99 protein-coding genes and 1 pseudogene (1 of these 100 only partly in view) are annotated in these 114,810 nt (G+C 74.0%); 63 read left to right on the top strand and 37 right to left on the bottom strand.

All coding sequences use genetic code 11. The annotated features are described in order from the left end of the window. Positions 1 to 190: 190 nt before the first annotated feature. Positions 191 to 1,057, bottom strand: a complete 867-nt coding sequence (locus O7633_RS09225) for a serine hydrolase (protein WP_282327346.1) — start codon at positions 1,055 to 1,057, stop codon at positions 191 to 193. Between the two features lie 55 nt (positions 1,058 to 1,112). Beyond that, positions 1,113 to 2,981 carry a translational GTPase TypA gene (gene typA / locus O7633_RS09220; protein ID WP_178065783.1) on the bottom strand — a complete coding sequence of 623 codons (1,869 nt, stop codon included), beginning with the start codon at positions 2,979 to 2,981 and terminating at the stop codon, positions 1,113 to 1,115. Between the two features lie 137 nt (positions 2,982 to 3,118). Between typA and O7633_RS09215 the strand changes: the two genes are divergently transcribed. Continuing rightward, on the top strand, positions 3,119 to 4,537 hold the full coding sequence (locus O7633_RS09215; protein ID WP_348776323.1) for a DedA family protein: 1,419 nt from the start codon (positions 3,119 to 3,121) through the stop codon (positions 4,535 to 4,537). 81 nt (positions 4,538 to 4,618) lie between these two features. On the opposite strand, the gene O7633_RS09210 is transcribed toward O7633_RS09215, so the two are convergent. After that, complete coding sequence (locus O7633_RS09210; RefSeq protein ID WP_282327345.1) at positions 4,619 to 6,751, bottom strand: efflux RND transporter permease subunit; 2,133 nt, start codon at positions 6,749 to 6,751, stop codon at positions 4,619 to 4,621. A 182-nt stretch (positions 6,752 to 6,933) separates the two neighbouring features. Between O7633_RS09210 and O7633_RS09205 the strand changes: the two genes are divergently transcribed. After that, positions 6,934 to 7,449 (top strand): MarR family transcriptional regulator, encoded by a 516-nt coding sequence (locus tag O7633_RS09205; protein ID WP_282328505.1) that lies wholly within the window; start codon positions 6,934 to 6,936, stop codon positions 7,447 to 7,449. A 132-nt stretch (positions 7,450 to 7,581) separates the two neighbouring features. Here O7633_RS09205 and O7633_RS09200 read toward each other — a convergent pair whose 3' ends face one another. Then, complete coding sequence (locus tag O7633_RS09200) at positions 7,582 to 7,785, bottom strand: cold-shock protein (RefSeq protein WP_007072071.1); 204 nt, start codon at positions 7,783 to 7,785, stop codon at positions 7,582 to 7,584. 182 nt (positions 7,786 to 7,967) lie between these two features. Here O7633_RS09200 and O7633_RS09195 point away from each other — a divergent pair, with 182 nt between their 5' ends. Then, positions 7,968 to 8,741 (top strand): 50S ribosomal protein L11 methyltransferase, encoded by a 774-nt coding sequence (locus O7633_RS09195; protein ID WP_282327343.1) that lies wholly within the window; start codon positions 7,968 to 7,970, stop codon positions 8,739 to 8,741. Positions 8,742 to 8,751: 10 nt separating this feature from the next. Further along, the gene (locus O7633_RS09190; RefSeq protein WP_282327342.1) at positions 8,752 to 9,375 is read left to right on the top strand and encodes a VTT domain-containing protein; all 624 of its coding nucleotides are present in this window, start codon (positions 8,752 to 8,754) and stop codon (positions 9,373 to 9,375) included. A gap of 27 nt (positions 9,376 to 9,402) precedes the next feature. Here the strand turns inward: O7633_RS09190 and O7633_RS09185 are convergent, their stop codons facing one another. Next, complete coding sequence (locus O7633_RS09185) at positions 9,403 to 10,056, bottom strand: MBL fold metallo-hydrolase (RefSeq protein WP_278127997.1); 654 nt, start codon at positions 10,054 to 10,056, stop codon at positions 9,403 to 9,405. Positions 10,057 to 10,063: 7 nt separating this feature from the next. Beyond that, positions 10,064 to 10,780, bottom strand: a complete 717-nt coding sequence (locus tag O7633_RS09180) for a maleylpyruvate isomerase family mycothiol-dependent enzyme (RefSeq protein WP_282327340.1) — start codon at positions 10,778 to 10,780, stop codon at positions 10,064 to 10,066. Between the two features lie 179 nt (positions 10,781 to 10,959). Between O7633_RS09180 and rsgA the strand changes: the two genes are divergently transcribed. The 3 genes from rsgA to O7633_RS09165 all read left to right on the top strand — a co-directional run bounded on the left by rsgA (position 10,960) and on the right by O7633_RS09165 (position 15,930). Continuing rightward, entirely contained in the window at positions 10,960 to 12,018 is a 1,059-nt protein-coding gene (gene rsgA / locus O7633_RS09175; RefSeq protein WP_282327339.1) for a ribosome small subunit-dependent GTPase A, read from the top strand. A 282-nt stretch (positions 12,019 to 12,300) separates the two neighbouring features. Further along, a complete protein-coding gene (gene uvrA, locus O7633_RS09170; protein WP_074474354.1) occupies positions 12,301 to 15,246 on the top strand; it encodes an excinuclease ABC subunit UvrA in 2,946 nt (981 codons plus the stop codon). A gap of 213 nt (positions 15,247 to 15,459) precedes the next feature. Further along, positions 15,460 to 15,930 carry a Rieske (2Fe-2S) protein gene (locus tag O7633_RS09165; RefSeq protein ID WP_278127991.1) on the top strand — a complete coding sequence of 157 codons (471 nt, stop codon included), beginning with the start codon at positions 15,460 to 15,462 and terminating at the stop codon, positions 15,928 to 15,930. Positions 15,931 to 15,982: 52 nt separating this feature from the next. Here O7633_RS09165 and O7633_RS09160 read toward each other — a convergent pair whose 3' ends face one another. Then, complete coding sequence (locus tag O7633_RS09160; RefSeq protein ID WP_282327337.1) at positions 15,983 to 19,228, bottom strand: penicillin acylase family protein; 3,246 nt, start codon at positions 19,226 to 19,228, stop codon at positions 15,983 to 15,985. Between the two features lie 226 nt (positions 19,229 to 19,454). On the opposite strand from O7633_RS09160, the gene O7633_RS09155 reads away from it, so the two are divergent. The 3 genes from O7633_RS09155 (at position 19,455) to O7633_RS09145 (ending at position 25,131) form a co-directional block, all read left to right on the top strand. Next, positions 19,455 to 20,798: a jacalin-like lectin gene (locus O7633_RS09155; RefSeq protein ID WP_282327336.1), complete on the top strand. Its 1,344-nt coding sequence runs from the start codon at positions 19,455 to 19,457 to the stop codon at positions 20,796 to 20,798. 10 nt (positions 20,799 to 20,808) lie between these two features. Further along, complete coding sequence (gene uvrC, locus O7633_RS09150; RefSeq protein ID WP_282327335.1) at positions 20,809 to 22,761, top strand: excinuclease ABC subunit UvrC; 1,953 nt, start codon at positions 20,809 to 20,811, stop codon at positions 22,759 to 22,761. Between the two features lie 138 nt (positions 22,762 to 22,899). Beyond that, positions 22,900 to 25,131, top strand: coding sequence for a S8 family peptidase (locus tag O7633_RS09145; protein WP_282327334.1), 2,232 nt, complete (start codon positions 22,900 to 22,902; stop codon positions 25,129 to 25,131). A 20-nt stretch (positions 25,132 to 25,151) separates the two neighbouring features. Here O7633_RS09145 and O7633_RS09140 read toward each other — a convergent pair whose 3' ends face one another. Further along, a complete protein-coding gene (locus O7633_RS09140) occupies positions 25,152 to 25,655 on the bottom strand; it encodes a hypothetical protein (protein WP_282327333.1) in 504 nt (167 codons plus the stop codon). 148 nt (positions 25,656 to 25,803) lie between these two features. On the opposite strand from O7633_RS09140, the gene O7633_RS09135 reads away from it, so the two are divergent. From O7633_RS09135 to O7633_RS09125, 3 genes are all read left to right on the top strand, one after another. Then, positions 25,804 to 26,658 (top strand): helix-turn-helix transcriptional regulator, encoded by an 855-nt coding sequence (locus O7633_RS09135; protein ID WP_282328504.1) that lies wholly within the window; start codon positions 25,804 to 25,806, stop codon positions 26,656 to 26,658. 23 nt (positions 26,659 to 26,681) lie between these two features. Next, on the top strand, positions 26,682 to 26,885 hold the full coding sequence (locus O7633_RS09130; RefSeq protein WP_282327332.1) for a DUF397 domain-containing protein: 204 nt from the start codon (positions 26,682 to 26,684) through the stop codon (positions 26,883 to 26,885). A gap of 65 nt (positions 26,886 to 26,950) precedes the next feature. Further along, positions 26,951 to 27,850: an SWIM zinc finger family protein gene (locus tag O7633_RS09125; protein ID WP_282327331.1), complete on the top strand. Its 900-nt coding sequence runs from the start codon at positions 26,951 to 26,953 to the stop codon at positions 27,848 to 27,850. A gap of 104 nt (positions 27,851 to 27,954) precedes the next feature. Here O7633_RS09125 and O7633_RS09120 read toward each other — a convergent pair whose 3' ends face one another. Continuing rightward, positions 27,955 to 28,947 (bottom strand): hypothetical protein, encoded by a 993-nt coding sequence (locus O7633_RS09120; protein WP_282327330.1) that lies wholly within the window; start codon positions 28,945 to 28,947, stop codon positions 27,955 to 27,957. Between the two features lie 610 nt (positions 28,948 to 29,557). On the opposite strand from O7633_RS09120, the gene rapZ reads away from it, so the two are divergent. The 8 genes from rapZ to O7633_RS09080 all read left to right on the top strand — a co-directional run bounded on the left by rapZ (position 29,558) and on the right by O7633_RS09080 (position 36,672). Next, positions 29,558 to 30,466, top strand: coding sequence for an RNase adapter RapZ (gene rapZ / locus O7633_RS09115; RefSeq protein WP_282328503.1), 909 nt, complete (start codon positions 29,558 to 29,560; stop codon positions 30,464 to 30,466). Next, entirely contained in the window at positions 30,463 to 31,491 is a 1,029-nt protein-coding gene (gene yvcK / locus O7633_RS09110; protein ID WP_282327328.1) for a uridine diphosphate-N-acetylglucosamine-binding protein YvcK, read from the top strand. Before rapZ ends, yvcK begins: the two co-directional genes overlap by 4 nt. Positions 31,492 to 31,545: 54 nt before the next feature. Then, positions 31,546 to 32,526 (top strand): DNA-binding protein WhiA, encoded by a 981-nt coding sequence (gene whiA, locus O7633_RS09105; protein ID WP_074474344.1) that lies wholly within the window; start codon positions 31,546 to 31,548, stop codon positions 32,524 to 32,526. A 315-nt stretch (positions 32,527 to 32,841) separates the two neighbouring features. Beyond that, positions 32,842 to 33,846: a type I glyceraldehyde-3-phosphate dehydrogenase gene (gap, locus tag O7633_RS09100; RefSeq protein WP_043967506.1), complete on the top strand. Its 1,005-nt coding sequence runs from the start codon at positions 32,842 to 32,844 to the stop codon at positions 33,844 to 33,846. Beyond that, positions 33,843 to 35,042 (top strand): phosphoglycerate kinase, encoded by a 1,200-nt coding sequence (locus O7633_RS09095; RefSeq protein ID WP_282327327.1) that lies wholly within the window; start codon positions 33,843 to 33,845, stop codon positions 35,040 to 35,042. Before gap ends, O7633_RS09095 begins: the two co-directional genes overlap by 4 nt. Continuing rightward, positions 35,042 to 35,833 (top strand): triose-phosphate isomerase, encoded by a 792-nt coding sequence (tpiA, locus tag O7633_RS09090; protein WP_077939159.1) that lies wholly within the window; start codon positions 35,042 to 35,044, stop codon positions 35,831 to 35,833. The genes O7633_RS09095 and tpiA overlap by 1 nt, the downstream gene beginning before the upstream one ends. A 95-nt stretch (positions 35,834 to 35,928) precedes the next feature. Then, positions 35,929 to 36,195: a preprotein translocase subunit SecG gene (gene secG, locus O7633_RS09085; RefSeq protein ID WP_043967510.1), complete on the top strand. Its 267-nt coding sequence runs from the start codon at positions 35,929 to 35,931 to the stop codon at positions 36,193 to 36,195. Positions 36,196 to 36,327: 132 nt separating this feature from the next. Beyond that, positions 36,328 to 36,672 (top strand): RNA polymerase-binding protein RbpA, encoded by a 345-nt coding sequence (locus tag O7633_RS09080; protein WP_074474341.1) that lies wholly within the window; start codon positions 36,328 to 36,330, stop codon positions 36,670 to 36,672. Positions 36,673 to 36,772: 100 nt separating this feature from the next. On the opposite strand, the gene pgl is transcribed toward O7633_RS09080, so the two are convergent. From pgl to tkt, 6 genes and pseudogenes are all read right to left on the bottom strand, one after another. Further along, positions 36,773 to 37,543 (bottom strand): 6-phosphogluconolactonase, encoded by a 771-nt coding sequence (pgl, locus tag O7633_RS09075; protein WP_282327324.1) that lies wholly within the window; start codon positions 37,541 to 37,543, stop codon positions 36,773 to 36,775. Positions 37,544 to 37,660: 117 nt separating this feature from the next. Beyond that, positions 37,661 to 38,677: a glucose-6-phosphate dehydrogenase assembly protein OpcA gene (locus O7633_RS09070; RefSeq protein WP_282327323.1), complete on the bottom strand. Its 1,017-nt coding sequence runs from the start codon at positions 38,675 to 38,677 to the stop codon at positions 37,661 to 37,663. Positions 38,678 to 38,708: 31 nt separating this feature from the next. After that, positions 38,709 to 40,223 (bottom strand): glucose-6-phosphate dehydrogenase, encoded by a 1,515-nt coding sequence (zwf, locus tag O7633_RS09065; RefSeq protein ID WP_282327322.1) that lies wholly within the window; start codon positions 40,221 to 40,223, stop codon positions 38,709 to 38,711. 124 nt (positions 40,224 to 40,347) lie between these two features. Next, positions 40,348 to 40,641: pseudogene (locus O7633_RS09060) on the bottom strand (glucose-6-phosphate isomerase); the annotation flags it as partial. Positions 40,642 to 40,699: 58 nt separating this feature from the next. Next, the gene (gene tal, locus O7633_RS09055; RefSeq protein WP_178065761.1) at positions 40,700 to 41,878 is read right to left on the bottom strand and encodes a transaldolase; all 1,179 of its coding nucleotides are present in this window, start codon (positions 41,876 to 41,878) and stop codon (positions 40,700 to 40,702) included. A gap of 17 nt (positions 41,879 to 41,895) precedes the next feature. Then, a complete protein-coding gene (gene tkt / locus O7633_RS09050) occupies positions 41,896 to 44,034 on the bottom strand; it encodes a transketolase (protein ID WP_282327321.1) in 2,139 nt (712 codons plus the stop codon). Between the two features lie 264 nt (positions 44,035 to 44,298). Here tkt and O7633_RS09045 point away from each other — a divergent pair, with 264 nt between their 5' ends. The 3 genes from O7633_RS09045 (at position 44,299) to O7633_RS09035 (ending at position 46,778) form a co-directional block, all read left to right on the top strand. Beyond that, entirely contained in the window at positions 44,299 to 45,258 is a 960-nt protein-coding gene (locus tag O7633_RS09045; RefSeq protein WP_074474334.1) for a heme o synthase, read from the top strand. 252 nt (positions 45,259 to 45,510) lie between these two features. Continuing rightward, positions 45,511 to 45,846 carry a hypothetical protein gene (locus tag O7633_RS09040; protein WP_278127956.1) on the top strand — a complete coding sequence of 112 codons (336 nt, stop codon included), beginning with the start codon at positions 45,511 to 45,513 and terminating at the stop codon, positions 45,844 to 45,846. Positions 45,847 to 45,854: 8 nt separating this feature from the next. Continuing rightward, positions 45,855 to 46,778, top strand: coding sequence for a hypothetical protein (locus tag O7633_RS09035; protein ID WP_282328502.1), 924 nt, complete (start codon positions 45,855 to 45,857; stop codon positions 46,776 to 46,778). A gap of 145 nt (positions 46,779 to 46,923) precedes the next feature. Here the strand turns inward: O7633_RS09035 and O7633_RS09030 are convergent, their stop codons facing one another. Beyond that, positions 46,924 to 47,889, bottom strand: coding sequence for a COX15/CtaA family protein (locus tag O7633_RS09030; RefSeq protein ID WP_282327320.1), 966 nt, complete (start codon positions 47,887 to 47,889; stop codon positions 46,924 to 46,926). Positions 47,890 to 48,110: 221 nt separating this feature from the next. Here O7633_RS09030 and O7633_RS09025 point away from each other — a divergent pair, with 221 nt between their 5' ends. The 10 genes from O7633_RS09025 to O7633_RS08980 all read left to right on the top strand — a co-directional run bounded on the left by O7633_RS09025 (position 48,111) and on the right by O7633_RS08980 (position 56,642). Beyond that, the gene (locus O7633_RS09025; protein ID WP_282328501.1) at positions 48,111 to 48,776 is read left to right on the top strand and encodes an ArsR family transcriptional regulator; all 666 of its coding nucleotides are present in this window, start codon (positions 48,111 to 48,113) and stop codon (positions 48,774 to 48,776) included. Then, positions 48,773 to 50,203, top strand: coding sequence for a Fe-S cluster assembly protein SufB (gene sufB / locus O7633_RS09020; protein ID WP_278127953.1), 1,431 nt, complete (start codon positions 48,773 to 48,775; stop codon positions 50,201 to 50,203). Before O7633_RS09025 ends, sufB begins: the two co-directional genes overlap by 4 nt. Before the next feature lie 49 nt (positions 50,204 to 50,252). After that, complete coding sequence (gene sufD, locus O7633_RS09015) at positions 50,253 to 51,398, top strand: Fe-S cluster assembly protein SufD (RefSeq protein ID WP_282327318.1); 1,146 nt, start codon at positions 50,253 to 50,255, stop codon at positions 51,396 to 51,398. Continuing rightward, positions 51,398 to 51,742, top strand: a complete 345-nt coding sequence (locus tag O7633_RS09010; protein ID WP_074474329.1) for a non-heme iron oxygenase ferredoxin subunit — start codon at positions 51,398 to 51,400, stop codon at positions 51,740 to 51,742. Before sufD ends, O7633_RS09010 begins: the two co-directional genes overlap by 1 nt. Continuing rightward, the gene (gene sufC, locus O7633_RS09005; protein ID WP_074474328.1) at positions 51,742 to 52,515 is read left to right on the top strand and encodes a Fe-S cluster assembly ATPase SufC; all 774 of its coding nucleotides are present in this window, start codon (positions 51,742 to 51,744) and stop codon (positions 52,513 to 52,515) included. Before O7633_RS09010 ends, sufC begins: the two co-directional genes overlap by 1 nt. Positions 52,516 to 52,521: 6 nt before the next feature. After that, the gene (locus O7633_RS09000) at positions 52,522 to 53,826 is read left to right on the top strand and encodes a cysteine desulfurase (protein WP_282327316.1); all 1,305 of its coding nucleotides are present in this window, start codon (positions 52,522 to 52,524) and stop codon (positions 53,824 to 53,826) included. After that, complete coding sequence (gene sufU / locus O7633_RS08995; RefSeq protein ID WP_074474326.1) at positions 53,826 to 54,299, top strand: Fe-S cluster assembly sulfur transfer protein SufU; 474 nt, start codon at positions 53,826 to 53,828, stop codon at positions 54,297 to 54,299. The genes O7633_RS09000 and sufU overlap by 1 nt, the downstream gene beginning before the upstream one ends. Further along, on the top strand, positions 54,296 to 54,739 hold the full coding sequence (locus O7633_RS08990) for a metal-sulfur cluster assembly factor (protein ID WP_074474325.1): 444 nt from the start codon (positions 54,296 to 54,298) through the stop codon (positions 54,737 to 54,739). The genes sufU and O7633_RS08990 overlap by 4 nt, the downstream gene beginning before the upstream one ends. Before the next feature lie 412 nt (positions 54,740 to 55,151). Then, complete coding sequence (locus tag O7633_RS08985; RefSeq protein ID WP_282327315.1) at positions 55,152 to 55,775, top strand: LysE family transporter; 624 nt, start codon at positions 55,152 to 55,154, stop codon at positions 55,773 to 55,775. 225 nt (positions 55,776 to 56,000) lie between these two features. Beyond that, on the top strand, positions 56,001 to 56,642 hold the full coding sequence (locus tag O7633_RS08980; protein ID WP_278127943.1) for an acVLRF1 family peptidyl-tRNA hydrolase: 642 nt from the start codon (positions 56,001 to 56,003) through the stop codon (positions 56,640 to 56,642). 132 nt (positions 56,643 to 56,774) lie between these two features. Here the strand turns inward: O7633_RS08980 and O7633_RS08975 are convergent, their stop codons facing one another. Both O7633_RS08975 and O7633_RS08970 read right to left on the bottom strand, forming a co-directional pair. Then, positions 56,775 to 57,830: a polysaccharide deacetylase family protein gene (locus O7633_RS08975; RefSeq protein WP_074474322.1), complete on the bottom strand. Its 1,056-nt coding sequence runs from the start codon at positions 57,828 to 57,830 to the stop codon at positions 56,775 to 56,777. A 144-nt stretch (positions 57,831 to 57,974) separates the two neighbouring features. Further along, positions 57,975 to 58,892 carry a neutral zinc metallopeptidase gene (locus tag O7633_RS08970; RefSeq protein ID WP_282327314.1) on the bottom strand — a complete coding sequence of 306 codons (918 nt, stop codon included), beginning with the start codon at positions 58,890 to 58,892 and terminating at the stop codon, positions 57,975 to 57,977. Positions 58,893 to 59,135: 243 nt separating this feature from the next. On the opposite strand from O7633_RS08970, the gene O7633_RS08965 reads away from it, so the two are divergent. Next, positions 59,136 to 60,740 carry an ABC-F family ATP-binding cassette domain-containing protein gene (locus O7633_RS08965; RefSeq protein WP_074474321.1) on the top strand — a complete coding sequence of 535 codons (1,605 nt, stop codon included), beginning with the start codon at positions 59,136 to 59,138 and terminating at the stop codon, positions 60,738 to 60,740. Positions 60,741 to 60,938: 198 nt separating this feature from the next. Here O7633_RS08965 and O7633_RS08960 read toward each other — a convergent pair whose 3' ends face one another. Continuing rightward, the gene (locus O7633_RS08960) at positions 60,939 to 61,541 is read right to left on the bottom strand and encodes a cadmium resistance transporter (RefSeq protein ID WP_282327313.1); all 603 of its coding nucleotides are present in this window, start codon (positions 61,539 to 61,541) and stop codon (positions 60,939 to 60,941) included. Between the two features lie 204 nt (positions 61,542 to 61,745). Here O7633_RS08960 and O7633_RS08955 point away from each other — a divergent pair, with 204 nt between their 5' ends. The 3 genes from O7633_RS08955 to O7633_RS08945 all read left to right on the top strand — a co-directional run bounded on the left by O7633_RS08955 (position 61,746) and on the right by O7633_RS08945 (position 64,919). Next, complete coding sequence (locus O7633_RS08955) at positions 61,746 to 61,973, top strand: helix-turn-helix domain-containing protein (RefSeq protein ID WP_007072022.1); 228 nt, start codon at positions 61,746 to 61,748, stop codon at positions 61,971 to 61,973. A 46-nt stretch (positions 61,974 to 62,019) separates the two neighbouring features. After that, a complete protein-coding gene (locus tag O7633_RS08950; RefSeq protein ID WP_074474320.1) occupies positions 62,020 to 62,787 on the top strand; it encodes an enoyl-CoA hydratase/isomerase family protein in 768 nt (255 codons plus the stop codon). A gap of 152 nt (positions 62,788 to 62,939) precedes the next feature. Continuing rightward, on the top strand, positions 62,940 to 64,919 hold the full coding sequence (locus tag O7633_RS08945) for an ABC transporter ATP-binding protein (RefSeq protein WP_282327311.1): 1,980 nt from the start codon (positions 62,940 to 62,942) through the stop codon (positions 64,917 to 64,919). Between the two features lie 24 nt (positions 64,920 to 64,943). Here O7633_RS08945 and mug read toward each other — a convergent pair whose 3' ends face one another. The 6 genes from mug to O7633_RS08915 form a co-directional block, all read right to left on the bottom strand. Then, entirely contained in the window at positions 64,944 to 65,633 is a 690-nt protein-coding gene (mug, locus tag O7633_RS08940) for a G/U mismatch-specific DNA glycosylase (RefSeq protein ID WP_348776322.1), read from the bottom strand. Continuing rightward, complete coding sequence (locus O7633_RS08935; RefSeq protein WP_282327310.1) at positions 65,633 to 66,394, bottom strand: SDR family oxidoreductase; 762 nt, start codon at positions 66,392 to 66,394, stop codon at positions 65,633 to 65,635. The genes mug and O7633_RS08935 overlap by 1 nt, the downstream gene beginning before the upstream one ends. Before the next feature lie 70 nt (positions 66,395 to 66,464). Beyond that, entirely contained in the window at positions 66,465 to 66,926 is a 462-nt protein-coding gene (locus O7633_RS08930) for a hypothetical protein (protein WP_282327309.1), read from the bottom strand. Between the two features lie 50 nt (positions 66,927 to 66,976). After that, a complete protein-coding gene (locus tag O7633_RS08925) occupies positions 66,977 to 67,801 on the bottom strand; it encodes a DUF692 domain-containing protein (RefSeq protein ID WP_282328499.1) in 825 nt (274 codons plus the stop codon). After that, on the bottom strand, positions 67,798 to 68,733 hold the full coding sequence (locus O7633_RS08920; protein ID WP_282327308.1) for a TIGR04222 domain-containing membrane protein: 936 nt from the start codon (positions 68,731 to 68,733) through the stop codon (positions 67,798 to 67,800). Before O7633_RS08920 ends, O7633_RS08925 begins: the two co-directional genes overlap by 4 nt. A 64-nt stretch (positions 68,734 to 68,797) precedes the next feature. After that, on the bottom strand, positions 68,798 to 69,370 hold the full coding sequence (locus tag O7633_RS08915; protein WP_043967560.1) for a TetR/AcrR family transcriptional regulator: 573 nt from the start codon (positions 69,368 to 69,370) through the stop codon (positions 68,798 to 68,800). A 231-nt stretch (positions 69,371 to 69,601) separates the two neighbouring features. On the opposite strand from O7633_RS08915, the gene O7633_RS08910 reads away from it, so the two are divergent. Both O7633_RS08910 and O7633_RS08905 read left to right on the top strand, forming a co-directional pair. Continuing rightward, on the top strand, positions 69,602 to 70,246 hold the full coding sequence (locus tag O7633_RS08910) for an HAD family hydrolase (protein WP_278127926.1): 645 nt from the start codon (positions 69,602 to 69,604) through the stop codon (positions 70,244 to 70,246). A 216-nt stretch (positions 70,247 to 70,462) separates the two neighbouring features. Then, positions 70,463 to 71,410, top strand: a complete 948-nt coding sequence (locus O7633_RS08905; RefSeq protein WP_282327307.1) for an RIO1 family regulatory kinase/ATPase — start codon at positions 70,463 to 70,465, stop codon at positions 71,408 to 71,410. An 88-nt stretch (positions 71,411 to 71,498) separates the two neighbouring features. Here the strand turns inward: O7633_RS08905 and O7633_RS08900 are convergent, their stop codons facing one another. Beyond that, positions 71,499 to 71,744, bottom strand: coding sequence for a DUF2630 family protein (locus O7633_RS08900; RefSeq protein ID WP_282327306.1), 246 nt, complete (start codon positions 71,742 to 71,744; stop codon positions 71,499 to 71,501). Between the two features lie 105 nt (positions 71,745 to 71,849). Here O7633_RS08900 and O7633_RS08895 point away from each other — a divergent pair, with 105 nt between their 5' ends. The 8 genes from O7633_RS08895 to O7633_RS08860 all read left to right on the top strand — a co-directional run bounded on the left by O7633_RS08895 (position 71,850) and on the right by O7633_RS08860 (position 81,161). Further along, entirely contained in the window at positions 71,850 to 72,764 is a 915-nt protein-coding gene (locus tag O7633_RS08895) for a GNAT family N-acetyltransferase (protein ID WP_282327305.1), read from the top strand. A 216-nt stretch (positions 72,765 to 72,980) separates the two neighbouring features. Further along, positions 72,981 to 74,306, top strand: a complete 1,326-nt coding sequence (locus tag O7633_RS08890) for a cytochrome P450 (RefSeq protein ID WP_282328498.1) — start codon at positions 72,981 to 72,983, stop codon at positions 74,304 to 74,306. Further along, on the top strand, positions 74,303 to 75,217 hold the full coding sequence (locus O7633_RS08885) for a terpene synthase family protein (RefSeq protein ID WP_282327304.1): 915 nt from the start codon (positions 74,303 to 74,305) through the stop codon (positions 75,215 to 75,217). Before O7633_RS08890 ends, O7633_RS08885 begins: the two co-directional genes overlap by 4 nt. 19 nt (positions 75,218 to 75,236) lie before the next feature. Next, positions 75,237 to 76,922 carry a prenyltransferase/squalene oxidase repeat-containing protein gene (locus O7633_RS08880; protein WP_282327303.1) on the top strand — a complete coding sequence of 562 codons (1,686 nt, stop codon included), beginning with the start codon at positions 75,237 to 75,239 and terminating at the stop codon, positions 76,920 to 76,922. A gap of 97 nt (positions 76,923 to 77,019) precedes the next feature. After that, positions 77,020 to 79,650: a nitrate- and nitrite sensing domain-containing protein gene (locus tag O7633_RS08875; protein ID WP_282327302.1), complete on the top strand. Its 2,631-nt coding sequence runs from the start codon at positions 77,020 to 77,022 to the stop codon at positions 79,648 to 79,650. Between the two features lie 107 nt (positions 79,651 to 79,757). Then, positions 79,758 to 80,180: a roadblock/LC7 domain-containing protein gene (locus O7633_RS08870; RefSeq protein WP_007072006.1), complete on the top strand. Its 423-nt coding sequence runs from the start codon at positions 79,758 to 79,760 to the stop codon at positions 80,178 to 80,180. Positions 80,181 to 80,185: 5 nt separating this feature from the next. Further along, entirely contained in the window at positions 80,186 to 80,572 is a 387-nt protein-coding gene (locus O7633_RS08865) for a DUF742 domain-containing protein (RefSeq protein ID WP_043967572.1), read from the top strand. Further along, positions 80,553 to 81,161 (top strand): ATP/GTP-binding protein, encoded by a 609-nt coding sequence (locus tag O7633_RS08860; protein ID WP_074474310.1) that lies wholly within the window; start codon positions 80,553 to 80,555, stop codon positions 81,159 to 81,161. Before O7633_RS08865 ends, O7633_RS08860 begins: the two co-directional genes overlap by 20 nt. Positions 81,162 to 81,223: 62 nt before the next feature. Here O7633_RS08860 and O7633_RS08855 read toward each other — a convergent pair whose 3' ends face one another. Then, on the bottom strand, positions 81,224 to 84,079 hold the full coding sequence (locus tag O7633_RS08855) for an aconitate hydratase (RefSeq protein ID WP_282327299.1): 2,856 nt from the start codon (positions 84,077 to 84,079) through the stop codon (positions 81,224 to 81,226). A 237-nt stretch (positions 84,080 to 84,316) separates the two neighbouring features. Here O7633_RS08855 and O7633_RS08850 point away from each other — a divergent pair, with 237 nt between their 5' ends. Beyond that, positions 84,317 to 84,976 carry a DedA family protein gene (locus O7633_RS08850; protein ID WP_074474308.1) on the top strand — a complete coding sequence of 220 codons (660 nt, stop codon included), beginning with the start codon at positions 84,317 to 84,319 and terminating at the stop codon, positions 84,974 to 84,976. A 47-nt stretch (positions 84,977 to 85,023) separates the two neighbouring features. Here O7633_RS08850 and O7633_RS08845 read toward each other — a convergent pair whose 3' ends face one another. Beyond that, entirely contained in the window at positions 85,024 to 86,067 is a 1,044-nt protein-coding gene (locus O7633_RS08845; protein ID WP_282327297.1) for a glycerophosphodiester phosphodiesterase family protein, read from the bottom strand. 545 nt (positions 86,068 to 86,612) lie between these two features. Beyond that, complete coding sequence (locus tag O7633_RS08840; RefSeq protein WP_282327296.1) at positions 86,613 to 86,816, bottom strand: hypothetical protein; 204 nt, start codon at positions 86,814 to 86,816, stop codon at positions 86,613 to 86,615. A 48-nt stretch (positions 86,817 to 86,864) separates the two neighbouring features. Between O7633_RS08840 and O7633_RS08835 the strand changes: the two genes are divergently transcribed. The 4 genes from O7633_RS08835 (at position 86,865) to pulA (ending at position 94,492) form a co-directional block, all read left to right on the top strand. Next, positions 86,865 to 87,623 (top strand): hypothetical protein, encoded by a 759-nt coding sequence (locus tag O7633_RS08835; RefSeq protein ID WP_282327295.1) that lies wholly within the window; start codon positions 86,865 to 86,867, stop codon positions 87,621 to 87,623. 34 nt (positions 87,624 to 87,657) lie between these two features. Further along, positions 87,658 to 87,834 (top strand): hypothetical protein, encoded by a 177-nt coding sequence (locus tag O7633_RS08830; RefSeq protein WP_282327294.1) that lies wholly within the window; start codon positions 87,658 to 87,660, stop codon positions 87,832 to 87,834. Between the two features lie 143 nt (positions 87,835 to 87,977). Further along, entirely contained in the window at positions 87,978 to 88,736 is a 759-nt protein-coding gene (locus O7633_RS08825; protein WP_282327292.1) for a cellulose binding domain-containing protein, read from the top strand. 257 nt (positions 88,737 to 88,993) lie between these two features. After that, positions 88,994 to 94,492, top strand: a complete 5,499-nt coding sequence (pulA, locus tag O7633_RS08820) for a pullulanase-type alpha-1,6-glucosidase (protein WP_282327291.1) — start codon at positions 88,994 to 88,996, stop codon at positions 94,490 to 94,492. Between the two features lie 102 nt (positions 94,493 to 94,594). On the opposite strand, the gene O7633_RS08815 is transcribed toward pulA, so the two are convergent. Together O7633_RS08815 and O7633_RS08810 are read right to left on the bottom strand one after the other, a co-directional pair. Further along, on the bottom strand, positions 94,595 to 96,199 hold the full coding sequence (locus O7633_RS08815) for a hypothetical protein (RefSeq protein ID WP_282327290.1): 1,605 nt from the start codon (positions 96,197 to 96,199) through the stop codon (positions 94,595 to 94,597). 549 nt (positions 96,200 to 96,748) lie between these two features. Beyond that, positions 96,749 to 98,230 carry an aminopeptidase P family protein gene (locus O7633_RS08810; protein WP_282327288.1) on the bottom strand — a complete coding sequence of 494 codons (1,482 nt, stop codon included), beginning with the start codon at positions 98,228 to 98,230 and terminating at the stop codon, positions 96,749 to 96,751. Between the two features lie 112 nt (positions 98,231 to 98,342). Here O7633_RS08810 and asnB point away from each other — a divergent pair, with 112 nt between their 5' ends. Beyond that, complete coding sequence (asnB, locus tag O7633_RS08805; protein WP_282327286.1) at positions 98,343 to 100,304, top strand: asparagine synthase (glutamine-hydrolyzing); 1,962 nt, start codon at positions 98,343 to 98,345, stop codon at positions 100,302 to 100,304. Positions 100,305 to 100,431: 127 nt separating this feature from the next. Here asnB and O7633_RS08800 read toward each other — a convergent pair whose 3' ends face one another. Beyond that, positions 100,432 to 101,547, bottom strand: a complete 1,116-nt coding sequence (locus tag O7633_RS08800; protein WP_282327284.1) for a lytic polysaccharide monooxygenase — start codon at positions 101,545 to 101,547, stop codon at positions 100,432 to 100,434. 360 nt (positions 101,548 to 101,907) lie between these two features. Here O7633_RS08800 and O7633_RS08795 point away from each other — a divergent pair, with 360 nt between their 5' ends. Beyond that, entirely contained in the window at positions 101,908 to 102,843 is a 936-nt protein-coding gene (locus O7633_RS08795) for a carbohydrate kinase (protein WP_282327282.1), read from the top strand. A 34-nt stretch (positions 102,844 to 102,877) separates the two neighbouring features. On the opposite strand, the gene O7633_RS08790 is transcribed toward O7633_RS08795, so the two are convergent. Further along, positions 102,878 to 103,708 (bottom strand): MBL fold metallo-hydrolase, encoded by an 831-nt coding sequence (locus tag O7633_RS08790; RefSeq protein ID WP_282327280.1) that lies wholly within the window; start codon positions 103,706 to 103,708, stop codon positions 102,878 to 102,880. Next, positions 103,705 to 104,130 carry a hotdog domain-containing protein gene (locus O7633_RS08785; protein WP_178065722.1) on the bottom strand — a complete coding sequence of 142 codons (426 nt, stop codon included), beginning with the start codon at positions 104,128 to 104,130 and terminating at the stop codon, positions 103,705 to 103,707. Before O7633_RS08785 ends, O7633_RS08790 begins: the two co-directional genes overlap by 4 nt. A gap of 221 nt (positions 104,131 to 104,351) precedes the next feature. Between O7633_RS08785 and O7633_RS08780 the strand changes: the two genes are divergently transcribed. Beyond that, positions 104,352 to 105,398: a phosphatase PAP2 family protein gene (locus O7633_RS08780; protein ID WP_282327279.1), complete on the top strand. Its 1,047-nt coding sequence runs from the start codon at positions 104,352 to 104,354 to the stop codon at positions 105,396 to 105,398. Positions 105,399 to 105,434: 36 nt separating this feature from the next. Here the strand turns inward: O7633_RS08780 and O7633_RS08775 are convergent, their stop codons facing one another. Genes O7633_RS08775 through O7633_RS08765 form a run of 3 tightly spaced genes read right to left on the bottom strand, consistent with a single transcriptional unit; the run spans position 105,435 to position 107,837 of the window. Continuing rightward, complete coding sequence (locus O7633_RS08775) at positions 105,435 to 106,937, bottom strand: PH domain-containing protein (protein ID WP_282327278.1); 1,503 nt, start codon at positions 106,935 to 106,937, stop codon at positions 105,435 to 105,437. Beyond that, positions 106,934 to 107,584, bottom strand: coding sequence for a PH domain-containing protein (locus O7633_RS08770; RefSeq protein ID WP_282327277.1), 651 nt, complete (start codon positions 107,582 to 107,584; stop codon positions 106,934 to 106,936). The genes O7633_RS08775 and O7633_RS08770 overlap by 4 nt, the downstream gene beginning before the upstream one ends. 22 nt (positions 107,585 to 107,606) lie before the next feature. Continuing rightward, entirely contained in the window at positions 107,607 to 107,837 is a 231-nt protein-coding gene (locus tag O7633_RS08765) for a hypothetical protein (protein ID WP_282327276.1), read from the bottom strand. Positions 107,838 to 108,084: 247 nt separating this feature from the next. Here O7633_RS08765 and O7633_RS08760 point away from each other — a divergent pair, with 247 nt between their 5' ends. The 7 genes from O7633_RS08760 to O7633_RS08730 form a co-directional block, all read left to right on the top strand. Further along, positions 108,085 to 109,200 carry a MoxR family ATPase gene (locus tag O7633_RS08760; RefSeq protein WP_282327275.1) on the top strand — a complete coding sequence of 372 codons (1,116 nt, stop codon included), beginning with the start codon at positions 108,085 to 108,087 and terminating at the stop codon, positions 109,198 to 109,200. 41 nt (positions 109,201 to 109,241) lie between these two features. After that, on the top strand, positions 109,242 to 110,207 hold the full coding sequence (locus O7633_RS08755; protein WP_256095427.1) for a DUF58 domain-containing protein: 966 nt from the start codon (positions 109,242 to 109,244) through the stop codon (positions 110,205 to 110,207). After that, a complete protein-coding gene (locus O7633_RS08750) occupies positions 110,204 to 111,154 on the top strand; it encodes a VWA domain-containing protein (protein ID WP_043967613.1) in 951 nt (316 codons plus the stop codon). Before O7633_RS08755 ends, O7633_RS08750 begins: the two co-directional genes overlap by 4 nt. Before the next feature lie 915 nt (positions 111,155 to 112,069). Continuing rightward, positions 112,070 to 112,774, top strand: coding sequence for a beta-ketoacyl-ACP reductase (locus tag O7633_RS08745; protein ID WP_282327274.1), 705 nt, complete (start codon positions 112,070 to 112,072; stop codon positions 112,772 to 112,774). A gap of 69 nt (positions 112,775 to 112,843) precedes the next feature. Then, a complete protein-coding gene (gene fabI / locus O7633_RS08740) occupies positions 112,844 to 113,614 on the top strand; it encodes an enoyl-ACP reductase FabI (protein WP_278127883.1) in 771 nt (256 codons plus the stop codon). A 134-nt stretch (positions 113,615 to 113,748) separates the two neighbouring features. Further along, positions 113,749 to 114,777: a ferrochelatase gene (locus O7633_RS08735; protein ID WP_178065715.1), complete on the top strand. Its 1,029-nt coding sequence runs from the start codon at positions 113,749 to 113,751 to the stop codon at positions 114,775 to 114,777. Continuing rightward, a protein-coding gene (locus O7633_RS08730) for an HAD-IIA family hydrolase (RefSeq protein WP_278127880.1) crosses the window boundary here: on the top strand, positions 114,729 to 114,810 show its beginning. 803 nt of this gene lie beyond the right edge of the window; the window shows 82 of its 885 coding nt (coding positions 1–82); its start codon is at positions 114,729 to 114,731; the stop codon falls past the right edge of the window. Before O7633_RS08735 ends, O7633_RS08730 begins: the two co-directional genes overlap by 49 nt.

Here is a 114,810-nt window from a genome sequence, read left to right as displayed (position 1 = left end):
GGGGCGGCGGTCCGATGCGCTGCGTGACTGCTGCGTCCGTGGGTGCAGAGCAAAGGGCGCGCGGCAGGTCGTCTCGACGTGCCGCGGCGTTGCCCAGAGTTACCTGCCGACGCCGTGCCCGGCCCTCGGCTCGGTGCCGTGCCCGGCCACCGGGCCCGGCTCGGCTCGGCACCGGGCCGAGCCGAGGCCCTCAGGCCGCTGCGGCCGGGCGCAGGTCGTGGCGGGCCGCCCAGACGCGGGCGGAGATGTCGGCGAGGAGCCGGCAGGCGTCCCCGTCCGCCGCACCGCCGCCGGCGGGGTCGCCGGTGGTGCAGACGACCAGCGCGTACGGCGGGGCGTCGGCCGGGTAGACCACGCCGGCGCCGTGCCGCACGCCGCGTACCCAGCCGTTCTTGTGGGCGATGCGGACGCCGTCGGGCAGGCCGGCGGCGAGGTCCTCGCGGAACTCCTGGGCGAACAGGACGTCGAGCATGGCGGCGCAGCCGGCGGGGGAGGCGAGCGGGCCGGGCCGGGTCGCCCCGGCGGCCAGCCCACCGAGCAGGGCGGCCAGGTCGGCGGCGGTGACCAGGTTGGTGATGCCGGCCTCGCGGGCGGCGAAGTCCTCGATGCCGCGCCCGGTGACGCTGTGCCGGGCGCCGGCGGCCGCCCACGCCTCGGCGACGGCGGGCAGGCCGACGTGGCGCAGGCAGAGGTTGGTGGCCAGGTTGCTGGAGCGCACGATCATCCGCTCGGCCAGCCAGCGCAGGGGCGCGTGCCCGCCCTCCCGCTCCCAGACGGCCCCGTCGTTGTCGAAGTGCCGGGCGCACGCGAACCTGGGGGCGTCGGGCCGGGCGGAGTCGAACTCGTTGCGCACCTCGACGGGGGCGTCGAGGTCGAGCGTGCCGGCCTCGGCGGCCCGGTGCAGGGCCAGCAGCACGGCGACCTTCATGGTGCTGGCCGCGTAGTGGGTGGCGTCGGGCTGCCGGGTCCAGGTCGCCGGGGCGTCGACCCGGCCCGCGTACGCCGACACGGTGCCCGGCAGGGCGTCCAGGCGGGCGTCGAGCTCGTCCCAGATCATGCGGGTGACGGTAGCCGATCCGGCCCCCGGACGTCCGGGGGCCGGATCGGCGGGGTCAGCCGGCGTGCTTGCGGCGGGCCGTGGCGCGGGCGCGCTGGGTCTGGTCGAGCACGACCTTGCGGATGCGGACCGCGGCGGGGGTCACCTCGACGCACTCGTCCTCGCGGCAGAACTCCAGGGCCTGCTCCAGCGACAGCTTGCGCGGCGGGATCAGCTTCTCGGTCTCGTCGGAGGTCGAGGCTCGCATGTTGGTGAGCTTCTTCTCCTTGGTGATGTTGACGTCCATGTCGTCGGAGCGGGAGTTCTCCCCGACGATCATGCCCTCGTACACCTCGGTGCCGGGCTCGACGAAGAGCTGGCCGCGCTCCTGGAGGTTGGTCATCGCGAACGCGGTGACGGCACCGGCCCGGTCGGCGACCAGCGAGCCGTTGTTGCGGGTACGCAGCTCGCCGAACCACGGCTCGTAGGACTCGAAGACGTGGTGCAGGATGCCGGTGCCCCGGGTCTCGGTGAGGAACTCGGTGCGGAAGCCGATCAGGCCGCGCGCCGGGACCAGCCACTCCATCCGGATCCAGCCGGTGCCGTGGTTGACCAGCTGCTCCATCCGGCCCTTGCGGGTGGCCAGGAGCTGCGTGATCGCGCCCAGGTAGTCGTCGGGGGCGTCGATGGTGAGCCGCTCGACCGGCTCGCAGGTCCTGCCGTCGATCTCCCGGGTGACGACCTGCGGCTTGCCGACGGTCAGCTCGTAGGACTCGCGGCGCATCTGCTCGACGAGGATCGCCAGGGCCAGCTCGCCGCGCCCCTGCACCTCCCAGGCGTCGGGGCGCTCGGTGGGCAGCACCCGCAGCGACACGTTGCCGACCAGCTCCTTGTCGAGGCGGTCCTTGACCATCCGGGCGGTGACCTTGGCGCCCTTGACCCGGCCGACCAGCGGCGACGTGTTGGTGCCGATGGTCATCGAGATGGCCGGCTCGTCGACGGTGATCAGCGGCAGCGCGATCGGGTTCTCGGCGTCGGCCAGCGTTTCGCCGATCATGATCTCGGGGATCCCGGCGACGGCGATGATGTCGCCGGGGCCGGCCGAGTCGGCGGGCTTGCGCTCCAGGCCCTCGGTCATCAGCAGCTCGGAGATGCGGACCCGCTGGGTGCTGCCGTCGGTGCGGCACCAGGCGACGGTCTGGCCCTTGGCGATGGTGCCCTGCCGCACCCGGCACAGCGCCAGCCGGCCGAGGAACGGCGACGCGTCGAGGTTGGTGACGTGGGCCTGCAGCGGCGCGTCCTGCTCGTAGGCGGGCGGCGGGATGGTGTCGAGCAGGGCGCGGAACAGCGGCTCCAGGCTGGTGCTGTCCTGCGGGACGGAGCCGTCGGCGGGCTGGGTGAGGGAGGCGATGCCGTCGCGGGCGCAGGCGTAGACGATCGGGAAGTCGATCTGCTCCTCGTCGGCGTCCAGGTCGAGGAAGAGCTCGTAGGTGTCGTCCACGACCTCCTTGATCCGGGCGTCGGGGCGGTCCACCTTGTTGATCACCAGGATGATCGGCATCCGGGCGCGCAGCGCCTTGCGCAGCACGAAGCGGGTCTGCGGCAGCGGGCCCTCGCTGGCGTCGACCAGCAGCACCACGCCGTCGACCATGGTGAGGCCGCGCTCGACCTCGCCGCCGAAGTCGGCGTGGCCCGGGGTGTCGATGATGTTGATGGTGACCGGCTCCGACCCGTCCGCCGGCAGGTAGCGCACGCCGGTGTTCTTGGCCAGGATGGTGATGCCCTTCTCCCTTTCGAGGTCCATCGAGTCCATCACCCGCTCGGTCGTCTCGCCGCGCGCGCCGTAGGCGCCGGCCTGCCGCAACATGGCATCGACCAGGGTGGTCTTGCCGTGGTCGACGTGAGCGATGATGGCGACGTTGCGGAGGTCGGTGCGAAGCTGCATGGGCTCCATCCTCCCGCCTGCGCGGATCAGGTGCCGAGTCGGGGTCGCTCCCCGGCTGCCGGCCGGATCCGGCGGCTGTGCGGCTGTCGGTGCCCGTGGCCCTGCTGTCATGCTGGCCGCGTGAGCCGGGGGCCGTCGTGCACGATCTGCTGAACTCGGTGCAGGGCCTGCCGCCCCTGCTGGTCTACCTGGTCGCCGCGGCGATCGTGGCCGGCGAGACGGCGGTGATCGTCGGGCTGCTGGTGCCGGGCGAGGCGACGCTGCTGCTGGTCGGTTTCCTCACGTACACCGGCGCGCTGCGGCTCGGCCCCGCCCTGCTGGTGATGATTCTCGCAGCCGTGACCGGGGACACGTTGGCGTTCCGCGCGGGTCGTCGCTACGGTCCCCGGCTGCGCGCGTCCGGGTTCGGGGCGCGGGTGGGCCCGCACCGGTGGCGACGCGCCGACGCGCTGCTGGAGCGGCTCGGCGGGCGGGGGGTCCTCACCGCCCGCTGGGTGGCGTTCGCGCGTACCCTCGCGCCCCGCCTGGCGGGGGCGGCCGGCATGCCGTACCGCCGGTTCGCGCCGTGGAACCTCGCCGGCGTGGTGACCTGGGTGGGCGGGTCGGTGCTGGCGGGCAACCTGGCCGGGGAGTCGTACGAGACGGTGTCCCGGCTGCTGGGCCGGGCCACCGGCGCGGTGCTGGTGCTGCTCGGCGGGGTGCTCGCCGTGGCGCTGGTGGGCCGCTGGCTGGGCCGCCACCCCGACCCGGCGCGGGCGCTGCTGGCCCGGGCGGTGGCGCTGCCGCCGCTGCGCTGGCTCTCCGCCCGGTACGGGGTGCTGTTCTTCCTGCTGACGATGCGCGTCGGCCCCGGTTGGACACTGCTGATCAACCTGGCCGTGGGGCTGGTGCTGCTGTTCGTGGCCGGCGTGGCGATCGCCTGGCTGCTCGGGGCGGCGATGCGGTGGAGCGGGTTGGCGGTGGTCGACGACGTGATCGCCGGCTGGTTCGCCGACCGGCGTACCCCCGGCGCGGCGGAGGTCGCGGCGACCGTGGTCTCCGTGTCGCGGGGGTCGGTGCTGATCGCGCTGGTGGCGGTGGTGGCCGCCGGCCGGTCCTGGCGGCAGCGTCGACGCCCGGGGCGCGGCGGGTCGCCCCGGCGGGCCGATCCGCTCGACGTGCTGGGCACCGTCGGCGCGTTCCTGCCGCTGGTGGTGCTCGCCGTGGTCGCCGAGGTGGTGGCGCCGGGCCGGCTCGCCTCGGGCGAGGAGGGCGTGCTGTTCGGGACGCAGAACGCCGTGCTGGCGGCGAGCCTGTGCACGCTGGCCTGGTTGCTGTCGCGGGGGTTGCCCTGGCCGGTGGCGGTGGCCGCGTGGACGGCCGCCGTGGCCGGGGTGGCCGCGATCGCCGGCGCGCGGCTCTACCTGGGTCAGGGCACCGCCAGCAGCACGGTCACGTCGGTGCTGCTCGGGCTGGCCTGGACCGCGCTGTTCATGGTCGCCTGGGCGACGCGGGACCGGGCGGTCGGCGCGGTCGGCCCGGCCGACGGGCGGGCCGCCCCGGGGCCGCCGGGGTGAGCGGCGGGACCGGTTCGCCCGGCCGGGAGCGGCGCGCGGGCGGCGGCGGTGGTCCCGTCCCCGCCGCCGCCCGCGCGGTCCTCAGCTCCGGGTCGCCGCCGGCTCGGCCCCGTCGTGGCCGGCGTGCGTCGGCTCGCCGGCCGGCGGGATCCGGCCGGGCCACCAGAAGCGGTCGCCGAGCAGGAACGCCAGCGCCGGCACGAGGACCGTGCGCACCAGCAGCGTGTCGAGCAGCACGCCGATGCAGACGATGACCCCGATCTGGGTCAGCAGGATCAGCGGCAGCACGCCGAGGACGGCGAAGACCGCCGCGAGCAGCACCCCCGCGCTGGTGATCACGCCGCCGGTGACGCGCAGCGCCGAGAGCATGCCGTCGCGGGTGCCGGTGCGGCGGGCGTCCTCGCGGGCCCGGGTCACGAGGAAGATGTTGTAGTCGACGCCGAGGGCCACGAGGAAGACGAAGGCGAGCAGCAGGACGCCGCTGTCGAGCGCCGGGAACCCGAGGACGAGGTCGAACAGCAGCCACGCCGCGCCGAGGCTGGCGAAGAACGAGACGACGACGGTGAGCACGAGCAGGGCCGGGGCGAGCAGGCCGCGCAGCAGCAGCACGAGGACCGCGGCGACGAGCAGCAGGATGATCGGCAGGATCAGCCGCAGGTCCCTGCCGTCGGCCTCCTTCGAGTCGTACGTGGCGGCGACCGTGCCGCCGACGACGGCGCCCTCGAACCGGTCGACGCCGTCGACGGCGGGCGGGGCGGAGCCGGGCACCGCGGCGACGGCGGCGCGCAGCGCCTCGATCGTCCGGTCCGAGGCGGCGCTGCCCGGTTCGGCCTCCAGCACCACGTCGACCTGGGCGACGGCGGTGCCCGCGTCCCCCGGCCGGGCGGAGGCGACCCCCGGGACGGCGGTGGCGGCCGCCACCACGGCCTGCGCCGCGGCCGGGGTGGTCAGGACGGCGACCGGCTGCGTGGTGCCGGCGGGGAAGGCCCGGGCGAGGGTCTCCGCGCCGCCGACGGCCTCGGGCTTGACCCGGAACTGCTCGGTCTCCGACAGGCCGGTGCGGATGCCGAGCCCACCGAGGGCGAGGCCGGCGAGCAGCAGCGTCGCGAGCACCGCGACCGGCAGCGGGCGGCGGACGACGGCGGCGCCGAGCCGGCCCCACAGCCGGCCCTCGCGCGCGGCGCCGCCGACCCGGGGCACGAACGGCCAGAACAGCCCCCGGCCGAAGAGCACCAGCACGGCGGGGAGGACGAACAGCGCCGACAGCATGGCGAACACGACGCCGGTGGCGCAGGCCACGGCGAGGGCCCGGTTGTTCTCCTGCTCCGACAGCAGCAGGGTGAGCACGCCGAGCACGACGGTGCCGCCGCTGGCGAGGATGGGTTCGGCGGTGCGGCGCAGGGCGGCGCGCATCGCGGCGAAGCGGTCGGCCTCGCGGCGCAGCTCCTCCCGGTAGCGGGCGATGAGCAGCAGGGCGTAGTCGGTGGCGGCGCCGAAGACGAGGACGCTGGCGATGCCGGTGACCGCGCCCTGCTGGAGGTGGATGCCGAGGGCCGGGACGATGGTGTCGACGGCCCGCAGCGTGAGCTGTTCGGTGGCGGCGACGACGACGAGCGGCACGATCCACAGGAACGGGCTGCGGTAGGTGACGAGCAGCAGCAGCGCCACGACGCCCGCGGTGACGGCGAGCAGCGTGACGTCCGCGCCCTCGAAGACCTGCGTGAGGTCGGCGGTGAACGCGGGTGCGCCGGTGACCTGCGCGGCGAGGCCGGTGGGCAGGCCGTCGAGGGCTGCGCGGAGGTCGGCCACCGCGGCGGCGACGGCCTCCTGGCCGTCGGCGGTGGACATCGGCACGGCGAGCAGGGCCACGGTGCCGTCGGGTGAGGTCTGCGGCGGGCCGACCCGGCCGCCGACGGCGAACCGGCCCAGCTCGCCGGCGCGGGCGGTGACCGCCGCGCGGTCGGGCTCGGTGAGCGGGCCGCCGTCGGTGCGGCTGACGACGACGATCGCGGGTTGCACGTCGCGGGAGGGCAGCTCGTCCTGGAGCCGTTCGACCTGGGTCGACTGCCACTGCACGGACAGGCCGGTGGTCGAGACCGAGGCGGGGTTGTCGGGCTTCGGGAGCCCGAAGATGGCCGCGCCGAGGACGATCGCGGCGGCCACGGTGAGCCAGGCGGCGAGCCGGCCGCGGGCGACGCGGGTGAACACAGACATCGGGTTCCCTCGTGGTTGTCGGGGTGGGCGCGGGGCGCCGGTGGCGGGCTCGGCCGGCGGGTTCGAAGGGGCCCGAATGTCACGCCTGCCGAGTATCTTGATAGGCGAGATTATCGACAGCTCGACTATGCTGCAACCGGCAGGCACGGGGGGAGGGAAGCGGCGTCGTGGCAACGCACGGCATGTACCGGCGACGGGAGACCCGGCGCGAGCAGCTCGTCGCCGACATCACCAACGACCTGCGGCGTTACTCGACCGACGCCCAGCACGTCGGGCACGCCTTCGCCGCCCTGCACGGCCTCAACGGCACCGACCTGCACGCCCTCATCGCCGTCATGGACGCCGAGCTCGCCGGCGCGCCGATCACCCCGGGCCGCCTGGGGGAGAAGCTCAACCTGTCCTCCGGCTCGGTGACCGCGCTGATCGACCGGCTGGAGCGCGCCGGGCACGTCCGCCGGGACCGGGACACCGGCGACCGCCGCAAGGTCTTCCTGCGCTACGCCGACCCGGGCGCCGAGCTGGCCATGGAGTTCTTCCAGCCGCTCGGCCGCCGCACCGACGCCGCGATGGCCGACTTCGGCGACGACGAGCTGGAAGTGGTGCGCCGCTTCCTGACGGCCATGGTGGCCACCATGCGGGAGCACCTCGACCAGGTCCGGGCCACCCGCCCGGAGCCGCCGCACCGCGCGCCGCGCTGACCCGCCGGCCGCCGACGGGGCCCGGAAACGGAAACGCCCGCCGCGCGGCGGACGTACGCCGGGCGCGGCGGGCGCGGGTGCGCTGCGACGGCGGCCGGGATCGTCGACCCGACCGCCGTCACCGGCACGGAGCTACATCGGGCGGACGTTGTCCGCCTGCGGACCCTTCTGCCCCTGGGTCACCTCGAACTCGACCTTCTGGCCCTCGTTGAGTTCCCGGTAGCCGCTCGTCGCGATGGCCGAGTAGTGGACGAACACGTCCGGACCTCCGCCGTCCTGCTCGATGAAGCCGAAGCCCTTTTCCGAGTTGAACCACTTGACCGTGCCGGTAGCCATGCATCTCTCCCTGTTCAAAGCGGGAGATCACCGACCGCCGGCCGATGATCGCCCTGTACCTCCCCGACCCTAACCGGCGAAACCCGGATCTGCTGGGCGAAGTGCCGCAGGGCGTGCCCCGAAAATGCCCGCGCCGGGGGCGTGGCCCGCGAAAACCCGCCCGGCGGGGCCTCGGCTGCGGCATGCTTGCCCCGATGAGGAGCCCCGCAGCCGCCGCGCTGGCCGTGCTGGAGCGGGAGATCGACGTGCCCGGCGAGGGGCTGGACCGCCTGCGGCTCGTCGCCACCCCCTTCGTGCCCGAGGTGCGGCTGCACCTCGCCGAGGACGCCATCGTCTGGTGGGCCCGGATGGAGGCCGCCGCCGGCCACGCCCTGCCGCCGCCGTACTGGGCCTCGGCCTGGGCGGGCGGGCAGGCCCTGGCCCGGCACCTGCTCGACCACCCCGAGCTGGCCGCCGGCCGCCGGGTGCTCGACCTGGCCGCCGGCTCGGGGCTCGTCGCCATCGCCGCCGCGCTCGCCGGCGCGGCCCGGGTCGTGGCCAACGACATCGACCCGTACGCCGTCGCGGCGGTCACCGTCAACGCCCGCGCCAACCGGGTCGCCGTCGCCGCCGTGGGCGGGGACCTGCTCGACTCCGACGGGCCGGAGGCGGACCTGCTCGTCGCCGGCGACGCCTTCTACGACAGGCGACTGGCCGAGCGGATGCTGCCGTTCCTGCGCCGCGCCGTGGCCCGGGGCGCCCGGGTGCTGGTGGGCGACCCCGACCGGGGCCACCTGCCCCGGGACCTGCTGGACGCGGTGGCCAGCTACCGGGTGCCCACCACCGAGCCGGCCGTCGACTCCCCGGTGCGCCGGGTGGAGGTGCTGCGACCCCGGGCCGGCGGGGCCGACCCCGAGGCGGGATCAGGGTCGGCTAGGGGATCAAACCCGATGCCGGACGTGGCGGACCGGCCGTAGCGTACGGACCATGGCGGAATGGACGCACCAGGTCGGGGAGCTGCCCACCATCCTGTTGGCGGGGGTGCTCGGGGTGGTGATGCTCCTCGACGCCGTGCCGCTGGTGGGGGTGCTGGTCCCCGGCGACGTCGCGGTCCTCGCCGCGGTCGGCGTCGGGCGGCCGGCCACCGCCGCGAGCACCGTCGCCGCCGTGGTCGCCGGCTGCGTGGCCGGCTGGTCGCTGAGCTTCCTCGTCGGCCGGCGCTACGGCGACCGGCTGCGGCACAGCCGCGTCGGCGGCTGGATCGGGGAGTCCCGCTGGGCGGCGGCCGAGTCCGTCCTGCGTCGGGGCGGCGGCCGGATGGTGCTGGTCGCGCCGTTCCTGCCGGTGTTCAACGCGCTGCTGCCGCTGGCCGCGGGCGGCCTGCGGATGTCGTACCGCAGGTTCCTGGCCTGCGCGAGCCTCGGCGCCGCGCTCTGGGCCGGCCTCTACGTGCTCCTCGGCACGGTGTCCCGCTCGCTGGCCGCGCTGCTGCCGGTGGAGGTCTCGCCGCTGCTGGTCACCATGGCGGTGGGCCTGCTGCTGGCCGGCGTGGTGCTGCTCGTCACCCGGCGCGGGCTGCGCGCCGCCGTCCCCGCCGCCCCGGTGGCCTGAGCCCCGGGCGGGCGACGCCGCCGCCGGTCACCAGCCGCGGGCCCGCCACTGCGGCAGCGACGGGCGCTCCGCGCCGAGGGTGCTGTCCCGGCCGTGCCCCGGGTAGAACCAGGTCTCGTCGGGCAGCCGGTCGAACAGCCGGTGCTCGACGTCGTCGACGAGCTGACCGAAGCGCTGCGGGTCCCGGTCGGTGTTGCCGACCCCACCCGGGAAGAGGCTGTCGCCGGTGAACAGGTGCGGGACGCCCGCCGGGTCGCGGTAGAGCAGGGCGATCGACCCCGGCGTGTGCCCCCGCAGGTGGATCACCTCCAGCTCGCGGCCGCCGACGGCCACCGTGTCGCCGTCGGCCAGCGGCTGCGCCGGGATGGGCAGGCCGGCGGCGTCGTCGGCGTGCACCAGCGCCCGCGCGCCGGTCTTCGCGACGACCTCCTCCAGCGCGACCCAGTGGTCCATGTGCTGGTGGGTGGTGACCACGGTGGCCAGGCCGGCGTCGCCGACCAGCTCCAGCAGCCGGGGGGCCTCGTTGGCCGCGTCGATCAGCAGCTGCTCGCCGGTGTCGTGGCACCGCAGCAGGTAGGCGTTGTTGTCCATCGGCCCCACCGACACCTTGGTGATGGTGAGCCCGTCGAGCTCGCGTACGGCCGGCGCGCCGCCGGGGCTGACGTCTCCGCTGTAGGTCATGCGCTGGTCACATCCATTCCGGTGGGGTCGGCAGGGGACCGTCGGGGGTGACGGCGAGCGTGTCGGCGCCGCCGCGGCCGATCAGCCAGGCGGCGAGCCCGTGGGCGGGACCGGTGACGGTGGGCGCGCCGTCGGGGTCGCCGACGGCCACCTCGTGACTGCTGCCGTCGAAGCGCAGGACCAGCGCCGGCGCGTCGTCCCGGCCGGCGAGGCCGGAGGTGACCTCGTGCAGCAGCCGCTGGGCGAACGCCTCCGGCCAGTCGGCCGGCGCGTAGCCGGCGGCCAGGTCGACGTGGTGCACCTCGACCTCCCGCAGCCGCCCCCAGACGAGCATGGCCGCCGGCGCCGGGCCGCGCCGGGTCTCCACGGTCGCCGCCCACGCCTGCACGGGCATCGCGGCGACCGCCTCGGCGAACCGCTCCGCCGAGCGGCGCAGGTCGTCCAGGAGGGCGGCGGGCGGGCGGGCCGCGCCGGTGGCGATGTCGGCGGCGCGGGCCGCGGTGCTGGCGTACATCGGGATCCGCTCGCCGGTGCGGGCGGAGGTGAGCAGGTTGACGAAACCGTCGGCGTTGCGGGCCAGGTGGGTCAGCACGTGCGCCCGGGTCCAGCCGGGCAGCAGCGACGGCGCGGCGACGTCCGCGTCGTCGAGGGCGGCGGCGGTGCGCAGCAGCCGGGCCGTGGCGTCGTCGAGGTCACCGGTCAGCAGCAGCGGGTCCGCGGTCACGCTCCGAACCCTAGCGGCCCGCGGCCCCGGCGTCGCCGTGGAAATCGCTTTCGGCGCGTCGGCCCGGCCCCTACCGTCGGTGCTGCAACGCGACACCGGGGACTCGGAGGAGGTGGTGCCCATGCCGGTCGTAGCACGCGTGTCGCCCCACCGTATCCACCGACCCTGAAGGGGTTGCCATGCCCATCGATCTGACCGCCCTCGGCTGGGACGCCGACCGGGCGGCCCATGCCCGCGCCCATGTCCGCGCCGGCCGGCGGCCGGGCCGGGTGGCCCGCGTCGACCGGGGCGTGTGCACCGTGCTCGACGCGGACGGGCCGGTCCGCGCCACCCTCGGCGCGGCGGTGCTCGCCGACGCGGCCCGCGACCTGACCCGGCTGCCCTGCGCCGGCGACTGGGTGCTGCTGCGCACCTGGCCCGACGGGCCGGTCACCGTCGAGTCCGTGCTGCCCCGGCGCACGGCGCTGGTGCGCCGCACCGCCGGCAAGGACGCCAGCGGGCAGGTGCTCGCCGCCAACCTCGACGCGGCGGCCGTCGTCGAGCCGGTGCACCCCGAGCCGGACGTGGGCCGCATCGAGCGGCTGCTGTCCCTGGCCCACGAGTCGGGCGCGACGCCGCTGGTGGTGCTCGCCAAGGCCGACCTCGCCGCCGACCCGGCGGCGATCGCCCGGCAGCTCGCCGGGGTCGCCCCGGGGGTGCCGGTGCTGCCGGTCAGCGCCGAGCGCGGCGACGGCCTCGACGCGCTGCGCCCGCACGTCGCGCCGGGCCGTACCCTGGCCCTGCTCGGCCCGTCCGGGGCCGGCAAGTCGAGCCTGGTCAACGCCCTGGCGGGGGCGGTGGTGATGCCGACCCAGGCGATCCGCCGGGTCGACGGCAAGGGCCGGCACACCACCACCTGGCGGGCGCTGGTGGCGGTGCCGGGCGGCGGCGCGGTGCTGGACACCCCGGGGGTACGCGCGGTCGGCCTGCTCGACGGCGCGGCGGGCCTGGACCGGGCCTTCGCCGACATCGCCGCGCTGGCGGCGGGCTGCCGGTACGGCGACTGCGCGCACGACGCCGAGCCGGGCTGCGCGGTCCGTGACGCCCTCGCCGCCGGGGAGCTGGCCGTCCGGCGCTACGACAGCTGGCGGCGGTTGCAGCGGGAGGTCGCCTTCGAGAGCCGGCGTCGGGAGACCCGGCTGGCCGCCGAGCGCCGGGGCGGCTGGCGCGGCGGGCGGCGGCGGACGGCCCGGCCGTGACTGTCGGTGTCGGTGAGGTGGCGCGGAGCTGATCGCGGCGGCGGTCGGCAGTCGGGGCGCCGCGCCGGGGAGAAGGCGGCGGGCCGGGGCCGTGACGCGGCCCGGCGCGACCGTGTTGAGCTGGGGGAATGTGCGGGCGCGGAAAGTTGTCGTACCTCGGGGCTAGAGTTGCCGAGGCGCTTCTTCTGCGCCCGCACGACCGTTCGGGGCCGTCCCGGAAGCCTCCCGGCCGCCCCGAGCGCCCAGATCCTCCTCGCCTTCTTCACCGGGAGTACACGGACAGTGGCCGACCGACTGATCATCCGTGGCGCGCGCGAGCACAACCTGCGTGACGTCAGTCTCGACCTGCCCCGGGACGCCCTGATCGTCTTCACCGGGCTCTCCGGGTCCGGCAAGTCGAGCCTGGCCTTCGACACCATCTTCGCCGAGGGGCAGCGCCGCTACGTCGAGTCGCTGTCGTCGTACGCCCGGCAGTTCCTCGGCCAGATGGACAAGCCGGACGTCGACTTCATCGAGGGCCTCAGCCCCGCCGTCTCCATCGACCAGAAGTCCACCTCGCGCAACCCGCGCTCGACCGTCGGCACCATCACCGAGGTCTACGACTACCTGCGGCTGCTCTACGCCCGCGTCGGCGAGCCGCACTGCCCGGTCTGCGGCGAGCGGATCTCCCGGCAGAGCCCGCAGCAGATCGTCGACCGGGTCCTCGCCATGGCCGAGGGCACCCGGTTCATGGTGCTCGCCCCGGTGGTGCGCGGCCGCAAGGGCGAGTACGTCGACCTCTTCGCCGAGCTCCAGGGCAAGGGCTACGCGCGGGCCCGGGTCGACGGCGTGGTGCATCCGCTGACCGAGCCGCCGAAGCTCAAGAAGCAGGAGAAGCACACCATCGAGGTGGTGATCGACCGGCTCACCGTCAAGCCGGGCGCCAAGCAGCGGCTGACCGACTCGGTCGAGGCGGCGCTCGGCCTCTCCGGCGGCCTGGTCCTGCTCGACTTCGTCGACCTCGCCGAGGACGACCCCGACCGGGAGCGCCGCTACTCCGAGCACCTGGCCTGCCCCAACGACCACCCCCTCGCGATCGAGGACCTGGAGCCCCGGGTCTTCTCGTTCAACGCCCCCTACGGCGCGTGCCCCGAGTGCACCGGCCTGGGCACCAAGAAGGAGGTCGACCCGGAGCTGGTCGTTCCCGACCCGGAGCGCACCCTGCGCGAGGGCGCGATCCAGCCCTGGTCGTCCGGGCACAACCTGGAATACTTCCTGCGCCTGCTGGAGGCGCTGGGCGAGGCCGAGCACTTCGACGTCGACACCCCGTGGCGGGCCCTGCCGGCGCGGGCGCAGAAGACGATCCTGCACGGCTCCGGCGACCAGGTGCACGTGCGCTACCGCAACAAGTTCGGCCGCGAGCGCTCCTACTACACCGGCTTCGAGGGCGTGGTGCAGTGGATCGAGCGGCGGCACACCGACACCGAGAGCGAGTGGTCGCGGGAGAAGTACGAGGGCTACATGCGCGACGTGCCCTGCGCGGCCTGCGGCGGCGCGCGGCTCAAGCCCGAGGTCCTCGCGGTGACCCTGGCCGGCAAGAGCATCGCCGAGGTGTGCAACCTGTCGGTGGGCGAGTGCGCCGAGCTGCTGGCCGGCATCGAGCTGACCGACCGGCAGAAGATGATCGCCGAGCGGGTGCTCAAGGAGATCAACGCCCGGCTGCGGTTCCTGCTCGACGTCGGGCTGGACTACCTTTCCCTGGACCGCCCGGCCGGCACGCTGTCCGGCGGCGAGGCGCAGCGCATCCGGCTGGCCACCCAGATCGGCTCCGGCCTGGTCGGCGTGCTCTACGTGCTCGACGAGCCGTCCATCGGCCTGCACCAGCGCGACAACCACCGGCTCATCGAGACGCTGGTGCGGCTGCGCGGGCTGGGCAACACCCTGATCGTCGTCGAGCACGACGAGGACACCATCCGCACCGCCGACTGGATCGTCGACATCGGGCCGGGCGCGGGCGAGCACGGCGGGCGCATCGTGCACTCCGGGTCGGTGCCGGACCTGCTGGCCAACCCGGAGTCGGTGACCGGGGCGTACCTGTCGGGGCGGCGGGAGATCCCGACGCCGAAGGGCCGCCGGCCGCAGACCCCGGGCCGGGAGCTGGTGGTGCACGGCGCGCGGGAGCACAACCTGCGCAACCTGACCGTGTCGTTCCCGCTGGGCCAGCTCATCGCGGTCACCGGGGTCAGCGGCTCGGGCAAGTCGACGCTGGTCAACGACATCCTGCACGCGGTGCTGGCCAACCAGATCAACGGCGCGCGGCACGTGCCGGGCCGGCACACCCGGGTCAGCGGCCTGGAGCACGTGGACAAGGTCGTCGGCGTCGACCAGTCGCCGATCGGCCGCACGCCCCGGTCCAACCCGGCGACGTACACCGGGGTCTGGGACCACGTCCGCAAGCTGTTCGCCGAGACCACCGAGGCCAAGGTCCGGGGGTACGGTCCGGGCCGGTTCTCGTTCAACGTCAAGGGCGGCCGGTGCGAGGCGTGCTCCGGCGACGGCACCATCAAGATCGAGATGAACTTCCTGCCCGACGTCTACGTCCCGTGCGAGGTGTGCAAGGGGGCCCGGTACAACCGGGAGACCCTGGAGGTGCACTACAAGGGCAAGACCGTCTCCGACGTGCTGGAGATGCCGATCGAGGAGGCGGCGGAGTTCTTCTCCGCGATCCCGGCCATCCACCGGCACCTCAAGACGCTTGTCGACGTGGGCCTGGGCTACGTCCGGCTGGGCCAGCCCGCGCCGACGCTCTCCGGCGGCGAGGCGCAGCGGGTGAAGCTCGCCTCCGAGTTGCAGAAGCGCTCCACCGGCCGGACGGTCTACGTGCTGGACGAGCCGACCACCGGCCTGCACTTCGAGGACATCCGCAAGTTGCTGATGGTGCTGGAGGGGCTGGTCGACAAGGGCAACACGGTGATCACCATCGAGCACAACCTCGACGTGATCAAGACGGCCGACTGGCTGATCGACATGGGCCCCGAGGGTGGCCACCGGGGCGGCACGGTGCTGGCCACCGGCACCCCCGAGGAGGTCGCCGAGGTGCCCGAGAGTCACACCGGCCGGTTCCTGCGCCCGGTGCTCGGGCTCGACGGGGAGGCCCGGGGCGCGAAGGCGGCCACCGGGCGGGCCGCGAAGGCCAACGGCGCCCCGGCCCGCCCCCGGGCCCGCAAGGTCGCGGCTGCGGCCCGCTGAGGCGACCGCGCACGGCGAGGGGCGTCCCGGGTCCTCCGGGACGCCCCTCGCGCGTCGCCGCCCTGCTCCGCCCGCCCTCCGCCCGGCCCGCTCGGCGGTCCCCGCCAAACGATCACTGTGGTCAATTTGTTGAACCTTCAGGCACAGTGATCCGTGGACCCCACCGAGGCCCGGGCACCCTTCCGGACCGGGCAGTCGACAGAGAGGCCAGACATGAGTGACGAGCAGGTGCAGACCGGGCCGGCCACGCAGACGCGGCGCGCCCTCCTCGCCGGCGCCGGCGCGCTGGGCGCGGCGGTCGTCCTGTCGGCGTGCGGCGGCGACGACTCCGACGACTCCGCCGGCGGTGACTCCGCCCCGAGCGGCGGCGCGGCGGCGACCGGCGGCACCGGCGACTCCGGCGCGTTGGCCAGCACCGCCGACGTCCCGGTCGGCGGCGGCCTGATCCTGGCCGCGAAGGGCGTGGTGATCACCCAGCCGGAGGCCGGCACGTTCAAGGGCTTCGACCCGATCTGCACCCACCAGGGCTGCCCGGTGTCGAACGTCGACGGCGGCACCATCAACTGCACCTGCCACATGAGCAAGTTCTCCATCACCGACGGCTCGGTGACGTCGGGCCCGGCGACGACGGCCCTGGCGGCCAAGGAGCTGAAGGTCGACGGCGACCAGATCACCCTCGCCTGAACCGGCGGCGGCCGGCCCGGGCAACCCCGGACCGGCCGCCGCCGTCGCGGTGTCAGCGGGCGTAGACCGACATCTCCCACAGCGAGAAGCCGTAGGTCGTGGCCCGGGTCAGGCCCCGCATCCGCACGTACCGCGCGGTCTCGACCGGAAACGCGACCACGTCGGTGCCGCCGTCGCCGGCCGTGGTGGACCACGCCGTGCGCCAGGTCGTGCCGTCGGTGGAGACCTCGATCCGGTACGACGTCGCGTACGCCGACTCCCAGGCCAGCGCCACCCGGCCCACCGGCCGGGCCGAGCCCAGGTCGACCGTCAACGTCTGGTCGTCGGCCCAGGAGCTGGCCCACCGGGTGCCCAGGTCGCCGTCGACGGCCTTGCTGGCGGCGTAGCCGAGCTGGGCGCTCGACGCGGTCACCGCCTTCCCGGCGGCGAGGTTCGAAACGTCGTCGCCGCGCCGGGCCGGGAACGACACCACCTGCTGGTAGGTGGGCCGGTTCTGCCAGGCGATCGGGGCGTGCTTGATCCCGCCCAGCGGCGACTGCACGATCGTGTCGGCGCACCACTGGTCGCCGGCCGCGCAGGTGCTGTCGCCCGGGTAGGTGGTGGTGGCCGGCGTCGCGGCGGCGGCCTTCAGCGTGTCGAGCAGGACCTGCCGGCAGCCGGCGAGGGCGCCGCCGCCGCAGTAGCTGCGGCCGAGGCCCCCGGCGACCGGGTCGCCGAGGACCGCCCGCAGGTCCTTGTCGACGTACCCCCACCAGCCGTACTGGAACGACGAGCCCTTGTGCGCCTGGGCCTCGTTGGCGGACGTGGGCAGGGTCGACTTGTCGCCCTGCTGCTGCCCGGAGGGGGACTCGTTGATCTGGATGGCGTTGATCAGCGCCTGGTAGAGGTCGGGGCCGAGCTGGTCGCGGAACATGCCCCGCACCAGCAGCGGCCACCAGGCGTCGAAGGTGCGGATGGCGTCGGCGTGCTGGTAGACCTTCGAGCCCTTGGCCGTCTCCACCCGCAGCGCGCCGGCCTGCCGCCACGCCTTCAGCTTCGCGATCTCGGCGGCCAGGGCGGCGTCGCCGACGGGCTGGCTCTCCAGCACCCGGATCAGCTCGTCGAGCACCTCGACGCCGCGCAGGTCGGTCACGCCGGCCTGCTCGACGAGGCTGGTCAGCGTGGCCCGGTCGTACTTCCTGCCGGCGGCGATGCCGGCCTTGAGCGGCTTGTCCAGCAGGTCGCCCCGGTGCACCGCGCCGAAGCTGAAGTTGCCGTCGGCCCCGCCGAAGTCCTTGGCCTGCTTGTTGTTCCAGCTGACGTAGTAGTCCTGGTCCACCGAGTTCGGGTGCGCGGAGCGCGGCGCGTAGCTGGCGGTGTTCGTGTCGGGCTGGAAGCCCTGCCACTCGTACGCGGGCTCGGCCTTCATCGGCAGGTTCGGGTTGGACCCGGCGGCCCGCAGCGGGTTGAGCCCGGAGTTGAAGTACGCCGACTGGGTGGAGTTGACGTAGAACCAGTTGAACGCGTACTCGACGTTGCCCGCCGAGGCGAGGAAGGCGTCGGCGGTGCCCATCTCCGTCGGGTCGTTGAACATCTGGAAGCCGATCGCGGAGTCCGCCTCGTGCCGGTAGGTGGAGCGGAGGTGGGTGAACGCGTGCGGCTTGCCGCCGACGGTGCCGCGCCAGGCGACCAGGCCGAGCTTCGTGCGCCAGGCCACCAGCTTGTACGAGCCGGCGGGCGTGGTGTCGGCCGCCGTCGGCTTCCACTTGTTGGTGTGCGCGAGCTGCTCCATCGCCACGCACTGACCCCGGAAGAGGTAGTGGTCGCTGGCCAGCGTCGGCGCGCTGCCGTCGGTGGTGCACAGCGGCACCGCGTACGTGTCGGTGATGTCGTGGATCGACGAGGTGGCGCTCCAGGCGTAGTCCTGGCCCCGGCCGAGCAGCACGTAGAGGTTGAGGCCGGCGAACGCCGCGCCCCGGGCGCTGATGCCGGGGCCCTGCAACTCCTGGATCATCAGCAGCTGGGGGGAGAAGTAGCCGGTCTGCGGCCCGAACACCGCCACCGGGTGCCCGGTCGCGGAGTTGGCGGCGGAGACCACGGCCGCGTTGGACATGCCCCGGTGGGCCGGGTCGATGGTCAGCCCGGACAGCGCGGCGGCCAGCTCCGAGCCGCTGCTGCCGGTGGCCCGGCTGGCGGCGGAGCCGGTCGGGTCGGTGAAGATCGGCTCGACCTTGGCCGTGCCGGCGTCGGGCAGCGCCACGCTCGCCGCGTCCGGGGAGGCGGAACCGTAGGGGAAGCTCTGCCCGTCGTGCAGGGTCAGCACCGTCTCCGGGTCGTTCTGGTTGCGGAAGCCCGCCCACACCTTGTCGCCCTCGGTCGGGCCGTACTTGGCGCGGGCGGCGATGCGGACCAGCGCGGACTGCATCTCGGTGCCGCCACCGCCGCCGAACAGGCCGCCGACGACGCCGGCGATGGCGATCAGGTCGGTCATCGTGAACGGCTCCGGGCCGCCCTCGTTGCTGATCGCGTCGAGGTGCCCGGTGAGGACGTACTCGCCGGGGCAGTTGCGCCTGGACATGCAGACGTCGATGTAGGCGTTGACGCCCGCGATGTACTCCTGGACGTCGGCGTAGAGCTGCTCGCCGCGCGGGCCCTTGGCGCGCAGCGCCTCGACCTGCGCCGCCAGGTCCGCCTCGGTGTACGGCGAGTTGCGCCAGACGCTCTGCTCCAGCTCCCGGTTGCTGGGGGCCCCGCCGGCGAACGGGGTGAGGGTGCCCCGGCCGACGTGGCGCATCAGGTCCATGGTGAACAGCCGGTCCTCGGCGCCGACGTAGCCGGCCCCGTACATGGTGCCGCCCCGGGTGGTGCCGGTGACGTGCGGGACGCCGGTCGCGCGGTCCCGCACGACCCGCACGTCGGCGCGGGGCGAGTAGTCCCGCTCGACCTGTCCGGACGGCACGCCGAAGGAGGCGTCGTTGAAGAAGGTGCCGATCTGCTCGGGGCGCAGGCCGGCGTAGCCGTAGACGAGGTCGGCGTACTTGTCGAGCTGGTCGGCGGAGTGCCGGGGCAGCGTGCCGAGGGTCTGGTTGGCGAGGATCTCGACGAGGGTGGCGTTGCCGTTCTGGCCGGGCGGGACGATGTCGCCGCACTCGCCGAGGCAGTAGTCGTTGGCGGCGAAGGCGCTGGTGAGGCCGGGTGCCTTCGCGGCGGCGCTCGCGGGCGTCGGGGTCGGGGCGGGCGCGGCGACGAGCAGGGCGGCGACGCCGACGGCGGCGGTCGCGCCGGCCAGCAGGCGACGCGGGGTGGTGGGACGGGGCATGGTGATCCTCCGAGGGGTGGGGATCATGACGGGGGTGACGATCATTACATGAAGAACATTCAGTTACCGGATGGTAGGCGTCCCGCCGCGAGATTGGAAGACGTCGATCGGCATGTCGCGCGCCGGTTACCCGCGAGTATTGAACCGGCCGCCTTCCTTGGATAACCTTCGATCCCCCGGGCTGGTGCCGGCCACACCGGACCCCACTGTCTGGAAGGGACGTCGGATGAGACCCACCCGCCTGCTCGCGTCCGTGACGCTGCTGGCCGCCCTGCTGCCCCCGGCCACGCCGGCCGCCGCCGCGCCCGCCGCCGGGGCGGCCCCCGCGCCCGCCGCCGTCTCGGGCGGCTTCTCGGTGCTCACCTACAACGTCGCCGGCCTGCCCGAGCCGCTGTCGGGCGGCAGCCCGGCGATCAACACCCGGCCCATCGGCGAGCGGGTCAACGCCTACGACATCGTGCACGTCCAGGAGGACTTCAACTACCACGCCGACCTGTACGCCACCGACCGGCACCCTTACCGCACCGCCACCAGCGGGGGCGTGCCCTTCGGCGACGGCCTCAACACGATGTCCAACTATCCGGTGTCGGACTTCGTCCGGGTGCGCTGGGACGACTGCCACGGCACCGACTGCCTCACCCCGAAGGGCTTCAGCCGGTCCCGGATCCGGCTCGCCGAGGGCGTCTACGTGGACTTCTACGACGTGCACACCAACGCCGGCAGCGACGAGCCGGACCTGGCCGCCCGGCGGTCCAACATCGACCAGCTCTCCGCGTACGTGCAGGCGAACTCCGCCGGCAACGCGGTGATCGTGGCCGGCGACCTCAACGCCCGCTACACCCGCACCGGCGACAACATCCGCGACCTCGTGGCCGCCAACGGCCTCACCGACGTGTGGGTGCAGCAGGAGCGGGGCGGGGTGCCCCCGGCCGCCGGCAGCCCGGCGCTGACCTGCGACCCGGCCAACGTCACCAACGCCTGCGAGGTCGTCGACAAGATCCTCTACCGGGGCAACCGGCTGATCGGCCTCGACCTCGACCGCTACCGCAACGAGCACGCCGCGTTCCTCGACCCGGCCGGCGCGCCGCTGTCCGACCACTACCCGCACGCCGCCTGGTTCACCTGGACCCTCGCCGACGGGCTGCGCGCCAGCGACACCTGGGGCGGCCCGCACGGCACCCCGTTCACCGACCTCGACGCCGTCGGCCCCCGGGTCACGACCGTCTCGCTGCGCGCCGGCTCCCGCCTCGACCAGATCGGCGTACGCCTCGCCGACGGCGCGAGCCTCACCCACGGCGGCACCGGCGGCACCCCGGCCACGCTGACCCTGGCCGACGGCGAGTACGTCGACCGGGTCACCCTCACCCAGGGCAAGAAGGACGGCCGGACCCGGATCTTCTCCGTCCGGCTCACCACCAACCTCGGTCGCACCCTGGCCGGCGGCACCCCGACCGCCGACGCGGTGACCTTCACCGCCCCGCCCGGCGGCCGGCTCGCCGGGTTCTTCGGCCGCAGCGGCAGCGAGGTGGACCAGCTCGGCGTGCTCTGGAGTGTCAGGGCCGGCGGCTAGTCTTCGGAGCGTGGCTGACCCGTCGACCTACCGCCCCGCACCCGGCACCATCCCCGAGGCCCCGGGGGTCTACCGGTTCCGCGACGGCACCGGCCGGGTGATCTACGTCGGCAAGGCGAAGAACCTGCGCAGCAGGCTCAACTCCTACTTCGCCGACCTGTGGGGGCTGCACCAGCGCACCCAGCAGATGGTCACCACGGCCGAGTCGGTCGACTGGGTCACCGTGGGCACCGAGGTCGAGGCCCTCCAGCTCGAATACACCTGGATCAAGCAGTACGACCCCCGGTTCAACGTCCGCTACCGCGACGACAAGTCGTATCCGTACCTCGCCGTCACCCTCGACGAGGAGTTCCCCCGGCTCCAGGTGATGCGCGGGGCCAAACGCAAGGGCGTGCGCTACTTCGGGCCCTACTCGCACGCCTGGGCGATCCGCGAGACGCTCGACCTGCTGCTGCGGGTCTTCCCGGCGCGGACCTGCTCGGCCGGCGTGTTCAAGCGGGCCGGGCAGGTCGGCCGCCCCTGCCTGCTGGGCTACATCGGCAAGTGCTCCGCCCCGTGCGTCGGCAGCGTCACGGCCGAGGAGCACCGGGGGATCGTCGACGGCTTCTGCGAGTTCATGGCCGGGCGCACCGACACCATGGTCCGCAAGCTCGAACGCGAGATGACCGAGGCCAGCGAGGCGCTGGAGTTCGAGAAGGCCGCCCGGCTGCGCGACGACGTCGCGGCGCTGCGCCGGGCCATGGAGAAGCAGACCGTGGTGCTCGGCGACGGCACCGACGCCGACGTGGTCGCGTTCGCCGACGACCCCCTGGAGGCCGCCGTCCAGGTCTTCCACGTCCGCGACGGCCGGGTGCGCGGCCAGCGCGGCTGGGTGGTGGAGAAGACCGAGGACCTGAGCGCCGGCGACCTGGTGCACCACTTCTGCACCCAGGTCTACGGCGGCGAGCAGGGTGAGGCCGACGTGCCCCGCGAGCTGCTGGTGCCCGCCCTGCCCGCCGACGCCGACGCGCTCGCCGACTGGCTGACCGGCCGCCGGGGCAGCCGGGTGTCGCTGCGGGTGCCGCAGCGCGGCGACAAGCGGTCCCTGCTGGAGACGGTGGAGCGCAACGCGAAGGACGCCCTGGCCCGGCACAAGCTCAAGCGCGGCAGCGACCTGACCACCCGGGGCAAGGCCCTCGACGAGATCAGCGACGCGCTGGGCATGCGCACCTCGCCGCTGCGCATCGAGTGCTACGACGTCTCCCAGATCCAGGGCACCGACGTGGTCGCCAGCATGGTCGTCTTCGAGGACGGCCTGCCCCGCAAGAGCGAATACCGCCGGTTCATCGTGCGGGGGGCCACCGACGACCTGTCCGCCATGTCGGAGGTGCTGCGCCGCCGCTTCGCCCGCTACCTGGAGGCCCGCGCCGAGACCGGGGAGCTGGGGGAGGAGACCGCCGCCGACCCCGACCGGCCGGGCATCGACCCGACGACGGGCCGGCCGCGCCGGTTCGCGTACCCGCCGCAGTTGGTCGTGGTCGACGGCGGCGCGCCGCAGGTCGCGGCGGCGGCCCAGGCCCTCGCGGAGCTGGGCGTCGACGACGTGGCGCTGTGCGGGCTGGCCAAGCGGCTGGAGGAGGTGTGGCTGCCCGACGACGAGTTCCCGGTCATCCTGCCGCGCACCTCCGAGGGGCTCTACCTGCTGCAACGGGTGCGCGACGAGGCGCACCGGTTCGCCATCACCTTCCACCGGGAGCGCCGCTCCAAGCGGATGACGGCGTCGGCGCTCGACTCGGTGCCCGGCCTCGGCGAGGTGCGGCGCAAGGCGCTGCTGCGCCACTTCGGCTCGCTCAAGCGGCTCGCGGCGGCCTCGACCGAGGAGATCACCGAGGTCCCCGGCGTCGGCCGGCGCACCGCCGAGGCGATCACCGCCGCCCTCAACCCGGCGGCGGACGCCCGGCCCGCCGCGGCCGACGGCAATTAGCGTCCGACGCAAATATTTCACGCTCATCTATGGCGTCGGCGGTGTTCGTGTGTCCATGATGTCGGCGGTACGGCCGCGCGTGCGCCCGGCGCGTGACGGGCCGTGGCCGTGTCGCGCACGTCGTCTGGGGAGGCAACCATGACACCGGCAGGACGCCGCAGGACCTCCCTGCTCGGCACCGCGGCCGCAGCGGCCATGCTGGCCCTCACCGCAGCCGCCCCGGCGATCGCCGCCCCGGCCGAGGGCGACGTCGTCGCCGTCAACGGCCCGGACGCCGTTCCCGGCTCCTACGTCGTCGTGCTGCGCGACGCCGCCGTCACGGCCGACGCCGTGCCCGCAACCGCCCGCCGCCTCGCCTCCCGGCAGGGCGGCCACGTGGGCCTGGTCTACCGGCACGCCCTGCGCGGCTTCGAGGCCCGGCTGTCCGAGCGGGGCGCCCGCCGGCTCGCCGCCGACCCGGCCGTGGCCTCCGTGACGCAGAACCGCACGGTGTCCGCGTCCGACGTGCAGACCCCGACCGCGTCCTGGGGCCTCGACCGGATCGACCAGCGCGCGCTGCCGCTCGACAACTCGTTCACCTATCCCCGCGCCACGGCGGCCGTGCGGGCCTACGTGATCGACTCGGGCATCAACCTCACCCACGGCGAGTTCGCCGGGCGGGCGGTGTCCGGCTGGGACTTCATGGACAACGACGCCGACGCCACCGACTGCCAGGGCCACGGCACCCACGTGGCCGGCACGCTCGGCGGGTCCACCTTCGGCGTGGCCAAGCACGTGCAACTGGTCGCCGTGCGCGTGCTGAGCTGCACCGGCGGCGCCTGGGCCTCGCAGATCATCGCCGGGGTCGACTGGGTCACCGGCGACCACGACCCCGGCGAGCTGGCCGTGGCCAACATGAGCCTCGGCGGCGCGGCGTACGCGCCCATGGTCGAGGCCGTGCGGCGGTCCATCGCCGACGGCGTCACCTACGCGGTCGCCGCGGGCAACGAGAACGGCGCCGACGCCTGCACGACCACTCCGGCCTCCGTGCCGGAGGCGATCACCGTGGCCGCCACCGGGGCCAACGACGCGCGCGCCTCGTTCTCCAACATCGGCACCTGTGTGGACCTGTTCGCGCCGGGTGTCGACATCACCTCGGCCTACATCGGCGGCACCGCCACCACCCGCACGGCCTCGGGGACGTCGATGGCCAGCCCGCACGTCGCCGGGGCCGCCGCGCTGATCCTGGCCGAGCACCCGACCTACACCCCGGCCCAGGTGACCCAGGCGCTCCTGGCCGACGCCACCGTCGGGGCGGTGACCGACGCGGGCGTCGGCACGCCGAACCGGCTGCTGCACGTCGACCCCACCACCCCGGCCAACGACTTCACCCTGACCGCCACCCCGGCCAACGTCACCGTCACCGCCGGCGGCACGGTCACCACCACGATCGCCGGCAGCGTCACCAGGGGCGCGTCCCAGCCGGTCGCGTTGGCGGTCCGGGGCGTGCCGGCGGGCGTCACGGCCACGTTCCAGTCCGCCAGCATCTCCTCGAACGGCGGCACCACGCTCACGTTCGGCGCCGCGTCGACGGCGCTGGCCGGCACGTACACCGTCACGGTGATCGGCACCGGGACCGCCGCGACCCGCGCGGTGGCCGTCCAGCTGCGCATCGACGACCCGGCCGCCTGCGTCCGCTCCGACGGCACCGACCGGGCGATCACCGACTCCCAGAACCTCTACGCCCCGATCGCCGTCACCGGTTGCGCCGGCAACGCCGCCCGCAACAGCACGGTGGAAATCCACATCGAGCACACCGTCATCGGGGAGCTCGACGTGCGGCTGATCTCGCCCCGGGGCACCTGGTACTTCCTCCTGGACCACACCGGCGGCGACGGCGACCGCATCGACTACACGTTCACCTACGACCTGTCGGCCGAGCCGGCCAACGGCACCTGGAACCTGTACGTCAGCGACAACCTGGCCCAGGGCACCGGGTTCCTCGACTCGTGGAAGATCAACCTGGCGGGCGCGAACCTGCCCGCGCCCGCGTGCGGCGGGGTCGCCACCGCCGACGTGCGGATCCCCGCCTCCGGCACGGTCGAGTCGCCGATCAGCGTCGCCGACTGCGGCCGGGCCCCGTCGACCACCAGCTACGTCGAGGTCAGCATCGCGCACCAGTACGGCCGCGACCTCCAGATCTCCCTGGTCGCGCCGGGCGGGCAGGTGGTGCTGCTCAAGGAGAGCCTCGTGGGGTCGTACAAGGCGAACGCCCGCGAGGTCTACATCGCCGACCTGTCGGGGAAGCCGACCCGTGGCACCTGGAAGCTGCGGGTCGAGAACGTCGCCGGCTACGAGGGCCTGATCGAGGGCTGGAAGCTGACCCTCTGACGGCGCTTCAACGATGGCTGTCAGTCGCCGTCGCCCCAGCACAGCCCGCCGATGCCGGCCGCGCTGTGGAAGCCGGGGTGACCGGTGACGTCCAGGCAGACCTCGCCGTCGGGGCCGGTCCGGCCGCAGAACACCGGCTCGACGTGGTTCCAGGCGTCGGCCCGGGACAGCAGCGCGGCGCTCGCGGGCAGTTCGGGGCGCAGGATCGTCAGGCCCTCCGTGTAGACGACGGCCTGGTCGCGGGCCTCCCGCAGGTCGGGTGCCGGGTAGGACAGGTGCAGCGTCCACCGGCGGTGCATCTCGTACGCCCCGGCGGGCGGCCGGTTGCGCCCCGGGCCCCGCTCGCGGTCCGTCGTGTAGCGGTTGACCAGGGAATTGACGTACGACGAGAGGGTGTCCGGCTTCGTCAGCGCGTGCGCGACGGCGGCCCGGACCCGCTCGGACACGTCGGCCCCGTCGAGCACGGCCGCCAGGTCACGGTGAAAGTCGGACTCGGGCCACTGCGATGCTTGATCGTCAGTCACTGTCACGTGCCTCTCCGTAATGGGTGGATAGCAAGAGACTGACCCATGGAAGCGCAAAACGCAACGTCGCACTTTTATCCGTCGGGTGCTTGATCTGGGATAGCTCTCAGGTGAGAATCGGTTACCCGCGGTGGAGGTGGTGTTGGTGATGGCGCAGGTGCCGAGTCCGACGATCAGGGCCCGTCGTCTGCGCCGCGAGCTGCGTCGCCTGCGGGACCGCACCGGGCGCACCGCTGAGGATGTGGCCAAGCTGCTGGGCTGGCATCGCACCAAGATCATCCGCTTCGAGCTCGGGCACTCCCGGGTGATGCCCAAGGACCTGCCGCCGTTGCTCGACCTCTACGACGCCTCCGAGGAGGAACGGGAGTCGCTGACCGCGCTGCTGCGGCAGTCGCGCCAGAAGGGTTGGTGGAGCGCGTACGGCGACGTGCTGCCGGACGACTACGTCGGCTTCGAGGCGGAGGCGACGTCGATCAGCGCGTTCGAGAGCCTGTACGTGCCCGGCCTGTTGCAGACGGAGGAGTACGTCCGCGCGATCGTCAGGGCAGGGCGCAGCACCGCCGACCAGGACGAGACGGACCGAGTGGTGGCGGCGAGACTTGCCCGCAAAGCGCTGCTGTTCCGTGACGTGCCGCCGTCGTTGTGGGCGGTGTTGGACGAGGCGGCGGTCCGGCGGGTGGTCGGTGGCCCGAAGGTGATGCGTGCTCAGCTCGCGCGCCTGGTCGAGGCGTGCGAGATGCCCACAGTCGAGCTACAGGTCGTGCCGTTCACCGCCGGAGCGCACGCGGCGATGGGCGGAGCCTTCACCCTGCTGGGTTACGCCGATCCGATACTCGACCCGGCGGTGGTCTATGTCAGCAACGACACCAGCGCCCTGCTGCTCGAAGAGGACCGACAGGTAGCCCGCTATAGACTCATGTTCGACCACCTTCGGGCCAAGGCGCTCGACCCTGATCAGTCTGCGGACCTCCTTGCGCGGATTGCTGCCGAGGTCCCGGACTGAGTCCAACCTCTGGAGGGCTACCGATGACCCCCCTGGATCCGGCACAGGTCTTCTGGCGGAAGAGCAGCCGGAGCGGTGCGAACGATTCGAACTGTGTCGAGGTGGCCGACTTCTCTGCTGCGTTGGCGGTGCGGGACTCCAAGGACCCGGACGGGCCAACGCTCCGCTTCGACCGGGACGCCTGGTCGTCGTTCGTCGTCGGCCTGCGGCGCGGCCTGCGCGGCTGATCCCTCGCCGAGTCGGTCGTCGCCCCGATGCCGGCGGCATCACCCACGCCCGGTTAGATGACCGGATGGCGGTGAGCATCGACATCGAAGCCCTGCGGGACGCGGCCGGTCCCGCGGCCTGCGCAGCGGCCGACACGTTGCGGGCAGCCGGTCAGCCGGCGGAGTTCGGGCCGGCCGGCGGGGGAGCATCCGGCGTGATCAGGGAGGCCGGGCGGCCGCCGTACGAGGTCTGGGTGGGCGTCACGACGGACGGCTTCACCGCCGAGTGCGACTGCCCGGACGGCGCGGGGCTGTGCGCGCACGCGGTGGCCCTCACCCTCGCCGCCCTGGACGAAGGTCTCGCCTGGTCCTCGGCGGCCACGCCACCGTCGGCCCTGGCGGTCGACCCCCGGGTCGCTGGGCTGGTCGAAATCGCGCGGAACATCCCCGCCCGACGGCTGGCGTTGCTGGTCGCCGAGTGGGCGGCTGCGGATCGTGTGCTGGAGAGCAGGTTGCGGGCGCAGGCCGGCCAGCTCGCGTCCCTCACCGCCGCCGAGCTGAACGACATCCGTCGAATGATCGACAACCTGGCCCATGAGGCGACCAGCGGTGACCGTTGGGATCTGCACGACGTGGAGAAGGCTGGCCGGGCGATCGTCGAAGAGGTCGAGGTGCTTGCCCAACGACCGCCGACCGAGGAGACGCTGCTGCTGGTCGAGCGGGCCGCCCGCGCGTGGGACGGGCTCTCCGGCTACCTGCATGACGCCTGGGAGACGTACGAGGAAGAACCGGCCGAGATCGGCGGCGCGCTACGGGCGGTCCACGTCCAGCTCTGCGAGCAGGTGCAGCCGGACCCTGACGAACTGGCCGCCCGGCTCGTCGAGATCATTGAGGCGGCTGAGGTCGACTCCTGTCTCGACGAGCCGTGGGACTACCTTGCCGTGCTCGGCCGCGAGCGCGTCAAGGCGCTGCGCCAGCTCCACTGACGACCGCCGCGCCCGACGCCGACGCTGCTGTTGTCGCCGCGCATGCTTGTTAGGAAGGGCCCCTTGTACAACAGAATGCGTTAACAGGGGGCCCTTCCTTGCACTCAGGCCCAGGGGGCGAGCGGGTACCAGGGGATGATCTCGCGGCGGGCGAGCAGCCGGACGTCCCAGTAGAGGAACGTGAACGCGCCGGCGACGATGAACGCGACCGCCGTCAGCACCGCCAGCCGGCTCGGCCGCTCGGCGAACCACCGTTGCAGGCGGGAGCCGGCGAGCCAGGCCATCAGCAGGAACAGCACCGCCATGATGACGATGTTGCCGAGGGACTGGAGCGTGAACGCCGCCGCACCGTACAACGGGTTGCCGCTCTCGGCGGCGTCGCGGAACATCTGCCGGAACAGCGGGAAGGGCCGCCCGATCAGGAAGCCGGCGATCAGCGCGCCCATGAAGACCATGGGCGCGTTGGGGAACCGGCGGGCGATCCGGGCGAACGGGTCCCCGACGATGCCGAGCGAGGCCAGGCCGAGGTAGACCATCACCAGGCCGATCAGGCCGAAGACGACCATCGACTGGATGCTGCGCGGCGACAGGCCGCCGGGCGTGGTCGGGGCCGTGGAGAACTGCGGCATGGCGGTGCCGACGAGGCCGACGATCGCACCGTACGTCGCCGACACCGCGATCATTCCGACCGACATCCAGCCCAGCGGCTTCAGCGGCTGGGCGAACCGGTGCAGGCGGCTCCCGGCCGCGGTGCCGGTGAGCGGGGCGATGGCGCCGAAGGCGGCGATGTTGCAGGCGGTGAACGTGCCCGCGATGCCGGAGACGAAGGCGAACACGATGCCCGCCGCGATGCCCTGGATCGGCGTCTCCTTGGCGTCGTGTCCCAGCAGCGTGTTGGCGACGTTGTCGCCGATGGTCTGGTCCGCGAACTCGGCCGACCAGACCACGGTCAGCAGGAAGCCGCCGAGCACGCTGAGCAGGATGATCAGTGCCCGTCGCCGGGGGAAGTGCCCGTTGACGAAGGTGGACGTTCCCGCGCCTGCGCTGTCGGGCCGGAGGTCCACGGGGGGTCGGGGAGAACGGTGGGTCTGCGTCACGCTGCGCTCCTCATGCCGAGGGGGACGAGACCCCGGCGGGGGCGCGTCGGCGACGCCGACGACGACGCCCGGACCGGGAGGCCGGCACCGCCGGCCGGGTGGACATCGCCCGGAACCGAGATTTCATCGAGTCGGGTCGATGTCCAACCGCAGTATGACGTCGGATCGACCGACCGACTTCTCCGATCGTGCCCAATCCCACCCCACCCCACCCCACCCCACCCCGTCCCACCCCGTCCCGCCCCGCCCCGCGCCGCGCCGTCCACGTTCCCGCGATCTTGCACTTGGGGCCCGGGCGAAAAGGGCGTATGGGGCGGATCGGGGGCCGCAAGTGCAAGATCGCGGGGCAGGTCAGCGGGGCGGGTTGGCGGGGCGGGCGGGCGGCGGGAGGGCGGGGAGTGCGGGAGGGCGCGGCGGGGCGGGCGGCGGGACGGGCGACCGGGGTGGTTGCCGGGGTTCGGGGGGCGGGCGGGATAGAGTTCTAGGTCGGCCACCGCGGTCAGGTCGGCCGTGCGTCATCCGTGGGGAGTGGGCAGTGAACGAGGCGCGGACGCCCGAGGTTCCGGCCGGCGACGGCCCGACAGCGGCGGCGGGGGCGGCCACGGACACGCTGCCCGTGGCCGCGGAGGCGGCGGCCCGGCCGGCGACGGAGGCAGAGGCGGAGACTACCCTGGTGGTGGTGACCGGCGTGTCCGGCGGCGGGCGCAGCACGGTGGCGCGGGCGTTGGAGAACGTCGGCTACTACGTCGTCGACAACCTGCCCCAGGCGCTCATGCTCGACATGGCCGAGCTGGCCGTCAAGGCCGGCGGCGCGGCCCGGCGCACGGCGATGGTGCTGGACGTGCGCTCCCGCGCCTTCTCCACGGACCTGGCCGGGGCGATCCGGGAGCTGAAGGACCGGGGCTTCTCCCCGCGCGTGGTCTTCGTCGACGCCGACGACGAGGTGTTGATCCGCCGGTTCGAGAGCGTCCGGCGCTCGCACCCGTTGCAGGGCGACGGGCGGCTGGCCGACGGCATCGCCGTGGAGCGGGGCCTGCTGGAGGAGGCCCGCGACCAGGCCGACGTGATCATCGACACCAGCCACCTGAACGTCAACCAGCTCCGCCGCCGGATCGAGGAGCTGTTCGGCGGCGAGGACGCCCGCCGGCTGCGGATCACCGTGCTCTCCTTCGGCTTCAAGTACGGCCTCCCGCCGGACGCCGACTTCGTTCTCGACGCCCGGTTCCTGCCGAACCCGTACTGGGTGCCCGAGCTGCGGGAGCACACCGGGCGGGAGGGGGCGGTCAGCGCGTACGTGCTGGGCCAGGAGGGCGCGGACGCCTTCGTCGGGACGTACGCGGACCTGGTCAACGCCACCACCACCGGGTTCGCGCGGGAGGGCAAGCGGTACCTGACCGTGGCGGTCGGCTGCACCGGCGGCAAGCACCGCAGCGTGGCCATCGCCGAGGAGCTGGCTGCCCGGCTGCGCCACGCCGGGCTGGCGGCCAACGCGCAACACCGCGACCTGGGACGGGAATGACGCCGCCGGCGGAGCCCCCGGGAGCGGGTGGCGGGCGGGGCGACGGGCGGCGTACCCGGGTGGTCGCCTTCGGCGGCGGGCACGGCCTGTCGGTGTCCCTGCGGGCGCTGCGCCGGTGCGTGCCGGAGCTGGACCTGGACATCACCGCCGTGGTCACCGTCGGCGACGACGGAGGCTCCAGCGGCCGGCTGCGCGCCCGCCGGGGCGGCCTGCCCCCGGGCGACCTGCGGCAGGCGCTGGTGGCCCTCGCCGGGGACTACCCGGCGACCCGGCGCACCGCCGGGCTGTTCCAGCACCGCTTCGCCGACACCCCCGGCGACCCGGCCGACACCGACGACGGGCTGGCCGGGCACGCCGTGGGCAACCTGGTGCTCTGCGGGCTGATCGAGCTGCTCGGCGACCCGGTGGCCGCCCTGGAGCACGCCGGGGCGATGCTCGGCGCGGTGGGCCGGGTGCTGCCGATGTCGCGCCAGCCGGTCGGCATCGAGGCGCGGGTGCGCGGGGCCGACCCGGCGTACCCCGACGAGGTGCGCAGGGTGCGCGGCCAGCACCAGGTGGCGGTGACCGGGGGGCGGGTGGAATCGTTGCGGCTGACCCCGACGACCCCGGCGGCCTGCGCGGAGGCGGTGGCGGCGACGGCCGAGGCCGACTGGTTGATCTTCGGGCCGGGTAGCTGGTACACCAGCGTGCTGCCGCACCTGCTGGTGCCGGGGCTGGCGGCGGCGATCGTGGCGAGCCCGGCCCGCCGGCTGGTCACGCTCAACCTCGCGGCGGAGAAGGAGACCCTCGGGCTCTCCCTCGCCGACCACCTGGCCACCCTGCGGCACTACCTGCCCGAGCTGGCGGTGGACCTGGTGCTGGCGGACTCCAAGGCGGTGGGCGATCCCGCGCCGGTCGAACGTGCGGCAGAATCGCTGGGTGCCCGGCTGGTCCTCGCCCCGGTCGCCGTCACCGACGGCGAACCCCGTCACGATCCGGCCGCCCTGGGCGCCGCCCTGGTGCCTGTCCTGGGCGCCGATCGTTAAGCACGTACGTAATCTCCGGCGACACGCCGGAACCGGTCCGTGAGGGGGCGCACAATGGCGATGACGGCTGCGGTCAAGGACGAGCTGAGCCGGGTCGACGTGCCCAAGCCCTGCTGCCGGCGGGCGGAGATGGCGGCGCTGCTGCGCTTCGCCGGCGGGCTGCACATCGTCTCCGGGCGGGTGGTGGTCGAGGCCGAGTTGGACACCGGGGCGGTGGCCCGGCGGCTGCGCCGGGAGATCGCGGAGGTCTACGGCTACTCCAGCGAGATCCACGTGCTCGCCTCCGGCGGGCTGCGCAAGGGCAGCCACTTCATCGTCCGGGTGGTCAAGGACGGCGAGGCGCTGGCCCGGCAGACCGGGCTGCTGGACGTGCGGGGCCGCCCGGTGCGGGGCCTGCCGCCGCACGTGGTGGCCGCGAACGTCTGCTGCGCGGTCTCCGCGTGGCGGGGGGCGTTCATGGCGCACGGCTCGCTGACGGAGCCCGGCCGCTCCAGCGCGCTGGAGATCACCTGCCCGGGCCCGGAGTCGGCGCTGGCGCTGGTCGGCGCGGCCCGGCGCATCGGCATCACCGCGAAGAACCGCGAGGTGCGCGGGGTGGACCGGGTGGTGGTCAAGGACGGCGACGCCATCGCGGCGCTGCTCACCCGCATAGGAGCACACTCCAGCGTGCTGGCCTGGGAGGAGCGCCGGGTGCGCCGCGAGGTGCGGGCCACCGCCAACCGGCTGGCCAACTTCGACGACGCCAACCTGCGCCGCTCGGCGCGGGCGGCCGTGGCCGCCGCCGCCCGGGTGACGCGGGCGCTGGAGATCCTCGCCGAGGACGCGCCGAACCACCTCACCTCCGCCGGCCGGCTGCGCCTGGAGCACCGGCAGGCGTCCCTGGAGGAGCTGGGCGCGCTCGCCGACCCGCCGCTGACCAAGGACGCCATCGCCGGCCGGATCCGCCGGTTGCTGGCCCTGGCCGACAAGCGGGCCCGCGACCTGGGCATCCCGGATACGGAAGCGGCCGTCACGCCCGACATGCTCGTGGTCTGATAGGACGGTGGCGGTGGGCGGGCGGCGGGCCCGTCCCGCCGCGCGTCGACCGGGGCGCGCGCCGGCCCCGGGAGCGCGCAGCGGATCACCACCCGGCGCACCGCGCCGCCACGCGCTCGGATAGGGTCGTTGCGTACGGCAAGGGGGCCGGCACCGGCACTCTCGCCGTGCACACCGCCTCGGGCGGTCAGGTTCTCTCGGGCCGCGGCGGGGTGGCCGACACGCACTGTCAACGGCCGACTCCAACGGTCGGCGCACACCACTTCGCCGGTCCGATTCCACGCCGGCGGATCAGAACGCGAGGAGATGGGACCTGTGACCATCCGGGTTGGCATCAACGGCTTCGGCCGCATCGGCCGTAACTTCTTCCGGGCCGTGCTGGCGTCCGGCGCGGACATCGAGGTCGTGGCCGTCAACGACCTGACCGACAACGCGACGCTCGCCCACCTGCTCAAGTACGACAGCATCCTGGGTCGCCTCCCGCACGAGGTCAAGGCGACGGCCGACGAGATCACCGTCGGTGGCAAGACCATCAAGGCGTTCGCCGAGCGCGACCCGGCGAAGCTGGCGTGGGGCGAGGTCGGGGCCGACGTGGTCATCGAGTCGACCGGCTTCTTCACCGACGGCACCAAGGCGAAGGCGCACGTCGACGGCGGGGCCAAGAAGGTCATCATCTCCGCCCCGGCGAAGAACGAGGACGTCACGGTCGTCATGGGCGTCAACCACGACCAGTACGACCCGGCCAAGCACACGATCATCTCGAACGCCTCCTGCACCACCAACTGCCTCGCCCCGATGGCGAAGGTGCTGCACGACACGTTCGGCATCACCAAGGGTCTGATGACCACCATCCACGCGTACACCCAGGACCAGAACCTCCAGGACGCGCCGCACAAGGACCTGCGCCGCGCCCGGGCCGCCGCGCTGAACATCGTCCCGACCTCCACGGGCGCCGCGAAGGCCATCGGCCTGGTGCTGCCGGAGCTGAAGGGCAAGCTCGACGGCTACGCGCTGCGGGTGCCGATCCCCACCGGCTCGGCCACCGACCTCACCGTCGAGGTGGGCCGGGAGACCTCGGTCGACGAGGTCAACGCCGCGCTGAAGGCCGCCGCCGAGGGCCCGCTCAAGGGCGTCCTGGTCTACAACGAGGACCCGATCGTCTCCGCCGACATCGTCACCGACCCGGCGTCGTGCATCTTCGACGCGCCGCTGACCAAGGTCATCGGCAACCAGGTCAAGGTCGTCGGCTGGTACGACAACGAGTGGGGCTACTCGAACCGCCTGGTGGACCTGGTCAAGCTGGTGGGTCAGTCGCTGTGACCATCCGCAACCTCGACGACCTGCTCGCCGAGGGGGTGTCGGGTCGGCGCGTGCTCGTGCGCGCCGACCTGAACGTCCCGCTCGACAAGCAGACCGGGAAGATCACGGATGACGGCCGCATCCGCGCGGTGCTGCCGACGTTGACCGCCCTGACCGGGGCGGGCGCGAAGGTCGTGGTCTTCTCGCACCTGGGCCGCCCGAAGGGCGCGCCCGACCCGCAGTTCAGCCTGCGTCCGGTCGCGGTCCGCCTCGGCGAGCTGCTCGGCGCGCAGGTGCGGTTCGCCGAGGACACCGTCGGCGAGTCCGCCCGGTCCACGGTCGACGCGCTCGCCGACGGCGAGGTCGCCCTGCTGGAGAACCTGCGCTTCAACAAGGGCGAGACCAGCAAGGACGAGGCGGAGCGGGGCGCGTTCGCCGACCAGCTCGCCGCCCTCGGCGAGGCGTACGTCGACGACGCGTTCGGCGCGGTGCACCGCAAGCACGCCAGCGTCTTCGACGTGCCGGCCCGACTGCCGCACGTCGCGGGCCGCCTGGTGCTGCGCGAGGTGGAGGTGCTCGCCAAGCTCACCGGCGAGCCGGAGCGCCCGTACGTGGTGGTGCTCGGCGGCTCGAAGGTCTCCGACAAGCTCGCGGTGATCGAGGCGCTGCTGCCGAAGGTCGACCGGCTGCTCATCGGCGGCGGGATGTGCTTCACCTTCCTCAAGGCCCAGGGCCACGAGGTGGGCACCTCGCTGCTGGAGGAGGAGATGGTCGAGACCTGCCGCAACCTCCTGGAGCGCGCCGACGGCAAGATCCTGCTCCCGGTCGACGTGGTGGCGGCGGACGCCTTCGCCCCCGACGCGGCGCACGACACGGTCCGCGCCGACGCCATCCCGAGCCACCGGCTCGGGCTGGACATCGGCCCGGAGACGGTGGCCGGCTTCGCCGCCGCCCTCGCCGACGCGAAGACGATCTTCTGGAACGGCCCGATGGGCGTGTTCGAGATGGCGGCGTTCGCGAACGGCACCCGGGGCGTGGCCGAGGCGATCACCAAGGCCGACGCGTTCAGCGTGGTCGGCGGCGGCGACAGCGCGGCGGCGGTCCGTGCCCTCGGGCTGGACGAGTCGTCGTTCGGGCACATCTCCACCGGCGGCGGCGCGTCGCTGGAATACCTGGAGGGCAAGACCCTCCCCGGCATCGCGGCGCTGGAGGACTGATGGCGGCGATCACCCGCCGGCCGCTGATGGCCGGCAACTGGAAAATGAACCTCAACCACTTCGAGGCCAACCTGCTGGTGCAGAAGCTGGCCGCGAGCCTCACCGCGCAGCAGCTCACCGACGTCGAGTGCGTCGTGCTGCCGCCCTTCACCGACCTGCGCACCGTGCAGACCGCGATCGAGGGCGACAAGCTGCTCATCGGCTACGGCGGGCAGGACCTGTCGCCGTACCCGTCGGGGGCGTACACCGGGGACATCTCCGGGGCGATGCTGGCGAAGCTCGGCTGCACCTACGTGGTGGTCGGCCACTCCGAGCGGCGGCAATATCACCACGAGGACGACGCACTGGTCAACGACAAGGTGACCGCCGCGCTGTCCCACGGGCTCACCCCGATCCTGTGCATCGGTGAGGGCCTGGAGGTGCGTGAGCAGCTGCGGCACGTGCCGCACTGCTGCGACCAGCTCGACGGCGCGCTGCGGGGGCTCACCCCGGAGCAGGTCACCAAGGTCGTCGTGGCGTACGAGCCGGTGTGGGCGATCGGGACGGGCAAGACCGCCACCCCGGAGGACGCCCAGGAGGTGTGCGGTGAGGTGCGCAAGCGCCTCGTCGAGACCTACGACCAGGCGACCGCCGACCAGGTGCGCATCCTCTACGGCGGGTCGGTGAAGTCCTCGAACGTGGCCTCGATCATGGCCCAGCCGGACGTGGACGGGGCCCTGGTGGGCGGCGCGAGCCTCGACGGCGAGGAATTCGCCAAGATCTGCCGGTTCCCGGAGCACATCAGCCGCTGAAGGCTCGCTATCCTTGACTCCGCCCGTCCACCGGCCGGTGCCGCAGTGCCCGACCTGTCCGGGCGAGGATCGCTACGAGAGGACTGACCCCAGCCATGCCGATCTGGTTCGCATACACGTTGATCGTGTTGCTGACGATCACGAGCATCATGCTCACCATGCTGATCCTGCTGCACCGCGGCAAGGGCGGCGGTATGTCGAGCATGTTCGGCGGCGGGGTCAGCTCCAGCCTTGCCGGCTCCTCCGTGGCCGAGAAGAACCTCGACCGCTACACGGTCCTGGTGGGCATCGTCTGGTTCGCCTGCATCGTCGGGCTGGGGCTCTGGTTGCGCCTCCAGGTCGGCAGCGGCAGCGGGGCCTGAGAGCGAGCCCGCGAGTCGTACAATCTGCGCGCGGTCCGTCACCGACGGACCGCGCGCAGTTGTTTCTGTGCTGCACCGCGTCGCCGCCGCCCGCCTGCGCGGCGGTCCCCTCCGACGACAGGAGCGAGCAGCGTGACGAGTGGCAACGTCATCCGGGGCACCCGGGTCGGGTCAGGGCCGGAACGCCTCGGCGAGCGGCACGTGCCGGCCCCGCGCCGGCCGGTCAGCTACTGGTGCCGCAACGACCACCGGGTCGACGTGCCCATCGCGGCCGACGCGGCGCCGCCGACGCTGTGGGACTGCCCGCGCTGCGGGCTCCCCGCCGGTCAGGACCGGGCGGACCCGCCGGGCCGGGCCCGCCCCGAGCCCTACAAGACCCACCTGGCGTACGTGAAGGAGCGGCGCACCCCCGAGCAGGGGGAGGCGCTGCTGGCGGAGGCCCTGGCCGCCCTGCGCCGCCGCCGGGGCGGTTCCTGAGCGGGGCCCCCGCCGCGCCCGGCGGGTTGCCGGGCCGGGAGCGTTAAGAAGGGCCCCCTGCTATGCAAGATGCGTTAACAGGGGGCCCTTCCTTACCGCGTCAGCGGAGGCTGCGCAGGCGCGGCGGCACCTCGGCCGCCGCCGCCCGGTCCAGCAGCCACAGGGTGCGGCTGACGCCCTGCGCCCCGGCCGCCGGGAGCTGCACCGGGCCGGCCCCGGCCAGCGCCATGCCCACCGCGCGGGCCTTGTCCGCGCCGCTGGCGACCAGCCAGACCTCCTCGGCCGTGTTGATCGTCGGCAGGGTCAGCGTGGTGCGCACCGGCGGCGGCTTGGGGCTGCCCCGCACGGCGCTCACCGGCCGCGTGTCGTGGTGTACCGGGTGCTCGGGGAAGACCGACGCGACGTGCCCGTCCTCGCCCACCCCCAGCATCAGCACGTCGAAGTGGGGGAGCGCGGCGTGCCCCGGGCGGGCCGCGCGGGCCAGCTCGGCCGCGTATTCGGCCGCCCCGGCCTCCGGGTCGTCGCCGGTCGGGCCGTCGGATGCGGGCATCGGGTGCACCCGCGCCGGGTCCAGCGGCAGCCCGTCCAGCAGCGCCGCGCGGGCCTGCGTCTCGTTGCGCTCCGGGTCGCCGGCGGGCAGGAACCGCTCGTCGCCCCACCAGACGTCGACGCGGGACCAGTCGACCGCATCCCGGGCCGGCAGCGCGGCCACCGCGCGGTAGACGGCCGCGGCGATCCGCCCGCCGGTCAGCACCATCGACGCCTGGCCCCGCTCGGCCTGCGCGTCGAGCAGCCGTACCACCAGCCGGGCCGCCACCGCCTGCGCCAGCAGGTCGGCATCGGCGTGCACGGCGACACTCGCCTCACTCATCTATGTGCCTTCGCCTCCCGACCGCCCTCGCGGTCCGTCGTGCCCTCGGGCCACCCGGCCCTCCGTCGCGTCGGCGGCGCCCCGGGCCGACCGCCGTGGTCGGCCCGGGCCACCCCGTCACTCGTTGGTGCTCGTGCCGGCGTGGGCGCTGATCCCCGCCTCGGCCCGCTTCGCCGTCGCCGGGTCCTTCCAGACGTGCACCCGCTGGGCGGGCCGCTGCTGCAACCCCCGGAGGCCGGCCATCGCCCCCAGCGCCTCGGCGTAGACCTGGTCGGCGTCCAGCCGGCGCAGCTCCTCGGCCAGCTCGTCGCCGAGCGGCCGGCGGGTCAGCGGCAGCTGCCGGTCGTTCTGCCCGGTGCGCCGGAAGGTCGCCACGCTGTCGTCCCGGGTGAGGGTCAGCTCGTCGCCGTTGGCGCAGCTGAGCTGCACCTCGCGCATCCTGGGGGCCTCCGGCGCGGGCTCCCAGCGCGGGGCGATGCCGAGCCGGCTGTTCAGCCAGCCGCACATCAGCGCCGCCGTCGGGTCGGTCGGCGGGGCCACCACCCGGGCCTCGGTCACCCGCGCCTCGGTGGTGTCGAACGCCCCGGCGACCAGCGTGCGCCACGGGGTGATCCGGGTCCACGCCAGGTCCGTGTCGCCCGGCGCGTAGTCGCGGGCCCGCTGGCGCAGCGCCGCGATCGGGTCGTCGGCCTGCGCCGAGTCGGTGATCCGCCGGTCGGCGACGACGCCCAGGAAGTCCGTCGCGATCTCGGCCGGCGGCTCGCCGTGCCACCACGTCACCACGGGCACGTCCGGCACCAGCAGCGGCATCACCACCGACTCGGCGTGCAGCGCCAGCCGGCCGTACATCCGGGTGACCACGGCCTCGCACGGGCCGAGCCGCCCGCCGACGACGATCTCCGCGTCGAGGCGGTTGCGGTCCCGCTCGATGTCGGAGCGGACCACCACGAGCAGCCGGCACGGGTGGGCGGCGGCGGCGATGGTCGCCGCCGCCTCCGCCTCGCGGACCCGCTTCTCGTCGACCACCACGATCAGGGTGAGCGCCATGCCGCTGGCCACCCCGCCCGCGCTGCGCCGCTCGGCGGCGAGCGCCTTGACCACCTCGTTGCCGGTGGTGTCCCACAGCCCGATCAATGGAGCCTCCTGGTCTGCTCGCTGTGCTCGCTCACGCTCTGCGCCACGCCCGGCCCTCGCGGGCCAGCATCTCGTCGGCGGCGCGCGGACCCCACTCGCCGGACCGGTACGGCTCCGGCTTCGTGCCCTCCCAGGCGTGCTCCAGCGGGTCCACCACCGCCCAGCTCTGCTCGACCTCGGCGGCGTCCGGGAAGAGGGTACGGTCGCCGATCAGCACGTCCAGCACCAGCCGCTCGTACGCCTCGGGGCTGGACTCGGTGAACGCCTCGCCGTACTGGAAGTCCATCGCGATGTCGCGGACCTCCATCGTGGTGCCCGGCACCTTGGAGCCGAACTTGAGCACCACGCCCTCGTCGGGCTGCACCCGGATGACGAGCTGGTTGGGGCCGAGGGACTCCATGTCGGCCTGGTTGAACGGCAGGTGCGGGGCCTTCTTGAACATGATGGCGACCTCGGTGACCCGCCGGGGCAGCCGCTTGCCGGCCCGGATGTAGAACGGCACCCCGGCCCAGCGCCGGTTCTGGATGCCCAGCTCCACCGCCACGTACGTCTCGGTGGTCGAGTCGGCCGGCACGCCGTCCTCGTCGAGGTAGCCGACGGCCCGCTGGCCGCCCACCCAGCCGGGCAGGTACTGGCCGCGCACGGTGCCCCGCGCGACGTCCTTCGGCAGGGTGATCGCCTTGAGCACCTTCAGCTTCTCGGCGCGGATCTCGTCGGCGTCGAAGCTGGTCGGCTCCTCCATCGCGACCAGCGCGAGGAGCTGGAGCAGGTGGTTCTGGAGCACGTCGCGGGCCGTGCCGACCGAGTCGTAGAAGCCCGCCCGGCTGCCGATGCCGACGTCCTCGGCCATGGTGATCTGCACCGAGTCGACGTACTTGGAGTTCCACAGCGGCTCGAACAGGCTGTTGGCGAACCGCAGGGCCAGGATGTTCTGGACGGTCTCCTTGCCCAGGTAGTGGTCGATCCGGAAGACGTCCTGCCGGGTGAAGACGTCGTCGACGAGGTCGTTGAGCTCCTTGGCCGACGGCAGGTCGTGCCCGAACGGCTTCTCCACCACCACCCGACGCCAGCCGCCGCACTTCTCGTTGTCGGCCATGCCGGTGCGGGCGAGCTGCTTGAGCACCACGGGGAACGCCGCCGGGGGGATCGAGAAGTAGAACGCCGCGTTGCCGTGGATGCCGTGGCTCTCGCGCAGGTTGTTCAGGGTCTGGGCGAGCTTGTCGAAGGCGGCGTCGTCGTCGAACGAGCCGCCGACGAACTTGATGTTGCCGGCCAGCCGGCCCCAGACCTCCTCCCGCCACGGTGTCCGGGCGTGCTCCTTCGCCGCGTCGTGGGCCAGCGACTCGAAGTCGCCGTCGCACCAGTCGCGCCGGGCGAAGCCCAGCACCACGAAGCCGGGCGGCAGCAGCCCCCGGTTCGCCAGGTCGTAGACCGCCGGCAGCAGCTTCTTCCGCGCCAGGTCACCGGTCACCCCGAAGATCACCAGAGCGCAGGGCTCCGGGATCCGCGGCAGCCGCCGGTCCTGCGGGTCGCGCAGCGGGTTCACCGGATCACCTCCGGACCCACCAGGGTCACCTCGGTCCGCGACTGCGGGGCTCGCAAGACCGGCCCACTCCTCGCACGCACGGTGCCTCCTAGCTCCGCTGGTTCCACATCGTCCATCGTCACGCTCACAGTTGCCGGGCCGCAGCGAGCTGGGCCACCCCCGCCGACCGGTCGGTCGGGTGCAGCCGCAGCACCGGGCGGCCCCGGCGGGCCAGGGCCCACCGATCGCCGGCGGCCTGGGCGGCCTGGAGCCTCCCGAGGGAGTACGGCTTTCCCGGCACCGGCAGATCATCCCCGACCGTACCGGTCAACTGAAGGAAACTCCCTACCTGTGGACCACCCTTGTGGTACTGGCCGGTGGCGTGCAGGTAGCGCGGCCCCCAACCGAACGTCACCGGACGGGCGGTCGCCCCGGCGACGGGTCGACGGCGCGGGACGCCCCGGGGCGGTGCCCCGGGGCGTCGCCACGACCATCTGTCACGCGTTGCCACCCACCTGCTGTGCCTTGTCCGCGTTGCCCTGGGCGGCCTGGCCGGGCCGCCCGGTGCCCTGGCCCGCCGCGGCGAGCGACTTGCGCACCCCGTCGAGCAGTTCCTGCCAGCTCGCCTCGAACTTCTCCACGCCCTCGCGCTCCAGGACGCCGATCACGTCGGACATGTCGACGCCGACCGAGCCCAGGTCGGTGAAGACCTGGCGGGCCGCGTCGTACGCGCCGGTGACGGTGTCCCCGCGCGTCTCGCCGTGGTCGGCGTACGCGTGGATCACCGACTCCGGCATCGTGTTGACCGTGCCGGGGGCGATCAGCTCCTCGACGTAGATGACGTCCCGGTAGTCCGGGTTCTTCGTCGAGGTGGACGCCCACAGCGGGCGCTGCGGGTGCGCCCCGGCGTCGGCGAGGGCCTGCCACCGGTCGGAGGAGAACACCTCGCTGTAGCGCTCGTAGGCGAGCTGGGCGTTGGCCACGGCGGCCTTGCCGCGCAGCGCCTTCGCCTGCTCGGAGCCGATCTTCTCCAGCCGCTTGTCGACCTCGCTGTCCACCCGGGAGACGAAGAACGACGCCACCGAGCCGATCTTCGACAGGTCGTGGCCGTTGGCCTTCGCCTGCTCCAGGCCGGCGAGGAACGCCTCCATCACCTGCGAGTAGCGGTCCAGGCCGAAGATCAGCGTGACGTTGACGCTGATCCCCTCGGCCAGGGTCGCGGTGATCGCCGGCAGGCCCGCCTCGGTGGCCGGGATCTTGATGTAGAGGTTGGGCCGGTCGACCAGCCACCACAGGGCCTTGGCCTCGGCGACCGTCTTCTCCGTCTCGTGCGCCAGCCGCGGGTCCACCTCGATGGAGACCCGGCCGTCGACGCCCTGGCTGCCGTCGTACGACGGGCGCATCACGTCGCACGCCCACCGCACGTCGTACGTGGTGAGCATGCGCACCGCCTCCTCCACCTCCACCCCACGGGTGGCGAGGTCGCGCAGCTGCCCGTCGTAGGTGTCGGCGTCGGCGAGCGCCTTCGCGAAGATCGTCGGGTTGGTGGTCACCCCGGCCACGTGCTGCTCCCGGCGGAGCTGGTCCAGCCCGCCGGAGCTCAGCCGCACCCGGGAGAGGTCGTCGAGCCAGACCGCCACCCCGGCGGCGGTGAGTTCGCTGAGCCTGTCCGTCATGTCGTCCTCGCTCCCCTTCAGTTGCCGGTCGTGAAACCGGTGATGTCGCCCACCCGGGTGAGCGCCGCGTGCGCGGCGGCCACGATCCGGTCGGGGGTGAAGCCGAACTGCTCGAAGAGCACCGTGTGCGGGGCGCTCGCGCCGTAGTGCTCGATGCTGACGCTCTCGCCGGTGTCGCCGACGATGCCACGCCACGACATCGCGATGCCCGCCTCCACGCTCACCCGGGCCTTCACCCCGCGCGGCAGGACCGACTCGCGGTACGCCTCGTCCTGCTCGTAGAACCACTCCTGGCACGGCATCGACACCACCCGGGTGGGGGTGCCGTCGGCCTCCAGCCGCTCCCGGGCGGTGAGGCAGAGCTGCACCTCCGAGCCGGTGCCGATGATGATCACCTGCGGCTTGCCGCCAGAGGCCTCGGCCAGCACGTAGCCGCCCTTGGCGACGCCCTCGGCGCCGGCCAGGGTCGACCGGTCCAGCGTCGGCAGGGCCTGCCGGCTCAGCGCCAGCGCGGTCGGCCGGTCGGTGTGCTCCAGGGCCTGCCGCCACGCCCACGCGGTCTCGTTGGCGTCGGCCGGGCGGACCACGTCCAGGCCCGGGATGGCGCGCAGCGCGGTCAGGTGCTCGACCGGCTGGTGGGTCGGGCCGTCCTCGCCGAGGCCGATCGAGTCGTGCGTCCAGACGTAGACCACCGGCAGCTTCATCAGCGCGGCGAGCCGCACCGACGGGCGCATGTAGTCGCTGAACACCAGGAACGTGCCGCCGTACGGGCGGGTGCCGCCGTGCAGGGCGATGCCGTTGAGGATCGCGCCCATGGCGTGCTCGCGGATGCCGAAGTGCAGCGTGCGGCCGTACTCGTGGCCCGGGAAGTCCTTGGTGGCGTGCACCGCCGGGACGAACGACGGCTCGCCCTTCATGGTGGTGTTGTTGCTCTCGGCCAGGTCGGCCGAGCCGCCCCACAGCTCCGGCAGCACCGGGGCGAGGGCCTCCAGCACCTTGCCGGACGCGGCCCGGGTGGCCACGCCCTTGGCGTCGGCCGGGAACGTCGGCAGCGCCTCGGTCCAGCCCTCCGGCAGCGCCCGCTGCGCCATCCGGTCCCACAGCGCCTTGCGCTCCGGGTTGGCCTCGGCCCAGCCCGCGTACGTCCGCTCCCACTCCTGCTGCGCCGCCGCGCCGCGCTCCAGGACCCGGCGGGCGTGCCCGAGGACGTCCTCGTCGACCTGGAAGCTCTGCGCCGGGTCGAAGCCGAGCAGCTCCTTGGTGGCGGCCACCTCGCTCGCGCCGAGCGCCGAGCCGTGGATCTTGCCGGTGTTCTTCTTGTTGGGCGCGGGCCAGCCGATGATGGTGCGCAGCGCGACGAAGGAGGGTCGGCCGGTCTCGGCCCTCGCCGCCAGCAGCGCCCGGTGCAGCGCCTCGACGTCCTCGTGGTAGTCGCCCTGGTCGGCGTCGCCGGCGCGCCAGTCGACGGTCTGCACGTGCCAGCCGTACGCCTCGTAGCGGGCCGCGACGTCCTCGCTCTTGGCGATGCGGGTGTCGTCCTCGATCGAGATCTCGTTGTCGTCGTAGATCACGCAGAGGTTGCCGAGCTGCTGGTGCCCGGCGAGGGCGCTGGCCTCGTGGGTGATGCCCTCCTCGATGTCGCCGTCGGAGGCGATGCACCACACGTCGTGGTCGAAGACCGACGCGCCCGGCTCGGTCTCCGGGTCGAACAGGCCGCGCTCGCGGCGGGCCGCCATGGCCATGCCGACCGCGTTGCCGAGGCCCTGGCCGAGCGGGCCGGTGGTGGTCTCCACGCCCGGGGTGTGCCCGTGCTCGGGGTGGCCCGGGGTGAGCGAGCCCCACTGCCGCAGCGACTTGAGGTCGTCCAGGGAGAGCGGGTAGCCGGCGAGGAAGAGCTGGATGTAGAGGGTCAGGCTGGAGTGGCCGGCGGAGAGCACGAACCTGTCCCGGCCCGGCCAGTTGGGGTCGGCCGGGTTGTGCCGCATCACGCGGTTGAACAGCAGGTAGGCCGCGGGCGCGAGGCTCATCGCGGTGCCCGGGTGACCGTTGCCGGACTTCTCCACGGCGTCCATGGCCAGCACGCGGACGAGGTCCACGGCCCGGCGGTCGAGGTCGGACCAGTTGAGTGCGGGTTGCTCAGGTCGGTTGGCAGCCACGATGTGTCGTACTCCTCGGCAGTTGGGCGGAACCCTCTCGGATGACCCTATCGAGCGGGGGTAAACCCCCGCCCCGGGATCTGTGCATGCTCTTCTTTACGCGGTTGGGCGTTTCCGCCGTTCAACCGGGGGTGTGACGGTCCGCACCGTGGTCGGGTCGCGCGGGCAGCGAAAACGACGACGCGTAGTGTGTGGGGACGGTGTGTGGGCCCGACGGGTCCGACCGACCCGACTCCCCCTGCCGACGCCGGAAGGTGGCAATCCGTGAGCACGATCACCGAGCGCCCCGTCAGCAACTCTGCCGGGCAGCCGCCGGTGCGCACGGTGCCAGGCGCCCCGGTGGCGCCCCGGCGGGACGTCCGGGCGGTGGTCTCGGCGTACGTCTCGCTGACCAAGCCGCGCATCGTCGAGCTGCTGCTGGTGACCACCGTCCCGGCGATGATGCTCGCCGAGGGCGGGCTGCCGTCGCTGTGGCTGATGGCGGTGGTCCTGGTGGGCGGCTCGCTCGCCGCCGGTGCGGCCAGCGTCCTCAACTGCTACATCGACCGCGACATCGACCAGCTCATGCGGCGCACCAAGCGGCGTCCGCTGCCGACGCACACGGTGTCGCCGCGCAGCGCGCTGGTCTTCGGCCTGGTGCTCGCGGTGGTCTCGGTGACGCTGATGGCGGTGTTCACCAACCTGCTGGCCGCCGGGCTGACCCTGGCCGCGATCGCCTACTACGACCTGGTCTACACGCTGTGGCTGAAGCGGACCACGCCGCAGAACACCTTCTGGGGCGGCGCGTGCGGGGCCGCGCCGGTGCTGATCGGCTGGGCCGCGGTGACCGGCTCGCTGGCCCCGGCGGCGTGGGCGCTGTTCGCGGTGGTCTTCTTCTGGCAGATGCCGCACTTCTATCCGCTCGCGATGAAATACAAGGCCGACTACGCCCGCGCCGGCATCCCGATGCTGCCGGTGGTGGCCTCGGCCCGCCGGGTCAACGCCGAGATCATCGGCTTCGCCTGGCTGACGCTGCTCTCCTCGCTGGCCGTCTGGCCGCTGGGGATGAGCGCGATCTACGGCGTGACCGCGCTGCTGTCGGGCGGGGTCTTCGTCTACGAGGCGCACCGGCTGTGCCGTCAGGTGGCCTCCGGCGGCGCGGTCCGGCCGATGCGGCTGTTCCACTGGTCGTACGTCTACCTCACCATCCTGTTCGCGGCCGTCGCCGTCGACGCGCTCGTCTGAGCCGTCGATCCGGCGGCTGAGCCGCCACCGATCCGGCGGCTGAGCCATCGATCCGGGGCGACATTCCCGACTTGAGGCGGGCGCGCGCGACTTGTGACGATCGTGTAACTTTGCCAGGCCGCTTTGGCGCACCGAGTCCCCATATAACCGGGCAAAACACCTGTGGTTCTCCTTAAACCACGGGGTAATCGGCATCACAAATAGTTCATGGTTCTCGCACGTCCGGATGGAACTCTGCTTAGGCTTCGCGTCATGGCAGAAGGTTCCGATACGACGCTGGCGGCTCAGCAGACCGTCGCCGACCAGACCCCTGACGGCCTGGTCGCGGGCATCAAGTCGTTCGCCGCCGGACACGGCGGGGCGAAGGCCGTCATCGAGTACGTCGGCAAGCGCGGCGCGCGCATCGTCCTCGTCGGCTCCGACGGGGTCTGGGGCGACCAGTTCGCGGACGACACCGGCGTCGCGCGCGAGGCGTGCGCCAAGGCGGGGGTCACCGTCGAGAACGCCTGGGAGCGCGAGCTGATGGACCAGATGCGCCCGAGCAACGACCTCTGGCGGTCGATGGCCCGGCGCACGATGGCCCGTTGACCGACAACTTGACCGACCACCACCAGTCGACCCGGGGGGAACCCCGGGTCGCCATCGTCACCTGCGCCGACCTGCCCGACCTGGAGCCCGACGACCGGCTGCTGCTGGCCCCCCTGGCCGCCCGGGGGATCGCGGCCACCGTCGCCGCCTGGGACGACCCGGCGGCCGACTGGGCCGCGTACGACCTGGTCGTGCTCCGCTCGCCGTGGGACTACGCGCTGCGCCGCGACGAGTTCGTCGCCTGGGCCGACACCGTGCCCCGGCTGGTCAACCCCGCCGACGTGGTGCGCTGGAACACCGACAAGCGCTACCTCGACGAGCTGGCGGCGGCCCACGTGCCCACGGTGCCGACGGGCTGGGTGGCCCCGGGGCAGCCGTGGACGCCCCCCGCCACCGGCGAGCACGTGATCAAGCCGGCGGTCAGCGCCGGCAGCCAGGACACCGGCCGCTACGACCTCGCCGACCCGGAGCACCGCGAGCTGGCCCTGGCCCACCTGCGCCGCCTGTCGGACGCGGGCCGGGTCGCCATGGTCCAGCCGTACCTCGCGGCGGTGGACACCGCCGGGGAGACGGCCCTGCTGTTCCTCGCCGGCCCCGACGGGCTCGTCTTCAGCCACGCGATCCGCAAGGGCCCGATGCTCACCGGCCCCGACCTCGGCCCCGACGGGCTCTACAAGGCCGAGGAGATCACCCCCCGCACGGCCACCCCCGCGCAGCTCGCCGTCGCCGAGCGGGTGCTCGCGGCGGTCCCCGGCGGCACGCGGCGGCTGCTCTACGCCCGGGTGGACCTGATCCCCGGCCCGGACGGCGTGCCCGTCCTGGTCGAGCTGGAGCTGACCGAGCCGTCGCTGTTCCTCGGGTACGCCGACGGGGCCCCCGACCGGCTCGCCGACGCGGTCGTCACCCACCTCACCCACCTCACCCGCCCCTGACCGCCCCCGCCCGCCCCTGACCGCCCCGGCGATCTTGCACTTTCGGCCCCGGATCTGGGCGCGATGCCCCTTTCGTCGGGGCCTCAACTGCAAGATCGCCGGGGTGGGAGGCGGGTGGGAGGGCTGTCGGGGAGAGGTGGGGGTTTCAGGCGTGGATCGGGACGGGGGGCTCGGCCGGCGTCGCGGCCGTCCGGTCCGCGTGGACCGGCCGGCGCTCCCGGGTCGACCACTGGACGGCGAGGGTGGCCAGCAGGACCAGGCACGAGCCGAGCATGTGCGCGCCGACCAGCACGGCGGGCAGGTGGGTGAAGTACTGCACGAAGCCGATCACGCCCTGCCCCAGCTCCACGGCGACCAGCACGACGGCGGCGCGTTCCGCCCGGCGCGCGCCGACCGCGCGGAACGCGAAGACCAGCGCCACCGACAGCCCGACCAGCAGGAACACCCCGTCGGCGTGCACCTGGGAGATCGCCTCCGGGTCGAGGCCGTTGCGGGCCGCGCCGTGGTCGCCCGCGTGCGGGCCGCTGCCGGTGACCCAGGTGCCGATCACCAGCACCGCGGCGCTCACGACGGTGGTGACCAGCGCCAGCGTGCGCAGCGGCCCCGGCACGGTGGGCACCGCGGGGCCGTCCGGCTCGCCGACGCGCCGCCAGAGCGCGTACGCGGCCGCGATCACCACCATCGAGGCGAGGAAGTGCAGCCCCACCACCCACGGGTTGAGGTTGGTCAGCACGGTGATCCCGCCGATCACCGCCTGCAACGGGATGCCGAACAGCACCGCCACCGCGAGCGGCAGCAGCTCCCGCCGCCGCGCCCCGTGCAGCAGCACCCCCACCACCACCGCGAGGGCGATGAGGCCCACGGCGAAGGTGAGCAGCCGGTTGCCGAACTCGATCACCCCGTGCACGCCCATCTCCTGCGTCGTCGTGTACGACGCGTCGGTGCACCGGGGCCAGGTGGGGCAGCCGAGGCCGGAGGCGGTCAGCCGGACCGCCCCGCCGGTGACCACGATGGCCACGTTCGCGATGATCGAGGCGAGCGCGAGGCGGCGCAGCAGGGTGGCGGAGACCGGGAACCGGACGGATCGCTTCACGGAGCGAATCCTACGCACCGTAGTGGAACCCGACCGGGTGACACCGACGCTCCGGTGGTTCGGATCACCGGCACCCCGGTTTGCGACCCCCGGACGAATTACGTAACGTGGGCGTTGTGAAAAACGCGGCGGCGCTCTCCGGGCAGCCGGCGACCGGTCCGGTCGCCGGTGCGTCCGCGTCCGCCCGCCCGGCGCCCGCCGCGCCCGCGTCCGGTTCGCCCGGTTCCGCCGCGGCCGACCTGTCGACCCGGGACCGGGTCACCCAGCTCCTGCTGGAGCGCGGGGCGACCACCGCCGGGCAGCTCGGCTCGGCGCTGGGCCTGAGCCCGGCGGCGATCCGCCGGCACCTCGACGCGATGCTCGCCGACGGCGACGTGCTCGCCCGCGAGCAGACCGTCCGGGGCAGCCGGGGGCGGGGCCGCCCGGCGAAGGTCTTCGTGCTGACCGACGCGGCCCGGGGCCGCTGCGGCACCCACCACTACGACAACATCGCCACCGCCGCGCTGCGCTGGATCTCCCGCAACGGCGGCTCGACCGCGGTGGAGGCGTTCGCCGCCGAGCAGGTCGCCGCCCTGGAGGACCGCTGCCGCGCCGCCATGGAGGACGCCGGCGACGATCCCCTGGCGCGGGCCGAGGCGCTCGCCGGGGCGCTGACCGCCGAAGGCTACGCTGCCAACGCGTCCACGATCGCCTCCGGCGGCCAGCTCTGCCAGCACCACTGCCCGGTGGCACACGTGGCCGCCGAGTTCCCCCAGCTGTGCGAGGCCGAGACGGCGGTCATCTCCCGTCTGGTCGGCACCCACGTGCAGCGCCTCGCCACCATCGCGCACGGCGACGGGGTGTGCACCACGCACATCCCCGCGCAGTCCCGTAACACCGTCACCACTGTGAGGACAGATAGATGACCGAGCAGATCGTTCAGCCCCTGACCCAGGAGGAGCAGCTCGCCGCCCTCGGTCGCTACGAGTACGGCTGGGCCGACCCCGACGTCGCCGGGGCCTCCGCCCAGCGCGGCCTCAGCGAGGCGGTGGTGCGGGACATCTCGGCGAAGAAGAACGAGCCCGCCTGGATGCTCGACCTGCGCCTGAAGGGCCTGCGGCTGTTCGGCCGCAAGCCGATGCCGGCGTGGGGGGCCGACCTCACCGGGATCGACTTCGACAACATCAAGTACTTCGTCCGCTCCACGGAGAAGCAGGCCACCAGCTGGGAGGACCTGCCCGAGGACATCAAGAACACCTACGACCGGCTGGGCATCCCCGAGGCGGAGAAGCAGCGGCTGGTCGCCGGCGTCGCGGCGCAGTACGAGTCCGAGGTCGTCTACCACAAGATCCGCGAGGACCTGGAGGAGCAGGGCGTCGTCTTCCTCGACACCGACACCGCCCTCAAGGAGCACGAGGACATCTTCAAGGAATACTTCGGCACCGTGATCCCGGTCGGCGACAACAAGTTCGCCGCGCTGAACACGTCCGTGTGGTCCGGCGGCTCGTTCATCTACGTGCCGAAGGGCGTGCACGTGGAGATCCCGCTGCAGGCGTACTTCCGGATCAACACCGAGAACATGGGCCAGTTCGAGCGGACCCTGATCATCGTCGACGAGGGCGCGTACGTGCACTACGTCGAGGGCTGCACCGCGCCGCTCTACTCGTCCGACTCGCTGCACAGCGCGGTCGTCGAGATCATCGTCAAGAAGAACGCGCGCTGCCGCTACACGACCATCCAGAACTGGTCGAACAACGTCTACAACCTGGTCACCAAGCGCGCCGTGTGCCACGAGGGCGCGACGATGGAGTGGGTCGACGGCAACATCGGCTCCAAGGTCACCATGAAGTACCCGGCGGTCTACATGACCGGCGAGCACGCCAAGGGCGAGGTGCTCTCGGTGGCCATGGCCGGCGAGGGCCAGCACCAGGACGCGGGGGCGAAGATGGTGCACGCCGCCCCGCACACCTCCTCGACCATCGTGTCGAAGTCGATCGCCCGGGGCGGCGGCCGCACGTCGTACCGGGGCCTGGTGCAGGTGCTGGAGGGCTCGCACAGCAGCCGCAGCACGGTCAAGTGCGACGCGCTGCTGGTCGACACCATCTCCCGCTCCGACACCTACCCGTACGTCGACATCCGCGAGGACGACGTGTCGATGGGGCACGAGGCGACCGTCTCCAAGATCAGCGACGACCAGCTCTTCTACCTGATGAGCCGGGGCCTGAGCGAGGACGAGGCGATGGCGATGATCGTCCGTGGCTTCATCGAGCCGATCGCCAAGGAACTCCCGATGGAGTACGCCCTGGAGCTCAACCGCCTGATCGAGCTCCAGATGGAGGGCGCGGTCGGCTGACGCCGCCGCCCAGCCAGACACCGTCGCCTCAGCACAGACCAAGGAAGAGATGACTACCCAGGCTTCCGCGCCGCCCAGCACCAAGTCGCAGGCGCTCCGCTCGTACGACGTCGCCGACTTCCCGGCCCTCACGGGCCTGGAGGAGGAGTGGCGCTTCACCCCGCTCAAGCGCCTGCGCGGCCTGGTCGACGGCGACGCGCAGGCCGCCACCGGCGCCGTCCGGCACGAGCACGGCGACCTGCCGGCCGGGGTCACCGTGTCCCGGGCCGGCGCCGACGACCCCCGGGTGGGCAGCGTGCTCACCCCGGTCGACCGGGTCAGCGCCCTGGCGTACGGCGGTGCCGGGCAGGCGCTGCTGGTCGAGGTGGCCCGCGAGGCGGTCGTCGCCGAGCCGGTGCGCCTGCGGGTGGTGGGCGACTCCGCCGAGGGGCTCGCGTTCGGGCACACCTTCGTCGAGGTGGGCCGGTTCGCCGAGGTGACCCTGGTGCTGGAGCACGCCGGCTCGGCCACGCTGGCCGACAACGTCGAGGTGTCGGTGGCCGACGGCGCGAAGCTGACCCTGGTCACCGTGGCCGACTGGGCCGCCGACGCCGTGCAGGCCCAGCACCTGAAGATCCGGCTGGGCCGGGACGCCAAGGCCGTGCACGTGCAGGTCACCCTCGGCGGCGACCTGGTCCGGCAGTACACCTCGGTGGAGTACACGGGCCGGGGCGGCGAGGCCGAGCTGTACGGGCTCTACTTCGCCGACGGCGGTCAGCACCTGGAGCACCGCCAGCTCGTCGACCACAACGTGCCCGACTGCCGCAGCTACGTCGGCTACCGGGGCGCGTTGCAGGGTGCCGACGCGCACACCGTCTGGGTGGGCGACGTGCTGATCGGCGCCGGGGCGACCGGCACCGAGACGTACGAGATCAACCGCAACCTGCTGCTCAGCGACGGCGCGCGGGCCGACTCGGTGCCCAACCTGGAGATCGAGACCGGCGAGATCGCCGGTGCCGGGCACGCGAGCGCGACCGGCCGGTTCGACGACGAGCAGCTGTTCTACCTGATGGCGCGCGGCATTCCGGAGAGCGAGGCCCGCCGTCTCGTGGTCCGCGGCTTCTTCGCCGAGATGATCAACAAGATCCCGGTCGAGGAGCTGCGCGAGCGGCTCGGCGACGCCATCGAGGCCCGGCTCGTGAAGGCGGGGTCCTGATGATCAGGATCTGCGCGGCCGACGACGTGCCGGAGGGCACCGTGGTCAGCGCCGACGTCGACGGCACCCCGATCGCGCTGGTGCACGGCACCGACGGCGAGTTCTACGCCGCCTACGACGAGTGCTCACACGCCGCCGTGGCCCTCTCCGAGGGCGAGGTCGAGGGCTGCACGCTGGAGTGCTGGCTGCACGGCTCCCGGTTCGACCTGCGCACCGGCGAGCCCACCGGGCTGCCCGCCACCGAGCCCGTTCCCGTCTACGCCGTCGAGGTCCGCGACGGCGACATCTACCTTCCCGTGGGCGCCGACGGCCGCCCGACGCCGAGCAATGGAGTGACCCGATAATGAGCACCCTGGAGATCCGCGACCTGAAGGTGTCGGTCAAGCTGCCCGAGGGTGAGCTCAAGCCGATCCTGTCGGGCGTCGACCTGACCGTGCGGTCGGGGGAGACCCACGCGATCATGGGCCCCAACGGCTCCGGCAAGTCCACCCTGGCCTACTCGATCGCCGGCCACCCGAAGTACGAGATCACCGGCGGCTCGGTGACCCTCGACGGCGTCGACGTGCTGGCCATGTCCGTCGACGAGCGGGCCCGCGCCGGCCTCTTCCTGGCCATGCAGTACCCGGTCGAGGTGCCCGGCGTGTCGGTGGCCAACTTCCTGCGCACCGCCAAGACCGCGATCGACGGCGAGGCGCCGAAGCTGCGCACCTGGGGCGGCGAGCTGCGCGGCGCGATGCAGCGCCTCCAGATGGACCCGGCCTTCGCCCAGCGCAACGTCAACGAGGGCTTCTCCGGCGGCGAGAAGAAGCGGCACGAGATCGTGCAGCTGGAGCTGCTCAAGCCGAAGGTGGCGATCCTCGACGAGACCGACTCCGGCCTCGACGTCGACGCGCTGCGCGTGGTCAGCGAGGGGGTCAACCGGGTCCGCGACACCGGGGACACCGGCCTGCTGCTGATCACCCACTACACCCGCATCCTGCGCTACATCAAGCCCGACTTCGTGCACGTCTTCGTCGCCGGCCGGATCGTCGAGCAGGGCGGCCCGGAGCTGGCCGACAAGCTCGAGGACGAGGGCTACGAGCGGTACGTCGCCGGGGCCGGCGCGGCGCGGGCCTGACCGACGATGTCCTCCCTGACCATCCCGGCCGGCATGCCGCAGTTCGACGACGTGCCGCGCTTCGACGTGGCGGCGGTGCGCGCGGACTTCCCGATCCTCGACCGGGAGGTCAACGGGCACCCGCTGGTCTACCTCGACAGCGCGAACACCTCGCACAAGCCGCGGCAGGTGCTCGCCGTGCTCGCCGAGCACTACGCGCGGCACAACGCCAACGTGTCGCGCTCGGTGCACACCCTGGGCACCGAGGCGACCGAGGCGTACGAGGGGGCCCGGGCCAAGATCGCCCGGTTCGTCGGCGCGCCCAGCGTGGACGAGGTGGTGTTCACCAAGAACTCGACCGAGGCGATCAACCTCGTCGCGTACGCGTTCTCCAACGCCTCGCTGCGCGCCGACGCCGACCCCCGGTTCCGGCTGGGCCCCGGCGACGAGATCGTGATCTCCGAGATGGAGCACCACTCCAACATCGTCCCGTGGCAGCTCCTCGCGGAGCGCACCGGCGCGACCCTGCGCTGGTTCCCGGTCACCGACGCCGGCCGGCTCGACGAGTCCGGCCTGGACGACCTGGTCACCGAACGGACGAAGATCGTCTCGCTGGTGCACATGTCGAACATCCTCGGCACCGTCAACGCCACCGCCCGGATCACCGCCCGGGTCCGCGAGGTCGGCGCGCTGCTGCTGCTGGACTGCTCGCAGTCCGTGCCGCACCTGCCCATCGACGTGGTCGACCTCGACGCCGACTTCGTCGTCTTCACCGGGCACAAGATGTGCGGCCCGACCGGCATCGGGGTGCTGTGGGGCCGGGGCGAGCTGCTGGCGGCCATGCCCCCGGTCATGGGCGGCGGCTCGATGATCGAGACGGTCACCATGGCCCGGTCGACGTTCGCCGCGCCGCCGGCCCGGTTCGAGGCGGGCACCCCGCCGATCGCCGAGGCGGTGGCGCTCGGCGCGGCGGTGGACTACCTGACCGGCCTCGACATGCGGGCCGTCCAGTGGCACGAGAAGGAGCTGACGGCGTACGCGCTGGACGCCCTCGCCACCGTGCCCGGCCTGCGGATCTTCGGGCCGACCGTGCCGGTGGGCCGGGGCGGGACGATCTCGTTCGCGCTCGGCGACATCCACCCGCACGACGTCGGGCAGGTGCTCGACTCGCTCGGCGTGCAGGTGCGCGTCGGGCACCACTGCGCCAAGCCGGTGTGCACCCGGTTCGGCGTGCCGGCCATGACGCGGGCCTCGTTCTACCTCTACACCACCACGGGCGAGATCGACGCCCTGGTGGGTGGCCTGGAACAGGTGCGGAAGGTGTTCGACTGATGCAGCTCGACCAGCTCTACCAGGAGATCATCCTGGACCACTACAAGCGCCCCCACGGCCGTGGCCTGCGCGACGCCGACGACCCGGCCGACCGGGTCGCCGAGGCGCACCACGTCAACCCGACCTGCGGCGACGAGGTGACCGTCCGGGTCGCCACCGACGGCGTCGTGCTGCACGACGTCTCGTACGACGGCATGGGCTGCTCGATCAGCCAGGCGTCGGCGAGCGTGCTGCACGAGCTGCTGCGCGGCCGGGAGGCGGGGGAGGCGTTCGCCGTGCACGAGGCGTTCGTCGAGTTGATGTCCGGCCGTGGCCAGGTCACGCCGGACGAGGACGTGCTCGGTGACGGGGTGGCGTTCGCGGGCGTCGCGCGCTACCCCGCCCGGGTCAAGTGCGCGCTGCTGCCGTGGATGGCGTTCAAGGACGCCGCGGCACGCGCCGGGGTGGGCGCGAGCCCGGAGGTGAAGGCATGAGTTCTGACCAGACCGCCGGCGCGCCGCAGGACGGCGCGGTGGCGACCGACGCCGCGGTCCCGGCCGCCGGGGGCACCGCCCCGCCGGCCGCCGAGGCCGCCCCCGCCGCCGGTGGGAAGGCCGCCGTCGCCGATGTCGAGGAGGCGATGAAGGACGTCGTCGACCCCGAGCTGGGCATCAACGTGGTCGACCTCGGCCTGGTCTACGGCGTGCACGTGGACGACGACAACGTGGCCACCCTGGACATGACGCTGACCTCGGCGGCCTGCCCGCTGACCGACGTGATCGAGGATCAGGCCCGGCAGGCGCTGACCACCGGCCCCGGCGGCGGGCTGGTGAACGACATCCGGATCAACTGGGTCTGGCTGCCGCCGTGGGGCCCTGACAAGATCACCGACGAGGGGCGCGACCAGCTCCGCTCCCTCGGCTTCAACGTCTGACACCTCCCGTCGAGGGCGTTCCCCCGGATTCCCGTGGAGCGGGTTCCGTCGAGCGTGTCCCTGCGGGATTCCGTCGAGCGCGGCATCCGTTCCGGGTGCCGCGCTCGGCCGCTTTCGGCCGCTTTCGGCCGTGCCTGGCCGTGCTTGGCCGCGCTCGGCCGTGGCTTCCCCAAGATCGTGCTCGATCGCGGATCGAGTGGTCTGCGATCGCGCCCGAGGCCACTCGATCCAGGATCGAGCGCGACCGGGCCCTCTCGGCCCGCGATAATCCGCTGGTCAGGCAAGCGGTCGGGGCGCACCATGGGCGGGTGATCAAGACGTACCGGATGATGCCCGCCCCTGCCCCGACGGCCGTGGCCGCCTGGCGACAGCGGGCGGTGCCGCCGGCCGCCACGGTCGCGCCCCGCCCGTCGTGACAGGGGCGTTCCTGGCCGGTCTCGCGGCCGGCTACGGCGTCGCCGTGCCCGTCGGCGCGATCGCCGTGCTGATCATGGGGCTCAGCGCGCGGACCTCGTTCCGGGTCGGCGCCGCCGCTGCCCTCGGGGTGGCCACCGCCGACGGCGTCTACGCGGCCGTGGCCACCCTGGGCGGGGCGGCGGTCGCCGGCCTGGTCGCCCCGGTCGCCGGGCCGCTGCGGCTGGTGGCGGCGGCGGTGCTGCTCGCCCTGGCGGTGCGGGGCGCGTGGCAGGCGTGGCATCCCGCACCGGTGCGTGCGGCGGGTCGACGGCGTGGCCTGGAGAGCCCTGGTCGGGCCTTCGCCGGCCTGCTGGCGCTGACCATGCTCAACCCGGCGACCGTCGTCTACTTCGCCGCGCTCGTGCTCGCCCGCAACGACGGCCACCGGGTCGGCCCGGCGGCCGCGGTCGCCTTCGTGGCCGGCGCCTTCCTCGCCTCGGCGAGCTGGCAGCTGCTGGTCGCCGGCGGGGGCAGCATGGTCGGCCGGGCGCTCACCGGCCCGCGCGGTCGCCGGATCACTGGCCTGGTGTCCAGCGCGATCATCGCCGCGCTGGCCGTCGCCGTCCTGCTGACCGGCTGACCGCCTCCCCGCCGGTTGTGCCGCGTCTCCGCCGTCGCGCCGTCTCCCCGCCGGTTGTGCCGCGTCTCCGCCGTCGCGCCGTCTCCCCGCCGCCTCCCCGCCGGTTGCGTCGGCTGCGCCGGACTGATGCCGCGGACCTTGGACCGTTGTCGTTCCGCCCAGGAGACAACAACCGTCCAAGGTCCGGGGCGGCCGGCCGGTCGCCGGTGCCGTAGGTTCGGGGCCATGAGCAGCAGACCGGCGGCCGGCGGCGGGCGCTGGGTCGAGGTGACGCCGGCCCGCGTCGACCGCTGGGTCGACGGCTTCGCCGACCGGCACGGCCCGCCCACCGAGACGACGCAGGAGTACGGCCTGCTGCTCACCGCCCCGGACGGGGCCACCGCCGCGCTGCACGCCCCGCCGGGCGCGCCGCCCGGGGCCGACGTGCCCGCCTTCGTGGCCGCCGCCCGCGCGCCGCGCCGGATCGGTCTGCTGCTCGCCCGCAAGGGCGCGGTGGCCGTCGGCGTCGCCGAGGGGGAGAAGCTGGTCGTGTCGAAGGTGGACACCCGCTACGTGCAGGGCCGCACCGCCGCCGGCGGGTGGTCCCAGCAGCGGTTCGCCCGGCGGCGGGACAACCAGGCGAAGGCGGCCCTCGGCGACGCGGCCGAGCTGGCTGTGCGGCTGCTGCTGCCGGAGGCCGCGCACCTCGCCGCCGTGGTCTGCGGTGGGGACCGGCGGGCGGTGGACACGGTGCTGGCCGACCGGCGGCTCGCCCCGCTCGCCGAGCGGCGCGCCGACCGCCTCCTCGACGTCCCCGAACCCCGCCTCGCGGTGCTGGTCGACGCGGTCGCCGCCGCCCGCGCCGTCCGGATCCTGGTCCGGGGGTAAGGAAGGGCACCCTGTTAACGCCTTCGGTATAGGAAGGGACCCCGGCAATCACCCCCGCGGCCGGCTGGTCCCGGCGCGGAAAGGGCTCCCCGCCCGGGCCACCGTGACCGGCCCGGGCGGGGAGCCGCGGGGTCAACCGGCGGTGCAGGACCGGATCTGCGGCCGGGCGCTGCTGTTGCCGTTCGTCATCGTGGTGAAGCCGAACGTGTTGCCGCTGCCGTTGGAGCGCATCGTCATCACGTAGCCGGTGCTGTCCCAGCTGGGGGTGCCGTTCCAGGTGGTGCTGATGCGCTGCGGCGCGGTCACCGCCACGACCACCGTCCAGGTGCTGGCCCCCTGGACCGTCACCGAGGTGTTGTACCGGTCGCCCCAGACGTTGGGGAACGTCGCCGTCGCGGTGCATCCGCCGCCCGGGGGCGGGGTGGTCGGGGACCCGGTGGGCGGCGCGGTGGTCGGCGGCGGGGTGCCGTCCGGGGCCACCGCCCGGCCGGTGCTCGGGGAGATCATGCCCGGGCAGAGGCCGCGGCTGTTCAGGTTGGCCATGATCTGCGGGATCGCGTCGCGGGTGTTCTGGATGCCGTCGTGCATCAGGATCACCTGGCCGGCCTGGAGCCGGCTGGCGTTGGAGACGATCTGGCTGACGCTGGCCCCGTTCCAGTCCTGGGAGTCGACGTCCCAGATCACCTGGCGCAGGCCGAGCGACGAGGCGACCGACTGGAGGGTCGAGTTGGTCTCCCCGTAGGGCGGGCGGAACAGTTGGGGCCGGACGCCGGTCGCCGACTGGATCGCCGAGTTGGTCTGCGAGAGGTCCGACTGCATCTGGCTCTGGCTCATCGACGTCATGTGCGCGTGGTTCCAGCTGTGGTTGGCGACCCACATGCCGGCGTCGACCTGGGCCCGTGCGGCGGACGGGTTGCCCTGCACGTTCTGCCCGACGTTGAACATGGTGGCCCGGACGTTGTTGGCCCGGAGCACGGACAGCAGGGCGCCGGTGCTGCCGGTCGGCCCGTCGTCGAAGGTGAGGCCGACGTAGCCGTTGCAGGCTGCGGCGCTGGACGGGGTGGCGGCGACCGCGAGACCGGTCGCTGCCAGCGCCACGGCGGCGGTGGCGAGCACCGCCAGTCGGCGGGCGTGGCGTGCTGCTCGGGGCGGGGACGGGCGGCGGGGGCCGCTGATGCTGGCGAACATGCGCAGGTCCTCCCGGGGACGGTGACGTTCGACGATGCCCGACATCAACAGCCATGGATGGATGTCGTGGTGGCTCGGAGTATTGCAGCGGCATTTCGAACCGGTCAACGAATTCCGGAAGTTTTCGGAAACTTTTCGAATGGGTCAGGCGCCGCCGCCGAAGGTGTCGCACTGCTTCGGGTCGCCGGTCTCGTACCCCTTGGTGAACCACTGCCGGCGCTGCTCGGAGGTGCCGTGGGTGAACTCGTCCGGGTTGACCGGGCGGCCCGAGCGCTGCTGGATGGCGTCGTCGCCGATCTTCTCGGCGGTGTCGATGGCCTGCTGGATGTCCTGCTCCGAGATGCTCTTGAAGATCTTCTGGCCCTGCTCGTCGGCGGTGCCGGTGGCGTTCTTGGCCCACGCGCCCGCGTAGCAGTCGGCCTGGAGCTCCAGCTTCACCGACAGCGCGTTGGCGTTGCCCGGGTCGCGCTGCTGCTGGCGGCGCATCTGCGCCTCGGTGCCGAGCAGGTCCTGCACGTGGTGGCCATACTCGTGGGCGAGCACGTACGGCTGGGCGAACTCGCCCTGCGCCCCGAGCTGGTCGGCGAGCAGGTTGTAGAAGGTCAGGTCGATGTAGACCAGGTCGTCGGCCGGGCAGTAGAACGGGCCGACGCCGGAGTCGGCCTGGCCGCAGGCGGTGTTGACGCCCTGGCTGAAGAAGACGGTCTTCGACGGCTGGTACTGCTCGCCGAAGGTCTCCGGCAGCGCCGTGCGCCAGTATGCCTGGATCGAGTTGACGTACAGGGTGTTGCGGCAGTCGAGCTGCTTGAGGGCGTCGTCGGCGGAGCACTTCTGCTCCAGCGAGGTGTTGTCGCCCTGCCCGGACCCGCCGCCGTCGAAGGCCGCGTTCAGGCCGAACCCGCCGCCGACGAGGGCGACCAGCACGGCGACGACGAGGCCGACGATGCCGCCGCGTCCGCCGCCGACCGGGATCGGGATCCCGCCCAGCCCACCGCCCCCGCCGGACCCCCGCCGGTCGTCCACCTGGCTGGTGTCGATCCGCGCGTTCTCGTTCAGCTCCATGTTGACCCCGATCACCGATTCGTCACGTGTGGTGGTTGCGGTGCCGGACCGGGTCCGGACGACGCCTCCGTACCCGATGATCTTGACCGGTAATCCGGGCAACGCACATCGGGCGGCCCGGTACACTTGCCCCGTGCTGCGCTGCGAAGGCTGAACCGCCCCGCGCCGACGGGAACATCGACCCGCCGGCGCTTTCGCGTGCCCTGAGTCAGCCCTTCCAGACCCCGAGAGCGAGTCCTTGACATGATCACTGCCACCGGCCTGGAGCTGCGCGCCGGCGCCCGGATCCTGCTGTCCGACACCACGTTGCGGGTGCAACCGGGCGACCGCATCGGCCTGGTCGGCCGCAACGGCGCCGGCAAGACCACCACGCTGAAGGTGCTCGCGGGGGAGGGGCAGCCCTACGCCGGGCAGATCGACCGGCGCAGCGCCATCGGCTACCTCCCGCAGGACCCGCGCACGGGCGACCTGGAGGTCACCGGCCGCGACCGGGTGCTCTCCGCCCGGGGGCTGGACGTGCTGATGGCCCAGATGAAGGAGGTCGAGGCCCGGCTCGCCGAGAACGCCGACGACAAGCTGGTCCGCCGCTACGGCGCGCTCGAAGACCAGTTCGCCGCCCTCGGCGGGTACGCGGCGGAGGCCGAGGCCGCCCGCATCTGCGCCAACCTCGGCCTGCCCGACCGGGCCCTCGCCCAGACCATCGGCACCCTCTCCGGCGGCCAGCGCCGCCGCGTCGAGCTGGCCCGGATCCTGTTCCGCGACGCGGGCGAGAACGGCGGCGGCATCCTGCTGCTCGACGAGCCCACCAACCACCTCGACGCCGACTCGATCACCTGGCTGCGCGGGTTCCTCGCCAACCACAAGGGCGGGCTGATCGTGATCTCCCACGACGGCTCGCTGCTGGAGTCGGTGGTCAACAAGGTCTGGTTCCTCGACGCCACCCGCTCGGTGGTCGACGTCTACAACCTGGGCTGGAAGGCGTACCTGGAGGCGCGGGAGACCGACGAGCGCCGCCGCCGCCGGGAGCGGGCCAACGCCGAGAAGAAGGCCGGCGCGCTCATGGCCCAGGCCGACAAGATGCGGGCCAAGGCCACCAAGACCGTAGCCGCGCAGAACATGGCCCGCCGGGCCGAGAAGCTGATCTCCGGGCTGGAGGAGGTCCGGGTCTCCGACAAGGTGGCCAAGGTCCGCTTCCCGAACCCGGCGCCGTGCGGCAAGACGCCGCTCACGGCGACCGGCCTGTCCAAGTCGTACGGGTCGCTGGAGATCTTCACCGACGTCAACGTGGCGGTGGACCGGGGGTCCCGGGTGGCCATCCTCGGCCTCAACGGCGCGGGCAAGACCACCCTGCTGCGGATGCTCGGCGGCCTGCTGGAGCCGGACACCGGCGAGGTGCACGCCGGGCACGGGCTGCGGCTGGGCTACTACGCCCAGGAACACGAGACCCTGGACGTGGAGCGGACGGTGCTGGAGAACATGCGGGCCGCCGCGATCGAGCAGACCGACACCGAGCTGCGCAAGATCCTCGGCGCGTTCCTCTTCTCCGGCGAGGACGTCGACAAGCCGGCCGGCGTGCTCTCGGGCGGCGAGAAGACCCGGCTGGCCCTGTCCACCCTGGTCTGCTCCGGCGCCAACGTGCTGCTGCTCGACGAGCCGACCAACAACCTCGACCCGGTCAGCCGGGAGCAGGTGCTCGACGCGATCGCCCGCTATCCGGGGGCGATCGTCCTGGTCACCCACGACCCGGGCGCGGTGCTGGCGCTCAAGCCGGACCGGGCGATCCTGCTCCCCGACGGCGACGAGGATGCCTGGAGCGACGACCTGCTCGAACTGGTCGAGCTGGCCTGACCGGCCGTCGGTCCCGGCTGCCGCCCGGGAGGCGGGCCGCCCGTCGGCGCGGACGGGCACGGCCGCTGGCACCCGCGGGCCGCCCCGGAAGCTGGTGCCCCGGGCGGGCGACCGTGGGGGCAGTGGGCGAAATGGGAATTTCCGCGTCTTTTGCGGTGTGCCGTCACTCTCTGCACCGTCCGCGCACCCGCGACGGGCTCAGCCGAGCGCGTCGGCGAGCCGGGCGAGCACTCCGGAGGTGGCCAGGATGAACGCGCCGATCACGATGAAGACGGCCGGGACCAGCCAGTGGCCGACCCGGCCGACCCACCGCACCACGGCCGGGTGGCCGCCGAGGCCGGCGGCGACGGCGCACCAGAGCCCGACCAGCGCCGCGAACACCACCAGCCAGACCAGGGCGTCGCCCGGGGCGAGGGAGCGGAACACCGGCACGTAGACGGCGATGTTGTCGGCGCCGTTGGCGATGGTCACCCCGGCCACGCCGAGCAGCCCGCCCACCACGGCGGGCGGCCCGTCGTCGTCGGAGCGGGCCAGCAGGGCGCGCACGCCGAGCGCGACCGGCAGCAGTCCGAGCAGCCCGGTCCACGGGTCGGGCACCACGAGCAGCCCGGCGGCGGCGACCGCGGCGGCGGCGACCAGGGCGCCGATGCCCAGGTACTGCCCGGCGACGATGTGCCCGGGGCGGGGGTGACCGGTGCCCCGGGCCGCCACGAACAGCACGGTCAGCACCACGACGTCGTCGAGGTTGGTGGCGGCGAACACCAGCGCCGCGCCGGTGGCGGTCGCGATCAGGTCGGTCACGCCAGGCAGGGTACGGCCGCCGCGCCCGCCGTCCCGGCCCGCCCGAACGGGGTACGACGACCGGCGGCCGTCACCCTATCGGGTAGCTGACAATGCATAGCGTGTCGGTTGGCGAATAGTTGATATCTGGCGCATGATCGTTCGAGACGGTCTAATAGGTGGGACCGTATCCGTAGCGCACAGTCTGGGACGTGAGGAATCAGCATGGCAGCCACTGGCACAGCCACCAGCACTGAGAAAGGTCGCCGGATCGTCGGAGCCGAGCGTCAGACGCTCGCCAAGGACCTGGTAAAGCGGTACACCGGCGGAGAGAGCATCCGGGCGCTCGCGGCCTCCACCGGCCGCTCCTACGGGTTCATCCACCGGGTGCTCACCGAGTCCGGCGTGCAGCTGCGTCAGCGCGGCGGCGCCCGGCGTCGCAAGAAGGCGTGACCCGCCCACCGACGTCGTCCATCAGCGCCGTCCCCCGGGCCGCCCGGTGACCCCTGGCGCGGTCGGGGTACGACTCGACTGCGACGGGCCGGTGGCGACGGTGACGTTGTGCCGGCCCGACGTGCTCAACGCGCAGACCCCGGCGATGTGGCGCGCGATGAGCGACTTCTCCCGTGACCTGCCCGGTGACGTACGCGTCGTCGTGGTGCGCGGCGAGGGGCGGGCCTTCTCCGCCGGTCTCGACCTGTCCGTGGCCGGCGCGTCCGGCCCCGGCTCGTTCGCCGAGCTGGCGACCCTGCCCGAGCAGGAGTGCGCCGACCGGATCGCCGGGTTCCAGGCCGGATTCACCTGGCTGCACCGGCCCGACGTGGTCTCGGTGGCCGCCGTGCAGGGCCACGCCATCGGCGCCGGGTTCCAGCTCGCGCTCGCCTGTGACCTGCGGGTGCTGGCGGCCGACGCCAAGCTCTCCATGGCCGAGGTGACCCTCGGCCTCGTTCCCGACCTGGCCGGCACGAAGCGCCTGGTCGAGCTGGTCGGCTATGCCCGCGCCCTGGAGATCTGCGCCACCGGCCGACGGATGGACGCCGCCGAGGCCGACCGGCTGGGCCTCGCCACGCTGGTGGTGCCCGCCACCGAGCTGGACGCCACGGTGCGCGACCTGGCCGCCGGGCTGCTCGCCCACCCCCGGGACGCGGTGGTGGAGATCAAGGCGCTGCTCGCGGGTGCCGCCGGCCGCTCCCACGCCGAGCAGCAGCGGGCCGAGCGCGAGGCGCAGACCCGCCGGCTCCGCGATCTCGCCGGCCGGGGCGAATAGCCGGGCCGTCGGCCCGGGAGCGGCCCGGGCCGCCCCGTGGGGCGACCGGTAAGGGCTTTCCGGGAAGAACCGGCTTACCGCCAAGGTTGTCGTAGCCGTCGGGACAATCGACCTGACGGCACGAGCCGACCACGACCCGGAGGTGACGCGTGATGTCCGACGGTGGCATGGGCGGCTGGAGCATGATCCGGTCGATGCGCAACCAGGACGAGGTCTCCGCCCACCGGCTCAGCCGGGGCACCGCCCGGCGGATCGTCGAGTTCGCCCGGCCCTACCGGCGCGACATCGTCGTCTTCCTGGTCACGGTGGTGGTCGCCGCGGTGATCGGCGTGGCGACCCCGGTGCTCGCCGGTGACGTGATCAACGCGATCAGCCGGGGCGGCGCGGAGGCCGGGTCGACCGTGGTCCGCCTCGCGCTGGTCATCGCCGCCCTCGCCGTCGCCGACGCGCTGCTCTCGCTGGTCCAGCGGTGGTATTCGGCGCGCATCGGCGAGGGCATCATCCTCGACCTGCGCACCCGGGTCTACGACCACGTGCAGCGGATGCCGTTGCAGTTCTTCACCCGCACCCAGACCGGCGCACTGGTCAGCCGGCTCAACAACGACGTGATGGGCGCGCAGCGGGCGTTCACCTCCACCCTCTCGGGGGTGGTCAGCAACGTCATCCAGCTCGTGCTCACCGCCGGGGTGATGCTCACCCTCTCGTGGCAGATCACCGTGCTGTCGCTGATCCTGCTGCCGATCTTCATCGTCCCGGCCCGCCGGGTCGGCCGGCGGCTGGCCGACATCACCCGCGAGTCGTACAACCTGAACGCCAACATGAACGCCACGATGACCGAGCGGTTCGGGGTCGCCGGGGCGCTGCTGGTCAAGCTGTTCGGCGCGCCCGAGGTGGAGGCGCGCCGGTTCGCCGGCCGGGCCGAGCGGGTCCGCGACATCGGCATCCAGTCCGCGATGTACTCGCGGACGTTCTTCGTGGCGATGCTGCTGGTCGCGTCCCTGGCCCAGGCGCTGACCTACGGCCTCGGCGGCTGGCTCGCGGTCACCGGCAGCGTCAGCGCCGGCACCGTGGTCACCCTCGCCCTGCTGCTCACCCGGCTCTACGGCCCGCTGACCGCGCTGTCCAACGTCCGGGTGGACGTGATGAGCGCGCTGGTCTCCTTCGACCGGGTCTTCGAGGTGCTCGACCTGCGCCCCGGCATCGCCGAGAAGCCGGAAGCCGTCGCCGTGCCACGCGGCAACGGCCGGGTGGAGTTCCGCGACGTGCGGTTCCGCTACCCCGCCGCCGCCGACGTGTCCCTCGCCTCGCTGGAGGAGGTCACCACCCTCGACCGCACCGTCACCGAGCCGGTGCTGCGGGGGGTCTCGTTCACCGTCGAGCCGGGGCAGATGATCGCCCTGGTCGGGCCGTCCGGCGCGGGCAAGTCCACCCTGTCCATGCTGATCCCCCGGGTCTACGACGTCACCGACGGCCAGGTGCTCGTCGGCGGTGTCGACGTGCGCGACGCCACGCTCGCCTCCCTGCGCGACGAGATCGGCGTGGTCACCCAGGACTCCCACCTGTTCCACGAGACGATCGCCGAGAACCTGCGCTACGCCAAGCCGGACGCCACCGACGACGAGATCTGGGCGGCCCTCGCCGGCGCGCAGGTCGCCGACCTGGTGCGGTCCCTGCCCGACGGGCTCGACACGACCGTCGGCGAGCGGGGCTACCGCTTCTCCGGCGGCGAGAAGCAGCGCATCGCGATCGCCCGGCTGCTGCTCAAGGCCCCGTCGATCGTGATCCTCGACGAGGCGACCGCGCACCTGGACTCGGAGAGCGAGGCGGCGGTGCAGCGGGCCCTGGCGGTGGCGCTGACGGGGCGTACGGCGCTGGTCATCGCGCACCGGCTCTCCACCGTCCGCGAGGCCGACCAGATCCTCGTCCTCGACGAGGGGCGGATCGTCGAGCGGGGCCGGCACGAGGAGCTGGTCGCCGTCGGCGGCCTCTACGCCGAGCTGTACCGCACCCAGTTCGCGGTCGCCGACTCGCCCACCCCGTACGTGGACGCGACCGGCCCCGAGACCGTGATCACCATGCCGATGGGGCCCTACGTCGCCGACGAGGCGCTGCCCCCGGCCGCCGCGAACTGACCCGGCGGCCCGCGCCCACGCCGGTCAGGCGGGCGTGGCGGTGGCGGCGCGCAGCTCGCCGAACGCCGCGCCCAGCGTCTCGGCGGTGAAGTGGGCGTTGAGCCCGCTCGGATTGGGCAGCACCCACAGCCGGGCGTCGCCGAGCAGCTCCGGCTGCGGCCCGAAGGCCGCCTTCGGCCGGCCGAACCCGATCCGGTACGCGGTCACCCCGACCACCGCCACCCACGCCGGCCGGTGCCGGCGCACCTTCGCCGTCAGGATCCGCGCGCCCTCGACCAGCTCCGCTGCGGTCAGCTCGTCGGCGCGGGCGCTGGCCCGCGCCACCATGTTGGTGATGCCCAGCCCATACCCGGGCAGCGCGTCCTGCTCGCTCGGGTGCAGCTGGCGGGGGGTGAAGCCGCCCCGGTGCAGGGCCGGCCAGAACCGGTTGCCCGGCCGGGCGAAGTGCCAGCCGGTGGCCGCCGACCACAGCCCCGGGTTGATCCCGACGAAGAGCACGGTCAGCCCCGGCCCGATGACGTCCGGGATGGTCCGCTCCGCCGCCGCGGCCAGCTCCTCGCGGGTCGGCCGGCGACGCTCCGGCCCACCGACCGGCACGGCGGTCCGCCCGGTCCGCCCGGTCCGCCCGCCGGCCAGCTCGGCCGGCCCGGCGGTCCGCCCGGCCGGCGCGCGGGTGCGGTCCGTCGCGCGGGAACCATCCGCCGGGACGGCCATCACAGGCCGCGCAGCGCGCCGCCGTCGACCGGGAGGGTGATCCCGGTCAGGTAGCCGGCGGCGGGGGAGAGGACGAACGCGGCGACCCGGCCGAACTCGGCGGGCTCGCCGATGCGGCGCAGCGGGATGCCCGCCTCGGCCTCGGCCCGGGCCCGCTCGGGGTCGCCGGAGGCGGCCATGAGCTGCCGGTTGCGGTCGGTCATGATCCGGCCCGGGAGCAGCCCGAGCACCCGCACGCCGCGCGGGCCGTACTCGTCGGCCATGTCCTTGGCCACCCCGGCCAGGCCGGGGCGCAGCCCGTTGGAGATGCCCAGCCCGGCCAGCGGGCTGCGGGCCGAGGTGGACAGGACCAGCCCGATCGCGCCGCCGTCGGTCAGCGCCTCGGCGACCGTGCGGGCGGTGCGGACGGTGCCGAGGAAGACGGTCTCGAAGGACTCCCGCCACTGCGCGTCGGTCGTCCCCGCCGCGGTGCCCGGCGGCGGCCCGCCGACGGAGACCAGCGCGCCGTCGAGCCGGCCGAACTGCTCCCGGGCGGCGGCGACGAGCCGCTGCGGGGTGGCCGGGTCGCTCAGGTCGCCGGCCAGCCCGATCGCCCGCTCGGGGCCGCCGAGCCGCCGCACCGCCTCGGCCACCTGCTCGGGGGCCCGGGCGGAGACGACCACCCGCGCCCCGTCGGCGACGAGGCACTCGGCGGTGGCGAAGCCCAACCCCCGGGAGGCCCCGGTCAGCACGTACGCCCGGTCGGTGAGTCCCAGATCCATGCGCCGATCCTGCCGCACGCCGGGGGGAGCGGCCACCGGCGGGCCGGGCGCTTTCCGGTGAACCGGGCGGCTACCGGCGGGCCGGGCGCAGCAGGCGTACCCGGCCGACGAGCCGCACCGCGACGGCGCCGCCGGCACGGGCCAGGGCCGGCAGGCGGCGCGGTCGCGGCGGCGTCGCGCCGTCGTAGCGGCTGGCCGCCTCCCGCACCGCCAGCTCCTCCGCGCCCAGCGGCGGCAGCTCGCCCCGGCGGTGCAGCCCGCGGGCCAGGTCCCAGCCGTCGCGCAGCGAGCCGTTGGTGGGGCGGCCGTCGGCCCAGCCGGCGAACGTCGCCGGCCAGGCGTCGCCGAGGCCGGCGGCGAGCAGCGGCCAGTGCCGGGCCACGTCGCCGGCCCGCTTGCGCAGCAGGGCACGCCGGGCGGCGTCGACGGGGGCCGGGGCGAACCCGGGCGGCAGCGGCCCGCCCGCGACCAGCGCCGCCACCAGCTCCGCCTGGCGGGCGGCCAGGTCGCCGCCGCCCCCGGGCGTGCTCACGTCACCGCCGGCACCGGGCGCGCCCGCCTCACCATCGGCCCCCGGCGCGCTCACGTCACCGCCGGGTGTCCGGACGCCGCGGCGATCGCGTCCAGCTCGGCCCGCAGCGCCGGCGCGGGCGGCCAGCGGCCGTCGCGTTCCAGCAGCAGCGCGGGCGGGCGGTGCCGGGCGCACAGCTCGCCGATCAGGTCGAGCACGGCCGGTGGCACCGGGTCGGTGTGCGTGTCGTGGTAGAAGCCGCCCTGCTCGGCGCCCCCGGCGACGTGCACGTAGGCGACCCGGTCCAGCGGTAGCCGGTCCAGCAGGGCGAGCGGGTCGGTGCCCCGGTTGCGGGCGTTGGCGTGCACGTTGGCGACGTCCAGCAGCAGCGTCGCGCCGGTCGCGTCGAGGATCTCGGTGAGGAAGTCCGCCTCGTCCAGCTCGTCGTCGGGCCAGTCGAACAGCGCCGCGATCGGCTCCAGGGCCAGCGGCACCGGCAGGTCGGCCTGGGCGCGGCGCACGTTGGCCACCACCGCGGCCACGGCCTCCCGGCTGCGCGGCAGCGGCAGCAGGTGCCCGGCCTCCAGGCCGCCGGCCCGCACGAACGCGATGTGCTCGCTGACCAGCGGCGCGCCGACCAGCTCGGCCACCCGCGCGAGGTGGGCCACCCGGGCCGGGTCGACCGGCTCCGCGCCGCCGAGGGAGAGCTTCACCCCGTGCGGTACGACGGTGACGCCGCGCTCGACCAGCGTGGCGAGGCCGGGCGGCGGCGGCCCGTGCGGGGCGACGGCCTCGGCCACCACCTCGACGAACCGCAGCCCCGGCAGCTCGGCCACGAACCCGGCGATCTCGGGCCGCCAGCCGATGCCGACGCCGGTGGGACCCGCGCCGGTCATCCGCCGCAGCCCCCGCCGCCGCAGCCGCCGCCCCCGCCGCAGGAACTGCCCCCGCTGCACGAGCTGCCGCCGCTGCACGAGCTGCTGCTGCCCGACGAGCCGCCCCCGCCGACCCAGGAGCCGCCGGTGCCGGCCAGCGCCTGCCGCTGGATCTCGGCCTGCTCGGCGAAGCCCGGATCCATGGCCCACAGCGTGGCGGTGCCGAACAGGGCGACGCCCATCGCCGCGCCGGCCGCCCCGTAGGTCGCGTACGCCGGGCCGGCGGCGGGGGCGAGGTGCACGTTCTTGCGGCGCAGCTCGTGCAGGGCGCGGTCGGCGGCGCGGGTCCGCCGCGGCACCCGGGCGATCAGCGCGGAGGCGATGGCCAGGGGGATCACGGCGACCACCAGGAACCCGACCGGCCGGTTGTTGGACAGCCCGGCGACGATCCGGAACAGGCCGAGCACGACGAGGCCGAACAGCAGGTACGACCCGCGTCGGGCCGCGTGGCGCTGGGCGGCGGTCAGCGCCAGGCCCTGCTGCTCCAGGCCCTGACGCAGTTGGTCGAGGGCCTGCGCGACCCAGCGGTCGCGGCCCAGCTCGCGGGCGTACAGACCCTGGTTGGCGGCGTGGTGGACCGCCCGGTCCAGGGGGGTGACCCCCGCCGGCAGGGGGCCGCCGACGGCGAGCCGCCGGTCGGCGCGGACGCCGACGACGCCGGTGCCGCGCAGGCCGCCCAGCGAGGTCCAGACCGCGAGCTGGTCGCCCCCGTTGAGGTAGGCCACCTGCTGGGGGCCGAGCTTGCGCTTGCGGACGGATGACGGGCCGGCGAGGACCCGCTGCCGGTGGAGGATCGCGCCGATCACGACGACGAGGCCGGCCAACAGGTAGAAACCGAGGAAGGTGGGCCCGGGGATGCCCCAGGTGTCACCGGGCGCCGCGAGGACTCTCATGCTGCTGCTCCTGTCGCGCGAGGGGGTCGCGGGCCCATTGTGGGGCAGGCCCGCCACGCGGCCGTCAGCGGCGGCGCACGGCCTCCTCGACCAGGTCGAGCACCGGGCCGAGGTCGCCGGCCGGGCGCCCCATCGCCAGGTGCAGCACCAGGCCGTCGTAGGCGAGTTCGAGGAAACGGGCCAGCACGTCGATGGGTACGTCCTCGCGGAGCACCCCGGCCTCCCGCTGCCGGGCCAGCCGGTCCCGGGTGGCCTCGGCGATGGCGGCGGAGCGTTCCGCCCAGCGGCGCGCGAACGCCGGGTCGGTGCGCAGCCGCCGCGAGACCTCAAGCTGGCTGCCCAGCCAGCCGGTCGTGTCGGGGGAGACGGCCCGGGCGAGCAGGTCCCGCATCACCTGGACCAGGCCGTTGCGGGCGACCGTCTCCACCATGGCCGCCGCGTCGTCCTCGGCGACGGCGAGGAACAGCGAGTCCTTGTCCCGGAAGTGGTGGAAGATCGCGCCCCGGGACAGGCCGGTGGCCTCCTCCAGTCGTCGCACCGTGGCGCCCTCGTAGCCGTGCCGGGCGAAACAGGCCCGCGCCGCGGCGAGGATCTCCTGCCGGCGGGCGTCGAGCTGGTCCTGACTTACTCTGGGCACGGCACGATCGTGTCAGGTGGCCCGCCGCCACGCAAACCGTACGTACGGCTTGTAACGTGCCGGCAACGTGCCCCGCCCCCGGGCCGCGAACTCCGACCCGGCGCTGGCCACGAGCGGTGTCGGCGGGGCCCCGATGGGTGATCGGCCGACGGGCGGCCGGCTACCATCGCCCGGTGACGCCGTGCCTGCCGGCCCTGTCGGCCGGCGGCCCGTCTCCCTTAAGGTGCCCGAGTGCCGCTGCTCCTGCTGGATCTGGACAACACCCTGCTCGACCGGGCCGGGTCGTTCCGTGCCTGGGGTGAGCGCTTCCTGGACGGCATCGGCGCGCCGGCCACCGACATCGACTGGCTGGTGTCGATCGACGCCGACGGACTGACCGACCGGTGGGACGTGGCGGACGCGATCCGCGACCGGTACGGGCTGCTCATCTCCTCGCTGGACCTGGTGGAGGAGCTGCACGACGGGGTGGTGGCCAACACCCGGCTCGACCCGCTGGTGGCCTGCGCCCTGCGGATCGCCGACGACGCCGGCTGGGTGCCGGTGGTGGTGAGCAACGGCAGCGTCCGCCAGCAGGACGCGAAGATCCGCCGCACCGGCCTGGACCGGTACGTGGCCGACTGGGTGATCTCCGAGGAGGCCGGGGTCAGCAAACCCAACCCGAGGATCTTCGCGCTGGCGGCCCGGCGGGTCCGGATGCCGCTGCGCGGCGCGTGGGTGGTGGGGGACAGCCCGGAGGCCGACATCGGCGGGGCGGCCGCCGTGGGCCTGCCCAGCGTCTGGCTGCACCGGGGCCGCCCCTGGACGGACACCCGCTTCGCCCCCACCTTCACCGTCGACGGCCTCATCGCCGCCGTAGCCACCGTCCTCGCCGCCTGACCCCGCCCCGACCGGATCCCCTGCCCCCGGCGCGGGACGGGCGGGGTAGGAGCGGGGGTTAATCGGTTGCCGGGGGCTGGGCACGTGGTTCAGCATGGTGCCGCGCATCGGGCGTAGCCGGGTGGTCCCGGTCGAGGAGGGGAGGTCGGTCATGGCCGTCTTCGCAGGGAGCTTCCACCTGCCTACACCAGCCTCGATCAAGGGATCACCAGCACAGTGCGTGACGACGACTTCCCGGCGCGCGGGCGCCGTGGCCGCGGCAAGAGCCGCTTCGACGACGACGAACCCCACTTCCTGAAGCGTGGCCGGCCCGCCGAGCCGGTCCTGACCGACGCGGACCCGGAGGCAGGCCCGGACGACGACGCCCCCGGCGGCGACGCCTGGTCCACCTGGGACCAGGCCGTGCACGGCCCCGAGCCGCACCCCGGCTGGCTGGTCACCGAGCTGGCCGCCCGGGACACCGACCTCGGGGTGCTCAAGACCGGCAAGGAGGCGGACGTCCACCTGCTCCGCCGGGCCGTGCCGGACACCGACCGGTCCTGCCTGCTGGCGGTCAAGCGCTACCGCGACGCCCAGCACCGGCTGTTCCACCGCGACGCCGGCTACCTGGAGGGCCGCCGGGTGCGCCGGTCCCGGGAGAACCGGGCGATGGCCGGGCGCACCGCCTTCGGCCGGCAGATGATCGCCGGGCAGTGGGCCGCCGCCGAGTTCGCCGCCCTCTCCCGGCTCTGGGAGATCGGCGCCGAGCACGGCCGGATCGCCGTGCCGTACCCCGTGCAACTGCTCGGCACCGAGCTGATGCTGGAGTTCGTCGGCGACCCCGACGAGGGGCTGGCCGCGCCGCGGCTGGCCCAGTGCCGGCCCGAGCCGGCCGAGCTGCGCTCGCTGTGGGAGCAACTGGTCGACGCCCTGGTGGTGCTCGCCCGGGCCGGCTTCGCCCACGGCGACCTGTCGCCGTACAACCTGCTGGTGCACGCGGGGCGGCTGGTCATGATCGACCTGCCGCAGGTGGTCGACGTGGTGGCCAACCCGCAGGGCCCCGAGTTCCTGGCCCGCGACGTGCGGGTGGTGGGGGCCTGGTTCACCTCGCGCGGCCTGCCGGCCGGCGACACCGACCCGGCGGCGCTGACCGCGCTGCTGCTGCGCGAGGCCGGCATCCGCTGAGCCACCCGCGTGGGTGCCGGGCCCGGCACCCACGCGGGGGCGGGAGCCTGGGGCCGGGGCGGTCGGCGACAGCCGGCCGCCCCCGCCGTCACTGGAGGTAGCGCTCCACCTCCGGGACCGGGCGTACGCCCTGGGCCTCGGGGTCGCCGTGGGCCTGGCGGGCGGCCCGCCGCCGGCGCAGCAGGTCCCAGCACTGGTCCAGGGACTCCTCCAACGAGCGCAGCCGGTCCTGCTCGTCGGCGGTGCCGGACTCCTTCGTCTGCGCGGCCGCGCGGAGCCGGTGCTCCTCGTCGACCAGTTCGGAGATCCGGTTCAGGATGGTCTTGTCGTCCATGCCCCTGAGCCTGGCACAGCGGGTCGGGTCGCGCCCGCTTCTCCCGCGCGTCGGGCCGGCGGACGGGGTCGCGGCCGCCGGAACGCTGCGGTAGGTTGCCACGCGATGACGCCGACCGTGCGGCCGTTCGCCGACGCCGATGCCGACGCCGTGTCCGGGGTGTTGCGGGCGGGGCTGCCGCACCTGCTGGCCACGCCGGAGCTGCTGTGCTGGCAGGTCGCCCGGGCGCAGACCCCCGAGCGGTTCGGCGCGCTGGTGGCCGAGGTCGACGGGGTGCCGGTCGGGGTGGCCCGCACCGGGCTGCTGCACGAGAGCGCGGAGCCGGGGCGGGGCTTCGTCAACCTGACGGTGCGGCCCGACCGACGCGGCCGGGGCGCGGGTTCGGCCCTGCTCGCCGCCGCCGAACAGCGGCTCGTGGGGCTCGGCGCGACCACGGCGTACGCGATGGTCGACGACACCCCGGCGGACCTGGCCTTCGCCGAGCGGCACGGCTACCGGCGGGGCCGGCGGTCCCTGCTGCTGCGGTGCGACCTGTCCGTGCCGCCGCCGCCCCCGGCCCCCGGGCCCGGAGTGCGGCTGCTCGCCGCCGCCGACCTGCCCGACCCGCGCGCGCTCTACGCGGCCGACCTGGACGTCTCGCGCGACGAGCCGGGCGAGGTCGGCATGGACGAGATCGCGTACGCGGACTGGCTGGCGGCCTACTGGCACCGCCCGGACCTGGACCGGGAGCTGACCACGGTGGCCGTGGCGGACGGCGAGGTGGTCGCGTTCACGGTGGGGCTGACCGACAGCCGCCACGACCACCGGTGCGGGATGACCGGCACCCGTCGGCCGCATCGCCGGCGGGGCCTGGCCCGACTGGTCAAGCAGGCCGCCCTGCGGCGGGCGGCGGCGGCCGGGTTCCGGCACTCGGTGACCGTGATCGACGCCGGCAACGCGGCGATGCTCGGCCTCAACGAGACGCTCGGTTACCGGCCGGTTGCGGCACAGTGGCGCTACCGGCGGGATCTGCCCAGCTAGCAGGCCCGCGGCGGGTCCCTTGTGGGCGCGGGGAATTTCGCCCGCGAAAATTATTCCTCTCTCCCCTGGAGAAGTTGACCTGCTCAATGGCATGCTCGGGCGGGACCGTTACTTTCCACGGTCGTTCCGCGACGCACAGTTGACCAGGGGAGTGCACCACACGTGGTAACCCCACACCCGGCCCCCACCCGTGCTCGGCGGGCGAGATCCGTTCCGCTGCGGCACGTCGCGCCCGGCCTGCTCCGCGACCCCGTCCGCGCCCTCGTCGGGTTCGGCGAGCGGGCCGGCGGCGAGGTGGTCCGGCTCAACGCCGGCGCGTTCCGGCCCTACCTGGTGACCGATCCCGACCACGTGCAGCAGGTGCTGGGCGACCGCGCCGACAACTTCGGCCGGGCCGGCGACGGCGCGTTCTGGGGCCCGCTGCGCCGGCTGTTCGGCGACGGCATCCTCGGCGACGGTCCCGTGTGGTCGGACAGCCGGCGCATCCTCCAGCCGCTGTTCACCGCCCGGCGGGTCGAGTCGGTGCTGCCCCGGCTGGCCGCCACGATCGTCGACGCGGTCGCCGAGCTGGACGCGCCGGCCCGCGCCGGCCGGCCCGTCGACATCGGTGCCGAGCAGGCCCGGATCGTGTGCCGGGCCGTCATGGAGACGTTCTTCGGCGACCGGATCTCGGCCGCCGACGCGCTGCGCGTCATCCAGGCCCAGGACGCGATCGCCACCTCGGTGATCCCCCGGGTGCTGGTGCCGTTCGCCCCGCTCGCGCTGCCGATGCCCGGCGACCGGGCGTTCCGCGACGCCGCCCGGCGCATCGACGAGGTGCTGACGCCGGCCGTCCGGGCGGCGCGGGGCAGCGACGGCGACGACGTCATCGCGACGCTGTGGCGGGGCAGCACCGCCGACGGCCGGCCGCTGGACGAGCGGCAGGTCCGCAACGACACCGTCGCCATGGTCGCCGTGACCACCGAGACCACCGTCAACGTGCTGACCTGGCTCTGGCCGCACCTGGCACGTGCGCCCCGGGTCGCGGCCCGGTTGCAGGAGGAGATCGACTCGGTGTCGGTCGGCCACCCGGTCGGCCCCGGGCACCTGCCGCGGCTGCGCTACACCCGGATGGTGCTCGACGAGCTGGTCCGGCTCTACCCGGTGGGCTGGCTGGCGCCCCGGCAGGTGCTGCGGCCGACGGCGCTCGGCGGCGTGCGCCTGCCGGCCGGGGCGACGCTGCTGGTCAGCCCGCTGGTCACCCAGCGGCTCGCCCGCCACTGGGACGACCCCGACGCCTTCGACCCGGACCGGTTCACCCCGGAGCGGTCCCGGTCCCGGCACCGCTACGCGTACTTCCCCTTCGGCGGCGGCCCGCACCAGTGCCTGGGGATGCACCTGTTCCATCTGGAGGCGCAGCTCATCGTGGCGAACCTGTTGGCCCGCTACCGGCTGCGGGTGCGCAGCCCCCGGCTGCCCGCCGTGCGGCTCGCCGCCGCGCTGCGCCCGCGCGACCGCGTGGAGCTGGACGTGCGCCCCGCCCACGCCGGGGTCGTCGCGTGAACGTCGTCACGCCACCGTCCACGGTGCTGCCCGACCAGCTCTCCGCCGCCGCCGAGCAGGGCCGCATCTGCGCGCTCGCCGCGCAGGGGCAGCGCGACCTGCAACGGCACGCGGACCGCTACCCGGACCTCTTCGCCAGCCGGGCCTTCGACGCCACGCTGTTCAGCAGCATCGCCCTGGCCATCGCCTTCGGCGCGCCCTGGTGCACGGCCGAGCAGCTACGGGTGACCAACCGGATGGTGCTCTGGGGCTTCGCCCTCGACTGGCGGATCGACTACCTGGCGACGTCCCGGGCGGACGTCGACCGGGTGGTCGCCGGGGCCCTCGCGGTCGCCGAGGGGGCCAGCCCCGACGCCGACGACCCGCTCGGCCGCCTGCTCGCCGGGCTCCGCGACGACCTCGCGGAGGTCCCCGCCTTCGCCGAGCTGGGCGACGCCTGGCGCGCGGCGGTGCGCCGCACCGTGACGGCGATGGCCCGGGAGTGGGACTGGAAGACGGCCCGGGACCGCGACGGCGCGCCGCTGCCCGGCTTCACCGAATACCTCGCCAACGCCGACAACCTCGCCTGCACGGTGGTCAACGTCGCGCACTGGATCTCGACGGGCGACGCGGAGACCCTCCGGCGGCTGAACCGGCTGGTGACCGTCAGCGACGAGGTGCAGCGGGTGCTCCGGCTCGTCAACGACCTCGCCACCTACGAGCGGGACCTCGAATGGGGCGACCTGAACGCGCTGCTGCTGGTCGACGACCGCGCCGAGGTCGACCAGCGGATCGTGGAGCTGGTCGAGCGGTGCACCGAGTTGCTGGCCCCGCTGTCGGGCGGCTGCCCGCTCCAGGCGGCGTACCTGGCCCGGCAGATCGGGTTCAGCAGCGGCTTCTACCGCTCCGCCGACTTCTGGGGGTCGCGGTGACGATCTGCCGGGGGCGGCGGTGACGCTCGTCCGGCAGCGGACGGCCGCCTGCGGCCGGGCCGACCGGCCGACCCGTGACCCGGAGTCCGCCGCGGACGCCCGCGAGCTGGTCGCCGCGATGACCCTCACCCCGGGCGGGCAGTCCTCCGCCTCGGTCTACGAGACGGCGCGCCTGGTCAGCCTCGCGCCGTGGCTGACGCACCACGCCGAGCGGGTCGCGTACCTGCTCGCGGGCCAGCGCCCCGACGGCGCGTGGGGCGGCCCGCAGGGGTACGCCCTGGTGCCGACGCTGAGCGCCACCGAGGCGCTGCTGACCGCGCTGTGCCGGGGCGACGCCGACGGGCTCGCGGACGCCCGGGCCGCCGAGCGGCTGGGCCGGGCCGTCGACGGCGGGCTGCGCATCCTCCACCGGTGGCTCGCCGGCCCGGCCCCGTTCTCCGCGCCCGACCTGCCGGCCGCCGACCTGACGGTCCCGTCGCTGGTCGGCGCGGTCGCCGCGCACCTCGACGCGGTGCGCGCCGACCCGCCGCCCGGCCTCGCCGCCTGGCGCGACGCCGGCCCGCTGCCCCTGCCGTCGGGGCTGGACGGCACCCGGCTCGGCCGGGTCCGCGCGCTGGTCGCCTCCGGTGGCCCGCTGCCGGTGAAGCTGCTGCACGCCCTGGAGGTGGCCGGGCCGGCGGCCCGGCGGGCCGCCGGGGTGACCCCGGTGGGGCCCGGCACCGTGGGCGCGTCCCCGGCGGCGACGGCCGCCTGGCTCGGCGGGCCCGGTCCCGGGCCCGACGCCGCCGCCGCGGTGTCCTACCTGGAGGACGTCGCCCGCCAGCAGGGCGGCCCGGTGCCGTGCGCGACCGGGATCACCGTCTTCGAACGGGCCTGGTCGCTGAGCACCCTGAGCCGGGCGGGCCTGACGCCGCCCGTGCCGCCCCGGCTGCTCGGCGGGCTCGCGGCCACCGTCGGCCCCGCCGGCACCGCCACCGCGCCCGGCCTGCCCGCCGACGCCGACACCACGGCGGTGACCCTCTACGCGCTGGCCCGCCTCGGCCGCCCGGTCGAACCGGCGAGCCTCTGGGAATACGACACGGGCGAGCACTTCTGCACCTGGCCGGGGGAGGACGGCGCGTCGGTCACCACCAACGCCCACGTGCTCGACGCGTTCGGCTGGCACCTGGCCCACCACGCGCCGGCCGACGCCCGGCTCACCGCCGTGACGCGGCGGCTCACCCGCTGGCTCGCCGACCGGCAGTCGTCCGACGGGGCGTGGACCGACCGCTGGCACGCCTCGCCGTTCTATGCCACGAGCTGCGTGGTGCTCGCCCTCGCCGGCCACGGCCGGGGCGCGGCGGCCGTGGGCGCGGTGAGCCGGGCCGCCGACTGGGTGCTCGCCGGGCAGCGCGCCGACGGCTCCTGGGGACGGTGGGGCGGCACCGTCGAGGAGACCGCCTACGCGGTGCAGGTCCTGCGCGCCGCCCGGTCCGCCGCGCCGGCCGGCGTCGAGGCGGCGTTGGGGCGGGCGCGACGTTACCTGTCCACCATGGAGGGCCGCGACGGCGCGCCCGCGCTCTGGCACGACAAGGACCTCTACCGGCCCGTCCTGATCGTCCGCGCCACCGTCGCCGCGGCCCGTCATCTCCTCCGCGCCGGGGCCTCCGGTGACGCCTGCACCGGGCCCGGGTACGGCAGGGCCCCCCTGATCAGTGCCGCTTGAGTGAACAAACCGACACTGCTAGCGTGCGCGCGTGGTCGACGGTGTACCGGCCACACGCGCTCCGGCAGCCCCCCGAACAGCCGGCCAGGACGGTGTGATGCGTTCCCGCAGTACGAATCTCCGTACGAAAATCGTCGCTCTGCTGGTGTCGCTCGTCGCGCTCTGGGCCTTCGCGGCATGGGTGACCCTGCGGGACGGCGCCAACCTGCTCGGGGTGCAGGCGCTCAACGAGTCGGTGTCCGAGCCGAGCGAGGCGCTGGTGCTCCAGCTCCAGCGGGAACGGAAACTGTCGCTGGCCTACCTGGGGCGGCCGGACGAGCCGCGTCGGGAGGCGCTCGGGGCGGAACGGCGGCGCACGGACGAGCTGGCGTCGACGTTCCGCGAGTCGTCCACCAGCTGGCGCGCCACCGTCGCCGCCAGCGACACGCTGGAGCAGCGCCTCGACGCGGCGTACGGGCAGTTGTCCCGGCTGGGCGAGACCCGCTCCGGGGTGGACGCCCGCAGCGTCGACCGGTCGTCGACCCTCGCCGCGTACGGGCAGGTGGTCCGGTCCATCTTCGACGTCTACTCGGCCCTCGGCCTCCTCGACGACCAGCAGGTCGGCGAGGACACCACCGCCCTGATCGAGCTCAACCGCGCTCGTGAGCTGCTGTCCCAGGAGGACGCCATGCTCACCGGCGCGCTCTCGGCGGGGCGGATGACCACGGTGGAGCGGTCCCAGCTCGCCCAGCTCATCGGCGCGCAGCGGTTCGCGGCCGACCTGGCGGTGAGCCGGCTGCCCGCCGCCGACCGGGAACGCTACGACGCGATGGTCGGCAGCGAGGCGTTCGAGAAGCTGCGCGACCTGGAGGACGGCATCCTGGAGGGCCGGGGCGTCGACCCCCGGCTGGGCTTCGAGGCCGCCGACTGGGACGCGGCGGTGGCGCCCGCGCTGGCCCAGTGGAGCGAGGTCGTGATCGCCGGCGGCGACGACGTGGTCGAGCGGGCCACCCCGGTCGCCGTCACGGTGATCATCCGCCTGGTGCTCGCCACGGGCCTGGGCCTGCTCGCCGTCGTCGCGTCGATCATCGTGTCGATCACCACCGCCCGGGCGCTGCTGCGGCAGCTGGAGCGGCTGCGCGACGCGGCGTTCACCCTGGCCAACGACCGCCTGCCCAGCGTGGTGGAGCGGCTCGGTCACGGCGAGGACGTCGACGTCGCCCGGGAGGCCCCGCCGCTGGAGTTCGGCGACGACGAGGTCGGCCAGGTGGGCAAGGCGTTCAACGCGGTCCAGGAGACCGCGCTGCGCACCGCCGTCGAGCAGGCGGAGCTGCGCCGCAACGTCCGCGAGGTCTTCCTCAGCCTGGCCCGGCGCACGCAGGCGCTGGTGCACCGCCAGCTCACCCTGCTCGACGCGATGGAGCGCCGCGAGCAGGACGCCGAGGAGCTGGAGGACCTGTTCCGGGTCGACCACCTGGCCACCCGGATGCGGCGCAACGCCGAGAACCTGATCGTGCTCTCCGGCTCCACGCCGGGCCGGGCCTGGCGGCGCAACGTCCCGATGGTCGACGTGGTCCGCGGCGCGGTCGCCGAGGTGGAGGACTACACCCGGGTCAACGTGTTGCCGCTGGGCGACGTCTCGCTGGCGGGCCGGGCGGTCGGCGACATCATCCACCTGCTGGCCGAGCTGATCGAGAACGGCCTGTCGTTCTCGCCGCCGCACACCACGGTGGAGGTGCGCGGTCAGGCGGTGGCGAACGGGTTCGTCATCGAGATCGAGGACCGGGGCCTCGGCATGAGCGAGGAGGACCTCGCCGCCGCGAACCACCGCATCGTGGACCGCTCCGAGCTCAACCTGGCCAACGCCGCCCGGCTCGGCCTGTACGTCGTCAGCCGCCTCACCGACCGGCACGGCGTGCGGGTGCGGCTGAAGGAGTCGGCGTACGGGGGCACCACCGCGGTCGTGCTGATCCCGGCGGAGCTGGTGACCGGCTCCGCCGGGGACGGCGGCCTCGGGCGCACCGGCCGGACCGACCCGAGCACGCCGGTCGTGCCGGCCCGGCCGGGCCCGCCGGGCGACCGGCCGGCGGCCCGCCCGGCCACGCCGGTGGCCCTGGCGGAGGCCCCGACGGCCCCGCCCGCCGAGCCGTCCGTCGAGCCGTCCGTCGAGGACGACGGCACGCCGGGCCTGCCCACCCGCGCGCGGCCCCGCGCCGTCCCGCCGGCACCGGCCGTTCCGGGCGGGGAGACCGAGCTGCCGGTACGCCCCCGGCGTCCCGCCGGGCTGTCGGCGCTGGACGCGCCGACCGTGCCGACCGGCCTGCCGATCACCGCGCCCCGGCCCGCGAGCGGTGGCGCGGCACCGGGCTCCACCGTGGAGCGGGCGGAGCCGGCCGGCGGGCCCGACGGGGCCACCGCCGACGGCGAGACCACGCCCGAGGCCCCGGCCCCCGCCCCGGCGTCCACGCCGGTGCAGCGGACCGGCTCCGGGCTGCCGGTGCGCGTGCGCCAGGCCAACATCGTGCCGGAGCTGCGCGAGGATCCGGCCGCGCAGCCCGACGACGAGGAGGACACGGTCCGGGTGCCGGAGCAGGTCCTCAAGATGATGAGTTCCTACCAGCGCGGCACCCGACGGGGCCGCACCGACGCGGCCCGCCTGCTCGGTGGGGCCGGCGGCGCGGAGCCCACCGGCGGTTCCGACGCCGCCGACGGGCACCCGCGACCTGAGGACGAGCACGAGGCGACCTGAGGACGGCGCGACGACCTGGGAGCGGCGCGGACGACCCGCGCCCGTGGCGGGACGGCAGGTCCCAGACGACAAACGGCGACACCAGCCGGGGGAGAAGAGGACGACGAGTGGGGCAGAAGACGGCTTCGAGCGCCGATCTGACGTGGTTGCTGGACGATCTGGTCGGCCGGGTGAAGCAGGCCGAGCACGCGGTCGCGCTCTCCACAGACGGCCTGCTCATGGCCTCGTCACAGGGCCTGAGCCGGGACGACGGGGAGCACCTCGCCGCGATGGCGGCCGGCATCCAGAGCCTGGCCCGGGGCGCGGGCAAGCGGTTCGGCGGCGGCCAGGTGCAGCAGACGATCATCGAGATGCAGTCGTCGTTCCTGTTCGTCACCGCCGCCGGCCGCAACGCGTGTCTCGCGGTGCTGGCCTCCGAGGACGCCGACGTCGGCCTCATCGCGTACGAGATGGCCATGCTGGTGACCCGGGTCGGCAAGTACGTGGCCTCCCCGACCCGGCTTCCCGAGCAGCCGGTCGGCGAGAAGTAGCCGCGATGACGGTCCCGGGGGAGTCCACGGAGGAACGGTGGGTCGACGACCATGCCGGGCCGGTGGTCCGACCGTACGCGGTGACCGGTGGCCGGGCGCGCCCGGTCACCGGCACGTTCGACCTGATCTCCCTGGTGACGGCCACCCGCTCGGAGGTGTCGCCGGAGGTCGGGCTGGGCCCGGAACACCTGGCCATCGTCGCGCTCTGCCAGCGGATCCAGTCCGTGGCGGAGGTCGCCGCCCACCTGGACCTGCCGGTGGGTACGATCCGGGTTCTGCTCGGCGACCTGATGGCGCGCGACCTCGTGCAGGTACGCGAGCCGCGGACGACCGCGGGCCTTCCCGACGACAGCATCTTCGAGGCGGTTATCAATGGACTACGGGCCCTCTGAGCGGCCGGCGGGAGCCGTGCCGCTGCCCACCGCGATCAAGATCCTGGTCGCGGGCGGCTTCGGCGTCGGCAAGACCACGATGGTCGGTGCGGTCAGCGAGACCCGGCCGTTGCGGACGGAGGAGGTGCTGACGGAGACCGGGGTCGGCATCGACGACCTGTCCGGGGTGGAGGGCAAGACGACCACCACCGTCGCGATGGACTTCGGCCGGATCACGATCAGCGACGACCTGGTGCTCTACCTGTTCGGCACCCCGGGGCAGGACCGGTTCTGGTTCGTCTGGGACGAGCTGGCGCTCGGCGCGCTCGGCGCGGTGGTGCTCGCCGACACCCGGCGGCTGGCCGACTGCTTCCCGTCGATCGACTACTTCGAGGGGCGCGGCACCCCGTTCGTGGTCGCGGTGAACTGCTTCGAGGGCGCCCGCCGCTACCGGCTCGACGAGGTGCAGGCCGCGCTCAACCTCGACCCGGGGGTGCCGGTGCTGCTCTGCGACGCGCGGCAGCGGGAGTCGAGCAAGGAGGTGCTCATCACGCTGATGGAGCACGCGCTGAAGATCCGGGAGTCCCGCCGTCGGGCCGCCGGCAACTGACCGCACGCAAGGAAGGGCCCCTTGTTAACAGACGCCTGTTGACAAGGGGCCCTTCCTTGCGCTCAGCTGGCGATCATGCGGCGCAGGACGTACTGGAGGATGCCGCCGTGGCGGTAGTAGTCCGCCTCGCCGGGGGTGTCGATGCGGACCACCGCGTCGAACTCGACGCCGGTGTCGGTGGTGACCTTCACCGTGCGCGGGGTCTCGCCGTCGTTCAGCGCGGTCACCCCGCTGATCGAGAACGTCTCCGTGCCGGTCAGGCCCAGCGACTCGGCGGTGGTGTCCACCGGGAACTGCAACGGCAGGACGCCCATGCCGATCAGGTTCGACCGGTGGATCCGCTCGTACGACTCGGCGACGACCGCCTTCACGCCGAGCAGCATGGTGCCCTTGGCCGCCCAGTCCCGCGAGGAGCCCGAACCGTATTCCTTGCCGGCCAGGATGACCAGCGGGACGCCCGCCTCCTGGTAGGCGGTGGAGGCGTCGTAGATGGTGGTCTGCTCGCCGGTCAGGTGGTTGACCGTGAAGCCGCCCTCCACGCCCGGCACGAGCTGGTTGCGCAGCCGGATGTTGGCGAAGGTGCCCCGGATCATCACCTCGTGGTTGCCCCGGCGCGAGCCGTACGAGTTGAACTCGTGGCGCGGCACGCCGTGCTCGGCCAGGTATTTCCCGGCGGGGGAGTCGGCCTTGATCGAGCCGGCGGGGGAGATGTGGTCGGTGGTGACCGAGTCGCCCAGCTTGGCCAGCACCCGCGCGCCGGCGATGTCCTGCACCGGGGCGGGTTCCTGCTGCATGCCCTCGAAGTACGGGGGCTTGCGCACGTAGGTGCTCTCGCCCTCCCAGGCGAACGTGTCGCCCGTCGGGGTCGGCAGCGACTGCCACCGCTCGTCACCGGCGAACACGTCGGCGTACGCGGCGCTGAAGCCGGTCGCGCCGATCGCCTGGGCGATGACGTCCTGGATCTCGGCGCTGTTGGGCCAGATGTCGCGCAGGTAGACGGGCTCGCCCGCGGCGTCCTCGCCGATCGGCTCGTTGGCCAGGTCGATGTCCATCGTGCCGGCCAGCGCGTACGCCACCACCAGCGGCGGGGACGCCAGGTAGTTCATCTTGACGTCCGGGTTGATCCGGCCCTCGAAGTTGCGGTTGCCGGAGAGCACCGAGACGACGGCGAGGTCGCCCTCGTTCACGGCGGCGGAGACCTCCTCCGGCAGCGGGCCGGAGTTGCCGATGCAGGTGGTGCAGCCGTAGCCGACCAGGTTGAAGCCGAGCTTCTCCAGGTAGGGGGTGAGGCCGGCGCGGTCGTAGTAGTCCATGACGACCTTCGAGCCCGGCGCGAGGGTGGTCTTCACCCACGGCTTGCGGGCCAGGCCCTTGTCGACGGCGTTGCGGGCCAGCAGCGCCGCCCCGATCATCACCTGCGGGTTGGAGGTGTTGGTGCAGGAGGTGATCGCGGCGATCACCACCGCGCCGTGGTCGAGCTCGTACTCCACGCCGTCGGCGCCGGTGACGCGCACCGGGTTGCTGGCCCGGCCGCCCGCGCCCACGGCGGCGGTGACCAGGTCGCGCGGCGCGTCGGCCGAGTCGTTGACCCCGTTGGCCGGGGCGTCGCTGGCCGGGAAGGACTCGGCGGACGCCTCGTCGGCCGGGCCGGCGACGCCGAGCGGCTTCTCCTGCTGCGGCACGCCGGGCGTGCGGCCGGCGTCGCCGCCGGTGGCGTCGGCGGCCACGTAGTCGGTCAGCGCCGAGCGGAACAGCGTCTTGGCGCTGCCCAGCGGCACCCGGTCCTGCGGGCGCTTCGGCCCGGCCAGGGACGGCTCGATGGTGCCTAGGTCCAGCTCCAGGCGCTCCGAGTAGTCCGGCTCGGCGGCCGGGTCGTGCCAGAGGCCCTGCTCCTTGGCGTACGCCTCGACGAGCGCCACCTGCTGCGGGTCGCGCCCGGTCAGCTCCAGGTAGCGGACGGTCTCGGCGTCGATCGGGAAGATCGCCACGGTGGAGCCGTACTCCGGCGACATGTTGCCGATGGTGGCCCGGTTGGCCAGCGGCACGGCGCTCACGCCGGGGCCGTAGAACTCGACGAACTTGCCGACGACGCCGTGCTTGCGCAGCATCTCGGTGATGGTGAGCACCAGGTCGGTGGCGGTGGTGCCGGCCGGCATCTCGCCGTGCAGCTTGAAGCCGACGACCCGGGGGATCAGCATGCTGACCGGCTGGCCGAGCATCGCGGCCTCGGCCTCGATGCCGCCGACGCCCCAGCCCAGCACGCCCAGGCCGTTGACCATCGTGGTGTGCGAGTCGGTGCCGACCACGGTGTCCGGGTACGCCTGGCCGCCGCGCTCCATGATCGTGCGGGCCAGGTACTCGATGTTGACCTGGTGCACGATGCCGGTGCCCGGCGGGACGACCTTGAACTCGTTGAACGCGGTCTGGCCCCAGCGCAGGAACTGGTAGCGCTCCTTGTTGCGCTCGTACTCCAGCTCGACGTTGCGCTCGAAGGCGTCCTCACGGCCGAACAGGTCGGCGATGACGGAGTGGTCGATGACCAGCTCGGCGGGCGCGAGGGGGTTGACCTTGGTGGCGTCGCCGCCGAGTTCGCGGACCGCCTCGCGCATGGTGGCCAGGTCGACCACGCAGGGTACGCCCGTGAAGTCCTGCATCAGCACCCGCGCCGGGGTGAACTGGATCTCCACGCTCGGGTCGGCGGCCGCGTCCCAGCCGCCGAGCTGGCGGATGTGGTCGGCGGTGATGTTCGCGCCGTCCTCGGTCCGCAGCAGGTTCTCCAGCAGGATCTTCAGGCTGTAGGGGAGCCGTTCGTGCCCCTCCACCTTGCTGATCTTGAAAATCTCGTAGCTCGCGTCTCCGACGCGTAGCTGGGTCTTCGCACCGAAGGTGTCGAGGCTCGCCACGTCGTACTCCTTCACACCAGCGACCGTGAGTAGTCCTGAGCAGTCTGTCGCACCGGCCAGGGCGACGCCCCGGTTAGGTGACACTTACCGCGATTCCCGTTTCAACAAAACCGTACGTCCGTCTTGCTAGTCGCGCAACCTGACGCCAGGCTTCGGGACGCGCCCGCGCCCGCCCGGGTGGCCCGGCGGCGAGGGGCCGCCCCGTCCCGGCGGCCCGGGTAGGGTTCGAGGCCGGACCTGAAGGGATGCGCCGTGGTCGACGTACAGCACTGGCTGACCGCGCTGCCCCCGGTCGCGGTCTATCTGATCGTCGCCGGGGTGATCGGCGTGGAGAGCATGGGCGTCCCGCTGCCCGGCGAGATCGTCCTGGTCAGCTCCGCCCTGCTCGCCGCCACCGGCGTCGTGCAACCCGAGTGGGTGGCCGCCGCCGCGGCGTTCGGCGCGATCGTGGGCGACTCCATCGGGTACGCGGTGGGCCGCCGGGGCGGGCGGCCCCTGCTCGCCCGGCTGGGCCGGCGCTTCCCGAAACACCTCGGCCCCGCCCAGCTCGCCCGCGCCGAGCAGAGCTTCGCCCGGCACGGCGTGTGGGCCGTCTTCTTCGGCCGGTTCGTGGCGCTGCTGCGCATCCTCGCCGGCCCTCTGGCCGGCGCGCTGCACGTGCCGTACCGGCGGTTCCTGCTGGCCAACGCGGCCGGCGGCCTGGTCTGGGCCTTCGGCACCACCTACCTGCTCTACAGCGTCGGCCGGGCCGCCGAGCACTGGCTCAAGGACATCTCCTGGGCGGGGCTGGTCCTCGCCGTGCTCGCCGGCCTGGGCAGCACCTGGTGGCTGCGCCGACGGGCCCGCCGGCTGGAGCAGGCGGACGCGTCCGGCGAGGCCGAGCCGGTCGGCGCGACCACCGGCGACCGCTGACCCGGCCGGCGGCCGGGTCAGCGGCCCGGCGGGGGCACGACCCCGGCTCATCGCCCCAGCAGGGGCGCGACCACGTCGATGCGGTTGGTCCAGACGCCGCCTGCCCAGCCCGCCGGGATCGCGGGAACGTCGTCCGGGTCGTCGAAGCCCTCCGAGAACTCACCCGACCCGTTGACCAGGACCACCCGCGTGTCCGCCTCCCGCATCCGGGCGACGAACCGGTTCGGCCAGCCCCACATCAGCCGCCCGTAGCGCTGCGGCAGGTGCAGCTGCCGGTGGCGGCAGGCGTCGGGGACGTGCCCCGTCCAGCCGCCCGCCAGGTACGGCACGAGGCAGTCCTGCATGATCTTCTTCGAGGTGACCCGGACGTCGGGCAGCCGGGCGGCGAACGCGGCCACCGCCACGTCGCCCCCGTACACGGTGAGGGCGCGCCGCCGCTGCTGCGGCAGGGTCGCCAAGAGGTCGGCCAGCGCCTCGCCCTCGGCGGCCCGCTCGACCTTGAGGTGGATCAGCAGCTCCCGGTCGGGGAACTCGGCCAGCACCTCGTCGGCCGTCGGGAGCAGCCCGGTTCCCGCTCCCCGGAACGGGAACGTCCGCCCGCCGTCGCTGGTGTAGCCGTAGCCGAGGTCGAGCCCGCGCAGCTCGGCGAGGGTGTGGTCGGCGATCGTCCCGGTGCCGTCGGTGCGGCACTGCAACGTGGCGTCGTGGAAGACCGCCAGGCGGCCGTCGCGGGTGACCTGCACGTCGAACTCCACCTGGTCGGCCCCCGCGGCGTACGCCGCCCGCATCGACGCGAGCGTGTTCTCCAGGTACGGGTGCTGCGGCGGGTGGATGCGCTCGGCGGTGCAGGTGTCGTTGGCGACGCCCGCCAGGTCGAACGTCTGGGCCAGCCCCCGGTGCGCCAGCAGGAACGGTCGGTCCGCTGAGGCGCCGGCCAGCGTGGAGCTGTTGCCGACGTACAGGCCGGCGGCGGCCAGCAGCACGACGGCCAGCGTGACCCCGAGCCGGCGTCGCCACCGCCGCCCCCGGCCCGCCCGCTCGCCCCCGGGCACGCCGTCGCTTGCGGCAGATCCCGTTCCCCGTTCGGTCACCGCAGCAGTCTGCCAGCGGGCGCGGACCGCCGGGAACCGCCCCACCCCACGGTCGCCGGCCCCCTCCCGCCCGTCCCCGGCGCGCCGATCTTGCACTTGGGGCCCCGTGCCTGGGCGCCTTATCCCTTTTGCCGGGGCCGAAACTGCAAGATCGGCGCGGATTCGGCCGGCGCGAGCAGGTGTGGATCCGGCCGCTCGCGGCGGGCAGCATGGCGGCACCGGCCAGCGCGGTCCTGATCCGTGCCTCGGCGGGCGTCAGGCGGTCTGTGCGCAGCAGCGCCTCCGCCCGCGTCGCCGACATGGCGGCCACACCGTCTGCACGGCACGCCCCCGTAGGGTCACCGGGATCGACGCGGGGAGGCCGGCCGGCCCCAAGGTCGTGCTCGATCGTGGATCGGGTGGTCTCCCACTCCGGGCGTTGCCACTCTTTCCCTGATCGAGCGTGACCTTGCTCCGCCGGGCCCGCCGGCCCGTCGGCCCGTCGGGGCCGCAGGCCGGCGGGTCCGTCGGTCAGGTTGGTCCGTCGGTCAGGGCGGCCCGTCTGGTCAGGCCGGTCCGTCGGACGGCGGGGTGCCGATCTCGCCGGTGGCGGTGGCCTCCGCGTGCCGGTCGCGCAGCCGGGCCCGGATCTCGTCCGGGGTGTACGCCCGTCGCCGCCGTTCGGCGCGGGCCACGACCACGCCGGTGGCGGCGACACCCGCGAGACCGGCCAGCCCGAGCCACTTCCACCACTGCATCCGTTGCCGCATGCGCCTAGGGTAGACGTTCATGAGCGAGCAGAACGGCGGGGTGACGGCATGAGCATCGGCCTGGACGAGGCCGTGGAGCTGACCCGCACCGGTGACGTGTGGGTGTTCCGGGGCCGCAGCGTGCCCGACCGCGCCATCCAGCTCACCACCAACAGCCCGGTCAACCACGTGGGCATGGCGGTGGTCCTGGACGATCTGCCGCCGCTGATGTGGCACGCCGAGCTGGGCCGGTCGCTGCGGGACATGTGGACCGGCACCCACCATCGCGGGGTGCAGTTGCACGACCTGCGGGACGCGGTCTGCGTCTGGGCCAACCGGTACGGCCAGCGGGCCTGGCTGCGCCAGCTCGAACCGCCGGCCGACGCGACGATGGAGCAGGCGGTGCTGCGCACCGTCGCCCGCCTCGACGGCACGCCGTTCCCGTCGACCGCCCAGCTCGCCTGGCGGTGGGCGCGGGGCCGGGTGCCGCAGGTGCGGCTGCCGCTGCCGCTGCCCGGCCGGCGCGATCGGGCGGCCGACGTGTCGGAGCAGCGGGGAGCCGACCAGGCGCAGCGGGCAGTCGACCAGCCGGACCGGGGAGCCGCGCAGGCGGAACGGGCGGGCGGGGTCGCGGTGCGGGACCGGGCGCTGGAGACGGCGTACTGCGCCGAGGTCGTCGCGGTGACGTACGAGGCGATGGGCCTGCTGCCGGCGGGCCGCCGGCCGAACTGGTACGACCCGGGCCGGTTCTGGAGCGGCGACGACCTGGGGCTGACCGGTGGGGCGCAGCTCGGTGCCGAGATCGAGGTGCGGATCCCGCCACGGTGAACGACCGGGGGCGGCGCGCTGCGACGTGGCGGCGGTGGCCGCCTGCCACGCCCTGCCGGGGCTGGTCGTCTCGGCGCTGCTGACCGAGGTCGCCGTCGAGTGGGGGTTCCTGGACGGCCGGGGCCGGCGCGTTCCGGGCGAACGGTACCGTTACCTGCTGAGGAGTACCGACGACGGCCCGGCCATCTGTACGGTGATCCGCACCGCCTGACCGCGTCGCGGCGACCTTCGGGTGCCCGCGGCATCGCCGGAACCGGGCTCACTGGACTGTTAGGACGGTTCAGTGGGCTCCGGCCCTTTCCGACATTGCCGATGATCGCTACGCTCTCCCGGCGGGACCGATGAGGGAGGGACATGTCGGGCACACGTCGCGCGCAACCCACCCCCGGGGCCAACGCCGCCATCGCCAGTTCGCCCTGGATCGTGGTCTCGGTCGGGGTGGTGGTGATGGTCGTGCTGCTGTTCGTGGCGCTCGGCACGTACCGCAGCCGGGGGCCCGTCGGTGAGGCGTTCCCGGCTCCCGAGTGGACGATGCCGCTGCCGACGCTGCCGCCGACGGTGAGCCGGTCGGTGACCGAGCCGCCCGCGCCGGTCGTGCCGGGCCTCTCCCCGCGTGCGACCCTGTCGCCCAGCGGGGCGCAGCCTGCCGGGCAGGCCGTGGCGACGACCCCGGTCGGCGAGGGCGGTGCCGGCCCGCTGCCGGTGGAGCCGGCCGCCCCGCCGCCCGCCGCCCCGCCCGCGCCCGAGCCCGAGCCGCCGGCCCCGACCACCCCGGCCAGGCCGCCCGCGTCGCCGTCGGTCACCGGCGCGTACCGGGTGATGAACTCCTACGACGGGGCGTTCATCGGCGAGGTCCTGGTGCGCAACGGGTCCCGGTCCGCGCAGGACTGGACGGTCCGGATGACCTTCCCCGGCGCCCACCTGGTGACCGCGTGGATCGAGGGCGCGCCGCAGGGCCGGATCAGCCGCTCGGGCGACACCTGGACCTTCACCAGCGGCGTCGACCTGGGTGCGGGCGCGTCGGTGCCGCTGCGGTTCCACTTCGACCAGACGCGGGCCACCCGGCCGACGACCTGCACCGTCGACGGGGCCGGCTGCTCCGGACTGCGCTGACTGCCCGCTCCGTGCCCCCGCCGTCGATGCCGGCGGGCACCCGGCGGGACCTGCTCGCCGATCTCGTCACCGGCCGTGGCCGGCTCCTTCCTGCGCCGTAGGCACGCGTCCGCCGTCCCCCGGGGGCGAGCGGGCCCGCCGCCGTCCGCAGGCGCTTGCAAGATGACTGCTTTGTTGCGACTCCGTTTGCAAGGTATTGCAGAACGTTTCGGCAAGGGCTAGCGTGCGGGCCAATCACGACCAGAGGAAGGCCGTCGATGACACCCCCGCCGATGTCCCGTAAGGCGATGCTCGCCTTGGTCTCCACCCTCACCCTCGCCCTCGTCGGCACCCCCGTCGCCGTGCGCCAGCTCGGCGGCGACGCCGACGGTGGCACCCGCACCGACCCCCTCGCCGCCGCCGGGGCGACGCAGTGGCGCGCCGAACCCTCCGCCGATGCCCTGCTCGCCGCCGGCTCCGACGAGGCCCGGGCCGAGCAGTTCTACTTCGTCCTGCCCGACCGGTTCGCCAACGGCGACCCGCGCAACGACGCCGGCGGCCTCACCGGCGACCGGCTGGCCACCGGCCTCGACCCCACCGACAAGGGCTTCTACCACGGCGGAGACCTCAAGGGCGTCATCGACAAGCTCGACTACATCCAGGGGCTCGGCACGACGGCCATCTGGCTCGCCCCGGTCTTCAAGAACCGGCCCGTGCAGGGCACCGGCGACGACGTCTCCGCCGGCTACCACGGCTACTGGATCACCGACTTCACCCAGGTCGACCCGCACTTCGGCACCAACGAGGAGCTGAAGAAGCTGGTGCAGCTCTCCCACCGGCGGGGCATCAAGGTCTACCTCGACGTCATCGTCAACCACACCGCCGACGTCATCAAGTACGCCGAGGACAAGTACGCCTACATCGACAAGAAGACCGCGCCGTACACCGACGCGCAGGGACGGGCCTTCGAGGACCGCAACTACGCCGACGGAACCCGGGGCTTCCCCGAGGTGGACGCCGACTCGTTCCCGTACACCTCGACCTTCGACAGCCCGGCCGACGCGAAGGTGAAGGTCCCGGCGTGGCTCAACGACGCCACCATGTACCACAACCGGGGCGACTCGACCTTCGCCGGCGAGAACAGCGAGTACGGCGACTTCTTCGGCCTCGACGACCTGTGGACCGAGCGCCCCGAGGTCGTCGCCGGCCTCACCAAGGTCTACGGCGACTGGATCGGCGCGACCGGCGTCGACGGGTTCCGGCTCGACACCGTCAAGCACGCCAACCTGGAGTTCTGGCCGCAGTTCAGCCGGGGCATCGAGCGGGCCGCCGAGAAGGCCGGCAAGAAGGACTTCTTCATGTTCGGCGAGGTCTACAGCGCCGACCCGGAGATCACCTCCACGTACGTGCGGCGCGGCGGCCTGCCCGCCACCCTCGACTTCGCCTTCCAGGAGGCCGCGCGCGGCTACACCGCCGCCGGTGGTTCCGCGAAGGCCCTCGCCGACGTGTACGCCCGCGACGACCTGTACGCCGCCCGCGACACCGACGCCAACCGGCTGACCACCTTCCTCGGCAACCACGACATGGGCCGGATCGGTTCGTTCGTCGCCGCGGCCGGCGGGGACGATGCCGCGCAGCTGCGCCGCGCCACCCTCGCCCACGAGCTGATGTTCCTCACCCGGGGGCAGCCGGTGGTCTACTCCGGCGACGAGCAGGGCTTCACCGGCCCCGGCGGCGACAAGGACGCCCGGCAGGACATGTTCGCCTCGAAGACGGCCGACTACCTCGACGACGACCTGATCGGCACCGACCGCACCCACGCCGCCGACCAGTACGACCCGACGCACCCGCTCTACCGCACCATCGCCGGGCTGGGCGCGCTGCGCCAGGCCCACCCGGCGCTGCGCGACGGCGTGCAGGTCACCCGGTACGCCGCCGACGGCCCCGGCGTCTTCGCGTTCTCCCGCGTCGACCCCCGCCAGCGCGTCGAGTACGTCGTCGCCGTCAACAACGCCGACACCGCGCAGACCGTCACCGTGGACACCTGGTCGCCCGGCACCGCCTTCGCCGGCATTTACGGCGGCACCGGCACCTCGACCGCCGGGGCGGACGGCAGGCTCACCGTCACCGTGCCGGCCATGTCCGCCGTGGTCCACCGGGCCGCCAGGGCCATCCCGCAGGCCGCCGCGAAGCCGACGATCGCCGTCACCGCCCCCGCCCCGGGCACGCCCGTCGCCACCCGGGCCGCCGTCACCGCCCAGGTCACCGGCGATCCCCTCGCCACCGTCACCGTCGCCGCCCGGGTCGCCGGCGGCCGGTGGACCCTGCTGGGCAGCGCGCACACCGCCCCGTACACCGTGCACCACGACCTGACCGGCCTGGCCGGCGGCACGAAGGTCGAGTACAAGGCCGTCGTCCGCGACGGCCGGGGCCGCGTCGCCGCCACCCGCTCCACCGCCACGGTCGGCACCCCCGCCCAGAGCGCGTCGCGGGACTGGGTGGTGGTGCACTACCAGCGCCCGGCCGGCGGCTACGCCGACTGGGGCCTGTACGCGTGGGGCGACATCGACCCCGCGTACGTCACCGAGTGGCCCAAGGGGCAGCCGTTCGCGGGCGAGGACTCGTACGGCCGGTTCGCCTGGGTGAAGCTGAAGCCCGGCGCGGAGTCCGTCGGGTTCCTCGTGGTGGACTCCGCCGGCAACAAGGACGTCGCCACCGACCGCACCGTCGACGTGACGCAGACCGGCGAGGTGTGGGTGAAGCAGGGCGATGCCGCGGTCTATCCGAGCCGGCAGGCCGCCACCGGCGAGCCCGACCCGCCGGTCGCCGAGGACACCGCGCTGATCCACTACCGCCGCGCCGACGACAACTACGACGGCTGGGGCCTGCACCTGTGGGACGGGGCCGCCAACCCCACCGACTGGTCCAGCCCGCTGAAGCCGGAGAAGGTCGACTCCTTCGGCGCGGTCTTCCGGGTGCCGCTGGCCGCCGGGGCGACCGGCCTGAGCTACATCGTGCACAACGGCGACACCAAGGACCTGCCGGACGACCAGCGGCTCGACTTCGCCACCGCCGGGCGGGAGGTGTGGCTGCTCGCCGCCACGCCGGGCCGGCTACTGCCGACGACCTCGTCCGGGGTATCCAGGGACGTGGACATCACCAAGCAGCGGGCGCAGTGGATCGACCGGTCCACCGTCGCCTGGCAGACTCCCGACACCGACGGCCGGACGTACGCCCTGGTCACCGCCCCTTCCGGCGGGCTGAGCGTCGTCGACGGGGAGCTGTCCGGGACGTACACCTCGCTGCCGCTGCGGGCGCAGCGCAACGGGCTCACCGAGGCCCAGCGCGCGCGGTTCCCGCACCTGTGGGCGCACCGCGCCTTCACCCTCGACCGGGGTGACCTGGCGAAGGTGCCGGCGGCGCTGCGCGGGCAGCTCGTGGTCACCGAGCGGGACGCCGAGGGGAAGCTGCTCGGCGCGACCGGCGTGCAGGTCCCGGGCGTGCTCGACGACGTGTACGCCGCCGCGACCGCCGCCAGGCTCGGCCCCACCTTCGCCGGCCGGGTGCCCACCCTGTCGGTCTGGGCGCCCACCGCCCGGTCGGTGGCGCTGGAGCTCTCGGACGCCCCGACCGCCGCGCCACGGGTCGTGGCGATGCGCCGCGACGACCGCACCGGCGTGTGGTCCGTGCGCGGTGAGCCGGGCTGGACCGGCAAGTACTACCGGTACCGGGTGTCCGCGTGGCAGCCGGCCGCGCAGCGGGTCGTCACCGCGTCGGTGACCGACCCGTACTCGGTGGCCCTCGCGCCGGACTCCACGCACAGCCAGCTCGTCGACCTGGCCGACCCGGCCCTGGCCCCGGCCGGCTGGGCTGGCCTGCGCAAGCCGGCGGCCGTGCCCCCGGCGAAGGCGCAGATCCAGGAGGTCTCCGTGCGGGACTTCTCCGTCGCCGACGTCACCGTGCCGGCCGAGCGGCGCGGCACCTACCTGGCGTTCACCGACCCGGGCACGACCGGCATGAAGCACCTGCGGTCGCTCGCCGACGCCGGCGTCGACTACCTGCACCTGCTGCCCGCGTTCGACTTCGCCACCATCCCCGAGCGGCGGGCCGACCAGCGGCAGCCGGCGTGCGACCTGGCTGCGCTCCCGGCCGACTCCGACGAGCAGCAGAAGTGCGTCGCGGCCGTCGCCGACACCGACGGCTACAACTGGGGGTACGACCCGCTGCACTACACCGTGCCGGAGGGCGGCTACGCCGTCGACCCGGCCGGGGCGGCGCGCACCGCCGAGTTCCGCCGGATGGTCGCCGGGATCAACGGCGCGGGCCTGCGGGTCGTCATGGACGTCGTCTACAACCACACCTCGGCCGCCGGCACCGACGCGAAGTCGGTGCTCGACCAGGTGGTGCCGGGCTACTACCACCGGCTGCTCGACGACGGGGCCGTCGCCACCTCCACGTGCTGCGCCAACACCGCACCCGAGCACGCCATGATGGGCAAGCTCGTGGTCGACTCGCTGGTCACCTGGGCCAAGGCGTACAAGGTGGACGGCTTCCGGTTCGACCTGATGGGCCACCACCCGAAGGCCAACATCCTGGCCGTGCGCGCCGCCCTGGACCAGCTCACCGTCGCCCGCGACGGCGTCGACGGGAAGAAGATCCTGCTCTACGGCGAGGGCTGGAACTTCGGCGAGGTCGCCGACGACGCCCGGTTCACGCAGGCCACCCAGGCCAACATGGCCGGCACCGGGATCGGCACGTTCAACGACCGGCTGCGCGACGCGGTGCGCGGCGGCGGCCCGTTCGACGCCAACCCGCGCGTGCAGGGCTTCGCCTCCGGCCTGTTCACCGACCCCAACGGCGACCCGGTCAACGGCTCGGCCGCCGAGCAGAAGGCCCGGCTGCTGCACGCCCACGACCTGATCAAGGTGGGGCTCACCGGCAACCTGCGCGGCTACCGGTTCACCGACTCGTCGGGCAGGCAGGTCACCGGCGGCCAGGTCGACTACAACGGCTCGCCGGCCGGCTACACGGCCGCGCCCGGCGAGGCGGTCACCTACGTCGACGCGCACGACAACGAGATCCTGTACGACGCGCTGGCGTACAAGCTGCCGCAGGCCACCTCGGCGACCGACCGGGCCCGGATGCAGGTGCTCGCCCTGAGCACGGTGGCGCTGGGGCAGGGGACCGGGTTCGTGACGGCCGGCTCGGAGCGGCTGCGGTCGAAGTCGCTGGACCGCAACTCCTACAACTCCGGCGACTGGTTCAACCAGATCCGCTGGGACTGCGCCCAGGGCAACGGGTTCGGCGCGGGCCTGCCCCCGGCGCAGGACAACCAGGACAAGTGGCCGTACGCGAAGCCGCTGCTGGCCGATCCGAAGCTGGTGCCGGACTGCGCGGCGATCGACCTGGCCGACGCCCGGTACGCGGAGCTGCTGCGGGTGCGCGGGTCGTCGCCGGTGTTCGGGCTGGACACCGCCGAGCAGGTGCAGAAGCGGGTCGCGTTCCCGCTGTCCGGCGTCGGTGAGACGCCGGGCGTGCTCACCATGACCCTCGACGCCCGGGGGCTCGGCGGGGCGTGGCGGTCGGTGACCGTCGTGTTCAACGCCACGCCGCAGGCGGCGCAGCAGACCGTGACCGGGCTGCGCGGGTCGGACGTGGCGCTGCACCCGGTGCTGCGGGCCTCGGCCGATCCGGTGCTGCGCACCGCCTCGTTCGACCGGGGCAGCGGGACGTTCACGGTGCCGGCGCGCAGCGTGGCGGTCTTCGTGCAGCGCTGACCCGGGGCGTACGGGGCCGGCCCCGCCGAGCGCGACTTGAGGTCGCGCCCGGCGGGGCCGGCTTCTTTGTTGCGGTGGAGCGGTTGCTCCGTGGCGGCCCGGTCAGCCCTGGCAGTTGGTGATGGCGGTGCCGCCGCAGTTGTTCGGGTTGTTGCGGAACACCAGCGTCTTGACGTCGATGCTGGCGGTGCCCGCGTTGAAGATGCCGCCGCCGGTGGCGCCGGCCTGGTTCTCGGTGATCACGCTGCGCTGGACGACGAGCGTCCCGCCGGCGGCGTTGTTGATGCCGCCGCCGTTGTTGGCGGCCTGGTTGCGCAGCACCACGCTGTCGGACATCGTGAGGACGCCGCCGTTGTTGATGGCCCCGCCGTTGGTGCCGGCGACGTTGCCGAAGAACGTGGTGCCGTTGTAGCGCTCCACCTTCTTCTCGTACTCCGCGCCGTCGCCGCCGGGCTGGAGGCCGTCGGGCTGCGGCTCGGCCATTCCGCCCTTGCCGCCCTTGTCCTCGCTGCCCTTGGCCCTGGTGCCATGGTCCGGGGCACTCCCGCCGCGGTACTGCTCGGCCAGCTCGGACGTCCACTTGTCGTCGCCCGGCAGGATCGTGGTGGTGGAGCCGCCGAGGGTGTAGAGCCCGCCACCCGCGCCGAGCGTCGTGTTCTCCACGAACTTGACGTCGCGCAACTGCACGTTGCCCCCGGTGACGGCGATGCCGCCGCCGTTGGTCAGCGCGACGTTGAGCCGGAAGGTGCTGTCGGCGACGTCGGCGGAGCCGCCGGCCACCAGGAGACCGCCGCCGCTGCCGGCGGTCTGGTTGCCGACGAAGGTGCTCTTGCGGATGGTCACCGCACCCGCGGTGCTGGCGATCGCGCCACCACCGGACACGGGCGGTTGGGTGTTCGTGCCGCTGGCCTTGTTCGCCTCGAAGTGGGAGTCGTGCACCGTCAGCGTGCCGCTGTTGAAGACCGCGCCCCCACTGTTCCCCGCGTTGTTGAGGGTGAACTTGGTGTCCTTCAGCACGGTGGTGCCCAGGTTGGTGATCGCCCCACCGTTGACCCCGGCGGTGGCGGCGTTGTTCTGGGTCAGCTTCACGCCCTTCAGCTCGGCCCGGCCGCCGGCCTGCACCAGCATGGCCCCGCCGCCGGGGGCGGTGACGACCAGACCGTTGCGCAGCGTGACGTCACTCAGCCGCAGGTTGCCGCCGGCGTTGACCTGGAAGATGCGGAACAGGGTCGGCGGCGCGCTCGCCAGGTCCCAGGCCCGCTCCAGGACCGAGTGCTCCCCCAGGATCGTGATGTCGGTGGTGATCGGCGGCAGCGCGTTGCTGCCGGTCGCCGTCGCGGTGCCGGTGCGCAGCTCGTACGTGCAGCCACGGGCCAGCTTCAGGGTGCCCCCCAGGTTCTGGTTGGCCCGGTTGATGGCGGCGAACAGGGCGGTGACGTCGCACGGCACGGAGGCGACGTGCCGCTCGCCCTCTCCGGGGCGGCCACCCTCGTGCCCCTCCCAGCCCTCGCCCCGGCCCGAACCGTCCTTCTGGCTCTGGTGTCCGCCGGAGTCGTCGAGGCGGGTGACCGCGCTGGCGGTGGTGGCGGCCATCATGCCCAGGCCGACCACGCCCGCCATGCCGGCGATGCCGGTGGCGAGCCACTTCTTGCGGCGGTTCCTCGGCACCGGGTTGGCGGTGCCGCTCTGCTTAAGGTGATTGGACATCGGAGCTCTCTGCCCTCTCCTTGCATCAGACAAGGCCGCTTCGCCGTGGCGTGGCGTCCTTGGCTACAAATCGGTTGTAGCTACTGAAAATCACCGTAGGAGAGCTTTCTTCGCTTCGTGGGCTTATCCGAGGAAAGCCCACGTTTGAGAACCGATGCCTCAAGCCGGATCAGACGGGACTCGGAGCGCGCGGCTAGCGGCGCTGGAGGAGGGGCCTGCGGCCCCGGCGCGGTCGCTGCCGCGCCGGCCATCGGGCGGCCGGTGGTAGACGTCGGGGCCTGTGCCCGGACTCGTCGTCCAGCGCAGGCCCCGCGCTATGTGGATCAGTCGAGCACCGGAGCCGGTGCCGACGTGGCTCGCCGGTTCGTGCCGACGACTGCAATCAGTGGATGGAATTCGGTGACAACCCGGTGGATGGAACGACGCCGACGGGAGCCGGCCGCTGAACCCACCTTAACGGTCGAACCAGCCTCGGCCGGACTTATCTGAAGAAAACCCGTGTTCGGCGTCTTGTCGCCCGTCACCGGGACGAGCGGGACGCCGTCGCCGTCAGCCGGGCAGGCGGGGGCCCGCCTCCCGCTGCTCGGCCAGCCAGGTCTCCACCTCGTCGGCCCGGCGCGGCAGCCCCGCCGACAGGTTGACCGCGCCGGTCGCCGTGACCAGCACGTCGTCCTCGATCCGGATGCCGATGCCGCGCAGCTCCTCCGGGACCAGGTCGTCCTCGGGCTGGAAGTAGAGCCCCGGCTCCACGGTGAGCACGTAGCCCTCGCCGAGGGTGCCGTCGCGGTACGTCTCCTTACGGGCGTTCGAGCAGTCGTGCACGTCGATGCCGAGCATGTGCCCGAAGCCGTGCAGCGTCCACCGGCGGTAGACCGTCGACTTCTCGTCCATCGCCTCGTCCACGCTCACCGGCAGCAGGCCCAGCTCGTGCAGCCCCTCGGCGAGCACCCGCATGCAGGTCCGGTGCACCTCCTTGAACGCCACGCCCGGCCGGACCGCGTCGATGCCGGCCTGCTGCGAGGCGTACACGATGTCGTAGACCTGGCGTTGCAGCGGGGTGAACCGGCCGCCGACCGGCAGCACCCGGGTGACGTCGGCGGTGTAGAGGTTGCGGTTCTCCACCCCCATGTCCATCAGCAGCAGCTCGCCCGGCCGGGTGGTGCCGTGGTTGTGCACCCAGTGCAGGATCGTGGCGTGCTCGCCGGCCCCGACGATCGAGCCGTAGCCGACGTCGTTGCCGTCGTGCCGGGCCCGCAGCGCGAAGATGCCCTCCAGCAGCCGCTCCGAGACGCCCCGGTCGGCCGGCAGCACCCGGGCCACGTCCTCGAAGCCCCGCACGGTGGCGTCGATCGCGTCCTGGAGCTGGGCGATCTCCCACTCGTCCTTGACCAGCTTCAGCTCGGAGATCGCGATGGCCAGCTCCCGGTCGCGGGCCGGCTGGCCCTCCTCGCGGGGCCCGTCGTAGGGGCGCACGGCCGCGTCGACGCGGGCGTCGAAGCCGCGCAGCACCCGCGTGCGCCCCGGGGCCAGGTTGGCCAGCGCCGCGTCCAGCTCGGCCAGGTCGACCGTGGGCAGGCCCAGCTCGGTCGACTTCTCCGCGAGGGTGTGCCGGCGGCCCACCCACAGCTCGCCGTGCCGGCTGCGGAAGAACTCGTCGTTGTCCCGCGAGGAGCGGGGTCGCACGTAGAGCACGGCGTCGTGCCCCGAGCCGTTCGGGCGCAGCACGAGCACGCTGTCGGGGTCGGGGTCGCCGGTCAGGTACGCGAAGTCGCTGCCCGGCCGGAACCGGTACTCGGTGTCGTTGGCGCGCGTCTTCTCCCCGCCGGTGGGGATGACCAGCGTCTCGCCGGGGAAGGCCGCGGAGAGCGCGGCCCGCCGCTTGGCGTGGTTGGGCACCTCCACCCGGGGGCCGACCGGCAGGGTGGTGTCCCGCCAGCCCTGGCGCATGAACGACAGGAACGCCTCCGGGAAATCCGGGTCGTGCGACTCGGTGCCGTCCGCCGGCTGGCCGTCCGTCCGGTCCTCGCTCATGATCCGCTCCCTCCGCCTCGTCGCTGGTCCAGACGGTACCCCGGCGCAGGCGCGAGCGGAGACCCTGCGGTGCCCGCGACGGTCGCCCGCGCCGCGTGGAAAGATGACCACCATGTGCGGACTTCTGGCCTTCTTCAGCGCTAACGGCAACGCCGCCGCCCACCGCGACCACATCGCGGGGGCGTTGGAATGCCTGCACCACCGCGGACCGGACGAGACCGGGGTCGAGGTGGTCGGCGACGCGGGCGGCCAGTACGCGGACGCGGTCTTCGCGCACAAGCGCCTGGCGATCATCGACGTGGCGTCCAGCCACGAGCCGCTGCCCTACGCGGGCGGGCGCTACCTGCTGACCTTCAACGGCGAGATCTACAACTACATCGAGCTGCGCGAGGAGCTGATGCGCAACTTCGGCGCGCAGTTCGCCACCGGGGGCGACGGCGAGGTGATCGTCGCCGGCTACCACTACTGGGGCGAGCAGGTGCTCACCCGGCTGCGCGGCATGTTCGCCTTCGTCATCTGGGACCGGCAGGAGCGCCGGGCGTTCGGCGCGCGCGACAACTTCGGCATCAAGCCGCTGCACTACCTGGAGACCGTCGACGGGCTCTACCTCGCCTCCGAGAAGAAGGCGCTGCTGCCGTTCGCCCAGTCGGCGTACGCCGGGGACGCCGGCATCGACACGGCCAACCTCAGCCACTACCTGACCCTCCAGTACGTCCCGGAGCCCGGCACCCTGCACCAGGGGATCAGCCGGATCGGGTCGGGGGAATACCTGACCTGGACCCCGGGCGGCCGGATCGACGTGCGGCGGTGGTACCGCCCGGTGTTCCGGCCCACCCCGGTCGCCGACGAACAGCGGCTCTACCACCAGATCCGGGAGACGCTGCGGGAGAGCGTCCGGATGCACATGCGCTCGGACGTGCCGGTCGGCTCGTTCCTGTCCAGTGGCATCGACTCCACCGCCGTGGTGGCCCTGGCCCGCGAGTTCAACCCGCACATCCTCACCTTCACCGTCGGCTACGACGTCCCCGGCTACTCGGAGATCGACGTCGCCCAGGACTCGGCCCGGCACCTCGACGTGACCACGATCCCGACCAAGATCGGGCCGCAGGACATGATCGACGCGCTGCCGAAGATCGTCTGGCACCTCGACGACCCGGTGGCCGACCCGGCGCTCGTGCCGCTGTACTTCGTGGCGAAGAAGGCCGCCGAGCACGTCACCGTGGTCCTCTCTGGCGAGGGCGCCGACGAGTTCTTCGGCGGCTACACCATCTACCGCGAGCCGCTGTCGCTCGGCACGGTCAACGGCCTGCCCGGCGGCGTGCAGAAGGGGCTGCGCGCGGTCTCCAAGGCCATCCCGCAGGGGGTCAAGGGCAAGAGCTTCCTGGAGCGCGGCACCACCCCGATCGAGCAGCGCTACTACGGCAACGCCCGGATGTTCACCGAGGAGGAGAAGCAGCACCTGCTGCGCCGCTACGACCCCTCGGTGCGCTACACCGACGTCACCGCCCCGATCTACGCCGAGTGCACCGAGCTCGACGACGTCACCAAGATGCAGTACGTCGACCTCTACACCTGGCTGCGCGGCGACATCCTGGTCAAGGCCGACCGGATCTCGATGGCGCACTCGCTGGAGGTCCGGGTGCCGTTCCTCGACAAGGAGGTGTTCGACGTGGCGGCCACCATCCCGGTGGACCTGAAGCTCCCGCCGCGCTCCGACGCCACCAAGTACGCCATGCGCCAGGCCCTTCAGGGCGTCGTGCCGCCGGCCATCGTCAACCGCAAGAAGCTGGGCTTCCCCACCCCGACGCGGGTCTGGCTGCGCGGCGAGATGTACGAGTGGGCCCGCTGGGTGCTGTCCAACTCCGGCGCGGGCGACCTGATCGACCTGTCGTACGCGATGCGGCTGCTGGAGGAGCACAAGCGGGAGGAGGCCGACCACTCCCGCAAGGTGTGGACGGTGCTGATCTTCTGCATCTGGCACGCGATCTTCGTGGCCAAGACGCTCGACCCGGGCATCCAGCGCAACCAGTCGGCGCTGCTGACGAAGCCGGTCGTCGGCTCCGTGGTCCGCTGAGCCCGGCGCGCCCCGCGCCCCGCTGAGCGGGGTGGGCGGGGGCCGGCACGCCAAAGGGCCCCCGCCGTTTCGGCGGGGGCCCTTTCCGCTCACCGCGCGCCGGCTCGGCCGACGCGCGGGCGCGGGGTCACACGCGGGAGCAGCTCACCGTCGGCAGCGAGCTCGTGCCGCCGGCGACGAAGCCGAAGGTGGTCGTCCCCTCCGGCGCGACCGCCCCGTTGTAGGGGCTGTTGGTGACCGTCACCGTCGAGCCCGACGTGGTGTACGTGCCGTTCCACAGGCTGTGGATCGTCTGGCCCGTCGACCAGGTCAGGGTCGCCTTCCAGCCGGCGAACGGCGTCGAGCCGTGGTTCATGATGGCCACCTCGCCCTGGAACCCGCCGGACCAGGAGCTGACCACCTTGTAGGTCGCCATGCAGTCACCGCCGGCCGGCGGCGTCGTCGGCGCGGGGGTGGTGGGTGCCGGCGTCGTCGGAGCCGGCGTGGTGGGGGCGGGGGTGGTCGGCGCCGGGGTGGTCGGGTTCGGGGTGCCGCCCTGGCCGATGCCGGTCACCTGGCCGTTGCCGCCGTCGAAGGTCACGTCCGAGCAGCCGAAGAAGTTCTCCTGGCTGTCCGAGCGGACCCAGCGCGAGTAGATGATGTGCTGGCCGCTCTTGCCCGAGGGCAGGTTGCCGCTGAAGTAGTAGTGCCCGTCGTTGGTGCCCGGCCCACCGCTCTGCGGCGGGTTGGTCACCGTGAGGAAGGGCTGCTCCTCCAGGTCGCTCCAGGCCAGGGGCCGGTTCGGGCTCCAGCTGTCCTTCGTCACGTAGAAGTAGAAGGTGCCCGGGTGGTGGGCCCAGTTGCTGTACGTGAAGTTGAACCGGGCACCGGCCGTCAGGTGGGTCAGCGGCCAGTCGCTGCGGGCGGCGTCGTAGCCGCTGAAGCCGGTGTTGCCGCCGCTGCACAGCTTGCCGTCGGGGATGTAGCCGACGGTGCGGCCGCCGGCGTCCGAGCGCAGCACGCTGAACCAGTTGTACAGCGAGTTGGCCCCGTTCTGGGCGACCGCGGCCGAGCAGGCCGGGTTGTTCGGCTTGATCTCACCGGTGGGGGCGAGGCCGTCCTTCCAGCACAGGTAGGTGCGGGCGCCGGGGGTCATCGACGCGCCGTGTGCTTCTGCCGGGTCGGGGCTGGCCACCACGGTGGCGGCACCCGCGGCGAGGGTTGCGGCCGCGATGAGCAGCGCGGCCGTGCGGGAACGGGTCACGGGGTTCTCCTGACTCGCGGAACGACCGCACCGGCCGTTCCGCTGGGACGAGCGGATGTCACGATCGCGGTGCCGCGCCCATGCCCGTGGGCCGACGGCGCGCGTCACCGACGGTCCGCCTCGGCGGACCGGTGTGCCCCTCGCGCTGGCTCTCTCCCGGCGCCGGCGGACGCGACAGCCCCTCGCATCGACCGGCAGCGTCATCTCACCACGCCGAAGCCGACCGCCGCAATAGTTGACTGTCGATGATATCCGGGTCCCGCCCGGTCCGTGGCCCCGCCAGGTGGGGGTTCGGTGCCGGCGTCGCCGCCAGGTAGGAAAGGATCGGGGTACGACAGCGGAGGCGACGGAAGGGCCACGATGGGATACGCGGTGGTGCTCGGCGAGGCACTGATCGACCTGCTCGACGGGGAGTGCGACGGGCAGCCCGTCTTCCGGCAGGCGATCGGCGGCGGCCCGCTCAACGTCGCCGTCGGGGTGGCCCGCCTCGGCGGGTCGGTGCAGTTCGTCGGCTCGCTCGGCGACGACGCGCTCGCCGACCGGATCCGCGCCTTCCTGACCGACGCGGGCGTCGGGCTGGCCGGCGCGGTCACCGTGCCCGCCGCGACCGCCCTGGCGGTGGCCACCCACTCCGGCGCGGAGCCGGACTTCCGCTTCTACGGCGAGCCGCCGTCGTACGGGCTGCTCACCGCCGACGCCCTGGACGTGGACCTGGTCGGGGCGGCGGACGTGCTCTACTGCGGCTCGATCGTGCTGCTGTCGCCGGGCGTGCTCGCCGCCGCGCGCCGCGCCTGGTCCGTCGCGGGCGGGCTGCGGGTGTTCGACCCGAACGTCCGGCCCCGGCTGCTCGACGGCCCGGCCGCGCTGGCCGCCCTGCGCCAGACGGTCGCGGAGTTCGCCGCCTCCGCCCACCTCGTCAAGCTCAGCGCCGCCGACGCGGAGCTGCTCTATCCCGGCGAGCCGGTCGAGGGGGTCGCGGCGTACCTGCGGGAGCTGGGGGCGGCCACCGTCGTGGTCACCCTCGGCGCGGACGGCGCGCTGGTCGCCGCCGCCACCGCCGATCCGGTACGCGTGCCCGCGCCGAAGGTGCACGCGGTCGACGCGACGGGCGCGGGTGACTCGGTGATGGGCGCGCTCGTCGCCGGGTTGCTGGCCGACGGGGAGCCCACCGACCCCGCCGACTGGCACCGCCGGGTCGCGTTCGCGCTGCGCGTGGCCGGCCTGGTCTGCGAGTCGGCGGGCGGCGCGGTGGCCATGCCCACCCGCGCCGAGGTCCTGGCCCGCTTCCCCGGTTGACCCGGCGGGGCGGCCCGCGCCGGCGGGCGGAACGTCAGCCGGCGCCGTCCAGTTCGGCGTAGCCGCGGCGGGCCGCGGTGAGGGCGGCGCGGGCGCCGAAGGGCGCCTCGGCGGCCACCCGCTCCGGCGGGGCCCCGCCGGTGTGGCCGGCCCGGATCAGCCAGGACAGCTCGGCCAACTGCCCGTGCTGGGCCCGGACGAACTCCGGGTCGACCAGCTCGCCGTGCCCCGGCACGACCACCGTGCCCGGGGTGGTCAGCCGGAGCACCTCGGCCAGCGCGTCCGGCCACTGCAACGGATACGACTCCTCGAACGCCGGCGGGCCGCTCTGCTCCACGAGGTCCCCGGCGACCAGCAGGTCCGCGTCCGGCACGTGCACCACCAGGTCGGCGTCGGTGTGCCCGTGGCCCGGGTGGCGCAGCACCACCCGCCGGCCGCCCACGTCCAGCACCGTCTCCGCCCGCACGACGTGGGTCGGGGCCAGCAGCCGGGTGCCGGCCAGCTCGGCGGCCAGCTCCGGCCGGTCGGCGCGCATCTCCTCGTACGCGGCCCGGCGCAGCTCGTCGGGGCGGTCCCGCAGCGCCACGGCGGCGGCCTCGTGCGCGTAGACCGGTCGGGCCGGGTGGCCGGCGACGACGGCGTTGCCGAAGCAGTGGTCGAAGTGGTGGTGGGTGTTCACGACCGTCCACGGGTGCGGGGTGACCGCGCGGGCGGCGGCGACCAGCCCGGCGGCCTGCCCGGCGGTGGAGAGGGTGTCCACCACCAGCGCCGCGTCGTCGCCGACGACCAGCGTGACGTTGACGTCGAGCAGCGGCTCGCGCAGCACGTACACCCGGTCGGCGACCTCGACGAACCGCGCCGTCACGGCGTGCCCGCCCCGGCCGGCGCGCCGGTGGCCCGCGCGACGAAGCGCCGCCGGTCGACCAGCACCCGCTCCACCCGCCCCCGCGCCACGTCCCGGCCGGCGTCGTCGGTGACCGTCACCTCGAAGCCCAGCCGTCGCCCGTCGACGTCCGTGAGCCGCGCCTGCGCCACCACCGTCCGCCCGACCGGCGTGGCGGCGAGGTGGTCCAGCTCGACCCGCGTCCCGACCGTCGTGCCGCCGGGCGGCAGCGCCCCGGCGGTCGCCGCGACCGTGGCCGCCTCGGCCAGCGCGACCACCCGGGGGGTGCCCAGCACCTCGACGTCGCCGGAGCCGGCGGCGAGCGCGGTGTCGGCGTCGGTGACGGTCAGCTCGACGCGGGCGGACCGGCCCGGCGCGAGGGAATGCTCCGACTGCTCCTGCATGGCCACAGCCTAGGTGGTCGGCGTCCGCCGTTCCGGTCGCCGCCACGCACGGGGCGGGGCCGTCGCCCGCGCCACGGGGAGGGCCGCCGCCCGCGCCACGAGCCGTCGGGGGCGTCGTCCCGGCGGCGGGCGGGGCCGCCGTCCGCGCATCGGGCGAGGTCCGCCGTCGACCGGCGAGGCCGCCGTCGGCGGGAAGGCCGCCGCCGCTAACCTGGACGGCGATGGCCGTCGTGACTGACCCCCAGCCCCCCGCCCCCACCGGACCACCGGAGCCCTCCGACGGCGGTCGTCGCCGCGTGGTCGCCATGGCGGCCTGGGCGGTCGCCTTCGTGGCCGGCTGGCTCGTCATCGGCCTGCCCACCGACCCGGCGTACGCGTTCCTGTGGATCTGGGCGGCCACCATCGCCTGGAACTCCCGCCGCCCGTGGCGCAGCCACCTGCGCTTCGCCCGCGACTGGGTGCCCGTGGTGCTGCTGCTCGCCGTCTACAACCTGTCCCGGGGGTTCGCCGACAACGGGGCCACCCCGCACGCGATGGAGCTGATCGTCGCCGACCGGTTCATGTTCGGCTGGGCCACCGGCGGCCAGGTGCCGACGATCTGGTTGCAGGAGCACCTCTACCGTCCCGAGGTGCGCTGGTGGGACGTGGTGGCGAGCTGGGTGTACTTCTCGCACTTCGTGGTGGCGCTCGCCGCCGCCGCCGTGCTCTGGATGCGCGACCGGCACCGCTGGGCGGCGTTCATGCGCCGCTGGGGGTTCCTGTGCGCGTCGGGGCTGGTCACCTACTTCCTCTACCCGGCGGCCCCGCCCTGGTGGGCGGCGCAGAACGGCCTGCTCACCGAGGTGGCCCGCATCTCCACCCGGGGCTGGAAGGCGTTCGGCATGCACGGGGCCGGCAACCTGCTCAACGCCGGGCAGATCGCGTCCAACCCGGTGGCCGCGATGCCGTCGCTGCACACCGCGTTCGCCCTCTTCGTGGTGGTGTTCTTCCTCCGCTCGGCCCGCCGCCGCTGGTGGCCGCTGCTGCTGGCGTACCCGCTGGCGATGACGTTCACCCTGGTCTACTCCGGCGAGCACTACGTCATCGACGTGCTCGTCGGCTGGGCGTACGTGGGGCTGACCTTCCTGGCCGTCGGCCTGGGGGAGCGCTGGTGGGCGGCGCGCCGGTCCCGCCGTACCCCCGATGGGGAGCGGGCCGACGGCGGGCCGGGCGGCGCGGAGCCGGCCGACCCGGTCGCCGACCCGTCGGCGGTGCCGGCGACCCGCTGAGCCGCGTCCCCGCAGCCGACCCGGCCGCGTTGCGGCTCAGCGGGCGCGGTGGGCGGCGTGCGCCCGGGCCGTCAGCTCCGCCGCCAGCCACCACGCCTCGTCGAGGTCGCGGTCGAGGGCGGCGGCGCCCGCGCCGCCGGCCGTGTCCGCGTGCACGGTGGCCAACCGCAGTCGCCGCTGCGCCGGGCCCTGGGTCACCCGCACGCTCTGGATCCGGGCGTACGGCACGACGGTGAGCTGCCGGGTGAGCAGGCCGGACCGGGCGGCGAAGACCCGCTCGTCGAGCCCCGCGCCGACCGCGCGCCAGCCCAGCGGGCGCAGCCACCGCGCCCGGGCCGGCGGGAGGCCGGTCGCCAGCCCGCCCAGCCGCACCCCCGGCAGCACCTCCGCGACGATCCGTTCGCCCGTGCCCTGGTCGCCCACCGGCAGCAGCCGGTCCGGCCGGTTGCGGTCGTCGGCCTCGCCGCCGGAGTAGCCGGCGACCTCCAGGCGCAGCCGCAGCCAGCCCTTGGCCCGCCAGAGCAGCGGCCAGGTCACCCCGACGGTCTGCACCCGGTTGAGCGGCACCGTCTGCGCCCGCGTCTCCAGCAGGCCGTTGCGGACCCGCAGGGTGCCCTCGTCGCGGGCCAGCCGGAAGTTCCAGTCGTCGAGCACCCGGCGGATCGGTTGCAGCAGCACGCCGGCCATCGCGGTGACCGTGCTCGCCACCGCGATGAACGACCACGAGCCCTCGGAGAGGAACTGCGCCACGACGAAGGCCACGCCGAAGGGGAGCAGGAACGCCTGCGGGGTGAGCAGTTGGCTGACCAGCAGGTCCCGGTTGGCCACGGCGTGCAGGGCGCGCCCCGGCGGCACGGGCGTGACCGCCGGCCCGGCCGGGGCGGACGGCTGCGGCGCGGCCGCCCCCGGGTGCGGCGCGGGGCCGGCGAGCGCGAGCAGCCGCTGCCGCAGGGCGGCGGCCTCGGCCACACCGAGGTAGGCCAGCGGCGCCTCGGTCTTGCCGCCGCCGACCACCTCCAGCCGCAGCTCGGCGAGGCCGGTGAGCTGGGCGAGCAGCGGGCGGACCACCTCGACGGCCTGGAGCCGCTCCAGCGGGATGGCCCGGGTGCGCCGCCACAGCAGCCCCTCGTAGACGCGCAGCTCCCGGCCGACCACGTGGTAGCCGGTGTTGTACCAGCTCACCACCGCCAGCACCGTCGCGCCGAGGGCGAGCACGGTCGCCATCGCCGCGAACCAGCCGAAGCCGACCCGCGACAGTGTCGACCAGGACAGGCCCGCGATGACCACCACCAGCGACTTCGCCCCGTGCAGGGCCGGGCTCAGCGGGTGCAGCCGCCGCCGTGGCTCCGCGCCGCCGCCGTCGGGGTGGCCGTGCGGCGTCGGCGGCGCGGGGGGCGTCGGCTGGTGGTCGTGCGGCGGGCCGGCGGCCGGATGGTCGGGGCGGGGCGCCGGCGGCACGTCGGCGGCGGGGCCGTCGGGGTGGGGCGCCGGCGGCGTGTCGGTGGCCGGGCGGGGCAGCTCGGGGCCGGGGTGGGTCACAGGCCCTCCGCGCGGTCCTCGCCGAGGGCGGTGAGCCGGTCGCGCAGCCGGGCCGCCTCCGCCGGGCGCAGGCCCGGCACGCGGGCGTCGCTGGCCGCCGCGGCCGTGTGCAGCTGCACCGTCGCCAGGTCGAACGCCCGCTCCAGGGGCCCCGCGCTGACGTCGACGAACTGCATCCGCGAGTACGGCACGATGGACAACCGGCGGACCAGCAGCCCGTGCCGGACGAGCAGGTCGTTCTCCCGCTCGGCGTAGCCCCAGGCGTGCACCGCCCGGACGATCGTGACGACCCGCCACGCCCCGGCCAGCACGACCGCGCCGAGGGCAGCCCCGAACAGCCAGTGCCCGCTCACCGCCCAGCCGACCGCCAGCGCCAGCAGCGCCACCCCGAGCAGCGCCGCCAGGCGCAGCAGCTCGACCCAGATCAGGTCGGTGGAGACCGACTGCCAGCGCACCGTCGCCGGCCACGGCTCCAGGGGCCCGGGCGGGTGTGCCGCCCGCGGCCCGAAGGCCGGGTGACCCGCCGCGGCGGGCGGGCCGGGCGAGGGCTCGGTGGGGGGTGGCCCGACCGGGTAGGCGGCCGGGGGCGGGCCGGGCGGGGGCCCGGAGGGGTGCGGCGGGGGGCCGCCTGGGGGCTCGCCGGTCACCGGGGACGTCCGCTGCGCGCGCTCACCCGTCGAGCGTAGGCGATCCGGCCAGTGGCGCGACCTCCCGGAGGAAGCCCCGCGCATCGAGGAAGCCGCCGAGCGAGGCCCGGTGGTCGGCACAGGCGAGCCAGGTCTTGCGCCGCGCGGCGGTGTGCAGGCGGGGATTGTTCCAGCGCAACGCCCACTCCGCCGGGGCACGGCAACCGCGCGCCGAACAGATCGGCGCGTCGCCGGTGGAAGGGGGGAGGCTCATCCGGGCCAGTCTAGGAGCGCCGGGCGGGAGATTGAGCGCCGGGCGGCCACGGGGGGAGCCGCCCGGCGACGGGGTGAATGGTACACACGCCGGACCCCCTGCTGTAAACCCGTGACCGGCGATTCTCCGACCCGGGGACGGCGTGGCGAAAATCGGCTTCTCGCCGCCTCGGCACTCAGCCGGGCGTGCGAGTCTTGATACGCACCACGCACCACGCCGCGACGATCGACAATGCTGTGGAGGACCGGTGGCCCAGCCGACCACGCCCGACGCCCCGACGCCGAACGGCAGCGCGCCGCCCCCGCCCCCGTCCGCCGCGCCGCCGACGAGCACACCCGCGCAGGACGCGACGCTGCTGGAGAAGGCGCTGTTCGAGATCAAGCGGGTGATCGTCGGGCAGGACCGGATGGTCGAGCGGATGTTCGTCGCGCTGCTCGCCCGGGGGCACTGCCTGCTGGAGGGGGTCCCCGGGGTGGCGAAGACCCTGGCCGTGGAGACCCTCGCCCGGGTGGTCGGCGGGTCCTTCGCCCGGGTGCAGTTCACCCCGGACCTGGTCCCCGCCGACATCATGGGCACCCGGATCTACCGGCAGTCCAGCGAGAAGTTCGACGTCGAGCTGGGGCCGGTCTTCGTCAACTTCCTGCTCGCCGACGAGATCAACCGCGCCCCGGCGAAGGTGCAGTCCGCCCTGCTGGAGGTCATGAGCGAGCGGCAGGTGTCGATCGGCGGCCAGACCCACCCGGTGCCCGACCCGTTCCTCGTGATGGCCACGCAGAACCCGATCGAGCAGGAGGGCGTCTACCCGCTGCCCGAGGCGCAGCGGGACCGCTTCCTCATGAAGATCGTCGTCGGCTATCCGACCGACGCCGAGGAGCGGGAGATCGTCTACCGGATGGGCGTCGCCCCGCCGGAGCCGGCGCGGGTCTTCGACACCGCCGACCTGATCGCCCTGCAACGCAAGGCCGACCAGGTCTTCGTGCACAACGCGCTTGTCGACTACGCGGTGCGGCTGGTGCTGGCCACGCGTACCCCCGCGGAGCACGGCATGCCCGACGTCGCGCAACTGATCCAGTACGGCGCCAGCCCCCGCGCCTCGCTCGGCCTGGTCCGGGCGACCCGGGCGCTGGCGCTGCTGCGCGGCCGCGACTACGCCCTGCCGCAGGACGTGCAGGACATCGCGCCGGACATCCTGCGGCACCGGCTGGTGCTCAGCTACGACGCGCTCGCCGACGACGTGCCGGCCGACCACGTGGTGCACCGGGTGATGTCGACGATCCCGCTGCCGTCGGTGGCCCCGCGCCAGCAGGCCACCCCGGGCGGCGCGCCGCCGGCCGCCGCCGGGTGGCCCGGGCAGCGGCCGTGACCCCAGCCGACCCCCACCCCTCACCGGGTACGCGAAGCCCGATCTCGCCCGCCGCCGCGCCCCGCAGCGAGGCGGTGCTGTCCCGGCTCCAGTTGCTGGTGACCCGCAAGCTCGACGGCCTGCTCCAGGGCGACTACGCCGGCCTGCTGCCCGGCCCCGGCAGCGAGGCGGGGGAGTCGCGCGAGTACCGCCCCGGCGACGACGTGCGCCGGATGGACTGGCCGGTGACCGCCCGCACGACGATGCCGCACGTGCGGCGCACGGTGGCCGACCGGGAGCTGGAGACGTGGCTCGCCGTGGACCTCTCGGCGAGCCTCGACTTCGGCACCGGCCGGTGGCTCAAGCGGGACGTCGTGGTGGCCGCCGCCGCCGCGCTGGCCCACCTGACCGTGCGCGGCGGCAACCGGATCGGGGCGGTGGTCGGCAGCGGTGGCGACCCGCAGGCCCCGGCCGGCCGCCGGCGCGGCGCGACGCCCCCGCCCGGCCCGGGGCGGCTGGTGCGGCTGCCCGCCCGGGGCGGGCGTCGGGAGACGCAGGGCCTGCTGCGGGCGATCGCCGGCACCGAGATCCGCCCCGGGCGCAGCGACCTGGGCGCGCTCGTCGACGCGCTGAACCGGCCGCCCCGCCGCCGCGGCGTCGCGGTGGTGATCTCCGACTTCCTCGCGCCGCCGCAGCAGTGGGCGCGTCCGCTGCGTAAGCTGCGGGTCCGGCACGACGTGCTGGCGATCGAGGTGGTCGACCCGCGCGAGCTGGAACTGCCCGACGTGGGGGTGCTGCCGGTGGTCGACCCGGAGACCGGCGAGCTGCACGAGGTGCAGACCGCCGACCCCCGGCTGCGCCGCCGGTACGCCGACGCCGCGACCGCCCAGCGGGCGGAGATCTCCGCGCAGCTGCGCGGGGCCGGCGCGGCCCACCTGCGACTCCGCACCGACACCGACTGGCTGCTCGACATGGTGCGCTTCGTCGCCGCGCAGCGGCACGCCCGCACCCGGGGGACGACACGATGATCCGTTTTCTGCAACCGTGGTGGCTGCTGGCCGTGCTGCCGGCGCTCGCCCTCGCCGCGCTGTACGTGTGGCGGCAGCGCCGCCGCCGGGCGTACGCGATGCGGTTCACCAACGTGGACCTGCTGCGCACCCTCGCGCCGAAGGGGCTGGGCTGGCGGCGGCACGTGCCGGCGGTGGCGTTCCTGCTCTGCCTGCTGGTGCTCGCCACGGCGCTGGCCCGGCCGGCGATCGACACCCGGGAGCCGCTGGAGCGGGCCACCGTCATGCTGGCGATCGACGTGTCGCTGTCCATGCAGGCCGACGACGTCGCGCCGAACCGGCTGGAGGCCGCCCAGGAGGCGGCCAAGCAGTTCGTCGGCGAGCTGCCGCAGACCTACAACCTGGGTCTCGTCTCGTTCGCGAAGGCGGCGAACGTGCTGGTGCCGCCCACGAAGGACCGGGACGCGGTGACCGCCGCGATCGACGGGCTGGTGCTGGCCGAGGCGACCGCCACCGGCGAGGCGGTGTTCACCTGCCTGGAGGCGATCCGGTCGGTGCCGGCCGACGGCGCGGCGGGCATCCCGCCGGCCCGGATCGTGCTGCTCTCCGACGGGTTCCGCACCTCGGGGCGGTCGGTGGAGGAGGCGGCCGCGGCCGCGCAGGCCGCCAACGTGCCGGTCTCCACCATCGCGTTCGGCACCGACGACGGGCAGGTCGACATCGGCGGCCAGTTGCAGCGGGTCCCGGTGGACCGGATGGCGCTGGCCGAGCTCGCCGAGACGACCGAGGGCTACTTCTACGAGGCCGCCTCGGTCAGCGAGCTGAAGCAGGTCTATCAGGACATGGGCAGCTCGATCGGGTTCCGCACCGAGCCGCGCGAGATCACCCAGTGGTACGCGGGCCTGGCCCTGCTGCTGGCGCTGTGCGCGGGCGCCACCAGCCTGCTCTGGACGTCGCGGCTGATCTGAGGCCGGGCGGGGCGGCACGCACGGGCGGCCCTGACGCGACCGCCGCGCCGCGCCGGGCCGCCGGCCGGTGCTGGGCGGCCCTGAGCGCGGTGGCCTGGTGCGTGGTGGCCTGTTGCGCGGTGGTCTGGTGCGCGGTGGTCTGGTGCGTGGTGGCCTGTTGCGCGGTGCCTGGTGCGCGGTTGCCCGGTTCGGCGGCGATCTGCGTGCGCGGTCACCGCCGCCGGGCGGGGTCTCCGTGCCGGCGCGGTCAGTGGCCGGCGCTGGCCAGCACGAAGACGACGGCCACCCAGACGGCGGCGAGGGTGAAGCCCAGCGGTGCGACGTAACGGCTCATGGGAAGGCTCCGGTGGCGACTGGACGGTCCACGTTGCGTGGTGGACCGCGAGGGAGGACTGGGCGCGCACACGAAGTCGTGACCGGGGTGCCCCCTCCCCGTCCTGGGCGGACGGCGCTGCCCGGTCGCCATCTTCGGCCGAGGGCCGTAGACGCCACCCTCGGTCGAGGGCCGAGGGGCGGGCGGTGCGGAAGGAGCGGAGCTGGGTCAGCTCACCTGCTGAGTCGTGGCTCAGCGGGGCTGACGTTCGGCCCGGCCACGACTGGGAGGATCGCTATCTCGCACAGCGATCACCTCCTGCGGTCGGCCTGGCCGGGAACGCGAATCATCGTACATCCGCTCACGGCACGCCCCGCACTCGGCCGGACGACCGGTGGATCCCGGAAACCGTTCCCCCGCAAGGGCTGCGGCCGCCCGTCGGCCCGCCGCTGTTAAGCGGGGCACCTTTTACCTCGAAAAGCGTTAACAGGGGGCCCTTCCTTACACCGGGTCCGCGTGGCGCGGGGGTGCGTTAGCGCTTACCTGCCGGTAACGCCTAGGCTCCGGACCGACGTGGATCAGCTGAGCAAAGAGGGGGACCCGTGGCCCGTACCGTGCTGGTGACCGGCGGCAACCGGGGGATCGGCCTGGCCATCGCGCAGGCGTTCGCCAAGCAGGGTGACCGGGTGGCGATCACGCACCGTAGCGGCGACGCGCCCGAGGGGCTGTTCGGCGTGGTCTGCGACGTGACCGACTCCGCCTCCGTCGACGCGGCCTTCACCGCCGTCGAGGCCGAGCTGGGCCCGGTGGAGGTGCTGGTCGCCAACGCGGGCATCACCGACGACACGCTGATCATGCGGATGTCGGAGGAGCAGTTCACCCGGGTGCTCGACACCAACCTCACCGGCGCGTTCCGCTGCGCCAGCCGGGCGTCCAAGAAGATGCTGCGGGCGCGCTGGGGCCGCATGATCTTCATCTCCTCGGTCGTCGGCCTCTACGGCGGCCCCGGGCAGGTCAACTACGCGGCGAGCAAGGCCGGCCTGGTCGGCGTGGCCCGCTCGATCACCCGGGAGCTGGGCGGGCGCAACATCACCGCCAACGTCGTCGCGCCCGGCTTCATCGACACCGACATGACCGCCGCCCTGCCCGAGGAGCGCCGGGCGGAGTACGTGAAGGCCATCCCGGCCGGCCGGCTCGCCGCGCCCGACGAGGTGGCCGCGGTGGTCACCTGGCTGGCCTCGGACGCCGCCGGCTACGTCACCGGCGCCGTGATCCCGGTCGACGGCGGCCTCGGCATGGGCCACTGACCGGTCCCGCCCGGGTCGGCGACGCCGCCACCGCGCCCAGCGCACGAATCCCAACGGAGGAACTCGCACATGTCCGGACTGCTGGCCGGTAAGCGGCTGCTGGTCACCGGCGTCATCACCGACGCCTCGATCGCCTTCTCCGTGGCGAAGATCGCCCAGGAGAACGGCGCGCAGGTCGTGCTCACCGGCTTCGGCCGGCTCTCCCTGGTCGAGCGGATCGCCCGGCGGCTGCCCGAGCCGGCCCCGGTGATCGAGCTGGACGTGACCAATCCCGAGCACCTCGCCGGCCTCGCCGACAAGGTCCGGGAGCACGTCGACGGCCTCGACGGCGTGGTGCACTCGATCGGGTTCGCGCCGCAGAGCTGTCTCGGCGGCGGCTTCCTCGACGCGCCGTGGGAGGACGTGGCCACCGCCCTGCACGTCTCGACGTACTCCTACAAGTCGCTGGCCATGGCAGCGCTGCCGCTGATGTCGCCGGGCGGCGCGGTGGTCGGGCTCACCTTCGACGCCACCAAGGCGTGGCCGGTCTACGACTGGATGGGCGTGGCCAAGGCCGGGCTGGAGTCGGCGTCGCGCTACCTGGCGCTGCACCTGGGCAAGCAGGGCATCCGCAGCAACCTGGTCGCCGCCGGGCCGCTGCGCACCATGGCCGCGAAGTCGATCCCCGGCTTCGTGCAGTTCGAGGACGCCTGGTCCGACCGGGCGCCGCTGGGCTGGGACCTCACCGACCAGGCGCCGGCGGCGCGCGCCTGCCTGGCCCTGCTGTCGGACTGGTTCCCGGCGACCACCGGCGAGATCGTCCACGTCGACGGCGGCTACCACGCCCTCGGCGCCGCCTGAGGCGAAGGAAGGGCCCCCTGTTAACGCATTCGGTATAGCAGGGGTCCCTTCTTAACGCCGGAGACCGGGGGACCTTACCGCCGGGACCAGGGGGCGTCGCAGGGCCGTCGCCGGGCGCGGGGAAGAATGGGCCCATGGCGTACGACGCGTTGGTGCTGGTCTCCTTCGGTGGCCCCGAGCGGCCCGAGGACGTGCTGCCCTTCCTCCAGAACGTGACGCGGGGGCGCGGCGTGCCCCCGGAGCGGCTGGCGGAGGTCGCCGAGCACTACCTGCACTTCGGCGGGGTCTCCCCGATCAACCAGCAGTGCCGCGACCTGCTCGCGGCGATCCGGGCGGACTTCGCCGCGCACGGCGTCGACCTGCCCGTCTACTGGGGCAACCGCAACTGGGACCCGATGCTCGCCGACACCGTGGCGCGGATGCGCGACGACGGCGTCACCCGGGCCCTGGCGTTCGTGACCAGCGCGTACGGCGGCTACTCGTCCTGCCGGCAATACCAGGAGGACATCGCCGCCGCCCGGGCCGCCGTCGGCCCCGACGCCCCGGTGATCGAGAAGCTGCGCCAGTTCTGGGACCATCCCGGCTTCGTCGAGCCGCACGCCGACGCGGTGCGCGCGGCGCTGGGCCAGCTCGACCCGGCGAAGCGGGCCACCACCCGGCTGGTGTTCACCGCCCACTCGATCCCCACCGCGGCGGCCGCGAACGCCGGCCCGCACGGCGGCCGGTACGAGGCGCAGCTCGCCGAGACCGCCCGCCTGGTGCACGCGTCCGCCGCGCCCGACCTGCCGTACGACCTGGTGTGGCAGAGCCGGTCGGGCCCGCCGCACGTGCCGTGGCTGGAGCCGGACGTCAACGACCACCTCGCCGCCCTCGCCGAGGCCGGGACGACCGGCGTGGTGGTGAGCCCGGTCGGGTTCGTCTCGGACCACCTGGAGGTGGTCTGGGACCTCGACACCGAGGCGCTGGAGACCGCCAAGCGGCTCGGGCTGGAGTTCGCCCGGGCCGGCACCCCGGGCACCGACCCGCGCTTCGTGGCGATGGTGCGCGAGCTGGTCGCCGAGCGCACGGAGCCCGGCGGCGAGCGGCTGCGCCGCCGCCTCGGCGCGCTGCCGCTGTGGGACACCTGCCCCACGGTGTGCTGCGTGCCGGCGCGCCGCCCCTGACCCCCGGGTCCGCCCGGTCCTGCCCCGCCACCC

The sequence above is a fragment of the Micromonospora sp. WMMD712 genome, assembly GCF_029581295.1.
In the GTDB taxonomy this organism is placed as follows: Bacteria; Actinomycetota; Actinomycetes; order Mycobacteriales; family Micromonosporaceae; genus Micromonospora; species Micromonospora carbonacea.
The sequence above is the reverse complement of the archived record's forward strand: the minus strand, read 5'-3'. Positions and strand labels throughout refer to the sequence as shown.

Excerpts from the sequence above, each read along its gene's own strand:
- tal (WP_178065761.1), bottom strand. The coding sequence starts at position 41,878 with ATGACGGACAGGCTCAGCGAACTCACCGCCGCCGGGGTGGCGGTCTGG.
- O7633_RS08920 (WP_282327308.1), bottom strand. The coding sequence starts at position 68,733 with ATGAGAGTCCTCGCGGCGCCCGGTGACACCTGGGGCATCCCCGGGCCC.
- O7633_RS09205 (WP_282328505.1), top strand. The coding sequence starts at position 6,934 with ATGTACCGGCGACGGGAGACCCGGCGCGAGCAGCTCGTCGCCGACATC.
- O7633_RS08785 (WP_178065722.1), bottom strand. The coding sequence starts at position 104,130 with ATGCAGGAGCAGTCGGAGCATTCCCTCGCGCCGGGCCGGTCCGCCCGC.
- O7633_RS09155 (WP_282327336.1), top strand. The coding sequence starts at position 19,455 with ATGAGACCCACCCGCCTGCTCGCGTCCGTGACGCTGCTGGCCGCCCTG.
- O7633_RS09185 (WP_278127997.1), bottom strand. The coding sequence starts at position 10,056 with ATGACCTACAGCGGAGACGTCAGCCCCGGCGGCGCGCCGGCCGTACGC.
- O7633_RS09200 (WP_007072071.1), bottom strand. The coding sequence starts at position 7,785 with ATGGCTACCGGCACGGTCAAGTGGTTCAACTCGGAAAAGGGCTTCGGC.
- O7633_RS08780 (WP_282327279.1), top strand. The coding sequence starts at position 104,352 with ATGGCCGTCGTGACTGACCCCCAGCCCCCCGCCCCCACCGGACCACCG.
- O7633_RS08975 (WP_074474322.1), bottom strand. The coding sequence starts at position 57,830 with ATGTTCGCCAGCATCAGCGGCCCCCGCCGCCCGTCCCCGCCCCGAGCA.
- sufC (WP_074474328.1), top strand. The coding sequence starts at position 51,742 with ATGAGCACCCTGGAGATCCGCGACCTGAAGGTGTCGGTCAAGCTGCCC.
- sufD (WP_282327318.1), top strand. The coding sequence starts at position 50,253 with ATGACTACCCAGGCTTCCGCGCCGCCCAGCACCAAGTCGCAGGCGCTC.
- O7633_RS09195 (WP_282327343.1), top strand. The coding sequence starts at position 7,968 with ATGCTTGCCCCGATGAGGAGCCCCGCAGCCGCCGCGCTGGCCGTGCTG.
- O7633_RS08810 (WP_282327288.1), bottom strand. The coding sequence starts at position 98,230 with ATGAGCGAGGACCGGACGGACGGCCAGCCGGCGGACGGCACCGAGTCG.
- typA (WP_178065783.1), bottom strand. The coding sequence starts at position 2,981 with ATGCAGCTTCGCACCGACCTCCGCAACGTCGCCATCATCGCTCACGTC.
- O7633_RS08895 (WP_282327305.1), top strand. The coding sequence starts at position 71,850 with ATGACGCCGACCGTGCGGCCGTTCGCCGACGCCGATGCCGACGCCGTG.
- fabI (WP_278127883.1), top strand. The coding sequence starts at position 112,844 with ATGTCCGGACTGCTGGCCGGTAAGCGGCTGCTGGTCACCGGCGTCATC.
- O7633_RS09145 (WP_282327334.1), top strand. The coding sequence starts at position 22,900 with ATGACACCGGCAGGACGCCGCAGGACCTCCCTGCTCGGCACCGCGGCC.
- O7633_RS09135 (WP_282328504.1), top strand. The coding sequence starts at position 25,804 with ATGGCGCAGGTGCCGAGTCCGACGATCAGGGCCCGTCGTCTGCGCCGC.
- O7633_RS08840 (WP_282327296.1), bottom strand. The coding sequence starts at position 86,816 with ATGCGGCAACGGATGCAGTGGTGGAAGTGGCTCGGGCTGGCCGGTCTC.
- O7633_RS09210 (WP_282327345.1), bottom strand. The coding sequence starts at position 6,751 with ATGTCTGTGTTCACCCGCGTCGCCCGCGGCCGGCTCGCCGCCTGGCTC.
- O7633_RS08925 (WP_282328499.1), bottom strand. The coding sequence starts at position 67,801 with ATGACCGGCGCGGGTCCCACCGGCGTCGGCATCGGCTGGCGGCCCGAG.
- O7633_RS08900 (WP_282327306.1), bottom strand. The coding sequence starts at position 71,744 with ATGGACGACAAGACCATCCTGAACCGGATCTCCGAACTGGTCGACGAG.
- tpiA (WP_077939159.1), top strand. The coding sequence starts at position 35,042 with ATGGCGGCGATCACCCGCCGGCCGCTGATGGCCGGCAACTGGAAAATG.
- O7633_RS08990 (WP_074474325.1), top strand. The coding sequence starts at position 54,296 with ATGAGTTCTGACCAGACCGCCGGCGCGCCGCAGGACGGCGCGGTGGCG.
- O7633_RS09130 (WP_282327332.1), top strand. The coding sequence starts at position 26,682 with ATGACCCCCCTGGATCCGGCACAGGTCTTCTGGCGGAAGAGCAGCCGG.
- O7633_RS08970 (WP_282327314.1), bottom strand. The coding sequence starts at position 58,892 with ATGGAGCTGAACGAGAACGCGCGGATCGACACCAGCCAGGTGGACGAC.
- O7633_RS09040 (WP_278127956.1), top strand. The coding sequence starts at position 45,511 with ATGGCAGAAGGTTCCGATACGACGCTGGCGGCTCAGCAGACCGTCGCC.
- O7633_RS08750 (WP_043967613.1), top strand. The coding sequence starts at position 110,204 with ATGATCCGTTTTCTGCAACCGTGGTGGCTGCTGGCCGTGCTGCCGGCG.
- O7633_RS08815 (WP_282327290.1), bottom strand. The coding sequence starts at position 96,199 with ATGTCCAATCACCTTAAGCAGAGCGGCACCGCCAACCCGGTGCCGAGG.
- O7633_RS08965 (WP_074474321.1), top strand. The coding sequence starts at position 59,136 with ATGATCACTGCCACCGGCCTGGAGCTGCGCGCCGGCGCCCGGATCCTG.
- O7633_RS08795 (WP_282327282.1), top strand. The coding sequence starts at position 101,908 with ATGGGATACGCGGTGGTGCTCGGCGAGGCACTGATCGACCTGCTCGAC.
- O7633_RS08735 (WP_178065715.1), top strand. The coding sequence starts at position 113,749 with ATGGCGTACGACGCGTTGGTGCTGGTCTCCTTCGGTGGCCCCGAGCGG.
- O7633_RS09160 (WP_282327337.1), bottom strand. The coding sequence starts at position 19,228 with ATGCCCCGTCCCACCACCCCGCGTCGCCTGCTGGCCGGCGCGACCGCC.
- O7633_RS09225 (WP_282327346.1), bottom strand. The coding sequence starts at position 1,057 with ATGATCTGGGACGAGCTCGACGCCCGCCTGGACGCCCTGCCGGGCACC.
- O7633_RS08875 (WP_282327302.1), top strand. The coding sequence starts at position 77,020 with ATGCGTTCCCGCAGTACGAATCTCCGTACGAAAATCGTCGCTCTGCTG.
- yvcK (WP_282327328.1), top strand. The coding sequence starts at position 30,463 with ATGACGCCGCCGGCGGAGCCCCCGGGAGCGGGTGGCGGGCGGGGCGAC.
- O7633_RS09165 (WP_278127991.1), top strand. The coding sequence starts at position 15,460 with ATGAGTGACGAGCAGGTGCAGACCGGGCCGGCCACGCAGACGCGGCGC.
- pgl (WP_282327324.1), bottom strand. The coding sequence starts at position 37,543 with ATGAGTGAGGCGAGTGTCGCCGTGCACGCCGATGCCGACCTGCTGGCG.
- O7633_RS09125 (WP_282327331.1), top strand. The coding sequence starts at position 26,951 with ATGGCGGTGAGCATCGACATCGAAGCCCTGCGGGACGCGGCCGGTCCC.
- asnB (WP_282327286.1), top strand. The coding sequence starts at position 98,343 with ATGTGCGGACTTCTGGCCTTCTTCAGCGCTAACGGCAACGCCGCCGCC.
- O7633_RS09190 (WP_282327342.1), top strand. The coding sequence starts at position 8,752 with ATGGCGGAATGGACGCACCAGGTCGGGGAGCTGCCCACCATCCTGTTG.
- O7633_RS08955 (WP_007072022.1), top strand. The coding sequence starts at position 61,746 with ATGGCAGCCACTGGCACAGCCACCAGCACTGAGAAAGGTCGCCGGATC.
- O7633_RS08865 (WP_043967572.1), top strand. The coding sequence starts at position 80,186 with ATGACGGTCCCGGGGGAGTCCACGGAGGAACGGTGGGTCGACGACCAT.
- O7633_RS09010 (WP_074474329.1), top strand. The coding sequence starts at position 51,398 with ATGATCAGGATCTGCGCGGCCGACGACGTGCCGGAGGGCACCGTGGTC.
- sufB (WP_278127953.1), top strand. The coding sequence starts at position 48,773 with ATGACCGAGCAGATCGTTCAGCCCCTGACCCAGGAGGAGCAGCTCGCC.
- O7633_RS09000 (WP_282327316.1), top strand. The coding sequence starts at position 52,522 with ATGTCCTCCCTGACCATCCCGGCCGGCATGCCGCAGTTCGACGACGTG.
- O7633_RS08835 (WP_282327295.1), top strand. The coding sequence starts at position 86,865 with ATGAGCATCGGCCTGGACGAGGCCGTGGAGCTGACCCGCACCGGTGAC.
- O7633_RS08860 (WP_074474310.1), top strand. The coding sequence starts at position 80,553 with ATGGACTACGGGCCCTCTGAGCGGCCGGCGGGAGCCGTGCCGCTGCCC.
- whiA (WP_074474344.1), top strand. The coding sequence starts at position 31,546 with ATGGCGATGACGGCTGCGGTCAAGGACGAGCTGAGCCGGGTCGACGTG.
- O7633_RS08935 (WP_282327310.1), bottom strand. The coding sequence starts at position 66,394 with ATGGATCTGGGACTCACCGACCGGGCGTACGTGCTGACCGGGGCCTCC.
- sufU (WP_074474326.1), top strand. The coding sequence starts at position 53,826 with ATGCAGCTCGACCAGCTCTACCAGGAGATCATCCTGGACCACTACAAG.
- O7633_RS08945 (WP_282327311.1), top strand. The coding sequence starts at position 62,940 with ATGTCCGACGGTGGCATGGGCGGCTGGAGCATGATCCGGTCGATGCGC.
- O7633_RS08825 (WP_282327292.1), top strand. The coding sequence starts at position 87,978 with ATGTCGGGCACACGTCGCGCGCAACCCACCCCCGGGGCCAACGCCGCC.
- mug (WP_348776322.1), bottom strand. The coding sequence starts at position 65,633 with ATGGCCGTCCCGGCGGATGGTTCCCGCGCGACGGACCGCACCCGCGCG.
- O7633_RS08980 (WP_278127943.1), top strand. The coding sequence starts at position 56,001 with ATGAGCAGCAGACCGGCGGCCGGCGGCGGGCGCTGGGTCGAGGTGACG.
- secG (WP_043967510.1), top strand. The coding sequence starts at position 35,929 with ATGCCGATCTGGTTCGCATACACGTTGATCGTGTTGCTGACGATCACG.
- O7633_RS08765 (WP_282327276.1), bottom strand. The coding sequence starts at position 107,837 with ATGAGCCTCCCCCCTTCCACCGGCGACGCGCCGATCTGTTCGGCGCGC.
- rsgA (WP_282327339.1), top strand. The coding sequence starts at position 10,960 with ATGCCCATCGATCTGACCGCCCTCGGCTGGGACGCCGACCGGGCGGCC.
- pulA (WP_282327291.1), top strand. The coding sequence starts at position 88,994 with ATGACACCCCCGCCGATGTCCCGTAAGGCGATGCTCGCCTTGGTCTCC.